General features: G+C 69.8%; 78 protein-coding genes and 1 pseudogene (1 of these 79 running past the window's edge). 50 read left to right on the top strand and 29 right to left on the bottom strand.

Annotated features, from left to right (window positions below):
- The first annotated feature begins 34 nt into the window (after positions 1–34).
- From AC0IY1_RS16815 to AC0IY1_RS16800, 4 genes are all read left to right on the top strand, one after another.
- Positions 35–1,369: a phage major capsid protein gene (locus AC0IY1_RS16815; RefSeq protein ID WP_471771036.1), complete on the top strand. Its 1,335-nt coding sequence runs from the start codon at positions 35–37 to the stop codon at positions 1,367–1,369.
- Positions 1,370–1,548: 179 nt separating this feature from the next.
- The gene (locus AC0IY1_RS16810) at positions 1,549–2,652 is read left to right on the top strand and encodes a hypothetical protein (RefSeq protein WP_471771021.1); all 1,104 of its coding nucleotides are present in this window, start codon (positions 1,549–1,551) and stop codon (positions 2,650–2,652) included.
- Position 2,653: 1 nt separating this feature from the next.
- Positions 2,654–2,905: a hypothetical protein gene (locus AC0IY1_RS16805; RefSeq protein WP_103710500.1), complete on the top strand. Its 252-nt coding sequence runs from the start codon at positions 2,654–2,656 to the stop codon at positions 2,903–2,905.
- A 162-nt stretch (positions 2,906–3,067) separates the two neighbouring features.
- Complete coding sequence (locus AC0IY1_RS16800) at positions 3,068–3,247, top strand: substrate-binding domain-containing protein (RefSeq protein ID WP_471771018.1); 180 nt, start codon at positions 3,068–3,070, stop codon at positions 3,245–3,247.
- A 74-nt stretch (positions 3,248–3,321) separates the two neighbouring features.
- Here AC0IY1_RS16800 and AC0IY1_RS16795 read toward each other — a convergent pair whose 3' ends face one another.
- Both AC0IY1_RS16795 and AC0IY1_RS16790 read right to left on the bottom strand, forming a co-directional pair.
- Positions 3,322–4,269, bottom strand: coding sequence for a S1 family peptidase (locus AC0IY1_RS16795; RefSeq protein ID WP_471771015.1), 948 nt, complete (start codon positions 4,267–4,269; stop codon positions 3,322–3,324).
- Between the two features lie 113 nt (positions 4,270–4,382).
- Positions 4,383–5,192 carry a S1 family peptidase gene (locus AC0IY1_RS16790; RefSeq protein WP_471771012.1) on the bottom strand — a complete coding sequence of 270 codons (810 nt, stop codon included), beginning with the start codon at positions 5,190–5,192 and terminating at the stop codon, positions 4,383–4,385.
- Positions 5,193–5,232: 40 nt separating this feature from the next.
- Here AC0IY1_RS16790 and AC0IY1_RS16785 point away from each other — a divergent pair, with 40 nt between their 5' ends.
- Genes AC0IY1_RS16785 through AC0IY1_RS16750 form a run of 8 tightly spaced genes read left to right on the top strand, consistent with a single transcriptional unit; the run spans position 5,233 to position 8,901 of the window.
- Positions 5,233–5,802 (top strand): head-tail connector protein, encoded by a 570-nt coding sequence (locus tag AC0IY1_RS16785; RefSeq protein WP_471771010.1) that lies wholly within the window; start codon positions 5,233–5,235, stop codon positions 5,800–5,802.
- Between the two features lie 24 nt (positions 5,803–5,826).
- The gene (locus AC0IY1_RS16780; RefSeq protein WP_471771007.1) at positions 5,827–6,210 is read left to right on the top strand and encodes a head-tail adaptor protein; all 384 of its coding nucleotides are present in this window, start codon (positions 5,827–5,829) and stop codon (positions 6,208–6,210) included.
- Positions 6,207–6,641: a DUF3168 domain-containing protein gene (locus AC0IY1_RS16775; protein ID WP_103710496.1), complete on the top strand. Its 435-nt coding sequence runs from the start codon at positions 6,207–6,209 to the stop codon at positions 6,639–6,641. Before AC0IY1_RS16780 ends, AC0IY1_RS16775 begins: the two co-directional genes overlap by 4 nt.
- 48 nt (positions 6,642–6,689) lie before the next feature.
- On the top strand, positions 6,690–7,097 hold the full coding sequence (locus AC0IY1_RS16770; protein ID WP_471771004.1) for a phage major tail protein, TP901-1 family: 408 nt from the start codon (positions 6,690–6,692) through the stop codon (positions 7,095–7,097).
- Positions 7,097–7,420 (top strand): gene transfer agent family protein, encoded by a 324-nt coding sequence (locus AC0IY1_RS16765; RefSeq protein WP_055945986.1) that lies wholly within the window; start codon positions 7,097–7,099, stop codon positions 7,418–7,420. Before AC0IY1_RS16770 ends, AC0IY1_RS16765 begins: the two co-directional genes overlap by 1 nt.
- A complete protein-coding gene (locus AC0IY1_RS16760) occupies positions 7,417–7,635 on the top strand; it encodes a phage tail assembly chaperone (RefSeq protein ID WP_055945989.1) in 219 nt (72 codons plus the stop codon). The genes AC0IY1_RS16765 and AC0IY1_RS16760 overlap by 4 nt, the downstream gene beginning before the upstream one ends.
- Before the next feature lie 16 nt (positions 7,636–7,651).
- Positions 7,652–8,227 carry a phage tail tape measure protein gene (locus AC0IY1_RS16755; protein WP_471771001.1) on the top strand — a complete coding sequence of 192 codons (576 nt, stop codon included), beginning with the start codon at positions 7,652–7,654 and terminating at the stop codon, positions 8,225–8,227.
- Between the two features lie 20 nt (positions 8,228–8,247).
- Positions 8,248–8,901, top strand: coding sequence for a phage distal tail protein, Rcc01695 family (locus tag AC0IY1_RS16750; protein WP_471770997.1), 654 nt, complete (start codon positions 8,248–8,250; stop codon positions 8,899–8,901).
- Here the strand turns inward: AC0IY1_RS16750 and AC0IY1_RS16745 are convergent.
- Positions 8,882–9,832, bottom strand: a complete 951-nt coding sequence (locus AC0IY1_RS16745; RefSeq protein WP_471770994.1) for a pyridoxamine 5'-phosphate oxidase family protein — start codon at positions 9,830–9,832, stop codon at positions 8,882–8,884. The genes AC0IY1_RS16750 and AC0IY1_RS16745 overlap by 20 nt on opposite strands.
- Positions 9,833–9,860: 28 nt before the next feature.
- Positions 9,861–10,475 carry a glutathione S-transferase family protein gene (locus AC0IY1_RS16740; protein WP_471770992.1) on the bottom strand — a complete coding sequence of 205 codons (615 nt, stop codon included), beginning with the start codon at positions 10,473–10,475 and terminating at the stop codon, positions 9,861–9,863.
- Positions 10,476–10,622: 147 nt separating this feature from the next.
- Between AC0IY1_RS16740 and AC0IY1_RS16735 the strand changes: the two genes are divergently transcribed.
- From AC0IY1_RS16735 to AC0IY1_RS16725, 3 genes are read left to right on the top strand one after another with little or no spacing between them, the layout of a single operon-like run.
- On the top strand, positions 10,623–11,528 hold the full coding sequence (locus tag AC0IY1_RS16735; protein ID WP_471770989.1) for a LysR family transcriptional regulator: 906 nt from the start codon (positions 10,623–10,625) through the stop codon (positions 11,526–11,528).
- Between the two features lie 40 nt (positions 11,529–11,568).
- Positions 11,569–12,462 (top strand): DUF2163 domain-containing protein, encoded by an 894-nt coding sequence (locus AC0IY1_RS16730; protein ID WP_471770986.1) that lies wholly within the window; start codon positions 11,569–11,571, stop codon positions 12,460–12,462.
- 22 nt (positions 12,463–12,484) lie between these two features.
- Entirely contained in the window at positions 12,485–12,955 is a 471-nt protein-coding gene (locus AC0IY1_RS16725) for an NlpC/P60 family protein (protein ID WP_471770983.1), read from the top strand.
- On the opposite strand, the gene AC0IY1_RS16720 is transcribed toward AC0IY1_RS16725, so the two are convergent.
- Together AC0IY1_RS16720 and AC0IY1_RS16715 are read right to left on the bottom strand one after the other, a co-directional pair.
- The gene (locus AC0IY1_RS16720) at positions 12,952–13,326 is read right to left on the bottom strand and encodes a helix-turn-helix domain-containing protein (RefSeq protein ID WP_055946011.1); all 375 of its coding nucleotides are present in this window, start codon (positions 13,324–13,326) and stop codon (positions 12,952–12,954) included. The genes AC0IY1_RS16725 and AC0IY1_RS16720 overlap by 4 nt on opposite strands.
- Positions 13,327–13,382: 56 nt before the next feature.
- Complete coding sequence (locus tag AC0IY1_RS16715; protein ID WP_103710487.1) at positions 13,383–13,637, bottom strand: type II toxin-antitoxin system RelE family toxin; 255 nt, start codon at positions 13,635–13,637, stop codon at positions 13,383–13,385.
- An 87-nt stretch (positions 13,638–13,724) separates the two neighbouring features.
- Here AC0IY1_RS16715 and AC0IY1_RS16710 point away from each other — a divergent pair.
- Positions 13,725–17,614 (top strand): annotated as a pseudogene (locus AC0IY1_RS16710) (baseplate multidomain protein megatron).
- A 42-nt stretch (positions 17,615–17,656) separates the two neighbouring features.
- A complete protein-coding gene (locus AC0IY1_RS16705; protein WP_471770980.1) occupies positions 17,657–19,177 on the top strand; it encodes a DUF2793 domain-containing protein in 1,521 nt (506 codons plus the stop codon).
- Between the two features lie 15 nt (positions 19,178–19,192).
- Here AC0IY1_RS16705 and AC0IY1_RS16700 read toward each other — a convergent pair whose 3' ends face one another.
- Entirely contained in the window at positions 19,193–19,414 is a 222-nt protein-coding gene (locus AC0IY1_RS16700; protein WP_471770977.1) for a hypothetical protein, read from the bottom strand.
- A gap of 87 nt (positions 19,415–19,501) precedes the next feature.
- Between AC0IY1_RS16700 and AC0IY1_RS16695 the strand changes: the two genes are divergently transcribed.
- The 6 genes from AC0IY1_RS16695 (at position 19,502) to AC0IY1_RS16670 (ending at position 22,662) form a co-directional block, all read left to right on the top strand.
- Positions 19,502–20,209, top strand: a complete 708-nt coding sequence (locus tag AC0IY1_RS16695) for a lysozyme (RefSeq protein WP_471770974.1) — start codon at positions 19,502–19,504, stop codon at positions 20,207–20,209.
- A gap of 50 nt (positions 20,210–20,259) precedes the next feature.
- Complete coding sequence (locus AC0IY1_RS16690) at positions 20,260–20,796, top strand: hypothetical protein (RefSeq protein WP_471770971.1); 537 nt, start codon at positions 20,260–20,262, stop codon at positions 20,794–20,796.
- A gap of 47 nt (positions 20,797–20,843) precedes the next feature.
- Complete coding sequence (locus AC0IY1_RS16685; RefSeq protein WP_471770968.1) at positions 20,844–21,191, top strand: hypothetical protein; 348 nt, start codon at positions 20,844–20,846, stop codon at positions 21,189–21,191.
- 9 nt (positions 21,192–21,200) lie between these two features.
- Positions 21,201–21,410, top strand: coding sequence for a hypothetical protein (locus AC0IY1_RS16680; RefSeq protein ID WP_055946027.1), 210 nt, complete (start codon positions 21,201–21,203; stop codon positions 21,408–21,410).
- Positions 21,411–21,510: 100 nt separating this feature from the next.
- Complete coding sequence (locus AC0IY1_RS16675; protein WP_055946030.1) at positions 21,511–21,882, top strand: PepSY domain-containing protein; 372 nt, start codon at positions 21,511–21,513, stop codon at positions 21,880–21,882.
- A gap of 102 nt (positions 21,883–21,984) precedes the next feature.
- The gene (locus AC0IY1_RS16670; RefSeq protein ID WP_055946034.1) at positions 21,985–22,662 is read left to right on the top strand and encodes a response regulator transcription factor; all 678 of its coding nucleotides are present in this window, start codon (positions 21,985–21,987) and stop codon (positions 22,660–22,662) included.
- Between the two features lie 2 nt (positions 22,663–22,664).
- Here the strand turns inward: AC0IY1_RS16670 and AC0IY1_RS16665 are convergent, their stop codons facing one another.
- Both AC0IY1_RS16665 and AC0IY1_RS16660 read right to left on the bottom strand, forming a co-directional pair.
- Complete coding sequence (locus AC0IY1_RS16665; RefSeq protein WP_103710484.1) at positions 22,665–22,874, bottom strand: hypothetical protein; 210 nt, start codon at positions 22,872–22,874, stop codon at positions 22,665–22,667.
- Positions 22,874–23,113 (bottom strand): type II toxin-antitoxin system VapB family antitoxin, encoded by a 240-nt coding sequence (locus AC0IY1_RS16660; protein ID WP_471770965.1) that lies wholly within the window; start codon positions 23,111–23,113, stop codon positions 22,874–22,876. Before AC0IY1_RS16660 ends, AC0IY1_RS16665 begins: the two co-directional genes overlap by 1 nt.
- 309 nt (positions 23,114–23,422) lie before the next feature.
- Here AC0IY1_RS16660 and AC0IY1_RS16655 point away from each other — a divergent pair, with 309 nt between their 5' ends.
- The 8 genes from AC0IY1_RS16655 to AC0IY1_RS16620 all read left to right on the top strand — a co-directional run bounded on the left by AC0IY1_RS16655 (position 23,423) and on the right by AC0IY1_RS16620 (position 32,529).
- Complete coding sequence (locus tag AC0IY1_RS16655) at positions 23,423–24,841, top strand: sensor histidine kinase (RefSeq protein ID WP_103710482.1); 1,419 nt, start codon at positions 23,423–23,425, stop codon at positions 24,839–24,841.
- Between the two features lie 208 nt (positions 24,842–25,049).
- A complete protein-coding gene (ccmI, locus tag AC0IY1_RS16650) occupies positions 25,050–26,585 on the top strand; it encodes a c-type cytochrome biogenesis protein CcmI (RefSeq protein WP_471770962.1) in 1,536 nt (511 codons plus the stop codon).
- A gap of 144 nt (positions 26,586–26,729) precedes the next feature.
- Positions 26,730–27,251 carry a cytochrome c maturation protein CcmE gene (ccmE, locus tag AC0IY1_RS16645; RefSeq protein WP_471770959.1) on the top strand — a complete coding sequence of 174 codons (522 nt, stop codon included), beginning with the start codon at positions 26,730–26,732 and terminating at the stop codon, positions 27,249–27,251.
- 76 nt (positions 27,252–27,327) lie between these two features.
- On the top strand, positions 27,328–29,328 hold the full coding sequence (locus tag AC0IY1_RS16640; protein WP_055946048.1) for a heme lyase CcmF/NrfE family subunit: 2,001 nt from the start codon (positions 27,328–27,330) through the stop codon (positions 29,326–29,328).
- Positions 29,325–29,798: a cytochrome c-type biogenesis protein gene (locus AC0IY1_RS16635; RefSeq protein WP_055946050.1), complete on the top strand. Its 474-nt coding sequence runs from the start codon at positions 29,325–29,327 to the stop codon at positions 29,796–29,798. The genes AC0IY1_RS16640 and AC0IY1_RS16635 overlap by 4 nt, the downstream gene beginning before the upstream one ends.
- A gap of 204 nt (positions 29,799–30,002) precedes the next feature.
- Complete coding sequence (locus tag AC0IY1_RS16630; RefSeq protein ID WP_471770956.1) at positions 30,003–30,713, top strand: DUF1007 family protein; 711 nt, start codon at positions 30,003–30,005, stop codon at positions 30,711–30,713.
- Positions 30,704–31,723 (top strand): nickel/cobalt transporter, encoded by a 1,020-nt coding sequence (locus tag AC0IY1_RS16625; RefSeq protein WP_471770954.1) that lies wholly within the window; start codon positions 30,704–30,706, stop codon positions 31,721–31,723. Before AC0IY1_RS16630 ends, AC0IY1_RS16625 begins: the two co-directional genes overlap by 10 nt.
- Before the next feature lie 92 nt (positions 31,724–31,815).
- Positions 31,816–32,529 carry a hypothetical protein gene (locus AC0IY1_RS16620; RefSeq protein ID WP_471770952.1) on the top strand — a complete coding sequence of 238 codons (714 nt, stop codon included), beginning with the start codon at positions 31,816–31,818 and terminating at the stop codon, positions 32,527–32,529.
- 109 nt (positions 32,530–32,638) lie between these two features.
- Here AC0IY1_RS16620 and AC0IY1_RS16615 read toward each other — a convergent pair whose 3' ends face one another.
- Together AC0IY1_RS16615 and irr are read right to left on the bottom strand one after the other, a co-directional pair.
- Positions 32,639–33,223 (bottom strand): histidine phosphatase family protein, encoded by a 585-nt coding sequence (locus AC0IY1_RS16615; RefSeq protein WP_471770950.1) that lies wholly within the window; start codon positions 33,221–33,223, stop codon positions 32,639–32,641.
- 152 nt (positions 33,224–33,375) lie between these two features.
- Positions 33,376–33,885, bottom strand: coding sequence for a Fur family transcriptional regulator Irr (gene irr / locus AC0IY1_RS16610; protein ID WP_055946066.1), 510 nt, complete (start codon positions 33,883–33,885; stop codon positions 33,376–33,378).
- Positions 33,886–34,220: 335 nt separating this feature from the next.
- On the opposite strand from irr, the gene fabA reads away from it, so the two are divergent.
- The 3 genes from fabA (at position 34,221) to fabI (ending at position 37,456) form a co-directional block, all read left to right on the top strand.
- On the top strand, positions 34,221–34,802 hold the full coding sequence (gene fabA, locus AC0IY1_RS16605; protein WP_055946069.1) for a 3-hydroxyacyl-[acyl-carrier-protein] dehydratase FabA: 582 nt from the start codon (positions 34,221–34,223) through the stop codon (positions 34,800–34,802).
- A 133-nt stretch (positions 34,803–34,935) separates the two neighbouring features.
- Positions 34,936–36,162 carry a beta-ketoacyl-ACP synthase I gene (gene fabB / locus AC0IY1_RS16600; RefSeq protein ID WP_471770948.1) on the top strand — a complete coding sequence of 409 codons (1,227 nt, stop codon included), beginning with the start codon at positions 34,936–34,938 and terminating at the stop codon, positions 36,160–36,162.
- A gap of 460 nt (positions 36,163–36,622) precedes the next feature.
- On the top strand, positions 36,623–37,456 hold the full coding sequence (gene fabI / locus AC0IY1_RS16595) for an enoyl-ACP reductase FabI (RefSeq protein ID WP_055946075.1): 834 nt from the start codon (positions 36,623–36,625) through the stop codon (positions 37,454–37,456).
- A 1-nt stretch (position 37,457) separates the two neighbouring features.
- Here fabI and AC0IY1_RS16590 read toward each other — a convergent pair whose 3' ends face one another.
- The 5 genes from AC0IY1_RS16590 to AC0IY1_RS16570 form a co-directional block, all read right to left on the bottom strand.
- Positions 37,458–38,027, bottom strand: a complete 570-nt coding sequence (locus AC0IY1_RS16590) for an NUDIX domain-containing protein (RefSeq protein ID WP_471770946.1) — start codon at positions 38,025–38,027, stop codon at positions 37,458–37,460.
- Between the two features lie 75 nt (positions 38,028–38,102).
- A complete protein-coding gene (locus AC0IY1_RS16585) occupies positions 38,103–38,282 on the bottom strand; it encodes a hypothetical protein (RefSeq protein WP_471770945.1) in 180 nt (59 codons plus the stop codon).
- A gap of 23 nt (positions 38,283–38,305) precedes the next feature.
- On the bottom strand, positions 38,306–38,755 hold the full coding sequence (locus AC0IY1_RS16580; protein WP_471770942.1) for an RNA polymerase sigma factor region1.1 domain-containing protein: 450 nt from the start codon (positions 38,753–38,755) through the stop codon (positions 38,306–38,308).
- A 200-nt stretch (positions 38,756–38,955) separates the two neighbouring features.
- Positions 38,956–39,999: a YihY/virulence factor BrkB family protein gene (locus tag AC0IY1_RS16575; RefSeq protein WP_055946086.1), complete on the bottom strand. Its 1,044-nt coding sequence runs from the start codon at positions 39,997–39,999 to the stop codon at positions 38,956–38,958.
- Positions 40,000–40,063: 64 nt separating this feature from the next.
- Positions 40,064–41,071 carry a LysR family transcriptional regulator gene (locus AC0IY1_RS16570; protein ID WP_471770940.1) on the bottom strand — a complete coding sequence of 336 codons (1,008 nt, stop codon included), beginning with the start codon at positions 41,069–41,071 and terminating at the stop codon, positions 40,064–40,066.
- A 130-nt stretch (positions 41,072–41,201) separates the two neighbouring features.
- On the opposite strand from AC0IY1_RS16570, the gene AC0IY1_RS16565 reads away from it, so the two are divergent.
- From AC0IY1_RS16565 to AC0IY1_RS16545, 5 genes are all read left to right on the top strand, one after another.
- Complete coding sequence (locus tag AC0IY1_RS16565) at positions 41,202–41,822, top strand: YceI family protein (RefSeq protein ID WP_471771034.1); 621 nt, start codon at positions 41,202–41,204, stop codon at positions 41,820–41,822.
- Positions 41,823–41,856: 34 nt separating this feature from the next.
- Complete coding sequence (locus AC0IY1_RS16560; RefSeq protein WP_471770938.1) at positions 41,857–42,459, top strand: cytochrome b; 603 nt, start codon at positions 41,857–41,859, stop codon at positions 42,457–42,459.
- Positions 42,456–43,037 carry a YceI family protein gene (locus AC0IY1_RS16555; protein ID WP_471770935.1) on the top strand — a complete coding sequence of 194 codons (582 nt, stop codon included), beginning with the start codon at positions 42,456–42,458 and terminating at the stop codon, positions 43,035–43,037. The genes AC0IY1_RS16560 and AC0IY1_RS16555 overlap by 4 nt, the downstream gene beginning before the upstream one ends.
- Before the next feature lie 349 nt (positions 43,038–43,386).
- The gene (locus AC0IY1_RS16550) at positions 43,387–44,865 is read left to right on the top strand and encodes an MmgE/PrpD family protein (RefSeq protein WP_471770933.1); all 1,479 of its coding nucleotides are present in this window, start codon (positions 43,387–43,389) and stop codon (positions 44,863–44,865) included.
- 105 nt (positions 44,866–44,970) lie between these two features.
- A complete protein-coding gene (locus tag AC0IY1_RS16545; RefSeq protein ID WP_471771032.1) occupies positions 44,971–46,158 on the top strand; it encodes an MFS transporter in 1,188 nt (395 codons plus the stop codon).
- 67 nt (positions 46,159–46,225) lie between these two features.
- Here the strand turns inward: AC0IY1_RS16545 and AC0IY1_RS16540 are convergent, their stop codons facing one another.
- Entirely contained in the window at positions 46,226–47,305 is a 1,080-nt protein-coding gene (locus AC0IY1_RS16540) for an acyltransferase family protein (protein ID WP_471770931.1), read from the bottom strand.
- A gap of 79 nt (positions 47,306–47,384) precedes the next feature.
- On the opposite strand from AC0IY1_RS16540, the gene AC0IY1_RS16535 reads away from it, so the two are divergent.
- Positions 47,385–48,797 carry an O-antigen ligase family protein gene (locus tag AC0IY1_RS16535; protein ID WP_471770929.1) on the top strand — a complete coding sequence of 471 codons (1,413 nt, stop codon included), beginning with the start codon at positions 47,385–47,387 and terminating at the stop codon, positions 48,795–48,797.
- Here the strand turns inward: AC0IY1_RS16535 and AC0IY1_RS16530 are convergent.
- Complete coding sequence (locus AC0IY1_RS16530) at positions 48,745–49,836, bottom strand: acyltransferase family protein (RefSeq protein ID WP_471770927.1); 1,092 nt, start codon at positions 49,834–49,836, stop codon at positions 48,745–48,747. The genes AC0IY1_RS16535 and AC0IY1_RS16530 overlap by 53 nt on opposite strands.
- A 216-nt stretch (positions 49,837–50,052) precedes the next feature.
- Here AC0IY1_RS16530 and AC0IY1_RS16525 point away from each other — a divergent pair, with 216 nt between their 5' ends.
- The gene (locus AC0IY1_RS16525) at positions 50,053–51,582 is read left to right on the top strand and encodes an oligosaccharide flippase family protein (protein WP_055946113.1); all 1,530 of its coding nucleotides are present in this window, start codon (positions 50,053–50,055) and stop codon (positions 51,580–51,582) included.
- Between the two features lie 876 nt (positions 51,583–52,458).
- Here the strand turns inward: AC0IY1_RS16525 and AC0IY1_RS16520 are convergent.
- Both AC0IY1_RS16520 and AC0IY1_RS16515 read right to left on the bottom strand, forming a co-directional pair.
- The gene (locus AC0IY1_RS16520) at positions 52,459–54,630 is read right to left on the bottom strand and encodes a polysaccharide biosynthesis tyrosine autokinase (protein WP_471770924.1); all 2,172 of its coding nucleotides are present in this window, start codon (positions 54,628–54,630) and stop codon (positions 52,459–52,461) included.
- A 975-nt stretch (positions 54,631–55,605) separates the two neighbouring features.
- Positions 55,606–56,790 carry an acyltransferase family protein gene (locus tag AC0IY1_RS16515; protein ID WP_471770921.1) on the bottom strand — a complete coding sequence of 395 codons (1,185 nt, stop codon included), beginning with the start codon at positions 56,788–56,790 and terminating at the stop codon, positions 55,606–55,608.
- A gap of 339 nt (positions 56,791–57,129) precedes the next feature.
- Between AC0IY1_RS16515 and AC0IY1_RS16510 the strand changes: the two genes are divergently transcribed.
- Positions 57,130–58,263 (top strand): glycosyltransferase family 4 protein, encoded by a 1,134-nt coding sequence (locus tag AC0IY1_RS16510; protein WP_471770919.1) that lies wholly within the window; start codon positions 57,130–57,132, stop codon positions 58,261–58,263.
- A gap of 34 nt (positions 58,264–58,297) precedes the next feature.
- Here the strand turns inward: AC0IY1_RS16510 and AC0IY1_RS16505 are convergent, their stop codons facing one another.
- Positions 58,298–58,582, bottom strand: a complete 285-nt coding sequence (locus AC0IY1_RS16505) for a hypothetical protein (protein ID WP_471770916.1) — start codon at positions 58,580–58,582, stop codon at positions 58,298–58,300.
- Positions 58,583–59,250: 668 nt separating this feature from the next.
- Between AC0IY1_RS16505 and AC0IY1_RS16500 the strand changes: the two genes are divergently transcribed.
- Positions 59,251–64,566, top strand: a complete 5,316-nt coding sequence (locus AC0IY1_RS16500) for a VCBS domain-containing protein (protein WP_471770913.1) — start codon at positions 59,251–59,253, stop codon at positions 64,564–64,566.
- A gap of 317 nt (positions 64,567–64,883) precedes the next feature.
- Here AC0IY1_RS16500 and AC0IY1_RS16495 read toward each other — a convergent pair whose 3' ends face one another.
- The 4 genes from AC0IY1_RS16495 to AC0IY1_RS16480 form a co-directional block, all read right to left on the bottom strand.
- Positions 64,884–65,996, bottom strand: coding sequence for a glycosyltransferase (locus tag AC0IY1_RS16495; protein ID WP_471770911.1), 1,113 nt, complete (start codon positions 65,994–65,996; stop codon positions 64,884–64,886).
- Positions 65,997–66,298: 302 nt separating this feature from the next.
- Positions 66,299–66,877, bottom strand: a complete 579-nt coding sequence (locus AC0IY1_RS16490) for a hypothetical protein (protein ID WP_055946134.1) — start codon at positions 66,875–66,877, stop codon at positions 66,299–66,301.
- 314 nt (positions 66,878–67,191) lie between these two features.
- Positions 67,192–67,644, bottom strand: coding sequence for an acyltransferase (locus tag AC0IY1_RS16485; RefSeq protein WP_055946137.1), 453 nt, complete (start codon positions 67,642–67,644; stop codon positions 67,192–67,194).
- A gap of 9 nt (positions 67,645–67,653) precedes the next feature.
- On the bottom strand, positions 67,654–68,763 hold the full coding sequence (locus AC0IY1_RS16480) for a glycosyltransferase family 4 protein (RefSeq protein WP_471770909.1): 1,110 nt from the start codon (positions 68,761–68,763) through the stop codon (positions 67,654–67,656).
- Positions 68,764–68,847: 84 nt separating this feature from the next.
- Between AC0IY1_RS16480 and AC0IY1_RS16475 the strand changes: the two genes are divergently transcribed.
- Positions 68,848–69,483, top strand: a complete 636-nt coding sequence (locus AC0IY1_RS16475; RefSeq protein ID WP_471770907.1) for an SGNH/GDSL hydrolase family protein — start codon at positions 68,848–68,850, stop codon at positions 69,481–69,483.
- A gap of 349 nt (positions 69,484–69,832) precedes the next feature.
- On the opposite strand, the gene AC0IY1_RS16470 is transcribed toward AC0IY1_RS16475, so the two are convergent.
- Complete coding sequence (locus AC0IY1_RS16470) at positions 69,833–71,041, bottom strand: polysaccharide biosynthesis/export family protein (RefSeq protein ID WP_471770904.1); 1,209 nt, start codon at positions 71,039–71,041, stop codon at positions 69,833–69,835.
- Between the two features lie 1,720 nt (positions 71,042–72,761).
- Here AC0IY1_RS16470 and AC0IY1_RS16465 point away from each other — a divergent pair.
- Together AC0IY1_RS16465 and AC0IY1_RS16460 are read left to right on the top strand one after the other, a co-directional pair.
- Entirely contained in the window at positions 72,762–77,129 is a 4,368-nt protein-coding gene (locus AC0IY1_RS16465; RefSeq protein ID WP_471770902.1) for a heparin lyase I family protein, read from the top strand.
- A gap of 332 nt (positions 77,130–77,461) precedes the next feature.
- Positions 77,462–78,907: a phospholipase D-like domain-containing protein gene (locus tag AC0IY1_RS16460; protein WP_471770899.1), complete on the top strand. Its 1,446-nt coding sequence runs from the start codon at positions 77,462–77,464 to the stop codon at positions 78,905–78,907.
- On the opposite strand, the gene AC0IY1_RS16455 is transcribed toward AC0IY1_RS16460, so the two are convergent.
- The 3 genes from AC0IY1_RS16455 to AC0IY1_RS16445 all read right to left on the bottom strand — a co-directional run bounded on the left by AC0IY1_RS16455 (position 78,798) and on the right by AC0IY1_RS16445 (position 81,265).
- Complete coding sequence (locus AC0IY1_RS16455) at positions 78,798–79,625, bottom strand: endonuclease/exonuclease/phosphatase family protein (protein ID WP_082512754.1); 828 nt, start codon at positions 79,623–79,625, stop codon at positions 78,798–78,800. The two genes, AC0IY1_RS16460 and AC0IY1_RS16455, sit on opposite strands and share 110 nt — an antisense overlap.
- 70 nt (positions 79,626–79,695) lie before the next feature.
- Positions 79,696–80,622: a histone deacetylase family protein gene (locus tag AC0IY1_RS16450; RefSeq protein WP_471770897.1), complete on the bottom strand. Its 927-nt coding sequence runs from the start codon at positions 80,620–80,622 to the stop codon at positions 79,696–79,698.
- 94 nt (positions 80,623–80,716) lie between these two features.
- Positions 80,717–81,265 carry a cupin domain-containing protein gene (locus AC0IY1_RS16445; RefSeq protein WP_055948501.1) on the bottom strand — a complete coding sequence of 183 codons (549 nt, stop codon included), beginning with the start codon at positions 81,263–81,265 and terminating at the stop codon, positions 80,717–80,719.
- Between the two features lie 180 nt (positions 81,266–81,445).
- Between AC0IY1_RS16445 and aptA the strand changes: the two genes are divergently transcribed.
- From aptA to AC0IY1_RS16425, 4 genes are all read left to right on the top strand, one after another.
- Complete coding sequence (aptA, locus tag AC0IY1_RS16440) at positions 81,446–82,783, top strand: omega-aminotransferase AptA (RefSeq protein ID WP_055946159.1); 1,338 nt, start codon at positions 81,446–81,448, stop codon at positions 82,781–82,783.
- Positions 82,784–82,817: 34 nt separating this feature from the next.
- Entirely contained in the window at positions 82,818–84,317 is a 1,500-nt protein-coding gene (locus tag AC0IY1_RS16435) for a CoA-acylating methylmalonate-semialdehyde dehydrogenase (protein WP_471770894.1), read from the top strand.
- Positions 84,318–85,057: 740 nt separating this feature from the next.
- Complete coding sequence (locus AC0IY1_RS16430; protein WP_055946165.1) at positions 85,058–86,224, top strand: nucleotide sugar dehydrogenase; 1,167 nt, start codon at positions 85,058–85,060, stop codon at positions 86,222–86,224.
- A gap of 14 nt (positions 86,225–86,238) precedes the next feature.
- A protein-coding gene (locus AC0IY1_RS16425; protein WP_244477144.1) for a glucuronosyltransferase crosses the window boundary here: on the top strand, positions 86,239–86,286 show its beginning. The gene runs 396 nt beyond the window's last position; only the first 48 of its 444 coding nucleotides appear in the window; it begins with the start codon at positions 86,239–86,241; the stop codon falls past the right edge of the window.

Below are 86,286 nucleotides of genomic sequence, written 5' to 3'. Positions count from 1 at the left end.
CCGCCATCCTGCCCGCCCGCCCCGCGAGGTTCGCATGACCGTTCCCGTCCCGTTCGAGACCCACGCCGCCGCCCCGCACGCCCCCGAGGTGAAGGGCGCCCTGCCGCTCCTGGAGGACAAGGCCGCGGGCCGCGCCCCGCACGAGCCGGCCCCGAACGATCCGGGGGTGGCCACCGCCATGGCCGAGCTCGCCCACGCCTTCGAGGCGTTCAAGGAGACCAACGACGCGCGGCTGGCCGCCATCGAGGGCCGCGTCCCCGGCGACGTGCTCACCGAGGAGAAGCTCGCCCGCATCGACGCCGCCCTCGATACGGCGCGCACCCGGCTCGACCGCCTCGCCCTCGACGGCCGCCGCCCGCCCCTGGGACAGGGTGCGCCGGCGCCCCGGGACGCGGCCAGCGTCGAGCACAAGGCGGCCTTCGACCTCTACGTCCGGGCCGGCGAGAGCGGCGGCCTGAAGCGGCTCGAGGAGAAGGCCCTCTCGGCCGGCTCCGGCCCGGATGGCGGCTACCTCGTGCCGGCCGAGGTCGAGCGCATGGTGCTGACCCGCCTCGCCAACCTGTCGCCGATCCGGTCGCTGGCCACGGTCCGGGTCATTTCCGGCGGGCAGTACAAGCGCGCGGTCTCGGTGCGCGACGCGGTCTCGGGCTGGGTCGCCGAGACGGCGCCGCGGCCGCAGACCGACACGCCGCTCCTGTCCGAGCTGACCTTCCCGGCCATGGAGCTCTACGCCATGCCGGCGGCGACGCAGACCCTCCTCGACGACGCCATCGTCGACCTCGATTCCTGGCTCGCGGACGAGGTCGAGACGGCCTTCGCCGAGCAGGAGAGCACCGCCTTCGTCACCGGCAACGGGGTCAGCCGCCCGCGCGGCTTCCTGACCTACGACCTCGTGGCGAACACCGCCTGGGTGCCGGGCAAGATCGGAACCGTCGCGACGGGCGTCTCCGGCGGCTTCGCGGCCGCGAACCCGTCCGACGTGCTGTTCGACCTCGTCTACGCCCTGCGGGCGGGCTACCGGCAGAACGCCACCTTCGTGATGAACCGGCGCCTGCAGAGCACGATCCGCAAGTTCAAGGACGCGGACGGCAACTACCTGTGGCAGCCGCCCCTGGCCGCCGACCGCGCGGCGACCCTGATGGGCTTCCCGGTGGCGGAGGCGGAGGCGATGCCGAACGCGGGCGCCAACAGCCTCTCGCTCGCCTTCGGCGATTTCCGCCGCGGCTACCTAGTGGTGGACCGCGCCGGCTTGCGGGTGCTGCGCGACCCCTACTCGGCCAAGCCCTACGTGCTGTTCTACATCACCAAGCGCGTCGGCGGCGGCGTCCAGGACTTCGACGCCATCAAGCTCCTGGCCTTCGCCGCCTGAGCCGGACGCCCCCGGACCCCCGGGCCCGGGGGCGTCGCGTGACAGAACACGGGTGTTGATTTCAGGGTACAACCCAGGGGCATGCCACCCCCCTGGGTGATTCCGGACGGATCTGCGGCGTGACACGCTCCCGATTTTGCCTCAGAACAACCTCAAGTTAAATTCTAGGGCGTGTGGGCATGAACATCGACGGGGCCGAGAACGCGAAGGCCGAAGTCTTCCTGGAAGCCTTTCGCTACGCACCAACGGCCAGCGCCTTCGCGGGCGATCAATCCGGACCAACCTTTGCCCCGCTTCCCGGGACCGAAGCCCACGCCGAGATTCTGCGCGCCCGGCGCGATCGCACGTTTCACCCGAAGGAGAAGATCGCAGTCGGCATCCTGCGCTACGGACCGGACCATGCCCGCGCCTCGGACCTGAAGGTCGGATTGTTTCTCCAGCACCAGAAGCTGAGGCATCACCCTGTTGTCGAAGCCGCGCAACGGATTGCGAAGGGTGAGGTCGAGATCATCGTGACCGGTCGCGCCAGACGCCAGCTTGGCCCCGTCGTCAAACCCTGTCGGCCCCTTCTGATGGGGGAATCCGTCGGGCACGCACGTGTCACCGCCGGAACGATCGGGTGCTTCGGGATTGATCAGGACGGGGTCGTGGGCATTCTGTCGAACAATCATGTTCTGGCCGCAACGAATACGGGCCGCATCACGGACGTCATTCTCCAGCCCGGGCGGCGCGATGGCGGCCGGATCGGGAATCCGGCCCATGAGGTCGCCAAGCTGAAGACGTTCGTCCCGATTGATTTCGATCCAACGATGTCCAATCTCGTGGATTGCGCCTTTGCAGTCCTCGATCAGAACCAAGTTTGCGAAGCCAGCCGGGTCGGCCACACGATCCCAGGGGCCACCTCCTGGAGCATCGGGGCGATCGACGAGCTGGTCATGGAGCGCATGCCGGTCCGCAAGGTGGGGCGCACGACACGCTACACAGAGGGTGTGGTCGAGGCGATCGAGGTGGACAATATCCGCGTCCAGATGGTGAGTGGCGCACGTCCCAAGTTTGCGATGTTCAACAAGCAGATTGCAATCAGTGGTATGAAGGGTGCATTCTCGAAAGGTGGCGACAGTGGGTCTCTGATTTGCGCCGAGGACGGGAGCCCGATCGCCTTGTTGTTTGCCGGAACGGACGGGGGCGGTCCGCGCGGCGGCGGCATCACCTACGGAAATCCGATCCGCACCGTTCTGGATGCCCTGGCCCTCGAGATCTACGTCCCCGCTGCAGGAGCGTGACATGGGCGACTCGCGTAACCGACTGCTGGCTTCGAAATCGGCGGCCGTCGCCGCCAAGGAAGCCTTCACGGCCCAGTACATCGCCGGGCGGGACGACTGTTCCGTCGGGCTGGGCGTGAATGCGCGCGGAGACGACTGGACCTTCAGGGTCTTTGCCGAGTCCGAGACGGCGGCGCAGGAATTGCCCAATCGTTTTGGAAGTTTCGCGGTGGAAGTCGAAGTCACCGGGCCGACCTTCGCCTTCAAACCCTGAAGCGTCCCAGCGTACCGGCCCGGATCGGCACAGATCTCGATCCCAGGGCCACCGTCAGCGGGCCCGCGGCCGGGAACGGACGCCGGCACGAGCGCAAGGCCCCGACCATCGCATGGAAGGCAGCTTCGCCCTAACCGACCAGGCACCATCCCGGGCATCACGGTGGTAGGGCCGCTCCCCGACGCGGTCCAGCTCGTCCAGACCTTCAGCGCCGCCCTCTTGAAACGCGCGCGCCACGTCGCGGCCGGGCGACGGCTGACGGCGTTTCTCGCCTCGGATCGGACCACGGACGCATTCCGGAGCACGGGCATGACCCCTTCCGGCACCCGCCCGGTGCCGTAGGCCGGCCCTGGGCTTCGCCTCGCGCCGCCCCGGCTTGGCCTCGCGGTGGCGGGCCTGGCGGCGGCTCGATCGGCCTAGCGCCGGCCCGGCTTGGCCATCCAGTCCGACCGGGTCGCGCCGATGGCGGCGCCGGAGGGCATGCGGGCGAACTCGGCCGCGCGGGCGTTGATCCAGCCGGCATGCTCGCCGGTGGGCGTCACGGCGGTGAAGCCGCCGCAGGCGGTGCGGGCTTTCCGATCCTGGCGCATGGCGCCGCTGGACCAGCTCACCACGCCGACGATCTGGTAGCCGCCCGGGCCGCCGCGCAGGATCGGCCCGCCGGAATCGCCGAGGCAGGCCCCGGCGCCCGCCGTCTCGGCCATGCGGCGGCGGTCGGTGACCACCGTGACCCGGTTGGCGACCTGCAGCGAGCCGATGGAGACGAGGTGGGCCTGGCGCAGGGTCCGGGCGGTGTTGCGCCGGTTCTCCGCGACCACGCCGAAGCCCGCGATGTCGACGGCGTCGCCGGTGTTGATGGCGCCGCCGCGGGGATCGAGGGGCTGGAAATCGTCGCTCAGGGGCTCGGCGAGCTTGATCAGCGCCAGGTCGATGCCCGGCTGGTCCTCCGGCGTGGTGCCGGGCACGAAGTCGGGATGCATGGCGAAGGCGATCGCGTTGATGCGGCGCTGGCGGAAGGCCCGGTCGACCGCCACCACGCTGTAGCCGGCCTGGTGCATGACGCAGTGGGCGGCGGTGAGCACGAGGTCGCGGGCGATGAGCGTGCCCGAGCAGATCTCGCCCTGGGTGCTCTCGATCCGCACCACCGAGGCGCGCAGGCCGTTGGGATCGCGCGACACCTCGCCGTTGATCACCGCGAAGGCCGGCAGGGGCGCCAGCGCGCCGAGGGCCGCGGCCAGCGCCGTCGCTCCGATCCGGAGGCGGGCGGGGCGGGGGGCGGGGCGCCCAGCCTTGCCGGGGGCAGCCTGCGTGTTCGGGGCCGTCATCGTGTTGAAGGCAGCCTTGCGCAACGCGGTCGGCAACATCGTGTCTCTCCCGCGTCCGGCGATGTTCTGGACGAGAACGGCGTGGAGCCTATCGGAACGCAATGGCTCGGCCAAGCTCTGGTTCCGTGGACGTTTCGTCCCGCGGGATCCGCTCAGGCGCCGGACCAGAGCGCGGCGCTGCCCCAGCCCGACAGGGTCCGGTCGATCCAGTCGCGCTGCGGGCCGAGGAGGACGCCCTGGGAGACGCCGCCGCAGGCCTTGCCGGCGGCCCAGGCGGAGACGGCGAGGACGGCGGGCCCGACCCCGATCGGCCCGCCGGAATCGCCCTGGCAGGCGCTGGCGCCGCCGGGACCGGCCCCGAGCCAGACCAGGATGCGGCTCGGTCCGTGGGGCTCGATCACGCCGAGCTCGACGCTGCGATAGGTGCCCGTGCTGCGGGCGTCCCCGGCGGCGGCGACGCCGTAGCCGGACAGGGTCAGGCGCTCGCCGGCCCGCGGCATCGCGGCGCTGAGGGCGGCCGGCACGAAGCGGGCCGGCAGGGGGCTGGCCAGGCGCACCAGGGCGAGGTCGACCGAGCGCCGGCGGCCCGCCACCGCGCCGGCATCGTAGCCCGGATGGAGCGCGCGGGCGGCGATCTCGGCCAGCACCGGCGCGCCGGTCGCGTCCTTGTAGTGCACCCGGTGCTCGGCGCGGGCCGCCACGCAGTGAGCGGCGGTGAGCACCGCGTCCGGGGCCACGACGATGCCGGTGCAGACGCCGCCATTCGCGGACAGCACCATCACGGCCGAGCCCGCCGCCTCGGGGGCGGGGCGGCCGCCCACCACGGCGCCGGCCGGCCCGGAGACCTGCGGACCCAGAACCAGCAGGGCCCCCAGCAGGGATCCCGGCAGGATCAGGGATCTCAGCGAGGCGAGGCCCCCGCGCCGCGCCGCGCGGCGGGTCCGGCCAGCGTTGCGCGCCATCGCGATCCCTTTCCTGGACGGCCCCCACACGGAGACGACGATGACCCCACTACGCGTCGACAGCGCCTTCGTCGAGCCGGTGACGCTGGCGGAGATGCGCGGCGTCCTGCGCCTCGACCCAGATGACGGCGGCGCCGAGGATCCCCTGGTGGAGCGGCTGATCGCGGCCGCCCGGGCACAGGTGGAGGTGGCCACCCGGCGCATCCTGACGCCGGGGCGCTATCGGCTGATGCTCACGGCCTGGCCCGGCGACGGCTGGCTGCCCCTGCCGCTCAGCCCCCTCGTGGCGGTGGCGCGGGCGGGCCTCGTCGACCCCGGCGGCAGCGTCACCGACCTCGCCGCCGGGCTCGTCCGGCTCGGCCCGGACGGGATCGAGGCGCCGGGCCTCGTCATCGACCCGGCGGTGCCGGCCCTGGACCGGCGCGCCGCCCTGGTCGAGGTCGAGGCGGGCTACGGCGGCGCCGGGCCGCCGCTGCCGCCGGCCCTGGTCCAGGCGATCCGGCTCCTCGTGGCCCACGCCTTCGAGCATCGCGGCGACGGGCCCGGCGACGCGGGTCCCCCGCCGGCCCTCGCCGCCCTGGTCGCGCCGCTGCGGCGGATGCGCCTCTAGCGCTTCGTCCCGGAGATCTCCGCCATGCCCCAGCCCCTCACCCGCGTGCCCATCGGCGCGCGCCGCCGCCGCTTCGTGCTCGAACGTCCCGTGGAGACGCCGGACGGCTTCGGCGGCGTGGTGCGCCGGTTCGAGGCCGGTCCGCTGCTCTGGGGCGCGATCGAGCTCCTGCGCCCGGTCGACCGGCTCCGCTTCGACCGCGCCGAGGCGGTCGCCACCCACCGGGTCCGCTTCCGCTTCGGCCCCACGGTCACGCCGGCGATGCGCCTCGCCAGCGGCCCGCGCCGCTTCGCCGTGCGCAGCGCGGGCGATCCGGACGGGCGCCGGCGCGACCTCGTCTGCGAGGTCGCGGAACTGATGGTCGAGGAACGGATGGTCGAGGAACGGATGGTCGAGGCCGACGCATGAGCCTCGCCCCCTCCCCCACCAGTCCGCTCCTGGCCCTGCGCGCCGCCATCCTGGCCTACCTCGCCACCGACGCGCCCCTGGCGCGCCTGATGGGCGGCTCCCTGCGCCTCGCCGACGAGCCGCCCCGGGGCGTCGCGCCGGTCTACGCCCTGTTCGGGGACGCCGAGATCCGCGACGATTCCGTCGACGGCGCCCGGCGCCATCGGCACGCCCTCGCCCTGACGGTCTTCGCCCGGCCGGGCTCGCTCCGCAGCGCGGTGGATGCCGCCGAGCGCATCGCCGACCTCCTGTTCGACGCGCCGCTCGCCCTCTCGGGCCACGCCCTCGTGCGCCTCGATCTGGAGGCCATCGCGGTGCGGCGCGATCCCGCCAGCGGCGAGGCCCGCGCCACCCTGACCCTGCGGGCGATCACCGAGCGCCTGTCCGCCTGAGTCCCGAACCCCGAACCCCGCCCCCGAATCCCGATCTCGGAGCCCCCCATGGCAGCGCAACGCGGCAAGGACCTGCTCATCCGCATCTCGACGGCCAGCGGATTTCTGGCGGTGGCGGGCCTGCGGGCCCGCCAGGTCGCCTTCAACGCCGAGACGGTGGACGTGACGAACGCCGATTCCGCCGGGCGCTGGCGCGAGCTCCTGGCCGGGGCCGGGGTGCGCCGGGCCGCCCTCTCGGGCTCCGGAGTGTTCCGCGACGAGGCCTCCGATGCCCGCCTGCGGCAGGTGTTCTTCGACGGCACCCTGGAGACCTACCAGATCGTGGTGCCGGGCTTCGGCACCCTGGAGGGTGCCTTCCAGATCACCAGCCTGGAATACCGGGAGGATCACGCGGGCGAGGTGACCTTCGACATGGCCCTCGACTCGGCCGGCCCCCTCGCCTTCACGGCCGCCTGATGGCGAACCGCCGGCGCGGCGAGGTGGCCCTGGCCCTGGGCGCCGAGCGCTACACCCTCTGCCTCACCCTGGGGGCCCTGGCCGAGCTCGAGGACGCCCTCGGGGCCGCCGACCTCACCGACCTCGCCGCCCGCTTCGGCGACGGGCGGCTCAGGAGCCGCGACCTGATCGCGCTCCTCGGCGCGGCCCTGCGGGGCGGCGGCCACGCCCTCGACGCGGCGGCCGTCGCGGCCCTGCCGCTGGCCGGCGACCTCGACGCGATCGGGACGGCGATCGGCGCCGTGCTGGCGGCGGCCTTCGGGGAGGCCCCCGAAACCCCTTGAGCCCCACGGGCGGGACCGCGCCGGAGCCGCCCTCCGCCTTCCCGTGGGACGAGGTGCTGGCGCTGGGCCTTGCCCGCCTGCGCTGGCGACCGCGCGATTTCTGGCGCGCCACGCCGCGCGAACTGATGGCCGCCGCCGGCCTCACCGGGCCCCGCACCGCCCTCGACGGGGCCGCCCTGCGGGACCTGATCGCCCGCTTCCCCGACCCGACCTGATGCGAGGGACCCCGCCATGGCCGAGACCGACCCCGACCGCAGCACCGCCGCGCGCGCCCGGCAGCTGGAGACCCTCGACGGGCTCGCCCAGCGCTTCGGCCGGAGCCTGTCGAAGGCGCTGAGCCTCAATGTCGGGGCCGGGCGCCAGCTCGACAGCGTGCTCGGCACCCTGGCGACGAAGCTCTCCGGCATGGCGGCCAAGGCGGCCCTCAGCCCGGTCAGGGCCGGGATCACCCGGCTGGTGAACGGGATGCTCGGGGCGGGCGGAGCCGGCGCGGACGCGGCCTTCTCCGCCGGCGGAGTCCTGCAGCAGGGCCGGGTGCGCCCCTTCGCGGCCGGCGGCGTGGTGGCCGCCCCGACCTACTTTCCCATGCGCGACGGCCTCGGCCTGATGGGCGAGGCCGGGCCGGAGGCGATCCTGCCGCTGAAGCGCGGCAGCGACGGACGCCTCGGCGTCGCGACGGGCGGCCAGGCCGCCGCCCCGGTGACCATCCACATCGCCACCCCGGACCTCGAGAGTTTCCGCCGCTCGGAGGCGCAGGTGGCCGCCGGCCTCGCCCGGGCGGTGGCCCGGGGCCGGCGCGGCCTCTGAGGCGAAAGGAGGAACGCACCATGGCCGACGACCCGCCGAGCGATTTCCACGAGGTCCGCTTCCCCCTCGATGTCGCCCTGCGCGGCAGCGGCGGCCCCAGCCGCCTCACCGAGATCGTGACCCTGGCCTCGGGCCGGGAGCACCGCAACAGCCGCTGGGCCGATTCCCGCCGGCGCTACGATGCCGGCTTCGGCATCCGCACCCTCGACGCCCTGCACGCGGTGCTGAGCTTCTTCGAGGAGCGGCGGGGCCGGCTCTACGGCTTCCGCTACCGCGACCGCGTCGATGCCACGTCCGGCCCGCCCTCGCGCGGGATCGCGGCCACCGACCAGTTCCTCGGCCTCGGGGACGGGACCACCCGCGTGTTCCAGCTCGCCAAGACCTACGGCACCGGGCCCGCGCCCTATCGCCGGACCATCGCCAAGCCGGTGGCCGAGAGCGTGCGGGTGGCGGTGGACGGCGTCGCGGTGCCGGCGGCCCAGGTCGCCTGCGAGGCCGGCACCGGCCGGCTCACCTTCGCGGCCGACGCCGTGCCGGCAGTGGGCGCCCGGGTGACGGCGGGCTTCGCCTTCGACGTGCCGGTCCGCTTCGACACCGACGACCTCACCGTCGACCTGTCCGCCTTCGCCGCGGGGGAGATCCCGCGGGTGCCGCTCATCGAGATCGTGCCGTAGCCGGGGCGAACCGCAGCGGCCAGGCGCCCGGGCGCCGGATCACGGTGCGGGGCGTGAAGCGCCAGAGGCGCTCGGCGCCGGGAAGCTCCGCGAGATCGGGGGCGTCGAGGACCACCTCGGGCCGGCCGGTCATCTGCAGCAGGTCGCCGGTCGCGAAGTCGACGAACAGGAGCCCGGCGCGCGGGTTGGCGAGCATGTTGCCCAGGGTGTTGAAGAACCGGTTGCCGGAATAGTCCGGCACCGTCAGGACCCCGTCGGCCCCGACCCGGACGAAGCCGGCGGGGCCGCCGCGATGCGAGACGTCGACCTGGCGGCGGCCGTCCGCGCCGACGGCGTAGCTCGCCACGAACAGCGTCTCCGCCCCCGCCACCAGGGCGCGGGCCTGCGCGTCCAGGTGGTGCGACCGCTGCGGGGCGGCCGGCGCCGGCGGGACCGTTTCGGGATCCGTCCGGACCCGGATGTATTGCGGGCAGTTGCCGAAGCTCTGCGCCACGCGGATCGCGAAGCCGTCCGGCCCGTCGCGCATCACCGTGCCGTTCAGGCGGTTGCGCCGCCGCGTGCCGAGATCGATCCCGAGGAGGCCGAGGGCGGCACCGTCCGAGAGCCCCGCCTCGGCGGGATCGTCGGGCTGGGGCGCCCCCCGGACCCGCAGGTGCGCGGGGTCGGGCGCGTCGAGGAAGCCCGGCGCCCCGGTCCGCACCGTCGCCCAGGCCTCGCCGTCCGGGTCGACCGTCCCCAGCACCACGTAGGGCAGCTGGCGATAGAAGGCCTGGTGCTGCTCGATCAGGTGGTCGCGGATCACGCGGGGGCCGAGCTCGGCCATCCGCTCGGCGACGCCGACCCGGGCCTGGAGGGCGGTCTCGCCCGCGTGCCAGGGCGGGGCGGGACGGATTTCCATGGGCGAGCGGGAGGGGACGTCGGTGGGAGACATGTTTGTTCTCCTGCGGAAAGGGTGAGGGTCAGGCGGCGCGCAGCCCTGCCGGCGTCTGGGGGAACGGCACGAAGCCCGGCAGGGCCTCGATGCGGGCGAGCCAGGCGCGGACGGCGCCGTAGGGGGCGAGGTCGACGTTCCCCTCGGGGGCGGCGGCGACGTAGCTGTAGAGCGCCACGTCCGCGACGGTGGGGTGGTCGGCGGCGAGCCAGGACCGCCCGGCGAGCTCGGCCTCGAGACGCCCGAGGATGACGTGGGCCCGGGCGATGACCTCGGCCGCGTCGAAGGCGGCGCCGAACACCGTGATCAGGCGGGCGGCCGCCGGGCCGAAGGCGATGGGGCCGGCCGCCACCGAGAGCCAGCGCTGCACCCGCGCCGCGCCGGCCGCGTCCTCCGGCAGCCAGTCGGTGCGGCCGAGGCGCTTGGCCAGGTAGACCAGGATGGCGTTGGAATCCGGGACGACCGTCTCGCCGTCGACGAGCACCGGCACCTGGCCGAACGGATTCAGCGCGAGGAAGTCCGGCGCCCGGTGCTCGCCCCGAGCGAGGTCGACCTCGACGATGGCGCAGGGCTGGCCGACCAGGGACAGGAACAGGCGGGCCCGGTGGGCGTGGCCGGACAGGGCGACGTGGAACAGCTTCATGGCAGGTCTCCTCGGGGACAGGGGCGGCACCCGAGCCGGGCGCCGGCGTCATCCGCATTCAAGACCATCACCTGCCTGGGCAGAATACGCTTTCCCTGCAAGCCACCGTTCCACAAAATGGAATAATCGGGAGTGGCGGAGGGCGGCATGGATCGGTGGCAGGCGATGCGGGTCTTCGTCCGCGTGGCGGAGGCTGGGGGCTTCGCCGAAGCGGCGCGCCAGCTCTCCATGAGCCCGCCGGCCGTGACCCGGGCGGTGGCGGCCCTCGAAGCGCGGATCGGGGCGCGACTCCTAACCCGGACGACCCGCTCGGTGAAGCTCACCGAGGCGGGCGCGCGCTACCTGGAGGATTGCCGGCGCCTCCTGGCGGAGATCGCGGAGGCGGAGGCCGCCGCGGCCGGCTCCTACGCGACGCCCTCCGGCACCCTGACGGTGACGGCGCCGGTGCAGTTCGGACGCCTCTACGTGCTGCCGGTGCTGACCGAATACCTGGCGCACCACGCCGCCGCCTCGGCCCAGGCGCTGTTCCTCGACCGCGTCGTCAACATGATCGAGGAGGGGGCCGATGTGGGCGTCCGGATCGGCCCTCTCGCGGATTCCGGCCTCGCGGCGATCCGGGTCGGCACCGTGCGCCGGGTGCTCTGCGCCGCGCCGGACTACCTCGACCGGCACGGGACTCCCGGGACGGCGCGGGACCTCGCCGACCATGCCGTGATCGGCTCGGCGAGCCTGGGTTTTGGGAGCCCGGGTTTTGGGAGCCTGGGTTTTGGGAGCGCTGCGCCGCGGCCGCGGCTGACCTGCAACACCATCGATTCCGTGCTGGCGGCAGCCCTGGCCGGCCAGGGCCTCGCGCGGCTCCTGTCCTATCAGGTCGCCCCGTCCGTGGCGGAGGGGCGCCTGCGCCTCGTCCTCGACGATCCGGAGGCGGCGGCGATGCCGGTCCACGTCGTGAGCCCCGAGGGGCGGCGGGCGCCCGCCAAGGTGCGGGCCTTCATCGATCTCGCGGTGGCGCGGCTCCGGGCCGACCCGCGGGTCAACCCGGCCCGCGCCTGAGAATCCCGCCGGCCGGACCGCCTGCCGAGGAGCCTGGACCATGCGCGACCTGCCCCCCGACCTCGCCGCGCATCTCGCCGGCGGGGCGACCACGCTCTGCCATTGCTGGGCCCTGACCCGGCGCGACGGCGCCCGCCTCGGCTTCACCGACCACGACCGCGACCTCCGCTTCGGCGGCCTGACCTACGCCGCCCGCTCCGGGCTGGAGGCGGCCGAGGCCAGCACCGAGCTCGGCTTCGCCATCGGCGGCGGCGAGGTCGCCGGCGCGCTCTCGGCGGTCGGGCTCACCGATTCCGACATCGCCGGCGGGCTCTACGACGCCGCCGCGGTGGAGACCTGGCTGGTCGACTGGCACCGGCCCGAGACGCGCCTGCTCCTGGCGATCGGCACGGTGGGCGAGGTGCGCCGGGCCGGTACCGCCTTCGTGGCCGAACTGCGCGGGCTGATGGACCAGCTCGACGCCGAGCGCGGCCGGACCTACCGCGCCACCTGCGGGGCCGACCTCGGCGATGCCCGCTGCCGCGTGGACCGCACCGACGCCCGGTTCGCCACCACCGGCACGGTGCTGGCCGTGCCGGAGCCCGGCCGCCTCGCCGTCGCCCTGGCGGGGTCTTTCGCGCACGGGTGGTTCGCCGGGGGGCGCCTCGCCTGGATCGGCGACGGCCAGGCCGGACAAGAGGCCGAGATCCGCGACCAAGCTGGCGCGACGGGGACGATCCACCTGGAGCTCTGGCAGGCCCCGCCGCGTCCGGTGGCGCCGGGCGACCGCTTCCGTCTCACGGCCGGCTGCGACAAGCGCCTCGCCACCTGCCGCGAGAAGTTCGCCAACGTGCCGAATTTCCAGGGTTTCCCGCACCTGCCGGGCAACGACTTCGTGCTGCGCTCCGCCCCCGGCTCCGGCCCGGGCCTCGACGGCGGCAGCCTGTTCCGGTGAGGCCGCCATGACAGTTGAACCGATGACATCCGAGACGATGCCCCCCCAGACCATGACCCCCGAGACGATCGTCACCCTGGCGCGGACCTGGATCGGCACGCCCTATCGTCACCAGGCCTCCCTGAAGGGCGTCGGCTGTGACTGCCTCGGGCTGCTGCGCGGGGTCTGGCGCGAGGCCCTCGGCCCGGAGCCCGAGGCGGCCCCGCCCTACGCCGCGTCCTGGGCGGAATCCGCGCCGCCCGGCCGCGATCCCCTGGCGGAGGCGGCCGGGCGCCACCTCGTGCCCGCCGCGGGTCCGCCGCAGGCCGGCGACGTGCTGCTGTTCCGCTTCCGCGCCTCCCTGCCGGCCCGGCACTGCGCCCTCGCCACCGGCGCGGGCACGATGATCCACGCCCATGACGGCGCCGCCGTCACGGAAGTGGCGCTGACGCCCTGGTGGCGCCGCCACCTCGCCCACGCCTTCCGCTTCCCGGGCGTGGGGGGTGGGGCCTAGCCGACGAGGTCGTCGATCGTGGCGGACAGGACCTCGGCAATCCGGCGCAGCGTGTCCACGGTGCCCTCGCGCTTGCCGGTCTCGATCTGCGACAGGAAGGGCTGGGCGATCCCGGCGGCCTCCGCCAGGGCGCGGGCCGTGAGGCCGCGGTGCTCGCGCCAGACGCGGATGCGGTTCTCCCCGCCGAGGATGCGGTCCACCATCCCGGAGGGCAGCAACTCCTCCTCGCCGGCAGCGAGCCGGCGGCGGAACTCCCCGACCGCGAGGCGGTCGGCATTGTCCTCGGCCGCCTCGCTCAGGGCGCGGAAATCGGCCTCCGACAGAACGACCAGGCGCTCGCCGGCCGGGGTGACGATGGTCTGGGCGTTCATGGGTGAGAATCCATCAGGGGTGGAAATCCGAGCCGGCAATGTCCCATTCGGCAAGGTCATTCGTAGGCGCTGCCCCGAGGGGCGACCCGGATCACGGCGAGGATCTCGCCCTGGTCCGTATAGAGGACCCGCCAGTCGCCGACGCGCAGGCGAAAGACTCCCGGCTCGCCCTTGAGGGCCTTCACGTTGTTGGCCTGGGTGGCCGGATCGGCCGCCAGCAGGGCGATCTTGGCGCAGATCATCGCCGAGACGTTGGCCGGCATCCGGCTCAGCGTCTTCAGAGCCGCCTTGCTGTAAGCGATCCGTTTCACCTCTAAAACATAGCATAAAGCTATATCGCCGCAAGGGTGACATCGCCCCGACGTCTCAGTCCTCGCCCCCCGTTATCGGAGCCCGCCATGGCCACGCTGATCCTGCAAACCGCCGGGGCGGCGGCCGGTACGGCAATGGGGGGGCCGATCGGCGGGATCATCGGCAGCGCCCTCGGGGCGGCGGCGGGCTCCGGCATCGACGCCGCCCTGTTCGGAGGGCTGGCGGGCGGGCGCACGGTCGAGGGGCCGCGCCTCTCCGACGTGGCGGGGCTCAGCTCCGGCGAGGGCGATCCCATCCCGCGGGTCTACGGCCGGGCCCGCATCGGCGGCACCCTGATCTGGGCGACCCGGCCCCTGGAGGTGGCGAGCACCGCCGCCGCCAGCGCGGCCGGCGGCAAGGGCATCGGCGGCGGCAAGGTCAAGCGGACGAGCTACGCCTACTTCGTCGATCTCGCCATCGGCCTGTGCGAGGGCCCGGTGGCGGGCATCCGGCGGGTCTGGGCGGACGGGCGCGAGCTCGACCTGACCACGGTCACCCTCCGCCTGCATGTCGGCGACGCGGACCAGGCGCCGGACCCGCTCATCGTCGCCAAGGAGGGAGCGGCGAACGCGCCCGCCTATCGTGGCCTCGCCTACGTGGTGTTCGAGCGCCTGGCGCTCGCCGCGTTCGGCAACCGGATCCCGCAATTCGCCTTCGAGGTGCTGCGCCCCGTGGCGGGCCTCGCCGGGATGATCCGGGCGGTCTGCCTCATCCCCGGCTCCACCGAGTTCGGCCTCGACCCGCTGCGCGTCACCGAGGAGGCGGGCTACGGCACGACCCGCCCGGCCAACCGGTTCCAGCTGCAGGCGGGCACCGACGTGACCGCCTCCCTCGACGCGCTCCAGGCGCTCTGCCCGCGGCTGGCCCGCGTCTCCGTGGTGACGAGCTGGTTCGGGGACGACCTGCGCGCCGGGCGCTGCACCCTCGCGCCCCGGGTGGACAACGCCGCCAAGGTGACGAGCGGCGACGTCTGGTCGGTGGCGGGCCTGCGCCGCGACCAGGTGGCGCCCGTCTCGACCGGCCCCGGGGGCGGCCCGGCCTATGGCGGGACGCCCTCGGATGCGGGCCTGACCCGCCTGGTGGCCGACCTGCACCGGCGCGGCCTCGCGGTGGTGCTCTACCCCTTCGTGATGATGGACGTGCCGGCGGGCAACGCCCGGCCGGACCCGCGCGACCCGGCCGCCGCCGGCCAGCCGGCCTATCCCTGGCGCGGGCGCATCACCTGCGACCCCGCCCCCGGGCAGCCGGCGAGCCCGGACGGCAGCGCCGCGGCCGGCGCGCAGGTGGCGGCCTTCCTCGCGCAGTATCGTCCGTTCGTGCTGCATTACGCGACCCTGGCGGCCGCCTGGGCCGCGGCGGGGAATCCGCTCGCGGGCTTCATCCTCGGCAGCGAGTTCGTCGGCCTCACCCGGGTGCGGGCGGAGGCGGGCCGCTACCCCGCCGTGGAGGGCTTCCGCAGCCTGGCGACGGCCCTGCGCCAGCGCCTCGGCCCGGACGTCAAGCTCGTCTACGCCGCCGACTGGACGGAATACGGCGCCGACGTGCGCGACGGCGGTGCCACAGTCCGCTTCCCCCTCGACGCGCTGTTCGCGGACCCGGCCATCGACGCGGTGGGGATCGACTACTACCCGCCCCTGACCGACTGGCGCGACGGGGACGCCCATGCCGACCTGGCGCTCGCCGATTCGATCTACGACCCGGCCTACCTCAAGGGCCGGCTCGGGGCCGGCGAGGCCTTCGACTGGTCCTATGCCGGCGAGGCCGACCGGGCGGCGCAGGTCCGCACCCCGATCACCGACGGGCGCTTCGCCAAGCCCTGGATCTTCCGGGCCAAGGACCTCGTGGGCTGGTGGGCGAACCCGCACGTCGAGCGGGACGATGGTCTCGAGACCGGCGCGACGGCCTGGGTGCCGCGGGGAAAGCCGATCTGGCTCACCGAGATCGGAGTGCCGGCGGTGGACAAGGGCACCAACGGCCCCAACGTCTTCCCCGACCCGAAATCCGCCGAGAACGCCCGCCCGCCTCGCGCGGCAGCCGCGACGACCTGATCCAGGCCCGCGGCCTCGCGGCGATCCTGGGGCGGTTCGACGCCGGCCTGCCCGGCTTCGAGGCCGCCCACAACCCGGTCTCGCCGGTCTATGGCGGGCCGATGGTGCCGGCGGACGGGATCTTCGTCTGGTGCTGGGACGCCCGGCCCTACCCGGCCTTTCCCGACTTCGACACCGTTTGGGCCGATGCCGGCAACTGGCCGGTGGGACACTGGATCGGCGGTCGGATCGAGGGGCTGGAGCTCGACCGGCTCGTCGCCGCGATCCTGGCCGATCTCGGGATCACCGTGCCGGCCGCCATCACCGCAGACGCGACCCTCGACGGCTACGTCATCGACCGGCCGATGTCGGCCCGGGCGGCCCTGGAGCCCCTGGCGCAGCTCTACGGCCTCGACGTCTCCGCCGCGGCCGGCACGCTGATCGTGCGCGGTCCGCGCCGGGCCGTGCCCCTGCCCCTCGCGACGGACGACCTCGTGGTCCTGCGCGACGCGGAGGCGCCCCTGGCCCGGGTCCGGGCCGAGGAGGCGGAGTTGCCGCGCTCCCTGGCGATCGGCTTCACCGACGGCGAGACCGCCGAGTACCGCCGGGCGAGCGCCGCCGCGACCCGGCCGACCGGCCGGCGCCGGCGCGAGACCCGGATGGAGGCCGCCGTGGTGACCCGGCGCGCCTGTGCCGAAGCCCTGGCGGAGGCCGCCCTCGACGCCGCCCTCGCGGCCCGCGACACCGCGCGCTTCACCCTGAGCCCGCGCCGGATCGACCTGGCGCCGGGCGACCTCCTGGTCCTGCCGGGGGAGCGCCTGCCGCACCGGATCCTGCGCATCGCCGACAGTCCGCGCGGACGCACGATCGAGACGCGGGGCGTCCCCCTCCAGGGCCGGGCGCCGCGCGCGGGCGAACCGGCCGGATCGCGCCCGCGCCGGGCGGTGCCGGCCCTGGCCGGGCCGCCCTTCGCCGTCGCCCTCGACCTGCCGGCCGACCGCGGCACCCCGACCGCCCTGCAGGCGCTGGCGGTGACGGCCGACCCCTGGCCCGGGCCGATGGCGATCTGGCGGGCGGAGGGCGAGGACGCCCCGCTGGTGCCGCAGGCCTTCGTCGACCACCCCGCCTGCCTCGGCGAGACCCTGGCGCTGCTGCCGCCCGGCCCGCTCTGGCGCTTCGACCGGGGCACGGCCCTCACGGTCCGCCTGCGCCATGCCGGGGACCTCGAGGCCATCGGCGAGGCGGCGGCCCTGGCGGGCGGCAACCTGTTCGCGGTGCGCAGCGCCGGGGACGGGGCGATCGAGCTGATCGCGGCCGCCGGCGCCACGCTGGTGGGCCCGGACACCTACCGGCTCACCGGGCTCCTGCGCGGGCTTGCCGGCAGCGAGGCGCAGGCGGGGCGCGCGGCCCCGGCCGGCAGCCTGATCGTGCGCCTCGACGGGGCGGTGGTGCCCCTGGTCGAGCGCCTCGACGAGGCCGGCCGTCCCTTCCGCTACCGCATCGGCCCGGCGGCGCGCGATCCGGCCGATCCGGCCACCGTCGCGCTGCGCGCCACGGCGGGCCTCACCGCCCTCCGCCCCTTGCGCCCCGTCCACCTCCGGGCGCGGCGGGCGCCGGGGGGCGTGCGCCTCGCCTGGATCCGTCGGGCCCGGCGCGACGGCGATTCCTGGGACGCCGTCGAGGTCCCGCTGGAGGAGCCCGAGGCCTACCGGGTCACGCTCTACGCCGCCGAGGGCCGGCCCCTCCGGACCCTGACCGCGGACCGCGCGGACCTCCTCTACGCAACGGCGGACGAGACGGCGGATTTCGGCGCACCCCAGAGTCGCCTCGACGTGGCGGTGGCGCAGGTCGGCGCGGCGGCCGGGCCCGGCCCCGAGACCCGGGCGCAGGTGCCGGTGGAGCCCGCCTGATCCCGCGATTCCCCCCAGTCCCGAGAAGCCCGGAGCCGGACGATGCCCGAGACCACCCCGACCTTGGCGCTGCCGCTGATCGCGGCCGGCCAGGCCCAGAAGCACGTCACCCACAACGAGGCCCTGATCCAGCTCGACGCCCTCGTGCAGCTCGCCTGCCGCGACAAGGACCTCGGCGCCCCGCCGGCCAGCCCCGCCGAGGGCGACCGCTACCTCGTTCTCAGCGCCGGTCCGACCGGGGCCTGGACCGGCCTGTCCGGCCAGATCGCCCAGTTCCAGGACGGACGCTGGCGGGGCCTCGCGCCGAAACCGGGCTGGCTCGCCTGGATCCTCGACGCGGACGAACTCTACGTCTTCACGGCGGCCGGATGGGTCGGGTTCCGCAGCACCCTCCGGCAGCTCCAGACCCTGACCCGCCTCGGCATCGGCACCACGGCCGACGCCGCCAACCCCTTCGCGGCCAAGCTGAACACCGCCCTCTGGACCGCCCTGACGACGGCCGAGGGGGGAACCGGCGACCTGCGCTACACCCTCAACAAGGAGGCGCCCGGCAACGTGCTCTCCCTGCTGTTCCAGAGCGCCTTCACGGGACGGGCCGAGATCGGGCTGTCGGGCAACGACGATCTCACGATCAAGGTCGCGCCCGACACCGGCGAATTCCGGGAGGCGCTGCGGGTCGACCGGGCGACGGGCCGGGTCGACCTCGCCGGGCCGCTCCCCGCCCCCCTCCTCGGGGCGCCGGCCCTCCGCCTGACCCAGGACCTCGCCACGGCAGCCGCTCCCGACGGCAGCCGATTGGCCGGCGGCCTGACGATGCAGGCGTCGAGCGGGGGCCTGTCCTGGACTGTTGCCGGCCTCGCCGGAACGGGCGGAACGTCGGGCGGCTTCCCGGGGGGCCTCGCGGTCTTCGTCAAGCCGGCGGACGGCACCCGCGCCGGCGCCTTGCGCGAGGCGGCGCGCTTCGGACCGGACGGCAATCTCGGCCTCGGCACCAGCACTCCCGCGACGACGCGGCTCGGGGTCGCGGGCATCATCGCCCACACCGCCGACAACAGCTGGAGCCTCGGCACGCCGGCGCTGCGCGCCTCGGTGCTCTACGCCGGAACCGGGGCGATCAGCACCTCCGACGCCCGCGAGAAGACGCCGGTCGCTGCCCTCTCGCAGGCCGAGATCGCCGCCGCCCGCAGCCTGGCCCGGGAGATCGGCACCTTCCGGTTCCATGACGCCGTGGCGCGGAAGGGGGACGGGGCCCGGCGCCACGTCGGCCTTACCGTCCAGCGCGCCGTCGCGATCCTGGAGGCCGAGGGTCTCGATCCCTTCGCCTACGGCTTCGTCTGCCGCGATGAATGGCCGGCGGTCGCCCCGCAGGAGGCCGTCGCGGGCACGGAGGCCGTGCGCGACGCGGACGGCACCACGATCGCGCCGGCCGTCCCGGCGCGGGCGGCGTGCCCCGGACGCGAGGCCGGCGAGCGCTACGGCTTCCGCACCGACCAGCTGCTGCTGTTCCTCGCCCGCGGCCTCGAGGCCCGGCTCACCGCCCTGGAGGCGGCCGCCGGTCCCTGATCCGCGTGGTCGCGGTCAGCGCAGGTATCCCGCCGCCCGCAGGTCGGCCTCGACCGCCGCGCACAGGGCGGCCAGCGGGTTGTCGTTCTGGGCGGCGGGCGGCGTGACGGGCCGCATGGGCGGGAAGGCCAGATCGGGCGGGAAGGCCGGATCGGGCGGCTGCGTCGGCTGTTCCCGGACAATGTCGCCGGTCTCGGCCTCGCGTCGCAAAGCAGCCGAGATGAGCTTTCGCAGCATGTCCGCTTCCCGATCCCACCGCCTGTCCAAGTAGCGCGCCAGTTATCGCGCAAGTCTAGTCATCAATCAATCAACCGGAGACAGGGCATGAACCTCAGTGCCATCGGCGAAGCCGTGCTCATCGCGCGGGAGGGGCGCCGCCTCACGGCCTATCGCGACAGCGTCGGGATCTGGACCATCGGCATCGGCCACACCGCGGCGGCCGGGCCGCCCCTGGTGACGCCCGGCCTGCGCCTGAGCGAGGCGGCCTGCGACGCCCTCTTCCGGCGCGACGTCGCCCGCTACGTCCGGGCGGTGGACGACGTCGTCCGAGACGCCTTGCCCGACCCCTTGCCCGACGCCTTGCCCGACCACGCCTTCGACGCCCTGGTCTCGCTCTGCTTCAACATCGGCCCGTCGGCTTTCGCGCGCTCCACCGTCGTCCGGCGCCTGAGGGCCGGCGACCGCGACGGCGCCGGCGCGGCGATCCTGCTGTGGAACCGCCCGGCCGCGCTGATCCCGCGGCGCGGCGCCGAGCACGACCAGTTCGTGACGCCCTACGACCGCGCCCTGCCGCGGGCGCGCCGGAGCGACGCGGCGCCGGTTCCCGCGCCAAGTCCCCTGGCGCCGTTCCTTCCTGCGTCTCTTGCCCCGTCCCTGCACCCACCCCTGCCCGCGCCGCGCCGAACCGTGCCGCGCGTCCCGCCGCTACCGAGCCGCGGCCCCGACCCGGCCCCCGATCCGGCGCCCGGGCGGTCCGTCACCCTGGCTCGCCTGTGGGCCAACCTCCGCAACCGCCTGCGCGGCGGCCCCTGAGGGCCGGTCTCCCCGCCCTCGCTTCGATGTCCCCACCGATGGAGTCCGCGATGTTTCGATTCGTCCCCGTCACCCTGCGCGCCCGCCCCTTCGCCACCGCGAGTCTCGCCCTCGCCCTCGCCCTCGCGGCGCCCTCCGCCGCGTCGGCCGCATCGCCGACCGCCGCCGTCACCGTCCCCTGGGGCGATACCCTCGCGGCGGCCATCCAGGGCATCGGCAGCGTGGTGGTCCCCCTCGCGGTCACCGCCCTGATGGCGGCCCTGGCGCGGATCGCCGGTCCCCTGCGGGTGCTGATCACCGCCAGTCTGGTGGAGCATCTGGTGCGCAATGCCGGCGCCTACGCGGTCAACGCGGTGGCGGGGGCGGCGCAGGGCCGCACGCTGACGGTCCCGGTGGGATCGCTGGTGATCGCGGGGGCCGTGCAGCGCGGCCTCGACGCGGCGCCGGGCTGGCTGATCCAGGCCGCGGGCGGCGTGGACGGCCTCGGCGAGAAGGTGTTTCGCAGCCTCCCCCTGGCGGAGGAGGCGACGGTCGCCAACACGCTGGTGCCCGCGCTCCGGGCGGCGCGGATGCCCCGGCCGGCCTGACCGACCGGTGCCTTCGCGGGCGGGGGAGTCTCACGAGGGAGGGGGCCTTGCAGAAGATCGCCCTGGAAGCCGCGCACCTGCTCGTCTCACAGGAAGGCGCGGGATGGATCGTCGCCGTCCTCCTCGGCCTCGCCTGCTTCCATCTCCACCGGGAATCGATGCGCGCCCAGGAGGCGCGCCTCGGGGACACCGGCGCCACCGCGACCGCCCTCGAGCGGGCCTCGCAGAGCCATGCGGCCGTGGCGGCCGCCCTGGAGAGCCGGACCCGGGTGCTGGACGACCTCGCGCGCGTCATCGCCGAACTCGCCCGCAGCGTCGAGCGCAACGACGAGCGCGGGCGGGAGAAGCTGGACGACATCCTGCGCCGGCTCACCGAGACCCGGCCACGCCCCTGAGGACACGCCATGGACCGCCTCGCCTTCCTGCTGAATCGCCGCCGCGACCGCCGCCGGGTGGCGGCCCTGCGCCTGCACGCCGCCCGGGCGGGGTTCGACCGCTCGTCCCTGGCCCTGCGACGGGCGGCCCTGGCGCATATCGACGGCCAGGCCCTGGTCGGAGCGACGCTGCGGGCGACCCTCGCGCGGCTCGCCGCCCAGGGCCCCGGGCCGGCCTGACCCGCCCGCCCCCGGGAGACCGCCGGGAACCGAATGGCCGAGGTTGGGCTTGGCTCCGCATTCAGGGCACATTCAGTGCATCCTCCCTAGACATCGTCCCATGCGCATCCTCCTCGCCCTGGTGTTGATCGGACTGACCGTCGCGGGCTTCGCGACGGGCTCCATCGACACGTTCGCGGAGGAGACGACGGCGGGGACCGGGGCGATCGTCGCGCCGCTGGCCGCCATCCCGCGCAGCGAGACCTGCCTCAGCCCGGCGGACCTGCGCGAGGCGGTGGCGGACAAGCGGGTGATCGCCCCGGTGGCGGCCATCCGCGCCGCCCGCCAGGTGATCCCCCGGGCCGAGATCCAGCGGGCGCGCCTGTGCCGGAACGACGAGACCCTCGTCTACCTGCTCACCGCCCTGCGCCGGGACGGCCAGTTCGTCCACGTCGTCGTCGACGCCACCACCGGGCAGGTCAGCGGTCCGTGAAGGGCTTTCGACCGGAAGCCGTTTCGCGCCGGCGCGGAGACGTCTAACGTGCGGGCCGCGCCGACCCGCGGGTCCAGGCCATCATCGTAGGAGTTCGGGACCGTGCGGTTGCTCGTCGTGGAGGATGACCGGGACATCAACCGGCAGGTGGTGAACGCCCTCGAGGAGGCCGGCTACGTCGCCGACAAGGCCTTCGACGGCGAGGAGGGCGGCTATCTCGGCGAGAACGAGCCCTACGACGCGATCATCCTCGACATGGGCCTGCCCAAGACCGACGGCGTCAGCGTGCTGCAGAAGTGGCGCCGGGCCGGCATCAAGACCCCGGTCATCATCCTCACCGCCCGGGACCGCTGGTCGGACAAGGTCGACGGCTTCGATGCGGGGGCCGACGACTACGTCACCAAGCCCTTCCACATGGAGGAGTTGATGGCCCGCGTGCGCGCCCTGCTGCGGCGCGCGGCCGGGCACGCCACCAGCCAGATCGCCTGCGGGCCCGTGGTGCTCGACACCCGCTCCGGCCGCGTCTTCGTGGATGGCAACCCGGTCAAGCTGACCAGCCACGAGTACCGGCTGCTCTCCTACCTGATGCACCATACCGGCCGGGTGGTCTCGCGGGCCGAGCTGACGGAACACCTCTACGACCAGGATTTCGACCGCGATTCCAACACCATCGAGGTCTTCGTCGGCCGCCTGCGCAAGAAGCTCGCCGTCGATCTGATCCAGACCGTGCGGGGCCTCGGCTACCTCGTCGATCCCAACCAGCCCGCGCCGCGGGTGTGATCTCAGCAGGCTCCGGCAAGGTCGGTCCGCGCGAAGCCGTCGCCGTTGAAGTGCAAGAGGGCGGTATGGATCTCGGCCATCGCGTCGGCGAAGCAATCGCCCATGTTGGGTTGGGCCGGGTGCCCCGTTCCCTTGCCATACCGGGCGGAGGCCGCGATCGCCTGCCTGCCGCTTGGGGGGATCGCCACCAGGGCCGACGCGTCGACAAACATCAGGCATCACCGCTGATTTCGTCGTAGACAGCCTTGTCGGCTTCGAGGCCGGTCGGTGGATAGGAAGCGATACGCTCCTGTATCGGCCGAATCCGCTCACGCAGGCTGAGCGTCTCGGCATCGCGTCGCAATGGGTTGCCGACGGCAAGCTTGAGGGCGTCAGTGAGAGCAGTGCCCTTTCGCTCGGCGCGCATGCGCACGAGCCGATCGGCTTCGGGGGCGCGGATGTGGAGTGCCATGGTCGAGTCTTCGCCCCTCTCCGCGCATTCTGCGATCCTGGGATCACGGACGGCCATCCGAGCCGGCTTGCGAAGTCTCTTGCAAAGTCTCTTGCGAAGCCCCTTGCAAAGCCCTTTGCGCAACCTCTTGAAAAGCCCCTCGCAAAGCGCCTTTCGAGACGTCTGGCGCAACGCATTCGCCAGGCGCGTCGGCATCCGCACACGCGAGACGGCCCCCGACGTGTACGGAACGTCGCCACCCTGTCTCCATCGATCCGTCGCGCGACCGGGGGCATTGCGCAAAGATCACAGATCGACGACGGACGCCGCATGATCCCCTCCCCCTCCTGGCTCCCGATGCGCCGCCGCTCGATCGCGGTGCGCCTCGCCACCTCGGCCTTGCTGGCGAGCTCGGCGATCCTGCTGATCGCCGCCTGGATCCTCACGACCCTGTACCGCGAGAACACCGAGCGGGCCTTCGACAGCCGCCTGCTGGTCTACGCCAACAACCTCGCCACCGACCTCGTCTCGCCCAACGACCCGGAGAGCCGCTCCTTCACCCTGAGCGATCCGCGCTTCGACCTGCCCCTGTCGGGCTGGTACTGGCAGATCGGCCGGCCCGACGCGAAGCCGCGCGACCTGCGCACCTCGCGCTCCCTGGTGGGCGTGCCCCTGAAGGCGGCCGGCACCCCCGACACCAAAGCGGGCATCGGCCAGATCCGCCAGGGCTATGGCCGGGCCCAGGACGAGCGCCGCCTGCGCATCATCGAGCGCGACGTCGATCTCGGCGAGGAGGGCCGCTACACCGTGCGGGTCGCCGGCCCCGCCGACGAGATCGAGAACGACGTCGACCGCTTCCGCTTCTCGCTGATGGTCACCTTCGGGCTCCTCGGCCTGTCGCTCGCCCTGACGACCCTGCTGCAGATCCGCTTCGGCCTCGCGCCGCTCGCCAAGCTGCGCACGGCGCTCGGCGCCATCCGGCGGGGTGAATCGGACCGCATCACCGGCGAGTATCCGCGCGACATCGCCCCCCTGGCGGGCGAGGTGAACCTGCTGATCGAGACCAACCGGGAGATCCTGGAGCGGGCGCGGACCCAGGTCGGAAACCTCGCGCATGCCCTGAAGACGCCGCTCTCGATCATCGTCAACGAGGTCGGCGCCGCCGATGCGCCCGGGGAGCTCGCCGCCAAGATCCGCGAGCAGGCCGCAGTGATGCGCGACCAGGTGAACTACCACCTCGACCGCGCCCGGGCCGCGGCGCTCGCCGGCACCCTCGGCACCTCGACGGAGGTCGAGCCGGCGCTCGCCGGCCTCGTGCGCACCTTCGGCAAGATCTACCGCGACAAGGACATCGCCTACGAGGTCCACGTGCCCGCCGGCCTGCGGTTCCGGGGCGAGCGCCAGGATTTCGAGGAGATGATCGGCAACCTCGTCGACAACGCCTCGAAATGGGCCCACGGCCGCGTGGCGATCCGCGCCGAGGCGGTGGGCAAGAACGATTATCCCCACCTTCTCGTGGCGATCGAGGATGACGGACCGGGCCTCGCCCCGGAGGACCGGGCGGACGTGCTCGGCCGCGGCCGCCGCCTCGACGAGACCAAGCCCGGCTCCGGCCTCGGCCTCTCCATCGTGGCCGACCTCGCGGCGCTCTATCGCGGCCGCTTCCGCCTGGAGGAGGCGACGCTGGGCGGCCTGCGGGCGGTGATCGAGGTGCCGGGCGATGCACCGGCCGGCGTAGCCCCGCACTGAGCCCGCGGGCCCGCCGACGGTCGCGCGCCGGCATGAGGGCGGCCGATCGCCGGCCGGGATCGCGGCGCCCGGTTTCCCCGCCCGCCGTCATGCTCTAGGGTTGCGCCCTCCCCCCGAAGTGCTGCGCGTGACACCGTGTCGCCCGAGGCTCGCATCGTGCCGGCGGGAGCCCGCGTCTACATGCAAGCGGGGCAGCGTTCGGGGCGTGATGACGGCACTTTGGTTCATACTGGCGTTCATGACCGGCGCGGCGGTGTTCGCCCTGCTCTGGCCGATGTCGCGCCGGGCCAATCCCGCCGCTCCGCCGGAGGGCGGTGGCCTCGCCACCGAGACGGGCTTCTACGAGGACCAGCTGCGCGAGATCGAGCGGGACGAGGCCCGCGGCCTGATCGCGGCCCCGGAGGCGGAGGCCGCGCGCACCGAGGCGGCCCGGCGGCTTCTGCGTGCCAACCGCGCCGGCGTCCCGGCCGCCCAGGACATCGCCGAGCCGGCCCTGCGCCAGCGCCGGGCAGCCTCGGCCTTCGCGCTCTCGACGATCCCCCTGGTCGCGCTCATCGCCTACGGCCTCTACGGATCGCCCCACATGCCCTCCCAGGGCCAGGCCGAGCGCGCGGCGGCCCAGAACGGCGACCAGGACCTGCTCAAGGCCATCGGCCAGATCGAGGCGCGGCTCGCGGCCGACCCCAGCGACGGTCGTGGCTGGTCCGTGCTCGCCCCCGTCTACATGCGCATGGGTCGCTTCGACGACGCCGCCCATGCCTACGAGGCCGCTACCCGCATCCTCGGCGAGAGCGCGCAGCGCCTGTCCGACTGGGGCGAGGCCCTGGTGGCGTCGGCCAACGGTGCCGTCACGCCCCAGGCCAAGGCCATCTTCCAGCGCGCGGTCGAGATCGACGGGCAGGTCGCCAAGCCGAAATTCTACCTGGCGCGGGCGGCCGAGCTCGACGGCGACATTCCCCAGGCGGTCCAGCGTCTCCAGGCCATGGCCGATGCGGCGCCGGCCGACGCGCCCTGGCTGCCCCTGGTGCGCGAGAACCTGGCGCGCCTGAAGGGCGAGGCCGCGCCCGGCCAGACGAAGGCGCCCGAGCCCGGCGCCGCGGCCGCCCTCCAGGCCCTGCCCCCGGCGAGCCGCGACGGGGCCATCCGGGCCATGGTCGACAGCCTCGACAAGCGCCTGGCCGACCGGGGCGGAAGCCTGGAAGACTGGCTGCGCCTGGTGCGCTCCTACGGGGTGCTTCAGGAACGCGACAAGGCGAAGGACGCCCTGGAGCGGGCGCGCAAGGCGCTCGGCGACGATCCCGAGGCGAAGACCCGCCTCGACGCGATCGCCGCCGAAGCCGGTCTGGCCGGGGCTTCCACGGATCCGGCCGCGGCCACGCCCGCGCCGTCCGCCTCTTCCACGCAGACCGGGACCGCCTCCGACGAGGCCGCCCGAGCCGGCACGGAGGCCGCCGTCGCGGCCGTGAAGGCGATGCCGGCGGCCGAGCGCGACGCCGCCATCCGCGGCATGGTCGCGGGTCTCGATCGCCGCCTGGCCGCCAAGGGCGGCAGCGTCGACGACTGGCTGCGCCTCATCCGCTCCTACAGCGTGCTCGGCGAACGCGAGCGTGCCCTGCAGGCCCTCGATCGGGCCCGCATGGCCTTGAGCCCCGACGCGGGGGCGATGGAGCGCCTCGGCGAATTGTCGCGCGAGCTCAGCCTCCAGCCCAGCGCGAAGCCGGGCAATGCGGCGGCAAGACCCTAGCCCCTGACAATCGGTCCCGGCCCCGGCCCTTGACCCGGGTGGCGCCCCGGCCGACACCGGAGGCTGCAAGAAACCCCGCCCGGAGGTCCGGCGCGGGACGCGCCCCGCCCCATCGTCCGAGCCATCAACCGGGACCCTGCCCACGTGACCCGCAAGAGCCGCCGCCTGATCCTGATCGCCGCCTGCGGCGCCGTGCTGGCGCTGGCGCTCGGCCTGATCCTGTCGGCCATGAGCGGGTCGATCGTGTTCTTCCGTTCGCCCACCGAGGTGGCCGCGCAGACCGTGGCCCCGGGCACGCGCTTCCGCCTCGGCGGCCTGGTGAAGGACGGCTCGCTCCAGCGTGGCCCGGACCAGACCGTCGACTTCGCGGTGACCGACACCAACGCCACCATCGCGGTTCAGTACCGCGGCCTGCTGCCCGACCTGTTCCGCGAGGGCCAGGGCGTGGTCGCCGAGGGCACCCTGCTGCCGGGCGGAATCTTCCGGGCCGACACGGTTCTGGCCAAGCACGACGAATCCTACATGCCGCGCGAGGTCGCCGACGCCCTCAAGGCGCAGGGCCGGTGGCAGGAGGGCAAGGGCATGGTCGACAAGCCCGCCGCGGCCGCCCCCGAGACCAAAACGGCCGCCGGCGACAAGACCCTCGGTCAGCGCAGCGAGCGATGATGCCGCGCGTGCCCCGGCCGGTTTCCCTCCGGCCCCGCGTCCCGCGGCACATCCTCCCTTGGAAGGACACCCCGCCTTGCTGATCGAGGTCGGCCATTTCGCGCTCGCCCTGGCGCTCGCCCTCTCCCTGGTCCAGGCGGTCATGCCGGTCTGGGCTGCCCGTTCGGGCGACCAGGCCCTGCGGGCCGTGGCGACGCCCGCCGCCCTCGGCGCCTTCGCCTGCATCCTGTTCGCGTTCGGGGCGCTGACCTACGCCCACGTCACGTCGGACTTCTCGGTCCTCAACGTGATCGAGAACTCCCACACGGCGAAGCCCTTCCTCTACAAGATCTCCGGCGTGTGGGGGAACCACGAGGGCTCGATGCTGCTCTGGGTCCTCATCCTCGCCCTGTTCGGGGCCCTGGTGGCGGTGTCGCGCGAGTCCGTGCCGCCGACCCTGCGGGCGAACACCCTGGCGGTGCAGGGCCTGATCACCTTCGTGTTCGTGCTGTTCATCATCACGACCTCGAATCCGTTCACCCGGGTGAGCCCGGCCCCGGCGGAGGGCAACGACCTCAACCCGCTGCTCCAGGATTTTGGCCTCGCGGTGCACCCGCCGCTCCTCTACGTCGGCTATGTCGGCTTCTCGATCACCTTCGCCTTCGCCATCGCGGCGCTGATCGACGGCCGCATCGACGCGGTCTGGGCCCGGGCCGTGCGGCCCTGGACCCTGATCGCCTGGAGCTTCCTGACGCTCGGCATCGCGATGGGCTCGTACTGGGCCTATTACGAGCTCGGCTGGGGCGGCTGGTGGTTCTGGGATCCGGTCGAGAACGCCTCGCTGATGCCCTGGCTCGCCGGCACCGCTCTCCTGCACTCCACCGTGGTGATGGAGAAGCGCGACGCCCTCAAGGTCTGGACGGTGCTGCTGGCCATCCTCACCTTCTCGCTCTCGCTGCTCGGCACCTTCATCGTGCGCTCGGGCGTGCTGACCTCGGTCCATACCTTCGCCACCGACCCGACCCGCGGCGTCTTCATCCTGGCGATCCTGATCCTGTTCATCGGTGGCTCGCTCACCCTGTTCGCCTGGCGGGCGCCGATGCTGCGCCAGGGCGGCATCTTCGCGCCGATCTCCCGCGAGGGCGCGCTGGTGATGAACAACCTGTTCCTGGCCGCCGGCTGCGCCACCGTCTTCGTCGGCACCCTCTACCCGCTGCTGCTGGAGATGCTGACCGCCGAGAAGATCTCGGTCGGCCCGCCCTTCTTCAACTACACCTTCGTGCCGCTGGCGATTCCGCTGCTGCTCATCGTGCCCTTCGGCCAGACCCTGGCCTGGAAGCGCGGCGACGTGCACGCGGCGACCCAGCGCCTGTTCGCCGCCCTGGCCGCCGCGCTGGTGGTCGGCCTCGCCGTGACGGCCCTGACCTGGGGCGGCCCGATGATGGCCCCCGTGGGCATCGGCCTCGGCGCCTACCTCGTCATCGGCTCCGCCATGGAGATCGTGTCCCGCGCCCGCGGCTACGGCAACAACCGCGCCCGGGGTGCCGCGATCTGGCGCCGCGCCGCCGGCCTGCCGCGCTCCGCCTGGGGCACGGCGATGGCCCATGCGGGCGTCGGCGTCGTGGTCCTGGGCATCGCCGCCCAGGGCTGGGCGACGGAGGGGCTGAAGACCCTAAAGCCCGGCGAGTCCCTCGCCTCCGGCCCCTACGTGGCGACCCTCGACCGGGTCGGCCCGCGCACCGGGGAGAACTACGCCGAGACCACGGCCTTCCTGACCATCCGCAACGCCGGCGGCGACTTCGTCGGCACGGTGGAGACCGGCAAGCGGTTCTATCCGAGCCGGAAGATGACGGTGACGGAATCCGGCCTGCTGACCATCGGCGCGAGCCAGGTCTATGCCAGCCTCGGCGAAGTCCTCCCGGAAGGCGCCATCGGGCTGCGGCTCTACTACAAGCCCCTCGTGCTGCTGATCTGGCTCGGCGCCGTGGTGATGGCCCTCGGCGGCGCGATCTCCCTCACCGACCGGCGCATGCGCGTCGGCGCCCCGGCGCGGGCACGGGCCAAGCCCGTCCCGCCCGGCATGGCCCCCGCCGAATGAGCCGGGTCGCGCGCCTCCCGCGCCTCGCCCTGGCGCTCGGGCTGATGCTGGCCGGCGCCGGCAGCGCCCAGGCGGTGCAGCCGGACGAGGTGCTGAAGGACCCGGTCCTGGAAGCGCGGGCGCGGGACATCTCGTCCGGCCTGCGCTGTCTCGTCTGCCAGAACCAGTCCATCGACGATTCCGACGCGCCCCTCGCCCGGGACCTGCGCCTCATCGTGCGCGAGCGCCTGACCGCCGGCGATGACGACCGGCAGGTGCAGGCCTACGTGGTCGGGCGCTACGGCGAGTACGTGCTCCTGCGCCCCGTCTTCGCCCTGCACACCCTGCTCCTGTGGCTGACCCCGGTCGCGGTGATCGGTCTGGGCCTGTTCGGCCTCTGGCGCCTGTCCCGCCGCCGCCCCGCCGCGGCTGCCGCGAGCCTCAGCGCCGAGGAGCGGGCGGAGATCGCTGCCCTGACCCGGCGGGACTGAGCCAAGCCGGCGAGAAGCCGCGCCGGCCGTCGACGTCGATCCCGCCCGCCTCCGCCACGCGGCCTCTAAGGATCGGGGTGCGCGGCGCCCGCGCCGACGCCTCGCTTTCGCCCCAGTGCGGCACGAGACAGGCCCCTGGCGACGGATCCCGCAGCCGGCGCAGCTTTACGAAGTCTTTACCCTGACTCGCGAGCGTCCCGTGCCATGCCGATCGCCTCGCTTCCCCGCATCGCCGCCCTGGCCGGAGCCGCCCTCGTGGCCGCCCTGTCCGCGCTCCCCGCACAGGCGCATCCCCACGTCTGGGTGACCACCAAGGCCGAGATCGCCTATGGCGAGGGCGGCCGCGTGACCGGTGTCCGCCACGCCTGGACCTTCGATGCCTCGTACTCGGCCTTCGTGACCCAGGGGCTGGACAAGAACAACGACGGCAAGCTGACGCCGGACGAGCTCGCGGGTCTCGCCGCCGAGAACACCGCCAACCTCGCCGAATTCGCCTACTTCACGAAGATGAAGGTCGGCGGCAAGGAGCAGGCCTTCACCGATCCCGTCGAGCCCCGCATGGCGATGGAGGGCGACAAGCTGACCCTGAGCTTCCTCCTGCCCTTGAAGTCGCCGGTGGCGCAGGGCCGCGGCGTGACGGCCCTGGAGGTCTACGACCCGACCTTCTTCGTCGCCTTCAGCCTCGCGGAGGGTGCGGATGCCGCCCGCCTCGCCGGAGCCCCGGCCGGCTGCGCCGCCACCCTCACCCGCCCCAAGACCGAGACGCCCGACGCCAAGACGGGCGAGACCAAGCCCGGCGAGACCAAGCCCGGCGAGACCAAGCCTGGCATGTCGGAGGCGTTCTTCGAGGCGCTGACCTCGGCCTCGAACTACGGCCTCCAGTTCGCCAACCGGATCATCGTCGCGTGTCCGTAGGCAGCGCCCTCGACGCCGCCCGCCCGGATGGGCGGTCCCGCCTCGCCCGGCAAGTCCTCCTCGTCCTGGTGGCCGTCGCCCTTGCGACCCTGATCGTCGCCGGCCTCGCCTGGCTGGTGAGCCCGAGCGTGACCGCGCCGCCGCCGCGCTCGCCCTTCGGGATCGGGTTCCGCGAGGCCGCCCCGTCCGCCACCGGCCTCGGGGGCCGGATCCTCGCCCTGCAGGCGAGCTTCTCCCGCAGCCTCCAGACCGCGGTGCAATCCCTGAAGGCGGGGGGCGCCTGGGGCCCGATGATGCTCCTCGGCTTCGCCTACGGCGTCTTCCACGCCGCCGGGCCGGGCCACGGCAAGGCGGTGATCGCCGGCTACATCGTCGCCGGCGAGCGGGCCCTCACCCGCGGCTTCAGCCTCAGCTTCGCCGCCGCGCTGCTCCAGGCCCTGGTCGCCATCGCCCTCGTAGGCGTCGGGACCCTGGTGCTCGGCGCCACCGCCGCGGGCATGACCCGCGCCGGCACGGTGATCGAGACGGTGAGCTTCGCCCTCGTGGCGCTCCTCGGCCTCAGCGTGACCTGGCGCAAGGCCGGCCGCTTGGCAGGGCGCTTGACAGGGCGCACCGATCCGGCCTGCGCCCCCGGCTGCGGCCACGTCCACCTGAACGATGCCGCGGCCCTGGCCCGGCTCGAGTCGTGGCGCGAGCGCGCCGGCGTCGTGCTGGCCGCGGGCACGCGCCCCTGCGCCGGGGCGGTGCTGATCCTGGTCTTCTCCGCCTCGCAGGGCCTGTTGGCCGCCGGCATCGCCGCGACCCTGGCCATGGCCCTCGGCACCGCGCTGACCACCGGCACGCTGGCCAGCCTCGCGGTCTTCGCCAAGGCCTTCGCCCTGCGCCTGGCGGGCGGACGCGGACAGGCCGGGACGCTCGCGGTCGGCGGGCTCGAACTCCTCGCCGGTGCCTTCGTGCTGGTGCTCGGCCTCGCCATGCTGGCCGGGCTCGCGGCCGACCTCGGCGGCTGAGCCCCTCAGCAGACCTTCCCGCGCAGGCCTTCCCTCGCCAACCCCGCGAGGCCGTGGCACTCTCGCACTGGGAAGACGGAGAGAGCGCGGGCATGGCGGCAGGCTTCGAGCATATCCTGAACTGGCGGCTGCTCGCCGGCTCGCACGACTTCCCCGGCCCGGATGGGGGCACCTGCATCAACGAGGCGGCGATCGTGGCCGCCGGCCTGCCCTACCGGGCGATCCGCGCCTCGGCCGATTGCCCACCCTGCTTCTCGCCGCCGCTCGCCGCCTACGCCCTCGGCCTGAACGACGGCATGCCCGATCCCGAGCGGCCGCGCCTGATGGCCTTCGTGCTGCGCCTCTCCGGCTCGGCCGACACCCCGGCCGTGGAAGCCGAGCGCGTCGCCTTCCTCGCCCTGGCGAGCGTCCGGCGAATTCTGCCGCCGCTCCTCGATCTGGCGGGCCTGCCTACCCTCGCCGCCGCCTGCGACGGGGCCGGGGATGCGGAGCGGGCCCAGGCCGTCGCTCGGGCCGCCGCCTGGCAGGGCGGTGCGCAAGCGCAGGAAGCCTCGCAGCGGGGAGCGTGGGCGCAGGGCGCCCGAGCCGCGGCGGTCGCCCGGGCCGCCACCGCCGCCGGGAAGGCCTTCGCGGATGCGCGCTGTGCGGCCGAGGTCGCGGAGGGCGCCGCGCCCTTCGTGACGGAAACCTGGGCGAGCGCGGTGACGATCCTCGACGAGGCGCTGGAGATCGGGCGCCGGGCAGCGCCCCTCGAGCGGGCGCTGGTGCAGCGGCGCCTGGACGCCGCGCGGTCGGGGTCGGTCTAGGGTCTGTCAGGCTCATCTTGAGCCCGACAGACGCTCAGGTCCTGTCTTGAGGTTTGTCGTTTCGGGATACCCGGTTCCCAGTGATCCCCGACAAACTCCAGAGCCCGGCTCAGACTGGAACGGGCGCCGCCATCGGGTCGAAGGTCACGGTCTGGCAGTTGTCGAGCCAGACGCTTGTCAGGTGATAGAAGAAGGTGCCGTGGCCGACCACCGCGATGCTGCGCTCGGGCCGGGCCGCGAGCCAGTCGCGGAAACCGAGGACGCGGGCATCGAAGAGGGGGCGCGGCTCGATATGGACGCCGCGGGCGTCGGGCTCGCCCTCGGCATGCCACCAGATCTCCGGCAGGTGGTCGACGGCGACGTCCGGGAACTCGGCGGCCAGCACCGAGGCGGCGCGGCCGACATCGCAGCTGCTCTCCTGGCACTCCCGGTGCAGGACCTCGACCAGGATGCGCGGGCGGCTCGGATGGTCGCCGAAGATGCCCTTGGTGGTCTGGATCGCCCGGGTCAGGGGCGAGGTCACGACGAGGTCGAAGGGGATGTCGTGCAGGGCCGCCCGGGCCGCACGGACCTGTCCCTGGCCCCGCTCGGTCAGCCGGGCATCGACGTGGCCGGGGTCCTGGCCGGTCAGGCGGTGGGCGGCGTTGAAGGTCGATTCGCCGTGGCGGACGCAGACGATGCGGGTGGGGGCCATACGGGTCCGGTTTCGATGGAATGGAAGAACGGCGTGCCGGCGACAACCCCGCGAGGCGGGCCATCGTTGCGCGGCGCGTCAGGGCACCGCGCCAACGAAAAAGGCCCGGTTGCCCGGGCCTCGATGACGGCGCGTGCGGACGCGGCGGACGGTCAGGCCTTGCGGGCCACCGGGCCGCGGCGGCGCAGGCGGACGATCACCTCGACGCCGGCGATCTCCATGCCCTCGGGGGCATCGGGCAGGGAATCCACGGTGATCCCGCAATCGGGCATGTCCAGCACCTGGCCCTCGTCCTCGAGGAAGAAGTGGTGGTGCTCGCTCGGGTTGGTGTCGAAGTAGGCCTTCGAACCGTCGAGGGCGAGCTGGCGCAGGAGGCCGGCCTCGGTGAACTGGTGCAGGGTGTTGTACACGGTGGCCAGGGACACCGGCACCTTGGCGCGCATCGCCTCGTCGTAGAGCATTTCCGCCGTGAGGTGGCGATCGCCGCGGCCGAACAGCAGCCAGCCCAGGGACAGGCGCTGGCGGGTCGGGCGCAGGCCCGCCCGGCGCAGGCGGTCGCGCAGGTCCGACAGCGGGCAACCGCGACGGCCGGCGGCCGTGTCGCCGCCGGGAACGGAGGCCCGTGCGTTCAGCACGGCCTGCAGGGGCAGAAGGTTCGACATCGGGCGTACAAACATCCCACGCGGAAAACGAGAAACTCAGCGGATACGTATACGGAACCCGCCGTCGCATCGCAACCCGAGCTGCACGCGGGGCTGGTCCCCCGCCCGCATGGCGGACCCGCCCGGCAGGTCGCGCACCGGGGTGGCGGCGGCGGATTGGGACGCTGGGAACGGGTGGGCAGCTTTGAGGCGCACAAGCCCTGTGTTAACGAAGCGCCGATTTCACGCCGCAGCGTCGGCCGGATCGGCCCGTGCCGATTCCACGCCGGCGACGGCGGCGCGACGCCGAGGGGCCCCGCGCCCCGGACCCATTCCTGAGGACCGATCCGCTCATCATGTCTTCTGCTTCCGATCCGAACGCTCCGTCGGGCACCGCTCCGGCGACCGCCGCGCCCCAGCGGGCCTCGCACTATTCCTACGAGGAACTGCTCGCCTGCGGCCGTGGCGAGCTGTTCGGCGCCGGAAACGCGCAGCTGCCGCTGCCGCCGATGCTGATGTTCGACCGCATCGTCTCGATCGGCTCCGAGGGCGGCGCCCACGGCAAGGGCCACGTGCTCGCCGAGTTCGACATCCGGCCGGACCTCTGGTTCTTCGGCTGCCACTTCAAGAACGACCCGGTGATGCCCGGCTGCCTCGGCCTCGACGCCCTCTGGCAGCTCGTCGGCTTCCACCTCGGCTGGCTCGGCGCCCCCGGCCGCGGCCGGGCGCTCGGCGTCGGCGAGGTCAAGTTCACCGACCAGGTCCTGCCGACGGTGACCAAGGTCGTCTACGGCATCGACATCAAGCGGGTGCGCCTCGGCAAGCTGGTGCTCGGCATCGCCGACGGCTGGCTGGAGGCGGACGGCACCCGGATCTACGAGGCCAAGGACCTGCGCGTCGCGCTGTTCCAGGCCCAGGGCGAGGCCGCCGGCGGCTGAGGCCGAGGCCGCCGGCAAGTCCGGCGCAGTTGAGATCGGGACGTCCGCGTCCTACGTGAGACCCACGCGAAGGTGCCGTCTCGAGAACAAGCACCGTGAAGAGCAAGCCCCGGCGGCGGAGAGCATCGTGTCCATGCGGCGTGTCGTGATCACCGGGATGGGCATCGTCTCATCCATCGGCAACAACACCGAGGAAGTCCTCGCGTCCCTGCGGGAGGCCAAGTCCGGCATCGGGCATTCGGCCTCCTACGCGGAGCACGGCTTCCGCAGCCAGGTCGAGGGCCGTCCCACCCTCGACCCGGAGGGCGTCGTCGACCGGCGCGCCATGCGCTTCCACGGCGGCGGCACCGCCTGGAACCACGTCGCCATGGACCAGGCGATCCGGAATGCCGGGCTGGAGGCGGGCGACGTCTCCAACGACCGGACCGGCATCATCATGGGCTCGGGCGGACCGTCCACGAAGGTCATCGTCGAATCCGCCGCCATCGCGATCGACAAGGGTCCCAAGCGGGTCGGTCCCTTTGCCGTGCCTAAGGCCATGTCCTCTACCGCCTCGGCGACCCTGGCGACGTGGTTCAAGATCAAGGGCGTGAACTACTCGATCTCCTCGGCCTGCGCCACGTCCAACCACTGCATCGGCAATGCCGCCGAGGTCATCCAGGGCGGGCGCCAGGACATCATCTTCGCGGGCGGCTGCGAGGACCTCGACTGGACCCTCTCGGTGCTGTTCGATGCGATGGGCGCCATGTCCTCGAAGTACAACGACACGCCGGCCCGGGCGTCCCGCGCCTACGACGCCAACCGCGACGGCTTCGTCATCGCCGGCGGCGCCGGCGTCCTGGTGCTCGAGGAATACGCGCACGCCAAGGCCCGCGGCGCGACGATCTACGGCGAGATCGCCGGCTACGGCGCCACCTCGGACGGGCACGACATGGTGGCCCCCTCCGGCGAGGGTGCGGTCCGCTGCATGCGCCAGGCGATCGAGGGCCTGAAGGGCGCCAGGATCGACTACATCAATCCGCACGCCACCTCGACGCCGGTGGGCGACGACAAGGAGATCGAGGCGATTCGCGAGGTCTTCGGGCGCGGCGACGCCTGTCCGCCCATCGCCGCCACCAAGTCCCTCACCGGTCACTCCCTCGGGGCGACGGGCGTGCAGGAGGCGATCTACTCCCTGCTGATGATGAACAACGACTTCATCTGCGAGAGCGCCCATATCGACGAGATCGACCCGGCCTTCGCCGACATGCCGATCCTGCGCCAGCGTCGGGACGGGGCCAAGCTCGGGCACGTCCTCTCCAACTCCTTCGGGTTCGGCGGCACCAACGCCACGCTGGTTCTCAAGCACGTGGACGCCTGAGGGCGACGGAACCGGGTCAGGCTTAACCCCTGGCCCGCCCCGTTAAGGAACTGGAGAGACCTTCCGCCGTTCATTGTTTCTATGGATTGCTGGAAGGCACAGCCATGTTGTGGTTCACCCTGGGAACCGTCGGCGGCCTCGCCCTTGCCGGGTCCACGGCCGTCTACATCAAGCAGGTCATGATCGACCGCGCCAATTGCGACACCGACGGCTACTTCTAGCGTCCGCGTCGCCTCGGCTGCAGGCAAAGGCCCCGTCCCGGCTCAGGCCCGGACGGGGCCTTTGCGTTTGGGCTCGGCGCTCTCACCCTGCCAAGCGCCTTGACCGTGCCAAGCGCTTTCACACCGCCAAGCGCCTTCGGGCTCCGGCCGGATTGGACAGGGCCACGACCCCCGCGCTAAGCCTCCAGCCAACGATGACGGGTCCGAGGGACCCGAGGATCCGCGACCGGGGGACGTGCATGACGGGTTTGATGGCGGGAAAGCGCGGCCTCATCATGGGGGTCGCCAACGATCACTCGATCGCCTGGGGTATCGCCAAGGTCCTGCACCGCCACGGGGCCGAGCTGGCCTTCACCTACCAGGGCGACGCGCTGGGACGCCGGGTGACGCCGCTGGCGGCCTCGGTCGGCTCGGATATCGTCCTGCCCTGCGATGTCGAGGATATCGCCAGCGTGGACGCGCTGTTCACCGCCCTGGACGCACGTTTCCCCGAAGGCCTCGACTTCGTCGTCCACGCCATCGGCTTCTCCGACAAGGGCCAGCTCAAGGGCCGCTACGTGGATGTCACCACCCGCGAGAATTTCTCGCGGACCATGACGATCTCGTGCTTCTCCTTCACCGAGATCGCGCAGCGCGCGGCCAAGCGGATGCCCCGCGGCGGGTCGCTCCTGACGCTGACCTATGGCGGCTCGACCCGGATCATGCCGAACTACAACGTCATGGGCGTCGCCAAGGCGGCCCTCGAGGCCTCCGTGCGCTACCTCGCCGGCGACCTCGGCCCGGACGGCATCCGGGTCAACGCCCTCTCGGCGGGCCCGATGCGGACCCTGGCCGGGGCTGGCATCGCCGACGCGCGCCTGATGTTCAATCACCAGAAGGCGCACGCCCCCTTGCGCCGGACGGTGACCCAGGAGGAGGTCGGCGGCTCGGCGATGTACCTGCTCTCGGACCTGTCCGGGGGCGTCACCGGCGAGATCCACTTCGTCGATTCCGGCTACAATATCATCTCGATGCCCCGCCCCGACGTGCTGCAGGCGCAGGACGAGGCCGGGGTCATCGGCGAAGCGGTCTAGATCAGCCCGCGAACAGCTCGGGCCGGCGGGCGCGCAGGGCGAGGACCAGGGTCAGGGTCTTGAGGTCGGTCAGCTCGCAGCGATCGGCCATCCGGGCGAGCTCGGCCAGCGGCATCTCGACGACCCGGATGTTCTCGTGCTCGCCGTCCGCGCCCCCGCCGCCGTCCACCCGGTCGGTGGCGGCGTAGGCGGCCAGGAACAGGTGGAGGCGTTCGGTCGAGATGCCGCCGCAGGAATAGGTGGCGCCGACGAAGTCGAGGTCGCCAAGGCGCAGGCCCGCCTCCTCCAGCACCTCCCGCCGGGCATTGTCCTCCGGGGTGCCGTCGTCGATCAGGCCGGCCGGCGCCTCGAGCTGGCTCTGCTCGCCGGCGACGTAGAGGGCCGGGACGCGCAGCTCCCGCACCAGGGTGGCGACCCGCCGGGCAGGATCGTAGGGCAGCACGCTCACGGAGTTGCCGTGATCCTCGATCTCGCGCTCGGCCTCGCTGCCGTCGGCGAGGCGAACCCGGGCCAGCGAGAAGCGGGTCCAGCCCTCGTGGAGGGTCCGCAGGCTGAGGATTTCGGCTTTCATCTCGGGTACGATTCCTTCTCGCCCGGGGCGGGGTCCGTTTGGGCCATGGGCGCCGGCCTGTCGTGTGGGCGACCGTCAGGGACCGCCCGCCAGGGCGCCCTCGATCACCATGATGAGTTCGTCGAGATTGACCCGGCCGTCGATGGTCACGAAGCCCGGCTCGTCGGCCTCGACGGAAAGGCCGTGCTCGCTCACCTCGGCCTGGCGCCTGAGTTCGGCGATGATTGCCTCCGCGATGGTCGTCTGAATGTCCATGTCGGTCTCCCCCGCGTCGCGGTTCATCGCCCGAGGGCGATCAGGATCGTCCCCACCAGCACCAGCACGATCAGGCCCGCCACCAGCACGGCGTTCCGGACCCGGCGCCCCTCGGCCGACGGTGCCGTCCCGACCGGGTCCTCTCCGGCAGCGACCGGCGCGACCACCCGGGACGCCAGCGCGTCCGGGCGCGGCGCGGCCGGTGCAGCGGCGTCGGAAGGCAATCCCGGCGCGGGCGCGAGGGGCAGCGGCGCGATCCCGTCGGGATGGGCTCGCCCCGTGAGCAGGTCCTCCAGCTCCACCGGGATGCCGGCGGCCTCGAGATCCAGGACCACCTGCGCGATCGCCTCGGCGCTCATGCTGTGGATCGGCAGGGCGGCCTGCAGGTCGGCCGGGGTCAGCTCGCCCTTCTGCCGCCCGAGGGCGATGAGCCGGTCGAGGTCCCGTTGCGCGAAGGTCGGCGCGGCGCTCACCACGAGCGCGCCGCGGGCACGGCTGCGCCTCCTCCGGACCGTGCCGCGGCGGCCCATGCCCGCCCTGGCCCGGGTGGTCGTGCGTGTTGCGGTCCGGCCATCTGCCACTCCCGACGCTCTGCCGTCGGAAAACCCGCCGGGCGTCGGCGCTGTTCCCGGGCTCACGGGGGCGACGGCGCCGCCCGGTCCCGGGCCGGCACTCAGTCCTGGCTCGGCCCGACGCTGTCGGCGGCGAAGGCCTGGCGGACGCCCAGGGGCTTCGGCCGGCCCTCGGTGCTGTCGCAGCCGGTCTGGCGCTCCATCTCCGAATTGATCTCGGCACCCACGAGGACGATGACGATCGACAGCCACATCCAGGTCATGAAGCCGATGCCGGCCCCCAGCGACCCGTAGATGCGGTTGTAGCTGTCGAAGCTCGCCACATACCAGGAGAACACCCCCGAGGCGCCGACCCAGAACAGCGCCGCGAGGCTGCTGCCCCAGGTCACCCAGCGCCACTTCGCCCGGTTCCGGCTCGGGCCGTAGCGGTAGATCAGCGACAGGCTGAGGGTGACCACGCCGAGCAGGGCCGGCCAGCGCACGATCTGCAAGATGGTGTCGGTGGCGGTGATGAAGCCGAGGCGATCGAGGATCGCCGGGAGCAGCACCACCGCGCTGGTGGAGACGAGGAAGAACACCACGCTGGTGATCGTGAACAGGAAGGTGGTGGCGTAGAAGCGGATCAGGCTGCGCTTCTCGCGCTCCTTGTAGATCACGTTGAGGGCGTCGAAGAGCGCGCTCACGCCGGAATTGGCGCTCCACAGGGCGATCAGCAGGCTGATGCCGGACGTGGTGCTCAGGGAGCCGGTGCTGCGCTGCGCGATCCGCACCAGCTGGTCGGAGACCAGTTCCAGGGCGCCCGGCGGCAGGATGTCCGCCAGCAGGCTGACATGCTGGCTGATGACGTGCGGATCCGAGAACAGCCCGTAGATCGACACGACCGCGACCAGGCCCGGGAATACCGCCAGCAGGGCGAAGAAGGCGACGCCGCCCGCCGTGGTCAGCACCCGGTCCTGCGGCATCGCCCAGAACACCCGCCACAGGATGTCCCGCCAGCCGGCCTTGGGGATGTCGACAGGATCGGTCGCACCCCGGCCGCGGCCGGGCTCGTGAGTGCGCTGGCGCGCCTCGGCCAGCTCCTGCGGGTTCAGGGCGCGGGTGCTGACCGAGCGCCAGTCCTGACCCTCATCTTCGTCTCGCACCATGCCGACACCCTGCCGGACCGCTCGTCGCCGGAACGCCGCTACGCGGGGCGCGCCGCCCCCGGGATCACACTCTGCCTGAACTCTCGTCATAGGTCGCCACCGATGCCGCCACGGGCGTGGGACGATCGAGCCCGGACAGGGGACAGATCGCGGCCCGCCGGGCCATCTCGGTGCGGACGTGCTCGCGGAACAGGCGCACCCGCGCGGGCAGCTCGCGGCCCGCCAGGGTGACGGCGCGCAGGGTCCCGCCCCGGCTCGCCCAGTCGGGCAGGACGCGCACGAGGTCGCCCCGGACCAGGGACTTGGCTGCGACGAGGCTCGGGATGTGGCCGATCCCGGCCCCGGCCAGGGTCAGGCGCAGCACCGTGGCAAAATCCGTGGCCCGCACGGCCGGCCGCAGGGTGATGCCGGCCTCGCGGCCCTCCACGTCCGAGACGAGGATCTGGGTGGCGCCGAGGCGCTCCCGGGCCAGCACCACGTCGTGCGTCGCCAGCTCGGCGATGTCGACCGGCTCCGGGCGCTGGGCCAGGTAGGCCGGGGCCGCGTAGAGGCCGATCGTCAGGTCGGCCAGGATCGGGGCGGTGTAGCCGCTGTCGGGATGGTCGCCGCCGCCGAGGCGCAGGGCGAGGTCGACCCGGTTGGCCGCGAGATCGAGGCGGCTGTCGGTGATGAGGAGCTCCAGGGTGATCTGCGGGTGCCGGGCCCGGAAGCTCGCCACGAGGTCCGGCAGCACCTCGACCCCGAAGTCGATCGAGGCCGTCACCCGCAGGTGCCCCCGCGGCAGGGTGCGGGCGCCGCGGGCCGTCTGCAGGGCCTCGTCCAGGAGGGCGAGGCTCTCCAGGGCCCGGGCGTGGAAGGCGAGTCCCTCGGCGGTGGGCGAGACCGCCCGCGGCGTGCGGGCGAGCAGCGTCACCTTCAGCACCGTCTCGAGGCGGGCGACGCGCCGGCTGACGCTGCCCTTGGTCTCGCGGAGGAAGGCGCCGGCCTGGGTCATGCTGCCGAGATCGACCACGGCGCAGAAAGCCCGGACGTCGTCGAGGTTTCCGGCGAAGGTTTCCAGATGCGCAACCATGTGTCCCCGATTAGCGCGCTATCGCACCCGCGGGAAGCGGCCTATTGGCGCTTCACCGAACCGGCGCCCAGCCGCCACCCTCATCGACGCCCTCATCCTCGACGCCCTCATCCTCGGAGCGAACCCCGTGATCCGTCTCTCCCCGTCCCTCGTCGCCCAGGCCGTGTCCCTCGCCCTCGCGTTCGCCGCGCCGGCCCTCGCCCAGACCCCGCCGACCCGCGACCCGGCCCAGATCCAGGCCGGCACCTACGCGGTCGATCCCGGCCACACCCAGGTCGGCTTCACCGTCTCGCATATGGGCTTCTCGAACTACTCGGGCGGCTTCTCGGACGTCTCGGGCACCCTGGAGCTGCAGCCGAAGACCCCTGCCGCCGCGAAGCTGTCCATCAAGATCCCGGTGGCCTCGGTGATGACGACCAGCGAGAAGCTGACCGGCGAGCTCAAGGGCGACCAGTGGCTCGACGCGGGCAAGTTCCCCGAGATGACCTTCGTCTCCACGAAGGTGACGCCCGAGGGCAAGGACAAGGCGAAGGTCACCGGCGACCTGACCCTGCACGGCGTGACCAAGCCGGTGACCCTGACCGTCACCCTCGTGGGCGCCGGCGTGAACCCGCTGAACAAGAAGGTCACCGTGGGCTTCGAGGCCACCGGCACGCTCAAGCGCTCGGATTTCGGCGTGAAGACCTACGTGCCGCTGATCGGCGACGACCTGCACCTCACCATCGCGGGCGCCTTCGAGCGCAAGGAATAGGCCGCGCCGTCCACCCCGCCGAAGGGAGCGCGTCATGATCGAGACCGTCCGCGCCGCGCCCCGACCGCGCTACACCCGCGTCGCCATCGCCCTGCACTGGCTCAGTGCGCTGGCGGTTCTGGGGCTGATCGCGATCGGTCTCGCCATGACGCACGGGGACCTGGCGCCGATGCGCCGGTTCCAGCTCTACCAATGGCACAAGTCGGTGGGCCTCACGGTGCTGGCCCTGACGCTGCTGCGCCTCGGCTGGCGCCTGGCCCACCGGCCGCCGCCCCTGCCCGCGACGCTGCCGGCCCGGGAACGGGCCGGGGCGCACGCGGCCCACGCCCTGCTCTACGGGCTGCTCGTCGGCCTGCCGCTCGTCGGCTGGGCCGTGGTCTCGGCCTCGCCCTTCAACCTGCCGACCGTGCTCTACGGTGTCGTCCCCTGGCCGCACCTTCCGGTGCTGCCGGTGCTGGCGAACAAGGCCGCCGTGGAGGCGGTGCTGAAGCAGGTCCATGCCTGGGGGGCCTGGATCCTGATCGGTCTCCTGCTGCTGCATGTCGGCGCGGCCCTGCGCCACCACCTCGTCCTGCGCGACGACACCCTCCGGCGGATGCTGCCCCGCGCCCCGCTCAAGTCCGGATCCGAAGCATGATCGCCGCTCGTCTCGCCTTCGCGGCCGCCCTCGCGGCGGCGCCCCTGGCCGTCCCGGCCTGCGCCCAAGCCGCGGCCTGGACCGTCGATGTGGCCAAGAGCCGGATCGGGTTCTCCGGCATCCAGGTCGGTGCGCCGTTCCAGGGCCGGTTCAAGCGCTTCAGCGCGCAGATCACCTTCGACCCCGCCGCCCCGGAGACCGGACACGCCGTGGTCGACATCGACCTCGCGAGCGCCGAGACCGGCGATGCCCAGCGCGACACCTCCCTACCCCAGGCGGAGTGGTTCGACGTCAAGGCCACGCCGCAGGCCCGGTTCGAAGCGACGCGGTTCGTCGCCAAGGGCGGCGACGCCTACGAGGCGGTCGGCAGCCTGACGATCCGCGGCATCCGCCGCGATGCGGTGCTGCCCTTCCGCCTGACACGCACGGGCGCGACGGCGCGCGCAGTGGGCCACCTCGATCTCGTGCGCACGCAGTTCGGCGTCGGACAGGGCCCCTGGGCCTCGGGCCAATGGGTTGCGCTGGAGGTCGGCGTCGACATCGACCTCGCCGCGACGGAGATGGCCCCCAAGCCCTGAAACGGACCGGAAGCAACCCTGCCGCCGCTCGGGTGGACGAGATGTGTAACGGCTTGGTCTCGAGACAGACTCGGCCGCGTCCCTACGATTGCACGACACGGGGATGACACGCCGGCAGCGAGCCCCGCGCATGCTCCGCGGCTCGGATACTGTGCGTCTCATCGGTTATTTTGTTTCTGACACGTAACGCGTGCGTAAAACGCTTGGGCTGTGCGCACAAAGCGGGAGCCCTGCTGCGACGGTCGGGTTATTCCTCGGGTCCGGTCGCGCCGGCGGCTTCGGTCCCGGCGCCCCCGGCACGGCGGCGCCCACGCGGGTGCCGGCCGCAAGTCGCCAGAGGAAGAGAGCCATGCCCGTGCCGACGATCGACCGCCGCGCCCTGCTCGGCTCCGCGAGCCTCGCGCTCGTGGGAACCGGCAGCGCCGTCCGTCCCGCCCAAGCCGCGCCGGAGACGAAGACCGAAGCCAAGGCCGATCCGAAGCCGGTGCCGCCGGAGGTCACCCGGATCCTCGCCCGCTACGTGGTCGGCGCGCGCTACGCGGACCTGCCCGAGGCCGTCCGCCGCGAGGGCATCCGCACCCTGCTGAACTGGGTCGGCGTCGCCATCGGCGGATCGCATCACGAGACCCTGGACATCGCGGTCTCGGCCCTGAAGCCGTTCTCCGGCCCGCCGCAGGCCGGGCTGTTCGGGCGCCCCGAGCGCTTCGACATCATGAATGCCGCCTTCCTGAACGGCGTCGCCAGCCACATCTTCGACTACGACGACACCCACCTGAAGACCGTGATCCACCCGGCCGGCCCCGTCGCCTCGGCGATCCTCGCCTACGCCGAGATGAACCCGGTCTCGGGGGCGGATTTCCTCAACGCCCTGGTGCTCGGCGTCGAGACAGAATGCCGGATCGGCAACGCGGTCTACCCGAACCACTACGATGTCGGCTGGCACATCACCGGCACCGCCGGGGTGTTCGGGGCGGCGGCCGCGACGGGCAAGCTGATGGGCCTGTCCGAGCAGCAGATGGTCTGGGCGCTCGGGCTCGCCGCGTCGCAGCCCGTGGGCCTGCGCGAATCCTTCGGCTCCATGAACAAGAGCTTCAATCCGGGCCGGGCCGCATCGAACGGCCTGTTCGCCGCGATCCTCGCCGCGAAGAACTACACGAGCTCGGACGGGATGATCGAGGCCAAGCGCGGCTGGGCCAACACCATCTCGACGAAGCAGGATTACCGCGAGATCACGGAAGGGCTCGGCACCCGCTACGAGGCGGCGCTGAACACCTACAAGCCCTTCGCCTGCGGCATCGTCATGCATCCGGCCATCGACGGGGCGGTTCAGCTGCGCAACGAGAACCATCTCACCGCCGACGCGATCGAGCGGGTCGACATGAAGGTTCATCCCCTGGTGCTCGAACTCACCGGCAAGACCGCGCCGCGCACCGGCCTCGAAGGCAAGTTCAGCATCTACCACGCCGTCGCGGTGGCGCTGGTGGAGGGGGCCGGCGGCGAGAAGCAGTTCAGCGACCGGGCGGTGAACGACCCCGCGATCGCGGCCCTGCGTGCCCGGGTGAAGCCGGTGGTCGACCCGGCGATCCGGCCCGAGCAGGTGGAGCTCACGGTGGTGCTGAAGGACGGCCGCAGCCTGCCCCGGCGCATCGAGCATGCCCTCGGCAGCGTCGAGCGGCCGATGTCGGACGCGGCCCTGGAGACCAAGTTCACCGACCTCGCGGACGGGATCCTGCCCGACGCCCAGGTGCGCCGGGTCATGGACCTGTGCTGGCGCATCGCCGAGTTGCCGAATGCCGGCGACGTCGCTCGGGCCGGCGTCCAGGCCTGAACCGCAGAGGATCGGGATCGACGGGCCGGTCCCGGCCACGTATGGCGAAGCCCGCTCCCGGGCCTCGCCCCGCGCATCACCTCCCTTCGCCTGCCCCCAGCAAGGATCACGGACCTGAAGGCCGAGTTCTCGACCACGCGCCTGATCGTGATCCTGGCCTTCGCCGGTTTCGCCAGCACCTTCGCGGGCCGCTCCATCGAGCCGCTGGTCGGCGTGCTGGCGCGCGACCTGCGCAGCGATCCCCACACGGTGGCGCTGCTCTCCACCGCCTTCGCCCTGCCCTACGCGCTGATCCAGCCGATCCTCGGCCCCGTCGGCGACGCTTTGGGCAAGGAGCGGATCATCGCGATCTGCCTCGGCATCCTGACCCTGGCGCTGGCCGCCTGCGCGCTGACCACCAGCCTCGACACCCTGTTCGTCCTGCGGATGATCGCCGGGGGCAGCGCCGGCGGCGTCGTGCCCCTGGCACTCGCCCTGATGGGCGACCGCATCCCGATCGAGCGCCGGCAGGTCGCCATCGGTCGCTTCCTCGTGGCGGTGATCCTGGGGCAGCTCTCGGGTTCGACCTTCGCGGGCCTGATCGAGGGGGCGATCGGCTGGGCCGGCGTCTTCGCCATCACCGCGGCGGTGGCGGCCCTCGGCTGCAGCGCGGCGCTCCTCGGGTTCGACCGCAGCGCGGCGGCTCCGGCCCGGCGACCGGAATTCCACACGGCCGTGGCGCGCTACCGCACCATCGTCGGCAACCCGCGCGCCCGCATCCTGTTCGGGGCCGTGTTCGTCGAGGCGATCGCGGTGTTCGGGATCTTTCCGCACCTCGCCCCGCTGATCGAGGCGCGCGGCGAGGGGGGAGCCCGGGAGGCCGGCCTGGCGCTGGCCGGCTTCGCCGCCGGAGGACTGCTCTACTCGTTCTCGGTCGGCCTGCTGCTGCGCTTCCTCGGCATGTCGCGGATGCTGATCGGCGGCGGCCTGATCTGCGCCGGCGCCCTGGTCACCATCGGCCTCGCCGGCACTTGGCAGCTCGACTGCGCCGCCCTGGTGGCCATGGGGCTCGGCTTCTACATGCTCCACAACACCTTCCAGGTGCAGGTGACCGAGGTGGCACCGACCGCCCGCGCCTCGGCGGTGGCGCTCCACGCCTTCTCGTTCTTCTGCGGACAGGCCCTGGGCGTGGCGATCCTCGGCGGCGCCCTCCAGGGCCTCGGGCAGCTCACCGCCCTCAGCCTCTGCGCCGTCGTCATCGCCGTCCTCGGCCTCGTCACCGCCCGGCGCCTGGCGGCGACGTCGTCGCGCTGACGCACCCAGGGGTGACGGACAGGCCGCGCGGCAACAGCCCGCGTGCCGCAGAACCGGTGAGCCGCCGTCAGCTCGTGAACCGGTCGAGTGTTGCGGAACGGCGCAGCACGAGCACCTTGAACAGGATCGGCCCGAACAGGCCCGCGATGAAGGTGACGACGATCAGCCCGACGAAACCAGCCCCCGTATAGGGCAGGACCTTCAAATAGACGGCCTTCGCCAAGCCGATGAAGACGGTATTGAAGAGATAGATCGCCAGGGCAAAGCTGCCGATCGCCAGCAGGATCCGGTCGCGCGCGACGAGACTGCTGAGCATCAATCCATGCAGGGCCGGCATCGACAGCAGGCCGACGACGAGCAGCGCATCCCACCCGTTCGGAACGCGCGTTACGATTCCCAGCGCCAGGACGAAGACGACGGCACTCAGCGGCAGGTAACGCCGCATGGCCGGCAGGATCGCCTGGCGATAGGCGGCGGCGCAGCAACCCGCGACGAAGAAGATGAAGAACCCCATGATCCGGTCGGCGAACAGCACATCGGCCACCGGAAGAGCGTGAAGAACCAGGGCGATGGCTGCGATCACCAGGAACGAGCCGCGCGCGAGGCGCCACAGCACGGGGAAGGCGACCGAGTAGACGAACAGGACCCAGAGGTACCAGATGGAGAAGACCGGGCTGGTTTTCGTGGCGAAGACAGCATCGTAGAGGCCCCCGCCGACGCCCCGCGGAGCCTCGTCGACGTACATGACGTGCGAAGCCACGGTCTTGCCGACGATGGTGAGCACCAGCATGATGCCGAAGGGCGCCAGCAGGCGCAGCGATCTCTGGCGGACGAGGCGCCCGTAGGCGGCCCCGATGCGCAGATGGCAGCCCGTATAGAAGAAGACGAAACCGCTCAGATACATGAAGAAGGGCATGTGGAACGCATAGATCGCCAGCTTGAGCTGTGCGTACCAAGCCTGCTCGCCCAGGGTCCCGGACTTTACGAGGTGGCCCAGGACCACGAGGGTGATCGCCAGTCCCTTCGCCCGATCGATGTCCAGGAGCCGCTCGCGCTCGGCAGGGGCGGCCCGGAGGCCCGGCGATGCGGTTCCGTCCGCTGAAGCAGGCCCGTGCGCCGGGCTGGTCGTGGCTGCGAACGTATCCATGGTAACGCTATAGACGAGGGGGAACTTTCGCGGAAGCTCTCCGGCGCGGTGTCAATCGACAGCCGTCCGAGATGCCGCTATGGGTTGGCCGACCGGGTCACCACCCGTGGGGCTGACGCGCATGACGGATAAAACAGGTAAAGCGGATTCGCTCGAAGGCTTGGTCGCGATGATTATCGTCGGCTTTCAAATGCTCTCGACGTTTCTGCCGCTCGAGAACTATCTAGCGCCTCAGTACCGGCTTGCAAACGACCCGGTTGTTGTCACGGCCTTCCCGTCGGCAACCCTCACGCTTGTCATCACCATTGCCTGTCTCGCGTTCTTCTCTTTCCGAGATGTCGACAGGATGATGCAAGCCGCACTCAAGTCTTGGCCGCTGCTGCTCTTCTGTGCCTATGCCTTCGTGAGCGTTACGTGGTCGGCGGAGCCGAGCACGGTCATCAATCGGTGCGCGCGGCTCACGATCATTGTCGTGTATCCCATCTACCTCGTACAGCGCTTCGCCTACGACGAGTTGCTGAAGCTGCTCACGCGCGCCTTTGCGATCGCGGCGGTGAGCAGCTACGTGGCGGTGGCCTTCTTCCCCGCCTACGGCCTCAGCCTGCTCAACGGCTACACCGACGCCTGGCGCGGGGCCTCGAGCCACAAGAACTTCCTCGGCGCGACCGCCGCGCTCGGCAGCCTGGTGGTGTTCGAATCCTTTCGGCGCCGCGCGTCGAATCGGCTTTTTGCCGCCGTCACGTTCCTCGCGCTGCTGGGCCTCCTGGTCAATGCGCGGTCGGCGACCGGCGCCATCAGCGCGCTGATCTGCCTGGTGATCGCCGCAATCTCGCTGCTGCGCAGTCCGTCGGACAAGGTGCTCGTCACGCTGCTGCTTCTGACCGTGGGGCTTGTCCTGGCCCTGGTCCAGCAATCCACCGACCTGCTCAGTCTCGTCGGCCGCAGCAGCGATCTCACCGGGCGGACGCCCATCTGGCAGGCGGTCTGGTACATCATCCAGCGCCGGCCCATCGTGGGCTACGGCTACGGCTTCTGGAACATCAAGTCGTCCGAGACGCAGATCATCGACGGCCTCGTCGGCACGAGCGTCCCCCACTCGCACAACAACTGGCTGGACGTGTGGATTCAGCTCGGCGTGGTCGGCGTCGCGCTTGCCGCCTTCCTGTTCCTGCGGGCGGGCCGGCTCTCGCTGCGGGCGATGAAGCTCGGCTCGGCCACGACGATGCTGCCGAGCCTCCTGATCCTCAATATCTTCATCCGCGGCTTCAGCGAGACCGTCCTGACCGACCCAGGCACGGCCTCGATGTTCTGGCTCGCCCTGTCCTTCACCATGCTGACGGACGAGCTGAGTCGGGTCGGCCAGACAGAGCCGGTCACGGCGTCCGGGCGACGCGCCGTCGGCGCCGGCCGACAGGGAGGCGTTCGGCGCGCCGCCGGGGTTATGCGCCCCGAGGCACATCCCCCCGGCGCTTCGGTGTCAAAAGGCTCGTGATCGGCCGTTCGACGAGGAGGTGGACGATGATCCCGGCGACGACGGCGGCCGCGACCGTCGCGATGTAGGCCATGTTCGGTCCGACATACGCCTTGAAGGGCCCCGCCATCAGGACCTTCACGGCGATCGAAGCGACCGGCTCGTGGATCAGGTACACCACGTAGGAGGCCGCCCCGAGGAGACCGAGGGTGGCGTCGAGGCGCGGTCGGGGCCGGTTGGGCAGCGCCAGCAGAGCCGTCATCAGTACGGCGTAGCAGGCGAGATAGGCCAGCGTCAGCGGCACCGGACCACCGAGGATGCCGGAGCCGGAGCGCCACTCGCCCGCGAAAAGGGCGATCAGGCCGGCGATGGCAACGGCCGACAGGAGCGGCAGGACGCGCGTCAGGCGAGCGAAATACGCGGAGCGGTAGAGCCAGGCCACGCCCAGTCCCATCGCGAACCCGAGATTGTGCACGCCCAGCAGCTTGTTGATCGGCATGAGGTAGTCGGGCTCGACGAGCCGGAAGGCGACCGTGACGAGGCACGCCAATTGCCAGGCGACGAAGGCTCCCATGCCCAGGGCCGGGCGTAGGATGACGAGACCGAAGAACAAGTAGAAGACGAACTCGTGCTGAAGGGTCCAGGCCGGCGCCAACGTCAGGAGGCCCTCACGCGGGATCAGTAGAAGGTCGAGGATGAATTTGGGCAGCGTGAGGGCTCGATCGGCTCCGTAGACCGGGTGAGCCAGGAACAGCAATCCGAGCGGTACGACGGTGAGATAGAACATCGGCAGGATCCGAACCGCTCGCTTCCGGAAGAACGTCCCGATGCGATGCGGTTGCCCGATGTCCCGGGCGTGGGCGGTCGCGATGATGAAACCACTCAGGACGAAGAAGAACTCCACTCCGGAATGCCCGCCCTCGAAGATGCGTCCGCCTGTCGTCACACCGAAATACTTTTCGGTGAAGCCGTAGACATGAAACAGGCAGACGAGGAGTGCCGCCACGCCGCGCCCATACTGCAGGCTCATGATCGTGCGCGACCCGGAGGCGGAAGGCACCGCGTGCGGATGTCCGGCAACCGATACCGACGCGGCCTCCCGCATGATGACGGCCATATCTTCCTCTCAATCGATCTGGGGTCCGACCCACCGGCCGCGCCCGACAGGTGCCACGAAGCCACAGGTGCAGCAAGTTCACGGCCATCCCGGAAGCGAGGCGTCGTCTCGATCTCCAGGAGCCGGGACAAAGCGTGCGGCACATCCTAAGGATCAGCCATGCCCAATCCTGATCGCCCCGCCTCCGAGGCAACCTCTGGCCTGTCCCAGGCCGCCATCCCGCCCGCGATGCCCAATCCGGTCGAGGGGACGGCGGCCGACGGCGCCACGGCGTCTGCAGCGGCGGGCTCGGGGACCACGGTCCGGGCGGCGATTTTCCGAGGAAGCGCGTTCCTGTTCGGACGCCAGATCATCTCGATCTTCCTCAAGTTCATCGGCGTTCTGCTGATCAGTCGTCTTCTGGGACCCGAGCGCTACGGCGCCTACGTGGCGGCCATCGGCGTCTACCAATACGGGCTGAGCCTCGGGCAGGCCGGCATCGGCGTCTGCCTCCTGCGCCACGAGAAGGAGCTGACGGCGGAGGAGTACGGGACGAGCTACACGCTCCTCGCCGCAACGGCCCTCGCCCTCGTGGTGGTGATGGAGGGCAGCGGCGCGCTGCTCGCCGGATACGTCAACGTCGAGGGCTTTCGCGACGTCCTGAGCGTTCTCGTCCTCGCGATCCCGCTCCAGGTGCTCGCGATCCCCGCGACCGCGCGCGCCGAACGGGCGCTCGATTATCGCTCGGTCGCGACCATCGAGCTCTCGGGTCAGTTCGCCTATTATCTGATCGCGGTTCCGCTGGTGCTCGGAGGCAGTGGCGCCGTCTCGCTGGCCGTAGCCTGGGTCGGGCAACAGGGCGTGTCGTTCGTGCTCGCCCACGTGCTGACACGCACCTGGCCCGTCTTCCGCTGGCAGTCCGCTGCGGCCCGCCACCTGCTCGGCTACGCCTTCTCGTTCTCGGCGCAGAACTGGATCTGGCAGGCGCGCAGCCTCGTCAATCCACTGATCGTCGGACCCGCCTTCGGGGCGTCCGCGGTGGGCATCGTCGGCATGACGGTCGGCATCGTCGAGATGTTGAGCGTCCTCAAGACGATCGCCTGGCGGCTTTCCGTTGCGGTGCTGCGCTCGGTGACCTCCGACGTCCCGCGGCTCCTGCGGGCCATCACGCAGGGCATGGAACTGCAGACGCTGGCCATCGGCTCGATCCTTCTCGCCTTTGCTTGGTTCGGCAAGTGGGTCGTGCCGCTCGTCTTCGGCGAGCGCTGGCTGCCGGTGCTCGACATCTACCCTTATCTTGCGCTGTCTTACCTGACGATGGCGCCGTTCAACATGCACACCGCGACGCTGTCGGTTCTGAACCGGAACTGGCCCCTCGCCGGCTACCATATCGTCCACGTAGCCCTGTTCGCCGGCGTGGCCGCCATCGCCGTCCCCCTCTATGGCCTGCGCGGATACGGCTTCGGCGAGGTGGCGACGCTCCCGGCCTATGCCATCCTGCACCTCATCCTCGCCCGTGCGGTCGGAAGTCCCGATTACCGATTGACCGCCCTGTGGTGGGGTGCCGCCGCGATCGGGCTGTTCTGGCGTGAGCTGGGCCCTTGGGCCATTGCCGTCCCGTTCATCGCCCTGCTCCTGCCCCCCTCGCTGCGACGGCTGCGCAGCCTGGGCGCCCCGCTCCTGGAGCGCTTTCATCGGCGGAGATCCTGACGTTCGGGAAACGGGGCGCTTCAGGTTCGGCCTCCGGCCGAACGGCAGGGCTTCCGACGCGGTCGAGCGCGGATGCTTCCTGCTCGGTCGGCCACGGGCGCTTCCGAGCAGGTTCGACACCCGATCCCAGGGTTGGATGGTGCGATCTTCTTCGCGGAGTCGCGGGAGGTGCTCGGGGTGGAATTCGGCAGGATCGCGCCGAGCGGGGGTCCGTCGCGCGATCCGGTCCCATCGAGCCCCCCCGGAGAGCGCACTCGAAGCGCCAAGGGCCTTCACCCGGGGACGCTCGCCAGGACCGTCGGTCCTCGTGCGGGACGGACGCGACCTCGAACTTTGCCGTGCAGGGGCGGATTGAATCCACGCTCGACGCGGCGGGCGCCGACATCTGCGGCGATCACCGTCGCCTCTGATCGCCTTATGGTGTCGTGGACGACGGCTTTCAGCCGGGAGAGGCATGGCTCCCGCGCCGAGCCATTGCGGTCACAGCCGGCAAGTCCCCGTGGGGCTTCACGCCCGAACAGGCGAAACCCGCGCTGCCAGTCCGGGGGTGAAGCCTCGGCGGGGGTGAAGCCTGGCGTGGTGACGTGACCGGGACCGGGTCGCCGCCCTCCCGCCGAGTGGGTGCGCAGGCAATCGTCGGAACCGGGCCTGGACGGGCGACGCCGGCGCGTCGATCGTCCCCCGCACGACGCGGGGCAGGGACTGCCCGGCCGCCCGACAGGCGTAGAGGTGTGGGCACGACCACCGGAGCCTCCGCTATCGGAGGCTCCCGTCGCTGATGGGCGCGCATCGGGGCGCTTGGCCTTCGATGTCCGTCAGAGGTCTTGGGCGCGCCGCGCGGACACGCGCCGCGCGGCGTAATTGAAGCCGGCGGCCTCAGGCGGCCTCAGGCCTCTCGTGGTAGTAACTGGTGTAGTAAGCGCCCTTGTAGCCTTCCAGGCGCTGCAGTTGCGCCGGACTGGCCTTGTTCAGGATGACCCCGAGCAGGCGGTCGCGCAGGAACTCGGTTCCGTCGAGGGCTTCGGCGACGGCTTGGCGTGAGGTCTTGTTCCACTCCACGACCATGACGAAGCAATCGATCATCGAAGAGACGGCGCGGACGTCGACCACGGGCAGGACCGGCGGCAGGTCGATCAGGACATAGTCGAACTGACGACGCGCCGCCTCGAAGACCGAAGCCATCGCTTCCGACGACAGCAACTCGGCGGTCTGCCACATGCGCTTGTTCAGAACGGCGGGCAGCAGCCGGAAGCCTGTCTCGGAATCGACCTGCACGACATCGGCGACGGAACGGCTTCCGCTGAGGACCTCGATCAGCCCCTCCCGGGCCTCCGGGGCCAGGAGGCGCGTCAACGACGGATTGCGCAGGTCGCCGTCGATCACCAGGACCGAGCGGCCCGAGGCTGCGATGGTCCCGGCCAGGTTCGCGACGACGGTCGTCTTGCCCTCGTTCGGCAAGGCCGAGACGATCCCGATCACCCGGCTCTGACGGTTCATCGCGCTGATGTCGGCTGCGACCTTCACCGCGCGCAGGGACTCGGAGAAGCGCGAGAAGGGTGCGTCGACCGCCTGTCGCGCCATGGCGTTCCTCAGAAGCCCAGCCGTGGCGGGGATCGGCGCGGCGGGAAGGCGTGCCGCATTGGGCAGGATGCCGAGGCACTCGACCTGCGTTTCGGACTCGACGTCGGCGGCGGTGCGGAAGACGCGGGCGCCGAGTTTCTCGCGTCCGAGAGCGGCGGCGAAGCCAAGCAGGAGGCCGAGCGCCAGGGCCCCCGGCAGGATGATGATCGTCTTCGGCGAACTCTTGCGCTTCGGGGGCGTCGCGGCCGAGATCAGGCGAGCATCGGTGACGGGGAAGTTCTGCTGCTGCGTCGCCTCCATGAAGCGCTGGAGGAACGTGTCGTACAGATTCCGGTTGGTCTGGGCCGAGCTGGTCAGATCGCGAAGTTTGACTTGGGCCTGCCCGGTCGTCCCCGCACTCGTGACCAGCGAGGCGAGACTGTCCTGCAGCGACTTCTCGCGGGTACGGGCAATCTCGTACTCGCTCTTGTAGGTCTCGGCGATCCGATTGACCTCGTCGCGGATGGAACGACGGATCTCCGTCATCTGCCGGACGAGGTTCTGCACCGAGGCGTGGGTCGCGCCATAGCGATTCGAGAAGTCCGCCTGGCGGGCGGACAGGTCGAGGTACTGCGCCCGGAGCCTGGTGATCACGTCATCGCGAAGCGCATCGGTCACGGTCGCATTCGGAATGTCTTCCTTGCTGACCTGGTTGATCCGATCCAGGCGGGCCTTCGCCTCTGCCGTGGCCGCGCGGGCGGATACGAGCTGGCTGTTGACGTCACCCAGTTGCTGTTCGGTCAGCAGGCCACGACCCGTGTCGATGATGTTGTTGTCGGCCCGAAACTTCTGGACTTCCGCCTCCGCGACCGTCGCCTGTTCGCGCAACTCCCGAATACGATCCTGCAGCCACTTGCTCGCGCGCTTGGTCGCTTCGTAGCGGCTCTCGAGTTCGGTCGTGGCGTAGGCATCCGCGATGGCGTTCGCGATGGCTGCGGACTTGACCGGATCGATCGACGTGTAACTGATCTCGATCGCGTAGGTCAGTCCGACGCGCTTGATCTGCAGGTTGCGCTCGAAGGCCGCGACCGTCGCCTGCTCCTTCTCCGCCGCCGTGGCCGGCTCGTCCGAGCCGAAAAGGTTGATGATCGACCGGATCAGGCCACCATCCGCGAAGATCGGGTCGTCGACGAGCTTGAGGTCACGGATCACCGCGAGGGCGATGCTGTCGGACTTCAGGATCTCGACCTGGCTCTCGACTCCGGTTGAGTCGAACACCTGATCGCCGACCACCTGCTGTTGCGAGGAGAGAAGCTGATTCTTGCGCGTATCGATCAGCAGGGTTGCGTAAGCCGTAAACTTAGGCTGCGCGGTCAACACATAGATGAGAGCAAGCATAACCAGCGGGACAGTCACCGCCAGGATCGTCGGCCATTGCCGCTGCGCGATTTTGACATAGGTCGCGATCTCAAAGCCACCACTCGGCATCGCCTGGTCGACCGATGCAGGTTGGCTAAGATTGTTTACCCTAAGCATTCTTAACCTCTAGCAAGCATACATCAGGGCCGTACCTGCAAGGGCCTGGCCAAGCGGCAATCCTGATCTAATTTTTTGGTGCGGTGTAACGGTCGTGTCGGAACCGTACTCATCCCATCCGAGTGTCTATCAAAATCCCGGCTTGGGCGTAAGGGCGGAAGTTCGCAATCTCCAAGACCGGTAAAAATCAGTCACGTCGCTTCGCGACGCGAAGCTTGAATTCGAGTCGGCAAACAGAAACGTAGCGAGTCAAATCGGCAGGATCACGGCATAGATGAGTCTACATTGGACAGTGTCGGACTGCTGGATTGCGCTTCATCAACGCTTCTGCGAGATTGATCAACGGAATCGTAAATCCAACGATGCAACCTCGCCCGACCTGACGGTTTCATGACGTGACTGGTCGAACTTCACGGGCAGGCATGGAAAAACGCGAGATCTCATTGTGTTGCGGTTGATATCTCTAGTCCTTCTACTGTGCCTCTGCAATTTTGCCCATGCCCAGGGCGCCGGCCAGGGCCAAACTGCGAAATGCTCGCCGAGTGGCGCACAGCAATGCGACAGCGGCGTCATCATGTGCCAAAACAAGTACTGTTCGGTACTGGGGAACCCTGACAGGCTCGAGTATCGCGCCTGCCGGCAAAACTGCTACTTCAATTATGCGCGATGCCGACGGGACAATGGCTGCCAATCCTGAACTTGCACGCCCGTGATGACGGTGCCCCGGCCCGACGCGGGCCGGGCCGCAAGGTCTCGGATCGCCACACCAGCGGTCAGCGAGAGATTGGCTGAGCTCGAACGGGGCAGAAGACCAAGCGCCGCAATCTGATCCACACGCTCGGCGCAATCCCGATGCGCGCTGCGTTCAACCCTCATCGCAGGGTTCGCTCGGCAAGTTCTATTGTTAGGAGGCCTGCCGTCGGGATGTCAGCGCACGAGGCCGCCAGCCACGTCCGCCGACGCGGCGCCGGGATGCCGCGATGGCCCGATGAAGCGTCGTCTTAGTATCCCGGTCAGCGGACGCTCGATCAGGACGTGATACAGGCACCCCGCCGCAGTCCCGCCCGCAACCAGCGCGGTGAGCACGAGGCCGAGCGGCACGTCCTGGGGCAGAACCCGCAGCAGGAGATGGATGAGCGCAGCCAGGACGACCGGGTGGATCAGGTAGATCGCGTAGGACGCCGACCCAAGAAAAACCAGAACCGAGGGGACGCGGAGGCGTCCCGAGCGCTCCAGTTCCACGAGGCCCGCGATCAGAGCCGCCGCAGGCAGGCCGAACGCGAGTCGAAAGACGAGGGAGATGTCCGGGAACTGATTGCCGAGGGCCATGAAGGACGCGAAGGCCAGCCCTCCCCCGATCGCAACCAGGGCTGGCCGTGACACCTTTGCCCGGGACAGGAAGATCGCCGTTGCGACCCCGAGGAGGAATTCGAGGTTGTAGGCCGACAGCAGGATGTTGAGCGGGAGCGGGAGGGGTGGGAAGGCCTGCGCCACCAGGATCGCGACGAACCAGATGCGAAACAGCCAGGTGCCCCATCGGCCCAAAACGATCGCGAGGCCGAACAGCACGTAGAACATCATCTCGTAGACCAGCGTCCAGGCGACACCGATGATCAGCGGCTTGGGCCAGGGCACGAGGGTGAGCGAGGCGAGGGTGGTGTCGAGCTCGCGGTCGAAGCCCCGGCCGAAACCCGGGCTCAGGTAGAAGGCAATCGTCACCGGGATCAGGATGCCCCAGTAGGGTGGATAGATGCGGATCAACCGACGCAGGGCATAGCCCTTCAGGCGCGACGGCCGTCCGATGTCCGACCAGTGCATCCAGGCAATGATGAAGCCGCTCAGGACGAAGAAGAAATCGACCCCGACGTGGAAGATCTCGAAATGCCCATCCAGGAGCATCGTGTTGTATAATCGCGGCTCGGCGATGTTCCGACTGGCGTGATAGACGACGACCAGGAGTGCAGCGATGCCTCGCGCCGCCTCGATCCCGGTAAATCGCTGACGGGGCGCGCGCGGGCCGCGCGTATCACCGGGGACCGCAGACGTGTCGATCGTCGCTTGATGCGTCCGAATCTGCGACGCGTCGCCTCCGACGGCTGGCCTTTGGTCCAAGGGGTATCACCATCGTTGCGTTTCGGGACCGGGCACGGTGCGGCGCACCATAGACCGGCGGGATCGCACGAGATAGCCACGTGCCAGATGCCTTGCGCAGGTCGCGACGCAGCCCGTATGCCGGCTCCCTTGACGTTGCTGATTATGTGTTCTTGACAAGGTTGGCTATGGCCTGCAGGCCGTCGGGCCTCGTGCAGGACGGTCCACCAGCGCGTTTCGGCGGCAGGACATCGAACCCAGCCCGGTCCTGACGGCCGCCTTCGGCGACGACGGCGCGGGCAGCCCTGCACCGCATGTCCAACGCAGCCGGTTCCCCCTTCTCCCGCGCCGAGGTCCTTGATGCGCATCTTCCAAGTCTTGCCGCGGCGCATGCGCTTCGAGGCGCGTCACGCCACGTCGGTCGAACTCTGCGTCGCGGACTGGGTCGCGGGCAGCCGGTACCGGTCTGGGACGACCGTGTTCGCCGAGACCGGGGGGGCGCCGCTCCTCGACGTGTCGATCGAGCGCTTCGCACCGGCCCGCCGGCTCGCGAGCTACCGAACGGCCTGGGACCTCAGGCAGGCCGTCGCCCGACGGGGATGCGACCTGATCGTCTTCCAGCAGCACATTGCGACAGCCGCGCGCATTGCAGCGCTGAACCCCTCGTTGCCGATCGTGCTCCAGACACACAACTTCGTCGCGCCGTCGGCGACCGGCCCGGCCGCCGCGGCGCTCGATGCCCTGACGGCGTGGCGCCTCAATCGGCTCGGCGGGATCACCTTCGTCAGCGAAACCACGCGGCGCGATTTCGAGACGCGCTGGCCGCAGGTCCGGGTGCCGCGGACCGTCGTCAGCAACGGTTTCGACTTCTCAGGCTGGACGCCGAAGGTGCCCCGCGCGAAGCAGGTGCTCTTCGTCGGCCGCGCCCAAGAGGATAAGGGGGCCCTGGAGGCCGCCGAGGGTGTTGCCCGCTTCGCGGCACGCTACCCCGCGTGGGGCGCGGTCTTCGTCGTGTCCGAACCCGAGCGCAATCCGACCTACTTCGACGCCGTCAAGGCGGCCCTCGCTCCCATGGGGCCGCAAGCCGAACTCCTGACCGGGGTTCCGTTCAGCCGGATCAAGGCGCTGAACGAGTCGGTCGCCATCTCCCTCGTGCCCTCGAAGTGGATCGAGCCCTTCGGACGGACCGCCGTCGAAGCCCATGCCGGCGCGGCGACACTCGTTTCGTCGGGCACGGGTGGCCTGCGCGAAATCAGCGGCGATTGTGCGCTCTATCTCGAGGCCGTCACGCCGGAGGCGATCGAGACGGCCCTTGCGCGTCTTGCGCAGGACCCCTCCCTGGCGGAGGGATTGGCGCGCGAGGGCGCAGCGCGCGCCCGTCACCTCTGGCGCCTGACGGCCCCGGGCGTGCCGGCATCGGAGCGAGACGCGACGATCTGCGAGCGGCTCGACGCCTTCTACGACGAGGTCGTACGATCCTGGCGTCCCGCGTGACCCGGCCCCGGTCCCCGCGGACACGTGGACGGGACTAGGCGGCCCGCCCCATCGCAGACGGTGCCGCGGCCGCCGCCTGGCGGGCGGCCTCGGATGCCTGAACCCGCTTTCTCAGGTCACCGGCTGCGGTCACGGCCGCCTCGCTAACGAAGGCGGACATGTAGGCCAGGGCGACGTCGGACGGCAGCTTCACGCGTGTCAGACCGTCATGGGACCGGCGACGGCTCCACATGCGCGCGCGCGCGATCTCGCGAGCGCCATCGGAAGCGACGCCGTAATGGGCACCGAGCTCATCGTAGGTGATCCAGATCTGCGGCATCTGTCGGGTCCAAGCTCGCGAGTGACAAAGGAAGACGTCAATCAATCTATCGCCATAGTCGGGGGCAAGGCGTTATCGATCTATGAAACACACAGGTTCCGAGCGACTGGCGGCTGCTCTTTAGTTAACGGACCCAAAAGCCTTCGGCGGTGTTGCGGTCCGCGTTCATCGCATCCTTGAAGCCCGCGAGAATCCTCCGCCTCCGGTCGAGTCTAGGGCCGCGAAGCCGGCGCGCTGAAGAACAGCGCAAGGAATTCATAGAGGTTTGGCCAAGAGCCGCACGCACCCCTTCAATTTTTCGTGAAGTGTTGTGCCAGCGAGAGTTCCTGCCGGCACAGTCGCTCAATCCAACCAACTTGGTCGGACCCAGTTCACAGCGTGCTGACGGGCAGTCATCGAAGAGCGGCCAAAGTGCCGATCAGAGAAGGTCGCCGTCGAAACTTCTGGCAAATCGTATGCGCCCAATCAACGCAGCTTCGGCAATCTCGACAGCGAGGCCTGGGCTCACGCGGCGATGGCACAAGGCTTGCCAACGGAAATCATTAACCCTACCACCCCGTCACTCTTCCACCCGCCTGAATGATGCACCGCCACATATTCTTCTAAATCGTTCGGTAGGCCCCAAAATCACCGGCTTTACGGTTAATAATTTCTCATAGGACGTCATAATGGCTGGTGTAGTTGTATCCGCGGAAGATTGGAAAACGAAGTCTCCAATCTATTACACGCTGGGTCTCGGCAACCACGACTACACCGTCTACAACGCCGGCAGTGGCTATGGCTTCAACCAGTATGCCACCTGGGCAGTTCGCTCCGTCGGTCCTGATTCACTCCGCTTCGAGGTGCGCTCCGGCGACGTGAACTGGTACGATGTGGGTACCGGCAAGGAAAGATCGGAGATCGGCAGTACGGAGCATGTCACGTACGGCACGCCGATGCACATCTCCTACAAATTCGAGATGGAGCCTGGGGCAAAGATTACAGCCACCTGGATGGTGCTCGGACAGATCCATCACGACTTCCTGACCGACGAGCAGGTATCTCCACCTCCGTTCGCCTTTGATACGTATCGCGACGATCGAATCGGAGCAACGATCCGCTGGAAGGATGCGGACGGAAATATCTACGCACAGGAGATCTTCCGCGATACGACCGGGATCGTCCGCGGACAGACCTACCAGTACGATGTCTACGCAAACTTCGACAATGGGACGAACGGCCGTCTCGTCATCGTTCGCGATGGTGTCGTTGTCGCCGACTATAGCGGCCCGCTCGGATTCGCCCCGGCCGGAGAAGGCACCGTCTACTGGAAGGAAGGCCTCTACCGCTATCACGCGCCCGAGACCGTGGCGCTCGTCTACTCGGATCTCGACATCACCTACGGCGACAACGTTCAGATCCCGGCTGTCGGTACGACGAGCCACGTGCTCGCGGAGGCCCCGACGCTTCATCTGGATCGGAACGAGGGCATCGGGTCAGCCGTGACCGCCACGTTCTCCGGTCATGCCGCTGCCGGTAGCACGGTCGCCATCTTCGACGGCCCGACCTTCCTGACGACCGCGACCGCCGACGAGACTGGGCGCTTCACGGCCGATCTCAAATTCTCTTCGGGCAGCCATCTGTTCACGGCCGCGACCGTCGATGGGTCCGGCGTTCTCTCGAAGGTCTCATCCGAAATACCGCTGGAGGTCGGCACCTCGGCCGATGTGGTCGCACGCCTGACCTACCTCGACGCGATGACCAGTCTCGGCGCGATCGAACTGACGGACACCCACACCCTCACGGTGACGTCGCTTGCCCAGCTCAAGTCGCTGGTCGCGACGAACAGCGATACGCTGTCCCTGATCGATGGCGGATATAACTTCGGCTTCTGGTCAGGCGTCACCGGATACCGGACCTTCACGACCTACGACACGACGGGAACCGCCACCGAAGCGTTCACGACCTCGGTCAAGAACGGGGATGTCGCCCAGGTTACGCATAAGATCTACGACACGACAGCCTACGTGACGATGGAGATCGTTGCCTACCATATCACCGGTCAACCCTATAGCTGGGCCTACCGGGCCTTCACCGACAGCAACAAGCAGATCACGCTCGAGCAATACCGCGACGACAATTCGCTTTTCTACGCAAGCTACGCGTATAAGGACGGCAGTTCCGAGACCAGGAACTACGATGACGCCGGGATCATCGTGACCGACACGTTCACGGCAGTGGACGGAACGACGACGACGACGACGTTTACGGGCGGCGTTGCGACGGCACAGCAGATCGCCCATGCGGATGGGTCGATCGTCGACGTGACCGATCCGACCGCGTTCGTCAGCCCGGGACCGGGTGTCTCCACGCCGGATGTCGCGCCGGTCGACCCTGCCGAGCAGATGCGCCTGCATCACGGGGACGACTTCTATATCGTCAAGGCCGATAGCGCTCCGATCTACGAGGGCATCGGGGGCGGTAACGACAGTGTCTACACGACCCTCCATGACTACCACTTGGCCGACAACGTCGAGAACCTGATCTACACGGGGACGGGCGACGCGCAGCTCAGTGGCAACGCGGTCGCCAACGTTCTCTCGGGCGGAGCCGGCAACGACACGCTCGACGGCGGAGCGGGCGCCGACACATTGTCGGGCGGCCTCGGGGACGACCTCTACATCGTCGATGATTCGGGCGACGTGATCGTCGAAGCGGCGAGTGCGGGTTTCGACACCGTGCGCAGCTCGGTCAGCTACACGTTGGCGGACAATGTCGAAGCGCTGGTTCTGGTCGGCTCAGCACCGCTCCAGGGAACAGGCAATCAGCTCGACAACATCATCGTCGGCAACAGCGGCGACAACGTTCTGCTCGGTCTCGACGGGAACGACACCTTGATCGGTCGGGGCGGCAACGATCGGATCGATGGCGGTGCGGGCACGGACATAGCGGTCTTCTCCGGCCCGCGCGCCGAGTACGACATCAGCTACTCGGCCGACACCGAGACCTTCACCATCGTCCATGCGGGCGGCCTCGGCGATCATGGCACGGACAGCGTCACGAATGTCGAAGTGTTCCGCTTCGACGACGGCGACACCCTCGCGTCCGATCTCGTCGTCAACGATGCGCCCATCACGGTGGACGACACCGTCACCCTGACTCTCCCACCCGGGGGCCATGCCTCGGTCGAAGCGACGACGGGCGTGCTGGCCAACGACAGCGACCCAGACGGCGACCCTTTGCTCGTCGTCACGTCGATCGATCCGCTGACGGAATTCGGCACGCTGCATGGCGCCTATGGCGACCTGACGCTGAACGCGGACGGGTCCTACAGCTACGTGCTCACGAGCGCGGACCTGCCCGACGGCGCGCATCCGACCGACGTCTTCACCTACTCCGTCACCGACGGTCACGGCCACATCCAGACCGCCTCGCTGACCGTCGCACTCAATCGCGCCGCCGCCTCGCATGACACCACGCAGTCGGTCCTGACGGCGACCGGGGAGTCGCAGAGCGGCAGCGTCCTGGCGGATTGGGTCGACCCGGATGGGGACGCCCTCTCGATCGTCTCGCTCGGAAACGACCCCTCCGGCGTCGGGCAGGTCCTGCATGGCAGCTTCGGAGACCTCGTCCTCGGCGCAGACGGGCGGTACACCTACACGGTGACGGGCGTTCCCGATGTGGTCGGCAGCCATGCCAGCGATGTCTTCACGTTCACCGTCGATGACGGCTTCGGCGGGCGCGTCGACGCCACACTTTCGATGGAGCTCAACCGGGCGCCTGTCCTCGACCCGACGGACAGGACGATTCACGCTGACGCGAACGGGACCGGCGCCAACGAGAGTGGCGTACCGTTCAGCACGCTGGTGTCCGGCTTCGACCTCGACGGCGATGCCATGACGCTGGTGGGTGTCGGTCTTCATGGCAGTGCCGACCCCATGGTGGCGGTTTCCGAGAGCCGGACCACGATCGCCGGCCACTACGGCACGTTGTCCGTCATCGCCGGAGGTCTGTTCGCCTACACGCCGGACGAGACGGCGGTCGCGACCGCAATCGGCAAGATCCACGACGTCTTCGACTACCGCGTCGATGATGGACATGGTGGCTCAACGACCGCGACCCTCGACGTGCTCGTGAACCGTTCGCCGGTGGCGAACACTGATGTCGGCCTCGTCCAGCAGTCGAGCCTTCAGGTCGACGCAGCGGCCGGCGTCCTTGCCAACGACAGCGATGCAGATGGCGACGCGCTGAAAGTTGTGGAGGTGTCCGGTGCCCAAGGAATGGGGACCGCCGGTGTCGGCATCGCTGGCGCCTTCGGCAACCTCACCCTCAACGACGACGGGTCCTACTCCTACGTCCGTACAGTGGACGTTCCGATCAACGCGGTCGTGCACGACGTCTTCTCGTACACGGTCGCGGATGGCGTCGGCAGCACGCAGACCTCCACCCTCGACCTGACGGTCGCCGGCCCGGTCGTGATCCCGGCAATCTCCGGCGTGTCCAGCGGCAGCGTCATGGAGGACAAGGCCTTCGTCGTGAACGGAGACCTGGCGATCTCGACCGGGGTCCCCTTCCTCAGTTCGGACGTCCAGACGAACTACGGGACGTTCCACCTCGATGCCGATGGACACTGGACCTACACGCTCGCCAATGCGACCGACGCGGTGCAGAGCCTCACGGCCAACGACCTGTTCACCGAGACGTTCACGGCGCGTTCGGCCGATGGTTCGGTGAGCCAGGACGTCGCCGTCCTGATCCGGGGCTACAACGACGCCCCCGTGATCACGGGCAACACCATCAGCACGGTCAGCGAGGATCGGATCAAGGTTGCGTCCGGCACACTCGCCGTCACGGACCCGGATACCAACCAGAGCGGCTTCATCGCGTCCGGCGTGCTGAGCGGGCAGTATGGCGACTTCTCCATGATGTCGGACGGCGCCTGGAGCTACACGCTCAACAATGCCAGCGAGGCCGTTCAGTCGCTGGGGGCCGCCGATGTCCAGAACGACATCTTCCGGGTGACGACGATCGACGGAACGGCGACGAACATCCGGATCGCGGTGAAGGGCGCCAACGATGCGGCCGTCATCACGGGTTCGACGATCGGGACCGTCAAAGAGGACATGGCCCTGACGGCGACTGGCACGCTCTCGGTGGTGGACCGCGATGCCGGGCAATCCGTGTTCAAGGCCGGGACGGTTGCGGGGCTCTACGGTTCGGCCACGATCGATGAGACCGGGAACTGGACGTACACGCTCGATAACGGCAGCCAGGCCGTTCAGTCCCTGGGCGCGTCGGATGCCGTGACCGACATCCTGCAGGTCAAGAGCTTCGACGGAACCGCAGCGGCCCTGAAGATCCTGGTGCGCGGCACGAACGATGCGGCTGTGATCAGCGGGACGAGCAGCGGTCTGTTGAAGGAGGACTCGGTGCTGACGGCCAGCGGCGACCTGACGATCGCCGATTCGGATGTCGGTCAAGCTGCCTTCAAGGCTGGGACGGTGGCGGGGCTCTACGGCTCGGCCACCATCGATGCGGGCGGGCACTGGGTCTACACGCTCAACAATGCCAGCGAGGCCGTCCAGTCGTTGGCGGCGGGTGAGCGCGTCTTCGACCGCCTGAGCGTCACCTCGGCCGACGGTACGCGTGGTGGGCTCATGATCTCCGTCGTCGGCGTGAACGACGCGCCGGTCGCGAAGTCCGAGGGTCTCGTCGCCGTTGCCGGCACGGCCCTCACCGGCGCGGTTCACGCGGTCGACGTGGATCACAACGCTGCGTTCAACTTCAAGCTGGCGAGCGGCCCCGAGCACGGGCAGCTCGCCTTCGGATCCGACGGCGGCTTCACCTACACGCCCACCGCCGGCTATGTCGGTGCCGACAGCTTCACCTTCCTGGCCCGCGATGCGATGGCCCAGGGGCCGATCGGGACCCTGTCGATCGATGTGACGGATCCGTCCCACGCCATCCTCAAGCACGACCACCTGGCGGATTACATGCTCGCGTGAATGCCGGGCTCGGCTTTCCGATGACGTGGATTTGATCCGCGACGGACGGCCTTACAATCGACCCTGCGGCCGGTTTCATCCTGGATGAGACCGGCCGCTGGACGTTCAGACAGGGCGCTGGTCCGGTCGTGGGACGCGCCTCTGCGCCGACGATCTCGCGCGCAACGCTCGCAGGTGCAGCCGGAGCGGCATCGATGCGCGGCATCGACCAAGGCTCGCACCGTCTAGGACCGCTTGATCACACCCTCCACGCCGCAGGTGATCGCGCCAGCTCAGCCAAGGTCGCGGGCGGGACGCACACCCAGCGTCGACGTCGGTCAGCGCGCCAGGATTCGACGGAACGCGGCAAGGTATCCGGCGGCGCAGTTCGCGACCGAAAACTCCCTGCCCCGCGCTGCGAGAATCTCGGGTCTCAGCGGCGCGTCCAAGGTCTCCGCGAGAGCGGTGGCCAAGGCAGCAGGGTCCCCCACAGGGACGAGGCGGCCGAAGCGACCGTTGTCGAGGATCTCCGACGGCCCAAACTCGCAATCGGTGCTGACGACCGGCGTGCCGCACGACATCGCTTCGGCGAGCACCAGCCCGAATCCCTCGTAGCGTGACGAGAGCGCAAGGACATTGGCGGCCGCCATCGCCGGCAATGGGTCGTCGAGGAAGCCCGGCATCGACACCTGCGCCCCGATACCCAGACTGGCAGCCAGTTGCGCCAACTCACCGCGCAACGGCCCTTCCCCCAGGAGCACGAGGGCGTCGTCGGGCCTCTGGAACATTGCGAAGGCACGCAGCAGGGTCGCGTGATCCTTCTGCGGAACGAAGCGCCCGACCGAGAGGACCACGCGTTGCGCCCGCGGCCACCAGGCGGGCAGCGCTGCGGCGGATACCGATCGCTCCGCATTCACCGTCCCGTTGTAGATGACCGAGATCCGCGCCCGGGGCAGGCGCGCGAGCCGCGCCGTCTCGTCGGCGACGCCGCCCGACACGGCGATGATCCCGGCGGCGCGGGGCAGCGCCATCGCGTAGAGCCACGGCAGCGCGGTGTTCTTCAGGCCGGGTCTGCGCGCCTGATGGGAGAGGGCGTTGTGTTGGCTGACGACGATCTGGGTCGGGACACGCGCGAGGATCTTCGCCGCGATCGCGGTGACGTTCATGTGCTCCATCGCCGAGAGCAGGAGATCGGGCGGGGCGCGGCGCAGATCGGCGACCAAGCGCGGCAGGGCCTTGAGTTGGCGCTCCGCATCGAGCGAGCGCACCGGAATACCAGGCGGGACCGCGTTCAGAAGCTCGCCCCGACGGCGATCCAGCAGGAACTCGACCGCAAAACCAGCCGCCACGAAGGCCGGGGCAAGGGTCAGGTAGAGCCGTTCGGCACCGCCGCCGCTCAGGTCCGGCAGATAGATGGCCAGCGAAGGCCGGCCCGGGGTTTGCGGCGTCATGAAACGTCCTCGCCTCCTGCGACCCTGTCCGATGACCTCGCGCCCGCCCGGCGCACCCGTCGGGCTCGCACCCCGAAGGTCCACCGATCAGGCTTTGCCGCGTTGCAACAGGTTCTTGTTAAGTCGCAGAGCAGAGATGCGCCAGGGCGTCCTGTGCGGAGTTCACCGGGGGCGAGGGGCAGCCTGCGCGGATGGGTCGGCTGCAAGAGCGAACCCGCTCTGCCGGGCCTTCCGCCGAGCCCTGACGCCCCCTCTCGGGGCGGCGCTGTACCGGTCCGGCATGGCCCTGACGATGGGCCGCCTCATTTGATCGGTTGGATCGGTCTCAGCGGATTGACGATGAGATTGTCCCGAAACACGTTGGTCTCCGGCGCAGCCAGGCGCTGGCTGCCCAGGAGACGCTTGCTCGATTCCTCGGGCTGCCGGCTCGGCGGCAACCCTGCGGCGGCCGTCGGCATAAAGACCGCGTTGAAGCTCGCGAGGGCGTCGGGCTGTTCACGCTGACGCAGCTGTTCGAGCATCTGCCGCGCGATGGTCGGCTGGCCACTGAAGACGCAGGCATTGGCCGCTTGGCCCAGCCCCCGGCCGATCGACCGCCTCTGATCCGCGGTCGCAATCTTGAGGTTGTCGAGGACCGGCGTCAGCGCGGAGCCGGGCGAAGCAGTCAGGACCAAGGCCGTATGCGAGGTCAACTTGATGCCGGCATCGGGATATTGCTCCAAGACCCCCTCAGGTCTCTTCAGGAAGCTCTCCACGGTCTGATGCGTCTCGCTGGCCGACAGCTTCGAGCAATTCGCAGCCCGCGCGGTGGTGGCAGCCACGAGAGATGCGCTGCAAAGCATCGCAGCGAGGGCGAGGCCGGCCGAGAACCCGGAAGGCATGGTCCACCTCATAGTCGACGGGACTGATCTCCCGCATCAGGTCGCTCTCTAACAGAGTCGAACGCCACAGGGCTATCCCGCATGGTGGCACGCCCCTTCCGTCTCCAATCCCGGAGGGGACTGCCTTCAAGGGCCCTGTCCCGGGCACCCGAACGGCTTCCTCGCTCAGGCACGCGCCGGGTCGTGAAACCCGGTGTCTTTACAGGGGCGGATCCTGCAGAGGGGGATCCTGCACGAGGCTGCCGGGACCGGAGAACGCCTCGCGGGAGATCCCCGCCGCGCGGTCCGAACCTGCCCTCGATCTCGAACCGTTTCTACACGGCCAAGACCGACGGAGGAGCGGAGTCCAGAAACTGACCGTAGGCTCCGACCTGGATGTCGCGCCGCACGATCCGGGCGGGGCTGCCGACGACGACGCAGCGCGGGGGCACGTCCTTCGTCACAACGCTGCCCGCACCGACGACGCATTCGTCGCCGATCTGAACGCCCGGCAGGATGATGCTGCGGCCACCGATGAAGCAGCGCCGACCGATACGGGTATGACTGTACATCCGGCGGGTCCGGTCGTGGGTCAACACGGCCACATCGAACGCCACGTAGCTCTCTTCCCCGACATGCACGCCCTTGGGGTACGTCAAATCGAAGCGCGTCGTGAGCGAGAACTCGCACGTGGGGTGCAGATCCATCCCCCAGAGACGCGTGTAGTAGACCCGTTTCAGATAAACGAGCACGTGTCGCAGTTTCTTGAGCTTGTTCAGCGTGGCCATGCTCGATGCCTAAACCAACTTAGCGGAAGATTTGCCGCGCATGGCGGGGTCGCCGGCCGGCAGCGGCGGTGTCCGGTCGTGTTGCACCGAGTCGTATAGGTCCGCGAGCGCGGGCAAGACGGCCTCCTGGCTATAGCTCGCCTGCACCCGGATACGCCCGGCCTTGCCCATCCGCGCGCGAACCGTCCCGTCGATGGCCAGCGCGCGCAGCGCGTGGGCGAGGGCCGTCACGTCGCGAGCCGGGACCACGCGACCTTGAACGCCGTCCTCGACGAGTTCCGGCAAGCCGCCGACATCGGTCGTCACCACGGGCAGGCCGTAGGCCATCGCTTCCAGCACGCTCATCGGAAGTCCCTCGTTGTGCGAAGGAAGGACGTAGATATCGGCCTCGTCGAGCAGTTGCGCCTTGCGCGCCGGTCCGACCCAGCCCTCGAACGAGACGAGACCAGCGAGTCCCAGGGCCTGGGCGCGCGCCGCGGCGGCCTCGACCTCGCCGTTACCGCCTACGATCAGCCGGAACGGCGGCAGTTCCGCCCGCACCATCGCGAGGGCCTCGAGGAGATCGTAGATCCCCTTGCGCACGCCGACCAAGCCCAGAAACAGCAAGGTGAGCGGTTCGCCCGTGCCGCGCGCCGGACGGGCCGGCACGGTGACGTAGTTTGGCAGAACGACCGTTTTCGCCGTCGGCGCGATGCCTGCAACGAAGTCGCGCCAACTCTGCGACAGGACCACGACCCGGCTCGCGCGTGCGAGCTGCGCCTGGATCACCCCTTTGAGCCGCGGCGTCTGACGCTCGTAGAAGCTCTTCATCTCCGAGCCGTGAAGGTGCAGGATGACCGGTACGCCGCGGCGCCGCGCCAGTCCCGCGAAGATCGCCTTCCGCCAGAAGCTGCCTTTCATGGCCGCGTGGATGTGGACGAGCGTGACGGGCCGTGTCGCCAGGAGCCATGCGTATCGTGCGAGGCCCTTCAGGAGCAGCAGCTGGCGACCGACAAAGGACCCTTCGGCATAGGAAGCGACCAGATGAACGTCCTGTGCCTCCAGAAAACCGTCGTCGCGATAGCCTTCGACAACCGAGCGCATCCCGCCGCGAGCGGTCGGCCAGACCATGACCTTCATTGAATCTCCAGAGCAATTGCGGCTTGCCTGAGCGCGGCCGGTACCCTATCCGACGCGTGTTCGAATGCAAAGGGAAGCCGGGCCGTGACCGCACCGCCGCAAGGTCTCGCCGCGCGTGCGACCGGGACCGGTCCGGATGACGACGCCGCTCCCCTCACGGTCGTCACGGTCGGCACCAGCCTGACGTCCCGGGGCGGATGGCAGGAGGCCCTGGAGCGCCAGTTGTCCGTGCGCCTGGTTCGGCCGGTCTCCGTCCGGATCGTTGCCCGGGCTGGCGAGACATCCCTGTGGGGCTGCGCGAATCTGGAGGCGGTCGTCGCGCTGAAACCGGATGTCGTGCTGGTGGAATTTGCGACCAATGACGCGGCCCTGCAACGACGCCTGTCGCTCGGCCGCAGCCTCGCCGCCATGCGCACGATCCTGGAGCGGCTGCTCTCACTCACGCCCCGGCCCCGCGTCGTCGTGATGGCGATGAATCCGGTCTCCGGCCTGCGCGGACTCGTTCGGCCGCGGTTGAAGGCCTACACCGCAGCGCACCGTGACCTCGCACGGGCGCTGGGCGCGGAATTCCTCGACCATCGGCCGGCCTGGCACCGCCTTGGCCGCGCCGCCCGCGCACGCGCCATTCCCGACGGACTGCACCCGATGGCAGCCGAGGCCGCGGCGATCATGGTTCCGGCCCTGGTCGAACACCTCGGCCGACCGCAGGACGCGCAGTAAACGAAAGGGCATCGGCCCGATCTGGGTTCGATCTCGGAACACGGTCGACCAAGTGATCAGGCGCGTGCTGAGCGCGCCTCAACCGTGCGACGGACCGTGCCCTGGCTGGGCGCGACGACCGTGCGACGCTCCCTGTTGGCCAACTCAACAAACTCAGCAACACCACCCCACATCCGAGGCGGGCGACAGGCCGATCGGTCTCGCCAGCAGCCCCGGGAGAATGACGGGGCCATCATCGGCCGGGCCGACACCGCTCTCCCGCGCCGCCTGATCCTTTTCGGAAGCAGGCGCGTGCGGGCATCGCGGAGAGCGATGCCCGCACGCGCGATCAAGCGCTTCGATCGGACGATTACCGTATTGTCGCCGCCCCGACGCTGACATCGTAGAACGGCGCGGTCGTGGACCGAACCATGCCGAAGAACTTGTTCACCTCGGTCGACTGGGATGTCGACACGTAGATGATGTCCTTGTTTCGCATGAAGAACGAGCTCGACAGGAACAATCCGTCGGCCTGCGCGAGATTGACCGTATAGATGGTCGGCACAAGATCGCTGGCATACCGGGTCGTGTCGACGCCCATCTCGCTCAGGGTCCGGCGCGATTCCATGCGGTAGACGAACACCGCCGTCGGATCGGCCCGTGCATCGTCGAGGCCGCCGGACTTCGCGATCGCCTCTGCCAGGGTCATGTTGTCGTTGTCGAAGGGGAACCGGCGATTGTTGATGCCGCCGACCGAGCCGGGCGGCAAGGTGGCACCCAGCGTCATGAAGATCTTGGGCTCGCGCGAGAGATAGACCGCATCCCCAGCGGCAAGCTGGATGTTCTGTGACGGGTTCTTCACGAGGTTCGTCATCAGGGCCTGCTCGGTGCGACCGCCGCGCTGAACCGTGATCAACGTTTCGTAGGCCGGGCTGCGGGGACCGCCGGCGCGTGCAATCGCGCCGAGCAGTCTCATGCCGCCCGGATCGAGCGAGAAGCGTGTCGCCAGATTGACGTCGCCCAGGATGGAGATGTCGTTGCCGTGACGCTCCACCTGCGTGACGATGACTTGAGGCTCGATCGCCCGCTTGGCGAGAAGCTGGGCGATCTCCTTGCCGACCTGATCGGCCGTCCGGCCGGCAACCCGGATGCTTCCCGCATAGGGCACACTGACCATCCCGCTCGCATCAACCTGCTGGTTCGGCACCTGCACGAAGTTGCCGCTCCGCGAGCTGGAATCGCTGGGGATGAACAATCCACCGCTCTGCGCTTCGAAGACCGTAATCGCCAGGACGTCTCCGATCGCGATGCGCCCCTGCGATCCACCGCTGCGGTTCGCGAGGGATCGGAAAGACGGCGTGGCCCCAACGGTGGTGCGGTTGGCGACGCTCAACGACGTCGGGCTCAGGGATACGAGAGCGAAGCTGAGTGCCTCGGGCGCCGGCTCGATGGTGACATCGGCGGAGGAACGGACCGTTGACGCAATGGGGCCGTCGCGCGGCGTGATGGTGCACGCAGCGCTGCAGACGGTGAGAGATGCAGCCGCTAAGCCACGCGCAAGAAAGCCATAGCTTCGCACGGAATATATACCTCGAAAATTGATCTTTGGCCTTCCAATCATTCGCGATAATGCCCCACAAAACAAGGCGACGAAGTTCGTTTTCCCGAAGCTGTTGCATGAAGGCATCGAGTCTCGCGAAGAGACAAATCTGCCCCGATCCTGCCCTTATCCAATTGTGCATTGTAAGGTAAATATTCTTCATAGGTCTTCGTCGACCGACAAGAACTCCAAGACACAATCAGCGAAGATGAGGTCTGTCGCGGCCTCCAGCCAGGTCGCCCACAAAGGTTTCACAGCCCGAGCGCCGCGATCTGCACGAGCAGACACGCATGCGGAACCGCTTCCTCCGGCGCTGGATCTGCTTCCACGCGCAATGGGGCCAGATCAAGTCCGGCGATCGCGTGTGGGGTGTGCAGAACGGTGATCGCTGTCCGCAACCGGATCGGGGCGCCGCCGTGGCGCCCCGGCAGACGGGGCGATCGCGCGCTTGCCGCCCATCATCGCGGACGGTCGACGCAGCGTCCGGTCGGAAAACCCGCAGGCCGAGCGGCTGCCAAAACCAGGATAGGCGCAGCGACCTTCTGTGTGCGATACTGCAGCGCTTCGAAGGTGTGGACCCGGACAATGAACTCAAGATGTCTATCGCTGTTTCTTGCGGGAGCGGTCTTGCTCGGCGTGACGGGCACCCTGCTTGAGGGAGCGCCGGCACGGGCGGCAGATGTGGTCGAGCGGATCCGGCTTCCCCTGCGTGGAAGCGTGAGGCCTCCCTGCCGCGAGACTCGGCCGGACCACCTGCTCGAATGTGTCCCGAGCGAAGAAGTTTTGATTTTGCCGGACGAGCCCGCCGCGAACGCGGTCTACACCCTGCGCCACGCGCATCGGCCGCACTATCCCCAGCTATTTGTCTGGGGGCCCTGAGCGGATCGCAGAACCTCCGGCAGTCCCGTTGCTCGGGAAAACGCCCAACGACGCGGGCCGCAGCCGGCGTCGTTTGATGTGATGAACCTTGGCCGGTCGCTCGCAGCAGAGAACGAGGCGACCGAGCGGTGAAAACCAGGGCAGCATCCGCTCAGGGGCAGCGCCATTCGAAGCGAGGCCGTAGCGCCTCGTGCCCGATTTGCCGAGAGCGGTCGGGCTCTGGGCTGCGACCGCCTGTCCGCTCAGGACGTGCTTCAGCACCGCACGATCAGGAGGATCGCCAGCCCCGCGCCGTGGCATGTTCGCGGGTGATCTCCTTCGGCTCGGCCAATTCAGGCACCGCAATGGCGCGATCACGGCCCACGGACCGTGGGGAGACGGCGGCTTCACCCTCCCGCGCCAAGGCACCCCCATCAGGTTGCTCGAGAGGCTCGCTCGCGCGGCGCGGCGAGAAAGCCGTCGTGCCCCTGCCCCGCCTCTCTGGGGCTGCCCAATCCTGACACGCGATGCGCTGGGACGTCAGGGTCCGCTATCCTTCGAGACCCCACATCATCGCCGGTCCGGCATTCCTCGTTCGACGCATACCGTTGCTTGAGCGGATCGCTCGCCGAGCCGGGCGCAATCGGCTTGCCGAGGAGCACCAAGTTATCCCGGCCAACCAACGGTGCGTTTTGGTCCAAGCCAAGTCGACACGAATTTAGCAACTGGGAAGACTAACAATTGGTTGTCCGGATGGACCACCTTCTCTCGATAAGACTCATCGGATGTACGAATCGGACTGTTACGCCTTGGGCATCAAAGTTCAAAGCGCGAGAAGACCATGGGTGCCGTTGTCGTCGATCCGAAAGACTGGAAACCCGCCAGCCCGATCTATTATCTGCTCGGACTCGGCAATGACGTCTACAACGTGCTCAATGCCGGCTCCGGCTACACGTACGATTCGTCCGCCAGCTACGCCCTGACCTCCCCGGACAACAACACGCTGCGTTTCGAAGTTCGGGCGGGCGACAACAACTGGTACGACAAGGTCACGCGATCCGAGCGTTCGGAAGTCTCGAGTGTTGAGCTGATCAAGCAGGGCGTTCCGGCCGAGATCTCCTACAAGTTCACCCTGGAGCCCGGCGCGGCGAACACCGCCAAGGGCTGGCTCGCCTTCGGCCAGCTGATCCAGGATGCCACCGACGGCCAGGCCGGCGCGCCTCCCGGCATGTCGATCAACATGTTCGGCGAGAAGATGGCCGTGATGGTCCGCTATCGCGATGCCAGCGGGACGATCGTCGAGAAGAAGGTCTTCCTCGATACCCAGGACATCCAGCGCGGCCACACCTACGACATGGACATCAAGGCGGTGTTCGACGCCACCGGCAACGGCCGTCTCGTGGTCGTGCGCGACGGTCAGGTCATCGCCGACTACACCGGCCCGATGGGCTACGCCGACACCAAGGGCGTCTACTGGAAGGAGGGCATCTATCGTTCGCCCGCCGCCGAGACGATCGCCGCCACCTATTCCGACCTGCAGATCAACATCGGCGACATGGTCGAGATCCCCAAGGCGGGCGCGGCCTATAGTGCCGCCGCCGCCGCGCCGACGCTGGCTCTTTCCAGTGGTACGGTCGGCAAGGACGGCGCCGTTACGGTCACCTTCAAGGGAGACGCGGCGGCCGGTGCGATCGTCAAGATCTACGATGGTTCTCAGCTCGTTGCGCAGGGCGTCAGCGGCGCCGATGGCCACTACACCATCACGATGTCGGGTGTCGCACCTGGGACCAACGTCTTCACCGCCGCCACCGTCGACGCCAAGGGTCACCTTAGCAAGGTGTCGGCGGAAACGGTCGTCGAAATCGGCAATTCAACGGATATTCTCGCGCGCATCGATCTGATCGCGGCGAAATCAGGCGTCGCAGCCGTGTATCTGACCGACAAGCACGTCTTCACCGTCGCCTCGCTGGCGCAGATGCAGAGCATCATCGCGATCGATCAGGACGTCCTGTCGAAGATTTCCGGCGGCTATCAGTTCCAGTTCTGGAGCGGTACGGCGGACAACCGAACCTTGTCTCGCTACGATGCGAACGGCAGCCTGATCAACACCTACACCGCGACGACCAAGGATGGAGTGCTCGTTCGCGAGACTATCGTCGACGCAACAAGCAACGCCACCTACGCGAAGGAAATCTATCAGTACGGTATCACGGGCAAGAGCTACACCACGAGCTACCAAGCCTACGACAAGACTGGCAACGTCGTTCTCGCGACGCGAAGCCATGCGGATGGCACGCTGGATTACTCATCGAAGATCGATGCCAGCGGTACGGTGACGAAGGTCTATGATGCCGTCGGCAAGCTCAAGTCCGCAACGCAGCTCACGAGTGACGGCGTCACCGTCGTGACCAACTACGATGCGACCAGCACCGTCACCTCGAAAGTGACGACGTATAGCGACAAGTCCAATCGCATCGAGAGCTACAAGAACGGCGTCCTCACGAGCGAAGTCATCACACACACCACCGGTGGACCGGTAGCGAAGGAGTCCTTCCTCTATCAGGTCACCGGCCAGTCCTACGTCACCCTGCATCAGAATTTCTCGGCCTCGAACCAGCTCCTGACGGAGTTCAAGACCCGGATGGATGGATCGCTCGATGCGGTCACCTGGCTCGCGACGGACGGTTCGACGCGCAGCCGCACCTACGACGCCAACCATCAGGTCTCCTCCGAGCGGATCGTGCTCACCGACAAGTCGACGGACGTGAAGACGTACGTCTCCGAAGTTCTGACCCGTGAGGTGATCACCCGTGCTGACGGCACGAAAGAGTCGTGGGACTTCAACGTCTCGGGGAAGGCCTACGGCAGCATCCACCGCTGGTACGATGCCTCGGGCAAGCAGACCAAGCTCGAATACGTGGCCGACAAGTGGGTCGATACCAAGTTCGCGTCTGCGCTCGAGGGGGTCGAGGCTGCGCCGACGCTCGCCATGGTTCATGGAACAGGCACGGCGCCGCTCCTTCGCAGCCTGGCGGCGATCGCGCCGACGGCCGAGACGAAGATGGTCGACGGCGCCCTCTCTGCAGCGCTGAAGGGCGAGGCGCTCGCGGGCTCGGCCGTCATGATCTACGACAACGGCAACCTGATCGGGACGACGACGGCTCGGGAGGACGGAACCTACAGCTTCGTCGCCTCGAACCTCGGGGTGGGTCGGCACGTGCTGAGCGCCTCGTCCATCAGCGATGCGGGCCACTTGAGCAAAGACTCCGCTTCGGTGGTGGCCTTCGTGATGACCGCCGCAGACTTCGTGAAGCAGATCGGGTCGGTCAATGCCACTGCGGGCCTCGCCGGCGTATGGCTCACCGACAGTCACGTCCTGACTGTTCCGGCGGGGTCCCTCAAGGACTACATCGCACGCTACGGTTCCGCGCTCGGTGCCCTCGAGGGCGATTACACTTTCCAGGTGCGATCCGGAGCGGGCGATCAGGAAATCGTGAAGCTCTACGATAAGTTCGGGAAGCCGACAGACGCGATCAAGCTGGAAACGCTCGATCTCGGTGCAACCAAGACCGTCGCGCAGTTCGCAGCCTATGAGCATATCGTCACCCACGACGATGCGGCGCATTTTGGCGACACCGTCACCCTGACGGTCTCCGACCGGGGAGCGCTCGACCTCTCGGACAAGCTCGATCACGCGCGTGCCGCCTTCGTCTACGCCTCGGATGCCGGGAACAGCCTCACCACCGGCCTGAAGAACGACACCCTGGTGGGCGGACTCGGCAACGACACGCTGAATGGCGGCGCCGGAGCCGACCGGATGTATGGCGGCTTCGGCAACGACACCTTCGTGGTGGACCATGCCGGCGACACCGTCATCGAGTACACCAACCAGGGCAGCGACACCGTCCTCGCCTCGATCGCCTACGCGCTCACCGCCAACGTCGAGAACCTGACGCTCACCGGGACGAGTGCCATCAACGGCACCGGCAACACCCTGGCCAACATCCTCACCGGCAATGACGCCGCCAACACCCTGTCGGGCGGCGCCGGCGACGACCGGCTGGTCGGTCTCGGCGGCAACGACACGCTCGACGGCGGCGTCGGCAACGACACCATGGTCGGCGGCACGGGCGACGACACCTACGTCGTCAACGCGCGCGGCGACGTGGTCGTCGAGGCCGCCAAGGAGGGCATCGACACCGTGCTCTCCGCGATCAGCTACGATCTCGGGGCCAACCTCGAGAACCTGACCCTGACCGGCACGGCCGATCTCAAGGGCAGCGGCAACGACCTCGACAACGTCCTCATCGGCAACACCGGCAACAACCAGCTCTACGGCAATGCCGGCAACGACCGCCTCGACGGCGGCCTCGGCGCCGACATCATGGCGGGCGGCACCGGCAACGACACCTATGTCGTGGACAATGCCGGCGATACGGTCATCGAACTGGCCAATCAGGGCACCGACACGGTCGAGGCCTCGATCTCGTACACCCTGGACGGCGGCGTCGAGAACCTGACGCTGACCGGCACGTCCAGCATCGACGGCACCGGCAACGCCCTGGCCAACGTGCTGACCGGCAACGCGGGCGACAATCATCTCTCCGGTGGCGCCGGCAACGACACCCTCTCCGGCGGGGCGGGCAACGACACGCTCGACGGCGGCACGGGCAACGACACGCTCTATGGCGGCACGGGCGACGACACCTACATCGTCGACAGCCCGACCGAGCGGGTGATCGAGCTGGCCAATGAGGGCACCGATACCGTCCTGGCCTCGGTGACGTTCAAGCTGCAGGCCAACCTGGAGAACCTGACGCTGACGGGTCGGGAGGCCATCAACGGCACGGGCAACTTCCAGTCCAACATCCTGATCGGCAACGGCGCGGCCAACGTCCTCGACGGCAGCGGCGGCAAGGACGTGCTCATCGGCGGGGGCGGCGCGGACACCTTCGTGTTCCGCGCGGGCGAGACCAACGGCGACAAGGTCATGGACTTTACCGGCGTGGGTGCGGCGGCGGGTGACCATCTGGAGTTCTACGGCTTCGGCTCGGGCGCCACGCTGAGCCATACCGCCGGGACGGACCTCTACACGATCAAGGCGGATGCGGCCCATGGCGGCTTGAGCGAGACGTTCCAGCTCGTGGGCGTGACCAACCTCGACCTTCTCACCGGCCCGGGACACAACGACGTCGTGCTGTTCGCCTGAGGACCTCGCAACCCGACCTTGTGTGCCCTTCAGGAGGAGAGCCACAAGGTCGACAAGTGCAGGATCACGTTTCTCGAGGAGGTGAAGGGTCTGACCGGACGGGTCCGGTGGCCCGGCCTGTCAGGTCGTCGGACGAGCCCGCTTGACCGCGCATATGGTCTGAGCATGCGCGCGCTTGGCCGACCTGACGCGGGGCCGGGTTGGACCGCTCCACCCGTGCGTTGGTCGCTCCGCGTGCCGCGTTCCCGGCGACGCACGCGAACGCGACGCAAACGTGGTGCTCCGGCCGACCTTGGCGTATGCCCCCCGGGAAGCGCGAAGCGGGAGCGGCGTTGGAACAGGCATTGCTCTCATGGATCGGCGCCCTCACGTCGATCCGGACCGAGGTTTTCTGGGTCCTCGGGGCCACCCTCTCGGGCCTCGTCAGCATCCACGTCCTTCTGCGCAAGCGGGAGGTCGGGGCGGCCATCGGCTGGATCGGCCTGGTCTGGCTGGCGCCCCTGTTTGGCAGCGCGCTCTACGCCCTGTTCGGGGTCAATCGGGTCACTCGACGGGCGCAGAAGCTCCGCATCAAGCCCTCTCAGGCCAGCCCACGGCGCGCGGATGGCGCGCCGCCGCCGCCCGTCCTGCCGGAGCGATTCCAGCCCCTCGACCAGGCGGTCCGACGCATCACCAGCCTTCCCCTGGAGGCGGGCAACCGGATCGTGCCGCTGCGCAACGGCGATGCGGTCTATCCGGCGATGCTGACCGCCATTCGTGAGGCCCAGCACTCCATCGCCCTGTCGAGCTACATCTTCCGCAAGGATGAGATCGGCCGAGCCTTCCTCGACGCGTTGGAGGATGCCCATCACCGGGGCGTCGCCGTCCGGGTTCTCGTGGACGGCATCGGCAGCGGCTACTTCTTCGCTTCGGTCTATGGCGGCCTGCGCCGCCGGGGCGTGCCGGTCGGCCGCTTCATGCATTCGGTCCTACCCTGGCGGATGCCGTTCCTGAACCTGCGCACCCACAAGAAGCTGCTCATCCTCGACGGGACACTCGCTTTCACGGGCGGCATCAACATCGCCGACGAGAACCGGGTGGCGACCCATCCGCCGGACCCGGTGCGCGACGTTCATTTCCGCATCGAGGGGCCGGTCGTGATCCAGTTGACGGCGGCCTTCGCCAGCGACTGGGCCTTCGTGATGGACCAGGAGCTGGAAGGCCCCGCCTGGTTTCCGCCCCTCGCCCCGCGCGGCGAGACGCAGGCCCGCGTCGTCTCTTCCGGTCCGGACGCGGACCTGCGCAAGATCGAACTCGTGGTGCTCGAGGCGATCACCTGCGCCCGGACCAGCATCCGCCTGATGACGCCCTACTTCCTGCCGAGCGAGGTGCTGGTGAGCGCCCTGTCGCTGGCAGCCCTGCGCGGCCTCACCGTGGACGTCATCATCCCGATGGACAGCGACCACGCGGTGGTCGACTGGGCGACCCGGGCCCACGTGGATCCGCTCCTCCGCAGCGACGTCCGGATCTGGCTCGACGACCCGCCCTTCGACCACGCCAAGCTTCTCGTGATCGACGATGCCTGGTGCTTCATCGGCAGCGCCAACTGGGACACCCGCAGCTTCCGCCTGAACTTCGAGCTGAACGTCGAGGTCTATGATCCCGGGCTCGCCCGGCACCTCGATGCGTTCATGAAGGAGAAGATGAGCGTCCGGCTGACGCGCGAACACCTGTCCCGGCGCGGTCTCCCCGTCCGGCTGCGCGACGCAGGCGTCCGATTACTCCTGCCATACCTTTGATGCGCTCCGGCGCCGCCGTGTCCTTCAGGACGGTCTCGTGGGTGGGAGCCAGGTGCACGATGATCGGCCGGTGATCCGAGGCGCCGCGCGGCAGCACGCTGCGCCCGTGGCAGGTCAATCCGCGCACGAGGCAGCGGTCGAGCCGCAGGGGCACCACCCGCGCCATGGCGTGGGTCGGCAGGCGCGGGCCGACGTCGCGGAACCCGGGCAGGAGCGTCGGCCCCACCAGGTTGTAGTCCCCGATGACGGCAGCCCGGTCCGGCAGGCTCTGCTCGATGCAGCGCAGTTGCCGCCGGTTGAGCATCTGGCCGTGCGAGAGATGGACATTGGCGACGCCGAATTCGCCGAGATCGATCACCTGGCTCACCCGGTCGAACATCGCGCCGGCGGGAAGCTCGATGGCCTTCGGGGGCGTGGCGAAGGGCGTCGGACTCCAGACCGCGAGGCCGTGGATGCGTCCGGGCATCTGTGCCCAGGCGTAGTGGCCGCCGACCTTGGCCTGCAGGGCCTCGATGTCCTTGGTCGCCTCCTGCATCAGCACGAGATCGGGCTGCTCGCGCTCGATCAGCGCCGCGATGCCGGCGACATTCGCCCCGACCCGTCGCAGGAGGTTCCAGCTGACGATCTTGCGAAGTCCGGGCCGGTCTTGGCCCGGGCGCCCATGGGAGTTCTGGAGGGCACGGGCAGTCAGGCGCGCGAGGCGGCGATCGTTCAGCATCGTCACATAGGTGGGTCAGGCACGCCCGGCGGAAAGACCGGGCCGGGACGCGGGCATGGGCTTTCGCGCCTCACGACTCCATGAGCACGGCGACATGCGCCGCCGTGGATTCGGCGAGGCCCTTCAGGTCGTAGCCGCCCTCGAGCAGGGAGACGATGCGCCCGTCGCAGGCCTGCCCCGCGATCTCCATCACCTGGCGCGTGGCCCAGGCGAAGTCCTCCGCCTCCAGCATCAGGTTGGCCAGGGGATCGCGCCAATGGGCATCGAAGCCTGCCGAGATGATGATCAGGTCGGGCCGGAAATCCTTCAGGCGCGGCAGGATGCGCGCGGTAAAGGCATCGCGAAAGCGCTCTCCATCGGCGCCGGGCTTCAGGGGCGCGTTGACGATCGTGTCGTGATCGCCGGATTCCGAGACCGCGCCGGTGCCGGGATAGAGCGGCATCTGGTGGGTCGAGCAGAACAGCACCGAGGGATCGGCCCAGAAGATGTCCTGGCTGCCGTTGCCGTGGTGCACGTCCCAGTCGACGATGGCGACGCGGTCGACGCCGTGCACCATCCGGGCATGGCGGGCGGCCACCGCCGCGTTGTTGAACAGGCAGAAGCCCATGGCGCGGGTCCGCTCGGCATGGTGCCCCGGCGGCCGCATGGCCGAGAAGGCGTTCCGGGCCTGCCCCGTCATCACGGCGTCGACCCCCTGGACCGCGGCCCCGACGCCGCGCAGCACGCAGTCGATGGTGCCGGGCGACAGCACCGTGTCGGAATCCACGTGGACCAAGCCCTCGGTGGGTGCCGCCGCCACCATCGCCCGCACCCACTCCTCCGGATGCGCCAGCGCCACGGTCTCCAGGCTCGCGGGCTCCGGGGCCCGGCGGTCGAGGGTCGCGAAGGCCTCCGTTCCCAGCGCTTCCTTGACGGCCTGCATCCGCTCCGGCCGTTCCGGATGTCCGTGCGGCGTCCGGTGCCCGAGGGCGGCGTCGTGGCTGAAGAGGATGGTCATGCGGCGCTCCCGAGCCTGCGTCTCAGCGTGGTATACCAGATGAGCCGCGGGAGGCCAGCACCGTGACGCAGGAGGGGCGCGCGGGGGCCGCGTCTCAGAAGGTCGGCGGCGTGCAGGCGCTGACGACTTCGCAGGCGACGGGGCCGACGCAGCGGAAGCGATGCGGGCGGCGGCTCTCGAAGGAATAGGCGTCGCCCGGACCGAGGATGCGGCGCTCGGCATCCACCGTCACCTCCAGGCGGCCCGACAGGACGATGCCGCCCTCCTCGCCCTCGTGGACCAGGAGCACCCGGCCGGTATCGGCACCGGGCTCGTAGCGCTCCTTCAACAGCTGCAGGCCGCGGCCGAACAGGTTGTCGCCCACCTGCCGGTAGGAGATCGGTCCCTTGCCGATCTCGGTGAGTTCATCGGCCCGGTAGAACGCCTTGCGCGGACGCTCCGGCTCCACGGCGAAGAACTCGGACAGGCCGATGGGAATGCCGTCGAGGATGCGCTTGAGGGCGCCGACCGAAGGGTTCACGCCGTTCGATTCGATGAGCGAGATCGTCGAGTTCGGGACGCCGGTGCGCTTGGCGAGCGCGCGCTGCGACAGGCCGTGCAGGGTGCGGATGGTGCGCAGGCGCGCACCGAGATCGACGCTCATCATACCCCTCGGAGTCGCCCCTCGGGCGGACCGCCCTGTTAGGGATGTTCAGGATTCACCGACATTGCCCCCGGAGGTCCCATCTTTTCAAGGAGATCGCGCGGAGAAGAAAAGGACTTGTTCGTTCCACGCAATCAGCGCCTCCTCCGGGTCCATAGACGTCCCCACGGGAGGATCGCCATGGATCACCACCACGCCGCCAATGCCCCCGGGCTCGACGCCTACTGGATGCCGTTCACGGCCAACCGGCAGTTCAAGGCGGCGCCCCGCCTGCTCGCCTCGGCCAAGGGCATGCACTACACGGCCACGGACGGGCGCAGCGTCCTCGACGGCACCGCCGGCCTGTGGTGCGTGAATGCCGGGCATGGGCGCCAGGGCATCGCCTCGGCGGTCGAGCGCCAGCTCACCACCCTCGACTTCGCGCCCTCGTTCCAGATGGGCCATCCGGCGGCGTTCGACTTCGCCGAGCGCCTCGCGGCCATCGCGCCGGGCGGCCCGGAGGCCGGCCTCGACCGGGTGTTCTTCACCGGCTCCGGCTCCGAATCCGTGGACACCGCCCTGAAGATCGCGCTCGCCTATCAGCGCGCCATCGGCCAGGGCACGCGCACCAAGCTGATCGGGCGCGAGCGCGGCTATCACGGCGTCGGCTTCGGCGGCATCTCGGTGGGCGGTCTCGTCAACAACCGCCGCGTCTTCCCGCTGCTGCCGGGCGTCGACCATCTGCGCCACACGCATGACCCCGAGCGCAACGCCTTCTCGAAGGGCCTGCCCGCGCACGGGGCCGAGCTCGCCGACGACCTCGAGCGCCTCGTCGCCCTTCACGGGGCCGAGACCATCGCGGCCTGCATCGTCGAGCCGGTGGCCGGCTCCACCGGCGTCCTGCTGCCCCCGACGGGCTACCTCGAGCGCCTGCGCGCGATCTGCGACCGGCACGGCATCCTGCTGATCTTCGACGAGGTCATCACCGGGTTCGGCCGCCTCGGCACCCCCTTCGCCACCGATTATTTCGGCGTGGTCCCCGATCTCGTCACCACCGCCAAGGGCCTCACCAACGGCACCCTGCCGATGGGCGCGGTCTTCTGCGCGCGCCGCATTCACGACGCGCTCATGCACGGCCCCGAGGCGGTGATCGAGCTGTTCCACGGCTACACCTATTCGGGTCACCCGGTGGCCTGCGCGGCGGGCCTCGCCACCCTCGACATCTACGCCCAGGAGGGCCTGCTCACCCGCGGAGCGGAGCTTGCCGAGGACTGGGCCGGCGCCATGCACGACCTGCGCGGCGCGGCGCACGTCATCGACATCCGCACCATCGGCCTCGTCGCCGGCATCGAGCTGGCGCCGCGACCGGGCGCGCCCGGCGCACGGGCCTACGACGTCTTCGTCGACTGCTTCGAACGCGGCCTGCTCGTGCGCGTCACCGGCGACATCGTCGCCCTGTCGCCGCCGCTCATCGTCGAGCGCGACCAGATCGACACCATGGCGTCGATCCTCGGCGACGCCATCGCCCGCGCCGCCTGAACGCTTCTCGCCTCTCTGTCCGTCAGGATCCCCGATGCCCACCGCGATTCATCACTTCATCGGCGGCCGGCTCGCCGCCGGCACGGCGACGCGCTCCGCCCCCGTCTTCAACCCGGCCACCGGCGAGGAGACCGGCCGGGTCGCGCTGGCCAGCCCGGCGGACGTCGACACGGCGGTGGCCGCCGCCAAGGCGGTCGCCCGCGACTGGGCGTTGACGCCTCCCTTGCGCCGCGCCCGCATCCTCAACGCCTTCCTGCGCATCGCGGAGGACCGCACCGACGAGCTCGCCGCCCTCATCACCGCCGAGCACGGCAAGGTGCTGTCCGACGCCCGCGGCGAGATCCAGCGCGGGCTGGAGGTGGTGGAGTTCGCCACCGGCATCCCGCAGCTCCTCAAGGGCGAGGTCACCGAGAACGTCGGCACCCGCGTCGACAGCCATTCCCTGCGCCAGCCCCTCGGCGTGGTGGCGGGCATCACGCCGTTCAACTTCCCCGTCATGGTGCCGATGTGGATGTTCCCGGTGGCGCTGGCCTGCGGCAACTGCTTCGTGCTGAAGCCCTCCGAGCGCGACCCCTCGCCCGCCCTGCTGGTGGCGGCCTGGCTCAAGGAGGCGGGTCTGCCCGACGGCGTCTTCAGCGTGGTCCACGGCGACAAGGAGGCGGTCGACGCCCTGCTGCATCACCCCGACATCGCGGCGGTAAGCTTCGTCGGCTCGACCCCGATCGCCCGATACATCTATGCCACCGCCACCGCCCAGGGTAAGCGCGCCCAGTGCCTGGGCGGCGCCAAAAACCACATGATCGTCATGCCGGACGCCGACCTGGACCAGGCGGTGGATGCGCTGATGGGCGCGGCCTACGGCTCCGCCGGCGAGCGCTGCATGGCGATCTCGGTGGCCGTCCCCGTGGGCGAGAAGACCGCCGACGCCCTGGTGGCCCGGCTGATCCCGAAGGTGCGGGCCCTCAAGGTCGGGCCTGGCACCGATCCTGAGTCGGAGATGGGCCCCCTCGTGACGCAGGTTCATCGCGACAAGGTCAGCGGCTACATCGATGCCGGGGTGGCCGAGGGCGCCGAGCTCCTCGTGGACGGGCGCGGCCTGAGCCTGCAGGGCTACGAGGGCGGCTACTTCCTCGGCGGCACCCTGTTCGACCGGGTCACACCGGAGATGTCGATCTACCGGGAGGAGATCTTCGGCCCCGTCCTGGCGATCACCCGGGCTCCGGACTACGCCACGGCCGCACGCCTGATCAACGCGCACGAGTTCGGCAACGGCACGGCGATCTTCACCCGGGACGGGGATGCCGCGCGCGAGTTCGCGCACGGGATCGAGGTCGGCATGGTGGGCATCAACGTGCCGATCCCGGTGCCGATGGCGTTCCACTCCTTCGGCGGCTGGAAGGCGTCGCTGTTCGGCGACCACCACATGCACGGCCCCGAGGGCGTGCGCTTCTACACCCGCCTCAAGACCATCACCACGCGCTGGCCCACCGGCATCCGCGCCGGCGCCGACTTCGTCATGCCCACCATGGAGTAGTGGGCCGGGAGCCGTCGCCCCGCCCCGAGAACGCGTCCGGAGTCCTCGTCTCCGCTGCAGGCAGTCCGGGTGGCCGGCGCGGCGCGAACCCCGTCCGTCAGGGTGCAGGCCTGGCGGAGAGGCCGCGCGGGTGCCGGTGCGCTCCGGCAGTGGGATCCGGACCGGCCAGCTCCGAACCGGGCTAAGCGGGACGGTCGGCCAAGCGCAAAGCCGCCGGATACGGACACACGGGCGCGGTGCCGGCCTCAGCTTCGCGGTCGATGCCGGATGGGATCGGCCGCGACGCCGCCCGTGCGATCCCTGACATCCTGCATAAGCACCTCGCGCCGTCAGGGCGCCACCGACCAGCCAGGGTATTCGGTCCGCGATCTGCCGGCAAAGCCCCCACCGCAGCGGCGCGTCAGGCGTCTCAGCGACGAGGCGGAGCATTCCGTTTCGACGCGCAACGCGCACGCGTTCAGGCCTGCCTCCAACCCTGCAGATCGCCCGCTACCGGGACGCGGCATGGCCCGCGTGGCGGTTGTGCGCGGACCCGCCTCTCCGTACGCGAAGAGGCATTCGCGAAACAGATCGCGGTGCCTCATCCGCCTGCTCACGCCCTGCCACACCTCACGCCGAGACTGCCGGGAGAAGGCGTGACGAGAGGGGAGCAGGACGCTCTCCGAAGGCCCCGCGCTTGAGTATTGCGGCGCAATAAACTATTGATCGCGCTTGCTGGAACGAATTGGAAGGTGAGCCTGATGAAGGTGGCCGTCGCGGGTCTTGGATATGTCGGTATTTCAAATGCCATTCTCCTAGCTCAGCACAATGATGTTGTCGCCTTCGATGTCGTTCCATCCAAGGTTGAAATGTTGAATCAAAAGACCTCTCCCATCGTGGACACCGAGGTCGAGGACTATCTGGCGAATCGCAGCCTAGGCTTGAAAGCAACTGGCGATCGAACAGAAGCCTATAATAATGCCGATTACGTGATCATTGCGACGCCGACCAACTACAATCCAGAAACCAACTACTTCGACACCCAGCACGTCGATTCAGCAATCAGCGATGTACTGGCCGTCAACCAGAACGCCGCAATCGTGATCAAGTCCACGGTTCCGGTCGGCTTCACGGCCTCGGCCCGCGAACGTTTCAACACGAGCAACATCATGTTTTCTCCGGAGTTTCTTCGGGAAGGCAGGGCGCTCTATGACAACCTCTATCCGTCACGCATCATTATTGGCGAGCATTCTAGGCGCGCGGAGAAATTCGCCGAATTGCTGGGCGAAGGTGCGATCAAGAAGGACGCCGACGTTCTCTTCACGAATTCGAGTGAAGCCGAGGCAATCAAACTCTTCTCGAATACTTATCTTGCCATGCGCGTGGCATTCTTCAACGAACTCGATACGTACGCCGCCCAGCACGGCCTGAATTCGCGCGAGATCATTGGTGGGGTCAGCCTGGATCCAAGGATCGGCGGCCACTACAACAATCCGTCGTTCGGCTACGGCGGCTACTGCCTCCCGAAAGACACCAAGCAACTGCTGGCCAATTATACCAACGTCCCGCAAAACCTGATGCGCGCGATTGTCGACGCGAACTCGACCCGCAAGGATTTCATCGCAAGCGATATTCTGGCGCGCAAGCCGAAGACTGTTGGGATCCATCGCCTTACGATGAAACATGGATCGGATAATTTCCGAGACTCGTCCGTCCAGGGCGTCATGAAACGTATCAAGGCGAAAGGTATCTCCGTCATCGTCTACGAGCCGGCCATGGCGGACGAGACGTTCTTCAACTCGCCTGTGGTCAATGACTTGGCCCAGTTCAAAGCAATGTCAGATATTATCGTTGCCAACCGTCTGTCGTCCGACCTCGTCGATGTCGAAGCCAAGGTCTACACGCGCGATCTCTTTGGCAACGATTGAGAGGAACGCAAATCGTGACGAAAGTTTTGGCGGTCGCCTCGATGGGCGGTCACTGGGAGCAA

Source organism: Methylobacterium sp. AC690 (assembly GCF_979256535.1).
The sequence above is the reverse complement of the archived record's forward strand: the minus strand, read 5'-3'. Positions and strand labels throughout refer to the sequence as shown.

Excerpts from the sequence above, each read along its gene's own strand:
- AC0IY1_RS16665 (WP_103710484.1), bottom strand. The coding sequence starts at position 22,874 with ATGTTTGTCGACGCGTCGGCCCTGGTGGCGATCCCCCCAAGCGGCAGG.
- AC0IY1_RS16630 (WP_471770956.1), top strand. The coding sequence starts at position 30,003 with ATGCCGATCGCCTCGCTTCCCCGCATCGCCGCCCTGGCCGGAGCCGCC.
- AC0IY1_RS16495 (WP_471770911.1), bottom strand. The coding sequence starts at position 65,996 with ATGACGCCGCAAACCCCGGGCCGGCCTTCGCTGGCCATCTATCTGCCG.
- AC0IY1_RS16620 (WP_471770952.1), top strand. The coding sequence starts at position 31,816 with ATGGCGGCAGGCTTCGAGCATATCCTGAACTGGCGGCTGCTCGCCGGC.
- AC0IY1_RS16540 (WP_471770931.1), bottom strand. The coding sequence starts at position 47,305 with ATGGATACGTTCGCAGCCACGACCAGCCCGGCGCACGGGCCTGCTTCA.
- AC0IY1_RS16445 (WP_055948501.1), bottom strand. The coding sequence starts at position 81,265 with ATGAGCGTCGATCTCGGTGCGCGCCTGCGCACCATCCGCACCCTGCAC.
- AC0IY1_RS16755 (WP_471771001.1), top strand. The coding sequence starts at position 7,652 with ATGGCCGAGACCGACCCCGACCGCAGCACCGCCGCGCGCGCCCGGCAG.
- fabB (WP_471770948.1), top strand. The coding sequence starts at position 34,936 with ATGCGGCGTGTCGTGATCACCGGGATGGGCATCGTCTCATCCATCGGC.
- AC0IY1_RS16525 (WP_055946113.1), top strand. The coding sequence starts at position 50,053 with ATGCCCAATCCTGATCGCCCCGCCTCCGAGGCAACCTCTGGCCTGTCC.
- AC0IY1_RS16765 (WP_055945986.1), top strand. The coding sequence starts at position 7,097 with ATGGCGAACCGCCGGCGCGGCGAGGTGGCCCTGGCCCTGGGCGCCGAG.
- AC0IY1_RS16720 (WP_055946011.1), bottom strand. The coding sequence starts at position 13,326 with ATGAACGCCCAGACCATCGTCACCCCGGCCGGCGAGCGCCTGGTCGTT.
- AC0IY1_RS16435 (WP_471770894.1), top strand. The coding sequence starts at position 82,818 with ATGCCCACCGCGATTCATCACTTCATCGGCGGCCGGCTCGCCGCCGGC.
- AC0IY1_RS16635 (WP_055946050.1), top strand. The coding sequence starts at position 29,325 with ATGAGCCGGGTCGCGCGCCTCCCGCGCCTCGCCCTGGCGCTCGGGCTG.
- AC0IY1_RS16740 (WP_471770992.1), bottom strand. The coding sequence starts at position 10,475 with ATGAAGCTGTTCCACGTCGCCCTGTCCGGCCACGCCCACCGGGCCCGC.
- AC0IY1_RS16770 (WP_471771004.1), top strand. The coding sequence starts at position 6,690 with ATGGCAGCGCAACGCGGCAAGGACCTGCTCATCCGCATCTCGACGGCC.
- aptA (WP_055946159.1), top strand. The coding sequence starts at position 81,446 with ATGGATCACCACCACGCCGCCAATGCCCCCGGGCTCGACGCCTACTGG.
- AC0IY1_RS16510 (WP_471770919.1), top strand. The coding sequence starts at position 57,130 with ATGCGCATCTTCCAAGTCTTGCCGCGGCGCATGCGCTTCGAGGCGCGT.
- AC0IY1_RS16695 (WP_471770974.1), top strand. The coding sequence starts at position 19,502 with ATGAACCTCAGTGCCATCGGCGAAGCCGTGCTCATCGCGCGGGAGGGG.
- AC0IY1_RS16550 (WP_471770933.1), top strand. The coding sequence starts at position 43,387 with ATGCCCGTGCCGACGATCGACCGCCGCGCCCTGCTCGGCTCCGCGAGC.
- irr (WP_055946066.1), bottom strand. The coding sequence starts at position 33,885 with ATGTCGAACCTTCTGCCCCTGCAGGCCGTGCTGAACGCACGGGCCTCC.
- AC0IY1_RS16520 (WP_471770924.1), bottom strand. The coding sequence starts at position 54,630 with ATGCCGAGTGGTGGCTTTGAGATCGCGACCTATGTCAAAATCGCGCAG.
- AC0IY1_RS16490 (WP_055946134.1), bottom strand. The coding sequence starts at position 66,877 with ATGCCTTCCGGGTTCTCGGCCGGCCTCGCCCTCGCTGCGATGCTTTGC.
- AC0IY1_RS16790 (WP_471771012.1), bottom strand. The coding sequence starts at position 5,192 with ATGGCGCGCAACGCTGGCCGGACCCGCCGCGCGGCGCGGCGCGGGGGC.
- AC0IY1_RS16585 (WP_471770945.1), bottom strand. The coding sequence starts at position 38,282 with ATGGACATTCAGACGACCATCGCGGAGGCAATCATCGCCGAACTCAGG.
- AC0IY1_RS16505 (WP_471770916.1), bottom strand. The coding sequence starts at position 58,582 with ATGCCGCAGATCTGGATCACCTACGATGAGCTCGGTGCCCATTACGGC.
- AC0IY1_RS16730 (WP_471770986.1), top strand. The coding sequence starts at position 11,569 with ATGCGCGACCTGCCCCCCGACCTCGCCGCGCATCTCGCCGGCGGGGCG.
- AC0IY1_RS16590 (WP_471770946.1), bottom strand. The coding sequence starts at position 38,027 with ATGAAAGCCGAAATCCTCAGCCTGCGGACCCTCCACGAGGGCTGGACC.
- AC0IY1_RS16810 (WP_471771021.1), top strand. The coding sequence starts at position 1,549 with ATGAACATCGACGGGGCCGAGAACGCGAAGGCCGAAGTCTTCCTGGAA.
- AC0IY1_RS16690 (WP_471770971.1), top strand. The coding sequence starts at position 20,260 with ATGTTTCGATTCGTCCCCGTCACCCTGCGCGCCCGCCCCTTCGCCACC.
- fabI (WP_055946075.1), top strand. The coding sequence starts at position 36,623 with ATGACGGGTTTGATGGCGGGAAAGCGCGGCCTCATCATGGGGGTCGCC.
- AC0IY1_RS16655 (WP_103710482.1), top strand. The coding sequence starts at position 23,423 with ATGATCCCCTCCCCCTCCTGGCTCCCGATGCGCCGCCGCTCGATCGCG.
- AC0IY1_RS16555 (WP_471770935.1), top strand. The coding sequence starts at position 42,456 with ATGATCGCCGCTCGTCTCGCCTTCGCGGCCGCCCTCGCGGCGGCGCCC.
- AC0IY1_RS16705 (WP_471770980.1), top strand. The coding sequence starts at position 17,657 with ATGCCCGAGACCACCCCGACCTTGGCGCTGCCGCTGATCGCGGCCGGC.
- AC0IY1_RS16785 (WP_471771010.1), top strand. The coding sequence starts at position 5,233 with ATGACCCCACTACGCGTCGACAGCGCCTTCGTCGAGCCGGTGACGCTG.
- AC0IY1_RS16680 (WP_055946027.1), top strand. The coding sequence starts at position 21,201 with ATGGACCGCCTCGCCTTCCTGCTGAATCGCCGCCGCGACCGCCGCCGG.
- AC0IY1_RS16535 (WP_471770929.1), top strand. The coding sequence starts at position 47,385 with ATGGGTTGGCCGACCGGGTCACCACCCGTGGGGCTGACGCGCATGACG.
- AC0IY1_RS16725 (WP_471770983.1), top strand. The coding sequence starts at position 12,485 with ATGACATCCGAGACGATGCCCCCCCAGACCATGACCCCCGAGACGATC.
- fabA (WP_055946069.1), top strand. The coding sequence starts at position 34,221 with ATGTCTTCTGCTTCCGATCCGAACGCTCCGTCGGGCACCGCTCCGGCG.
- AC0IY1_RS16775 (WP_103710496.1), top strand. The coding sequence starts at position 6,207 with ATGAGCCTCGCCCCCTCCCCCACCAGTCCGCTCCTGGCCCTGCGCGCC.
- AC0IY1_RS16485 (WP_055946137.1), bottom strand. The coding sequence starts at position 67,644 with ATGGCCACGCTGAACAAGCTCAAGAAACTGCGACACGTGCTCGTTTAT.
- AC0IY1_RS16560 (WP_471770938.1), top strand. The coding sequence starts at position 41,857 with ATGATCGAGACCGTCCGCGCCGCGCCCCGACCGCGCTACACCCGCGTC.
- AC0IY1_RS16455 (WP_082512754.1), bottom strand. The coding sequence starts at position 79,625 with ATGCTGAACGATCGCCGCCTCGCGCGCCTGACTGCCCGTGCCCTCCAG.
- AC0IY1_RS16700 (WP_471770977.1), bottom strand. The coding sequence starts at position 19,414 with ATGCTGCGAAAGCTCATCTCGGCTGCTTTGCGACGCGAGGCCGAGACC.
- AC0IY1_RS16735 (WP_471770989.1), top strand. The coding sequence starts at position 10,623 with ATGGATCGGTGGCAGGCGATGCGGGTCTTCGTCCGCGTGGCGGAGGCT.
- AC0IY1_RS16660 (WP_471770965.1), bottom strand. The coding sequence starts at position 23,113 with ATGGCACTCCACATCCGCGCCCCCGAAGCCGATCGGCTCGTGCGCATG.
- AC0IY1_RS16795 (WP_471771015.1), bottom strand. The coding sequence starts at position 4,269 with ATGTTGCCGACCGCGTTGCGCAAGGCTGCCTTCAACACGATGACGGCC.
- AC0IY1_RS16430 (WP_055946165.1), top strand. The coding sequence starts at position 85,058 with ATGAAGGTGGCCGTCGCGGGTCTTGGATATGTCGGTATTTCAAATGCC.
- AC0IY1_RS16500 (WP_471770913.1), top strand. The coding sequence starts at position 59,251 with ATGGCTGGTGTAGTTGTATCCGCGGAAGATTGGAAAACGAAGTCTCCA.
- AC0IY1_RS16675 (WP_055946030.1), top strand. The coding sequence starts at position 21,511 with ATGCGCATCCTCCTCGCCCTGGTGTTGATCGGACTGACCGTCGCGGGC.
- AC0IY1_RS16480 (WP_471770909.1), bottom strand. The coding sequence starts at position 68,763 with ATGAAGGTCATGGTCTGGCCGACCGCTCGCGGCGGGATGCGCTCGGTT.
- AC0IY1_RS16780 (WP_471771007.1), top strand. The coding sequence starts at position 5,827 with ATGCCCCAGCCCCTCACCCGCGTGCCCATCGGCGCGCGCCGCCGCCGC.
- AC0IY1_RS16465 (WP_471770902.1), top strand. The coding sequence starts at position 72,762 with ATGGGTGCCGTTGTCGTCGATCCGAAAGACTGGAAACCCGCCAGCCCG.
- AC0IY1_RS16805 (WP_103710500.1), top strand. The coding sequence starts at position 2,654 with ATGGGCGACTCGCGTAACCGACTGCTGGCTTCGAAATCGGCGGCCGTC.
- AC0IY1_RS16815 (WP_471771036.1), top strand. The coding sequence starts at position 35 with ATGACCGTTCCCGTCCCGTTCGAGACCCACGCCGCCGCCCCGCACGCC.
- AC0IY1_RS16570 (WP_471770940.1), bottom strand. The coding sequence starts at position 41,071 with ATGGTTGCGCATCTGGAAACCTTCGCCGGAAACCTCGACGACGTCCGG.
- AC0IY1_RS16450 (WP_471770897.1), bottom strand. The coding sequence starts at position 80,622 with ATGACCATCCTCTTCAGCCACGACGCCGCCCTCGGGCACCGGACGCCG.
- AC0IY1_RS16745 (WP_471770994.1), bottom strand. The coding sequence starts at position 9,832 with ATGTCTCCCACCGACGTCCCCTCCCGCTCGCCCATGGAAATCCGTCCC.
- AC0IY1_RS16750 (WP_471770997.1), top strand. The coding sequence starts at position 8,248 with ATGGCCGACGACCCGCCGAGCGATTTCCACGAGGTCCGCTTCCCCCTC.
- ccmI (WP_471770962.1), top strand. The coding sequence starts at position 25,050 with ATGACGGCACTTTGGTTCATACTGGCGTTCATGACCGGCGCGGCGGTG.
- AC0IY1_RS16615 (WP_471770950.1), bottom strand. The coding sequence starts at position 33,223 with ATGGCCCCCACCCGCATCGTCTGCGTCCGCCACGGCGAATCGACCTTC.
- AC0IY1_RS16575 (WP_055946086.1), bottom strand. The coding sequence starts at position 39,999 with ATGGTGCGAGACGAAGATGAGGGTCAGGACTGGCGCTCGGTCAGCACC.